78 protein-coding genes, 8 tRNA genes, 2 pseudogenes and 1 riboswitch (1 of these 89 only partly in view) are annotated in these 94,885 nt (G+C 39.8%); of the genes and pseudogenes, 71 read left to right on the forward strand and 17 right to left on the reverse strand.

Annotation, left to right across the window (positions count from 1 at the left end; translation table 11 throughout):
- From CC97_RS17815 to CC97_RS19265, 3 genes are all read right to left on the reverse strand, one after another.
- Positions 1 to 169 carry the beginning of a hypothetical protein gene (locus tag CC97_RS17815; RefSeq protein ID WP_044976720.1) on the reverse strand. 533 nt of this gene lie to the left of the window's left edge, so 169 of the gene's 702 nt are visible here — the first part of the coding sequence; it begins with the start codon at positions 167 to 169; its stop codon lies off the left edge, out of view.
- Positions 159 to 1,568, reverse strand: coding sequence for an AAA family ATPase (locus CC97_RS17820; RefSeq protein WP_044976721.1), 1,410 nt, complete (start codon positions 1,566 to 1,568; stop codon positions 159 to 161). The genes CC97_RS17815 and CC97_RS17820 overlap by 11 nt, the downstream gene beginning before the upstream one ends.
- A 304-nt stretch (positions 1,569 to 1,872) precedes the next feature.
- Complete coding sequence (locus CC97_RS19265) at positions 1,873 to 2,328, reverse strand: transcriptional regulator (RefSeq protein ID WP_049963022.1); 456 nt, start codon at positions 2,326 to 2,328, stop codon at positions 1,873 to 1,875.
- 241 nt (positions 2,329 to 2,569) lie between these two features.
- On the opposite strand from CC97_RS19265, the gene CC97_RS17830 reads away from it, so the two are divergent.
- The 6 genes from CC97_RS17830 (at position 2,570) to CC97_RS20380 (ending at position 13,347) form a co-directional block, all read left to right on the forward strand.
- Entirely contained in the window at positions 2,570 to 2,872 is a 303-nt protein-coding gene (locus CC97_RS17830; protein WP_044976722.1) for a nucleotidyltransferase domain-containing protein, read from the forward strand.
- A gap of 421 nt (positions 2,873 to 3,293) precedes the next feature.
- Entirely contained in the window at positions 3,294 to 4,331 is a 1,038-nt protein-coding gene (locus tag CC97_RS17835; protein WP_156036961.1) for a hypothetical protein, read from the forward strand.
- Position 4,332: 1 nt separating this feature from the next.
- Complete coding sequence (locus tag CC97_RS17840) at positions 4,333 to 10,599, forward strand: Ig-like domain-containing protein (protein ID WP_197021883.1); 6,267 nt, start codon at positions 4,333 to 4,335, stop codon at positions 10,597 to 10,599.
- A gap of 465 nt (positions 10,600 to 11,064) precedes the next feature.
- Positions 11,065 to 11,862 (forward strand): reverse transcriptase domain-containing protein, encoded by a 798-nt coding sequence (locus CC97_RS17845; RefSeq protein WP_044976725.1) that lies wholly within the window; start codon positions 11,065 to 11,067, stop codon positions 11,860 to 11,862.
- A gap of 98 nt (positions 11,863 to 11,960) precedes the next feature.
- Entirely contained in the window at positions 11,961 to 13,196 is a 1,236-nt protein-coding gene (locus tag CC97_RS17850) for a site-specific integrase (RefSeq protein ID WP_044974455.1), read from the forward strand.
- Positions 13,189 to 13,347, forward strand: a complete 159-nt coding sequence (locus CC97_RS20380) for a hypothetical protein (RefSeq protein ID WP_156036816.1) — start codon at positions 13,189 to 13,191, stop codon at positions 13,345 to 13,347. The genes CC97_RS17850 and CC97_RS20380 overlap by 8 nt, the downstream gene beginning before the upstream one ends.
- A gap of 124 nt (positions 13,348 to 13,471) precedes the next feature.
- On the opposite strand, the gene CC97_RS17855 is transcribed toward CC97_RS20380, so the two are convergent.
- On the reverse strand, positions 13,472 to 14,467 hold the full coding sequence (locus tag CC97_RS17855) for an IS5 family transposase (protein ID WP_044973980.1): 996 nt from the start codon (positions 14,465 to 14,467) through the stop codon (positions 13,472 to 13,474).
- Between the two features lie 424 nt (positions 14,468 to 14,891).
- Here CC97_RS17855 and CC97_RS21185 point away from each other — a divergent pair, with 424 nt between their 5' ends.
- The 6 genes and pseudogenes from CC97_RS21185 (at position 14,892) to CC97_RS17880 (ending at position 19,440) form a co-directional block, all read left to right on the forward strand.
- The gene (locus CC97_RS21185) at positions 14,892 to 15,383 is read left to right on the forward strand and encodes a tyrosine-type recombinase/integrase (protein WP_049962757.1); all 492 of its coding nucleotides are present in this window, start codon (positions 14,892 to 14,894) and stop codon (positions 15,381 to 15,383) included.
- Complete coding sequence (locus CC97_RS17865) at positions 15,380 to 16,390, forward strand: site-specific integrase (RefSeq protein WP_044974458.1); 1,011 nt, start codon at positions 15,380 to 15,382, stop codon at positions 16,388 to 16,390. Before CC97_RS21185 ends, CC97_RS17865 begins: the two co-directional genes overlap by 4 nt.
- Before the next feature lie 106 nt (positions 16,391 to 16,496).
- A pseudogene (locus CC97_RS21640) lies at positions 16,497 to 16,718 on the forward strand (reverse transcriptase domain-containing protein); the annotation flags it as partial.
- A gap of 18 nt (positions 16,719 to 16,736) precedes the next feature.
- Positions 16,737 to 17,171, forward strand: a complete 435-nt coding sequence (locus CC97_RS21645) for a group II intron maturase-specific domain-containing protein (protein ID WP_347493882.1) — start codon at positions 16,737 to 16,739, stop codon at positions 17,169 to 17,171.
- Between the two features lie 167 nt (positions 17,172 to 17,338).
- Entirely contained in the window at positions 17,339 to 19,015 is a 1,677-nt protein-coding gene (locus CC97_RS17875; RefSeq protein WP_044976726.1) for an AAA family ATPase, read from the forward strand.
- Positions 19,016 to 19,185: 170 nt separating this feature from the next.
- Positions 19,186 to 19,440 carry a UPF0175 family protein gene (locus CC97_RS17880; protein WP_044976727.1) on the forward strand — a complete coding sequence of 85 codons (255 nt, stop codon included), beginning with the start codon at positions 19,186 to 19,188 and terminating at the stop codon, positions 19,438 to 19,440.
- A gap of 84 nt (positions 19,441 to 19,524) precedes the next feature.
- Here the strand turns inward: CC97_RS17880 and CC97_RS17885 are convergent, their stop codons facing one another.
- A complete protein-coding gene (locus CC97_RS17885; RefSeq protein ID WP_044976728.1) occupies positions 19,525 to 19,860 on the reverse strand; it encodes a type II toxin-antitoxin system RelE/ParE family toxin in 336 nt (111 codons plus the stop codon).
- Positions 19,847 to 20,119: a type II toxin-antitoxin system Phd/YefM family antitoxin gene (locus CC97_RS17890; RefSeq protein ID WP_044976729.1), complete on the reverse strand. Its 273-nt coding sequence runs from the start codon at positions 20,117 to 20,119 to the stop codon at positions 19,847 to 19,849. Before CC97_RS17890 ends, CC97_RS17885 begins: the two co-directional genes overlap by 14 nt.
- Before the next feature lie 466 nt (positions 20,120 to 20,585).
- On the opposite strand from CC97_RS17890, the gene CC97_RS17895 reads away from it, so the two are divergent.
- The 27 genes and pseudogenes from CC97_RS17895 to CC97_RS18025 all read left to right on the forward strand — a co-directional run bounded on the left by CC97_RS17895 (position 20,586) and on the right by CC97_RS18025 (position 54,241).
- Positions 20,586 to 21,860: a DegT/DnrJ/EryC1/StrS family aminotransferase gene (locus CC97_RS17895; protein ID WP_044976730.1), complete on the forward strand. Its 1,275-nt coding sequence runs from the start codon at positions 20,586 to 20,588 to the stop codon at positions 21,858 to 21,860.
- Positions 21,860 to 22,540 carry a sugar transferase gene (locus tag CC97_RS17900; protein ID WP_044976731.1) on the forward strand — a complete coding sequence of 227 codons (681 nt, stop codon included), beginning with the start codon at positions 21,860 to 21,862 and terminating at the stop codon, positions 22,538 to 22,540. The genes CC97_RS17895 and CC97_RS17900 overlap by 1 nt, the downstream gene beginning before the upstream one ends.
- The gene (locus CC97_RS17905) at positions 22,530 to 23,330 is read left to right on the forward strand and encodes a glycosyltransferase family 2 protein (protein ID WP_347493845.1); all 801 of its coding nucleotides are present in this window, start codon (positions 22,530 to 22,532) and stop codon (positions 23,328 to 23,330) included. Before CC97_RS17900 ends, CC97_RS17905 begins: the two co-directional genes overlap by 11 nt.
- Complete coding sequence (locus CC97_RS17910) at positions 23,327 to 24,238, forward strand: glycosyltransferase family A protein (RefSeq protein ID WP_049963024.1); 912 nt, start codon at positions 23,327 to 23,329, stop codon at positions 24,236 to 24,238. The genes CC97_RS17905 and CC97_RS17910 overlap by 4 nt, the downstream gene beginning before the upstream one ends.
- A gap of 67 nt (positions 24,239 to 24,305) precedes the next feature.
- Positions 24,306 to 25,358, forward strand: a complete 1,053-nt coding sequence (locus tag CC97_RS17915; protein ID WP_278245362.1) for an EpsG family protein — start codon at positions 24,306 to 24,308, stop codon at positions 25,356 to 25,358.
- Positions 25,359 to 25,454: 96 nt separating this feature from the next.
- A pseudogene (locus tag CC97_RS19840) lies at positions 25,455 to 25,911 on the forward strand (glycosyltransferase family 2 protein).
- A gap of 512 nt (positions 25,912 to 26,423) precedes the next feature.
- Complete coding sequence (locus tag CC97_RS17925) at positions 26,424 to 27,047, forward strand: DUF1919 domain-containing protein (protein WP_044976733.1); 624 nt, start codon at positions 26,424 to 26,426, stop codon at positions 27,045 to 27,047.
- Positions 27,040 to 27,840 carry a glycosyltransferase gene (locus CC97_RS17930; RefSeq protein ID WP_044976734.1) on the forward strand — a complete coding sequence of 267 codons (801 nt, stop codon included), beginning with the start codon at positions 27,040 to 27,042 and terminating at the stop codon, positions 27,838 to 27,840. Before CC97_RS17925 ends, CC97_RS17930 begins: the two co-directional genes overlap by 8 nt.
- A gap of 3 nt (positions 27,841 to 27,843) precedes the next feature.
- Positions 27,844 to 30,078: a polysaccharide pyruvyl transferase family protein gene (locus tag CC97_RS19285; protein WP_049963027.1), complete on the forward strand. Its 2,235-nt coding sequence runs from the start codon at positions 27,844 to 27,846 to the stop codon at positions 30,076 to 30,078.
- 63 nt (positions 30,079 to 30,141) lie between these two features.
- The gene (locus CC97_RS17940) at positions 30,142 to 31,557 is read left to right on the forward strand and encodes an oligosaccharide flippase family protein (protein ID WP_044976735.1); all 1,416 of its coding nucleotides are present in this window, start codon (positions 30,142 to 30,144) and stop codon (positions 31,555 to 31,557) included.
- A gap of 1 nt (position 31,558) precedes the next feature.
- A complete protein-coding gene (wecB, locus tag CC97_RS17945) occupies positions 31,559 to 32,677 on the forward strand; it encodes a UDP-N-acetylglucosamine 2-epimerase (non-hydrolyzing) (protein WP_044976736.1) in 1,119 nt (372 codons plus the stop codon).
- A 36-nt stretch (positions 32,678 to 32,713) separates the two neighbouring features.
- Complete coding sequence (locus CC97_RS17950; protein ID WP_044976737.1) at positions 32,714 to 33,952, forward strand: nucleotide sugar dehydrogenase; 1,239 nt, start codon at positions 32,714 to 32,716, stop codon at positions 33,950 to 33,952.
- Between the two features lie 212 nt (positions 33,953 to 34,164).
- Positions 34,165 to 35,001 carry a hypothetical protein gene (locus CC97_RS17955; RefSeq protein ID WP_044976738.1) on the forward strand — a complete coding sequence of 279 codons (837 nt, stop codon included), beginning with the start codon at positions 34,165 to 34,167 and terminating at the stop codon, positions 34,999 to 35,001.
- A 208-nt stretch (positions 35,002 to 35,209) separates the two neighbouring features.
- Positions 35,210 to 37,834 carry an alanine--tRNA ligase gene (gene alaS, locus CC97_RS17960; protein ID WP_044976739.1) on the forward strand — a complete coding sequence of 875 codons (2,625 nt, stop codon included), beginning with the start codon at positions 35,210 to 35,212 and terminating at the stop codon, positions 37,832 to 37,834.
- Between the two features lie 246 nt (positions 37,835 to 38,080).
- The gene (locus CC97_RS17965; protein WP_044976740.1) at positions 38,081 to 38,326 is read left to right on the forward strand and encodes a hypothetical protein; all 246 of its coding nucleotides are present in this window, start codon (positions 38,081 to 38,083) and stop codon (positions 38,324 to 38,326) included.
- A gap of 124 nt (positions 38,327 to 38,450) precedes the next feature.
- Positions 38,451 to 38,756 (forward strand): hypothetical protein, encoded by a 306-nt coding sequence (locus CC97_RS17970; RefSeq protein ID WP_044976741.1) that lies wholly within the window; start codon positions 38,451 to 38,453, stop codon positions 38,754 to 38,756.
- Between the two features lie 69 nt (positions 38,757 to 38,825).
- Positions 38,826 to 40,883 carry a hypothetical protein gene (locus CC97_RS17975; RefSeq protein WP_044976742.1) on the forward strand — a complete coding sequence of 686 codons (2,058 nt, stop codon included), beginning with the start codon at positions 38,826 to 38,828 and terminating at the stop codon, positions 40,881 to 40,883.
- A gap of 658 nt (positions 40,884 to 41,541) precedes the next feature.
- A complete protein-coding gene (locus tag CC97_RS17980; protein WP_044976743.1) occupies positions 41,542 to 41,889 on the forward strand; it encodes a transposase in 348 nt (115 codons plus the stop codon).
- A complete protein-coding gene (locus tag CC97_RS17985; RefSeq protein WP_044976744.1) occupies positions 41,876 to 42,181 on the forward strand; it encodes a hypothetical protein in 306 nt (101 codons plus the stop codon). The genes CC97_RS17980 and CC97_RS17985 overlap by 14 nt, the downstream gene beginning before the upstream one ends.
- Before the next feature lie 52 nt (positions 42,182 to 42,233).
- On the forward strand, positions 42,234 to 42,731 hold the full coding sequence (locus CC97_RS17990) for a hypothetical protein (RefSeq protein ID WP_044976745.1): 498 nt from the start codon (positions 42,234 to 42,236) through the stop codon (positions 42,729 to 42,731).
- Positions 42,732 to 42,832: 101 nt separating this feature from the next.
- Entirely contained in the window at positions 42,833 to 43,735 is a 903-nt protein-coding gene (locus CC97_RS17995; protein WP_197021884.1) for a DUF2971 domain-containing protein, read from the forward strand.
- Between the two features lie 199 nt (positions 43,736 to 43,934).
- Entirely contained in the window at positions 43,935 to 48,344 is a 4,410-nt protein-coding gene (locus tag CC97_RS18000) for a metallophosphoesterase (RefSeq protein WP_044976747.1), read from the forward strand.
- A gap of 2 nt (positions 48,345 to 48,346) precedes the next feature.
- Positions 48,347 to 49,051, forward strand: coding sequence for a hypothetical protein (locus tag CC97_RS18005; RefSeq protein ID WP_044976748.1), 705 nt, complete (start codon positions 48,347 to 48,349; stop codon positions 49,049 to 49,051).
- Between the two features lie 15 nt (positions 49,052 to 49,066).
- Positions 49,067 to 50,086 carry a PIN domain-containing protein gene (locus CC97_RS18010; RefSeq protein ID WP_044976749.1) on the forward strand — a complete coding sequence of 340 codons (1,020 nt, stop codon included), beginning with the start codon at positions 49,067 to 49,069 and terminating at the stop codon, positions 50,084 to 50,086.
- A 211-nt stretch (positions 50,087 to 50,297) separates the two neighbouring features.
- Positions 50,298 to 52,136 carry a glutamine--fructose-6-phosphate transaminase (isomerizing) gene (gene glmS / locus CC97_RS18015; protein WP_044976750.1) on the forward strand — a complete coding sequence of 613 codons (1,839 nt, stop codon included), beginning with the start codon at positions 50,298 to 50,300 and terminating at the stop codon, positions 52,134 to 52,136.
- Between the two features lie 118 nt (positions 52,137 to 52,254).
- Positions 52,255 to 52,635, forward strand: coding sequence for a VanZ family protein (locus tag CC97_RS19850; RefSeq protein WP_278245363.1), 381 nt, complete (start codon positions 52,255 to 52,257; stop codon positions 52,633 to 52,635).
- A 97-nt stretch (positions 52,636 to 52,732) separates the two neighbouring features.
- Positions 52,733 to 54,241: a nucleoside-diphosphate sugar epimerase/dehydratase gene (locus CC97_RS18025; RefSeq protein WP_049963029.1), complete on the forward strand. Its 1,509-nt coding sequence runs from the start codon at positions 52,733 to 52,735 to the stop codon at positions 54,239 to 54,241.
- Between the two features lie 252 nt (positions 54,242 to 54,493).
- On the opposite strand, the gene CC97_RS18030 is transcribed toward CC97_RS18025, so the two are convergent.
- Both CC97_RS18030 and CC97_RS18035 read right to left on the reverse strand, forming a co-directional pair.
- Positions 54,494 to 55,363: an Rpn family recombination-promoting nuclease/putative transposase gene (locus CC97_RS18030; RefSeq protein WP_044976751.1), complete on the reverse strand. Its 870-nt coding sequence runs from the start codon at positions 55,361 to 55,363 to the stop codon at positions 54,494 to 54,496.
- Positions 55,364 to 56,033: 670 nt separating this feature from the next.
- Positions 56,034 to 57,092 (reverse strand): dockerin type I domain-containing protein, encoded by a 1,059-nt coding sequence (locus CC97_RS18035; RefSeq protein ID WP_044976752.1) that lies wholly within the window; start codon positions 57,090 to 57,092, stop codon positions 56,034 to 56,036.
- A gap of 175 nt (positions 57,093 to 57,267) precedes the next feature.
- Between CC97_RS18035 and CC97_RS18040 the strand changes: the two genes are divergently transcribed.
- From CC97_RS18040 to CC97_RS18075, 8 genes are all read left to right on the forward strand, one after another.
- Positions 57,268 to 57,340, forward strand: a tRNA-Val gene (locus CC97_RS18040).
- 5 nt (positions 57,341 to 57,345) lie between these two features.
- Positions 57,346 to 57,419 (forward strand) — tRNA-Asp (locus CC97_RS18045).
- A 6-nt stretch (positions 57,420 to 57,425) separates the two neighbouring features.
- Positions 57,426 to 57,498 (forward strand) — tRNA-Gly (locus CC97_RS18050).
- Between the two features lie 6 nt (positions 57,499 to 57,504).
- Positions 57,505 to 57,575 (forward strand) — tRNA-Cys (locus tag CC97_RS18055).
- Positions 57,576 to 57,601: 26 nt separating this feature from the next.
- Positions 57,602 to 57,674 (forward strand) — tRNA-Val (locus CC97_RS18060).
- Between the two features lie 8 nt (positions 57,675 to 57,682).
- Positions 57,683 to 57,759 (forward strand) — tRNA-Asp (locus tag CC97_RS18065).
- A 3-nt stretch (positions 57,760 to 57,762) separates the two neighbouring features.
- Positions 57,763 to 57,835, forward strand: a tRNA-Gly gene (locus CC97_RS18070).
- Between the two features lie 14 nt (positions 57,836 to 57,849).
- Positions 57,850 to 57,920: transfer RNA gene (locus CC97_RS18075), tRNA-Cys, on the forward strand.
- Between the two features lie 160 nt (positions 57,921 to 58,080).
- Here the strand turns inward: CC97_RS18075 and CC97_RS18080 are convergent.
- The 9 genes from CC97_RS18080 to queA all read right to left on the reverse strand — a co-directional run bounded on the left by CC97_RS18080 (position 58,081) and on the right by queA (position 66,179).
- The gene (locus CC97_RS18080; protein ID WP_044976753.1) at positions 58,081 to 58,275 is read right to left on the reverse strand and encodes a hypothetical protein; all 195 of its coding nucleotides are present in this window, start codon (positions 58,273 to 58,275) and stop codon (positions 58,081 to 58,083) included.
- A 99-nt stretch (positions 58,276 to 58,374) separates the two neighbouring features.
- Positions 58,375 to 59,262: an Hsp33 family molecular chaperone HslO gene (gene hslO / locus CC97_RS18085; protein WP_044976754.1), complete on the reverse strand. Its 888-nt coding sequence runs from the start codon at positions 59,260 to 59,262 to the stop codon at positions 58,375 to 58,377.
- Positions 59,263 to 59,350: 88 nt separating this feature from the next.
- Complete coding sequence (locus tag CC97_RS18090; RefSeq protein WP_044976755.1) at positions 59,351 to 60,109, reverse strand: class I SAM-dependent methyltransferase; 759 nt, start codon at positions 60,107 to 60,109, stop codon at positions 59,351 to 59,353.
- Positions 60,102 to 60,413: a YerC/YecD family TrpR-related protein gene (locus tag CC97_RS18095; protein ID WP_044976756.1), complete on the reverse strand. Its 312-nt coding sequence runs from the start codon at positions 60,411 to 60,413 to the stop codon at positions 60,102 to 60,104. Before CC97_RS18095 ends, CC97_RS18090 begins: the two co-directional genes overlap by 8 nt.
- 205 nt (positions 60,414 to 60,618) lie before the next feature.
- Positions 60,619 to 61,659: a GGDEF domain-containing protein gene (locus CC97_RS18100; protein ID WP_049963030.1), complete on the reverse strand. Its 1,041-nt coding sequence runs from the start codon at positions 61,657 to 61,659 to the stop codon at positions 60,619 to 60,621.
- Between the two features lie 90 nt (positions 61,660 to 61,749).
- Entirely contained in the window at positions 61,750 to 62,805 is a 1,056-nt protein-coding gene (locus CC97_RS19290) for a GGDEF domain-containing protein (RefSeq protein ID WP_049963031.1), read from the reverse strand.
- A 269-nt stretch (positions 62,806 to 63,074) separates the two neighbouring features.
- Positions 63,075 to 63,728 carry an HAD family hydrolase gene (locus CC97_RS18110; protein WP_044976757.1) on the reverse strand — a complete coding sequence of 218 codons (654 nt, stop codon included), beginning with the start codon at positions 63,726 to 63,728 and terminating at the stop codon, positions 63,075 to 63,077.
- 176 nt (positions 63,729 to 63,904) lie between these two features.
- Positions 63,905 to 65,038, reverse strand: coding sequence for a tRNA guanosine(34) transglycosylase Tgt (gene tgt, locus CC97_RS18115; RefSeq protein WP_044976758.1), 1,134 nt, complete (start codon positions 65,036 to 65,038; stop codon positions 63,905 to 63,907).
- 112 nt (positions 65,039 to 65,150) lie between these two features.
- Positions 65,151 to 66,179: a tRNA preQ1(34) S-adenosylmethionine ribosyltransferase-isomerase QueA gene (gene queA, locus CC97_RS18120; protein ID WP_081850235.1), complete on the reverse strand. Its 1,029-nt coding sequence runs from the start codon at positions 66,177 to 66,179 to the stop codon at positions 65,151 to 65,153.
- A gap of 339 nt (positions 66,180 to 66,518) precedes the next feature.
- Between queA and CC97_RS19295 the strand changes: the two genes are divergently transcribed.
- The 24 genes from CC97_RS19295 (at position 66,519) to CC97_RS21440 (ending at position 94,424) form a co-directional block, all read left to right on the forward strand.
- On the forward strand, positions 66,519 to 67,799 hold the full coding sequence (locus CC97_RS19295) for a GGDEF domain-containing protein (RefSeq protein ID WP_049963032.1): 1,281 nt from the start codon (positions 66,519 to 66,521) through the stop codon (positions 67,797 to 67,799).
- A 41-nt stretch (positions 67,800 to 67,840) separates the two neighbouring features.
- Positions 67,841 to 68,012, forward strand: a riboswitch (Lysine riboswitch).
- Between the two features lie 138 nt (positions 68,013 to 68,150).
- Positions 68,151 to 69,230 carry an aspartate-semialdehyde dehydrogenase gene (gene asd, locus CC97_RS18130; RefSeq protein WP_044976760.1) on the forward strand — a complete coding sequence of 360 codons (1,080 nt, stop codon included), beginning with the start codon at positions 68,151 to 68,153 and terminating at the stop codon, positions 69,228 to 69,230.
- Between the two features lie 95 nt (positions 69,231 to 69,325).
- Positions 69,326 to 70,216 carry a 4-hydroxy-tetrahydrodipicolinate synthase gene (dapA, locus tag CC97_RS18135; RefSeq protein WP_044976761.1) on the forward strand — a complete coding sequence of 297 codons (891 nt, stop codon included), beginning with the start codon at positions 69,326 to 69,328 and terminating at the stop codon, positions 70,214 to 70,216.
- A 146-nt stretch (positions 70,217 to 70,362) separates the two neighbouring features.
- Positions 70,363 to 71,121 carry a 4-hydroxy-tetrahydrodipicolinate reductase gene (dapB, locus tag CC97_RS18140; RefSeq protein ID WP_044976762.1) on the forward strand — a complete coding sequence of 253 codons (759 nt, stop codon included), beginning with the start codon at positions 70,363 to 70,365 and terminating at the stop codon, positions 71,119 to 71,121.
- Positions 71,122 to 71,285: 164 nt separating this feature from the next.
- Positions 71,286 to 72,968, forward strand: a complete 1,683-nt coding sequence (locus CC97_RS18145) for an AAA family ATPase (protein WP_044976763.1) — start codon at positions 71,286 to 71,288, stop codon at positions 72,966 to 72,968.
- Positions 72,969 to 73,587: 619 nt separating this feature from the next.
- The gene (locus CC97_RS18150; RefSeq protein ID WP_197021885.1) at positions 73,588 to 75,147 is read left to right on the forward strand and encodes an ATP-binding protein; all 1,560 of its coding nucleotides are present in this window, start codon (positions 73,588 to 73,590) and stop codon (positions 75,145 to 75,147) included.
- 238 nt (positions 75,148 to 75,385) lie between these two features.
- Positions 75,386 to 77,113, forward strand: coding sequence for an indolepyruvate ferredoxin oxidoreductase subunit alpha (gene iorA, locus CC97_RS18155; RefSeq protein WP_044976764.1), 1,728 nt, complete (start codon positions 75,386 to 75,388; stop codon positions 77,111 to 77,113).
- A gap of 161 nt (positions 77,114 to 77,274) precedes the next feature.
- A complete protein-coding gene (locus tag CC97_RS18160) occupies positions 77,275 to 77,853 on the forward strand; it encodes an indolepyruvate oxidoreductase subunit beta (protein WP_044976765.1) in 579 nt (192 codons plus the stop codon).
- A gap of 21 nt (positions 77,854 to 77,874) precedes the next feature.
- A complete protein-coding gene (locus CC97_RS18165) occupies positions 77,875 to 79,179 on the forward strand; it encodes a phenylacetate--CoA ligase (RefSeq protein ID WP_044976766.1) in 1,305 nt (434 codons plus the stop codon).
- A 112-nt stretch (positions 79,180 to 79,291) separates the two neighbouring features.
- On the forward strand, positions 79,292 to 79,729 hold the full coding sequence (locus tag CC97_RS18170) for an ACT domain-containing protein (RefSeq protein ID WP_044976767.1): 438 nt from the start codon (positions 79,292 to 79,294) through the stop codon (positions 79,727 to 79,729).
- 406 nt (positions 79,730 to 80,135) lie between these two features.
- Positions 80,136 to 80,672, forward strand: coding sequence for a sigma-70 family RNA polymerase sigma factor (locus tag CC97_RS18175; protein WP_044976768.1), 537 nt, complete (start codon positions 80,136 to 80,138; stop codon positions 80,670 to 80,672).
- A gap of 147 nt (positions 80,673 to 80,819) precedes the next feature.
- Positions 80,820 to 83,105 carry a beta-propeller domain-containing protein gene (locus CC97_RS18180; RefSeq protein ID WP_044976769.1) on the forward strand — a complete coding sequence of 762 codons (2,286 nt, stop codon included), beginning with the start codon at positions 80,820 to 80,822 and terminating at the stop codon, positions 83,103 to 83,105.
- Between the two features lie 17 nt (positions 83,106 to 83,122).
- On the forward strand, positions 83,123 to 84,262 hold the full coding sequence (locus CC97_RS18185; protein ID WP_044976770.1) for a DUF4349 domain-containing protein: 1,140 nt from the start codon (positions 83,123 to 83,125) through the stop codon (positions 84,260 to 84,262).
- A 343-nt stretch (positions 84,263 to 84,605) separates the two neighbouring features.
- Positions 84,606 to 85,313, forward strand: coding sequence for a hypothetical protein (locus CC97_RS18190; protein WP_044976771.1), 708 nt, complete (start codon positions 84,606 to 84,608; stop codon positions 85,311 to 85,313).
- A complete protein-coding gene (locus CC97_RS18195; protein WP_049963033.1) occupies positions 85,252 to 88,479 on the forward strand; it encodes a DEAD/DEAH box helicase in 3,228 nt (1,075 codons plus the stop codon). The genes CC97_RS18190 and CC97_RS18195 overlap by 62 nt, the downstream gene beginning before the upstream one ends.
- A 221-nt stretch (positions 88,480 to 88,700) precedes the next feature.
- Positions 88,701 to 89,435, forward strand: coding sequence for an ATP-binding cassette domain-containing protein (locus CC97_RS18200; RefSeq protein WP_044976772.1), 735 nt, complete (start codon positions 88,701 to 88,703; stop codon positions 89,433 to 89,435).
- Complete coding sequence (locus CC97_RS18205; RefSeq protein ID WP_044976773.1) at positions 89,435 to 90,352, forward strand: SufD family Fe-S cluster assembly protein; 918 nt, start codon at positions 89,435 to 89,437, stop codon at positions 90,350 to 90,352. The genes CC97_RS18200 and CC97_RS18205 overlap by 1 nt, the downstream gene beginning before the upstream one ends.
- Before the next feature lie 254 nt (positions 90,353 to 90,606).
- Positions 90,607 to 90,795: a Gx transporter family protein gene (locus tag CC97_RS21430; protein WP_278245348.1), complete on the forward strand. Its 189-nt coding sequence runs from the start codon at positions 90,607 to 90,609 to the stop codon at positions 90,793 to 90,795.
- Positions 90,796 to 90,857: 62 nt separating this feature from the next.
- Entirely contained in the window at positions 90,858 to 91,070 is a 213-nt protein-coding gene (locus CC97_RS21435) for a Gx transporter family protein (protein ID WP_278245349.1), read from the forward strand.
- A gap of 132 nt (positions 91,071 to 91,202) precedes the next feature.
- Entirely contained in the window at positions 91,203 to 92,150 is a 948-nt protein-coding gene (locus CC97_RS18215; protein ID WP_044976774.1) for an ion transporter, read from the forward strand.
- A 240-nt stretch (positions 92,151 to 92,390) separates the two neighbouring features.
- Positions 92,391 to 93,125, forward strand: a complete 735-nt coding sequence (thyX, locus tag CC97_RS18220) for an FAD-dependent thymidylate synthase (RefSeq protein WP_044976775.1) — start codon at positions 92,391 to 92,393, stop codon at positions 93,123 to 93,125.
- Between the two features lie 170 nt (positions 93,126 to 93,295).
- A complete protein-coding gene (locus tag CC97_RS18225; protein ID WP_044976776.1) occupies positions 93,296 to 93,847 on the forward strand; it encodes a DJ-1 family glyoxalase III in 552 nt (183 codons plus the stop codon).
- Entirely contained in the window at positions 93,847 to 94,128 is a 282-nt protein-coding gene (locus CC97_RS19300; protein WP_156036963.1) for a hypothetical protein, read from the forward strand. Before CC97_RS18225 ends, CC97_RS19300 begins: the two co-directional genes overlap by 1 nt.
- A 164-nt stretch (positions 94,129 to 94,292) precedes the next feature.
- Complete coding sequence (locus CC97_RS21440; protein ID WP_156036964.1) at positions 94,293 to 94,424, forward strand: 5-formyltetrahydrofolate cyclo-ligase; 132 nt, start codon at positions 94,293 to 94,295, stop codon at positions 94,422 to 94,424.
- Positions 94,425 to 94,885 lie beyond the last annotated feature (461 nt).

Here is a 94,885-nt window from a genome sequence, read left to right on the forward strand (position 1 = left end):
TACTGCTTACTATTGTTTTATTTCCAGCCATTGATTGTGTTGTGATGTCACCAAACATGATATGTACATATACTGATGAGGAATCAAACACTTTCGAAAGAACAGCACCAAGAGCCACTTCATCCGATGGACCTTCTACGATTATAAATACTATTTTTTTACGAGCCACGAACTACACCAGCCTCTCTGAATGCCAATGCAATTTCAAAATTGTTCGTAGGGCTGTAGACTTCTTCGTCCTGCTCTCCCAGTTCAATGTCACGATAATAAAAATCTCTAAGATTGTTATTGGTCTTGACATTGCTGAAGCGAATATATCTTCTGTCAGGGTTAGTTGTTGTAAAAGCTATGAACCTCTTGTCAATTGTTTCGAGAGGCCTGAGATTGTGGGAAGTGAAGATCAGCTGTCCTTTTCCCTGCTCAGATATAATATGAAGTAATTCACCAAGCAGATATTCAAAAATTCCGGAATCCAGTTCATCGATGGCAACCGTAATCGACGATTGATTATACACTACGATAAGAAGCTGGAGTACTGACACGATTTTCTTAATTCCTTCAGATTCATATTTTAACGGAATAACTTTGCTGTTCTTGTGGGAAACAAGCTGAACCTTGCATCCGGTTTCACCGTTCCGTAAAAGCTCAGTTCCCAGTTCTTCCATACCAATAGTAAGTCCTGGTACCATTTGTACAAGCACAATATTCATACGATCTACAACCGTCCTGACAATGTCAAGAGCGTCCTGCGGGATCAAAGAAGGCTCATTCAGATTGATCAGTACACTTCCAAGACTGATTTTACCGTTTTCTTCAACTTTAAAATTGAGCGGGATAGTGTTCAGACTGAGCATTCCGGATTTCTGTGTATCTATAATGAAAAGTTCTGTATTACCGTACTTCGTTAGAAGATTAAACAGCTCAACGTGAAAAACATCCTCACAATTCTTACGAACAGTATTCAGTAATCCCGGTGAAAAAAGAAAAGAACGTGATGAAGTATAGGCTATTTTCTTTGCTACAAGAAGATCGGTAAATAGTTTTTTGTCTTTTCCAATCAGTACTTCCATTTTTGTAACAGGTGAAAGTAATCCGTCTGCTCCTGTATTAGCAAGAGTTTGCATTCTGACCTGATTATCAGTATTCTGATATCCATAAGAAAGCACTTCATTAAAGAGCACGGTCTTATATTTTTGGCCCTGTATATCATAGTCAGCATTCTGATCAGATTCATCCAGTTCCTTTTTCAGGCAAAGTTCATACTGTGCATTATATGTTGTCTTAAGTGATTCGCTCCATATTTTGAAACGAAATATCAGTTTGGATGAATCACAGTCGACATTGACAAAATCACCGTAAAAGTCAGGCAGAGCTTTGCCGGTTAGGGCGTATTTCAGTACCGACAGTGCGTCTATTAAAGCGGTCTTTCCGGAACCATTCTGACCATATAAACCGAGTACACTTGATTTGTACGACTTTCTTGTATTATCGAGATTTAGCACTCCATGCTTTACATTCTTAAAATTACAGATCTCTATTTCTGAAATTCTGATAACAGACCCCTGCATAGCTTCGACCTCCCGAAACGTAAAATGGTTTTATTCTCAACTTAATTATATCATACGGCATCGAATACGTCAACTTGTTTCAGAAAATCGGTACAAAATGTTTCGAAAATCGGATTAGTCAGCAAGCTTGGTGTGATCTGGATTTTTGGATTTAAAAAGAACGAAACTATCTTACAGAATAAAAGGTATGCCTTCGGCATGCTATAGAACAACCGGAAGCATCCTTCGGACGCTCCCGGTTAATATTTTATATGGTGATTTTTTTACAGATAGATGATACTTCATCCATTATCCTACACATTACTTAATGCCCCCCATCGGCATTTTTGAATTTATCCATTAATTTATTTCGTACTTCTTCAAGAGAATATCCGGGAGTACCGGCAAGTCGTTCTTTTTCAGCTAGATCAAGACGTGACTTTAAAAGAATCAGTTCGTCTTGCCATTCTAACTTTGAAATTTTGTCATAGTCATCACTGATTATGGTTGCTTTTTCATACACTAATAATTCAGCTTCATATTTTGCTTGGAGATTGAGCCAAAATGATTTTGGGATTTCAAGAGCGTATTCCAATGCTGTTGCAAATTCACTGGAAATATCTGCACGCCCTGCTATAACGCAGTCTATAAAAGCAGGACTGAAACCTGTTCTTACAGCCAGTTCCGATTTAGTCATATTTCTTGCTTCAAGAACGTCAGCTATTGTTTCTCCCGGATGATTTATTAAATCACGGGATATATCAGTTTTCTCTACTGCCATGATAATACTCCTTTTAGTTCTTAAAAAAGCATCATTTCGTTTCAACTCATACTACTGACAACAATTGTTCGAACAGTAGTATTGTCTTTGACCGATATTACATTGTATCATTTGATTAATGGTTTGTCAATGGGAAAAAAATATATTTTAATCTCATTTCTTTGACAGTTTGAGGACCTCATGGTATTATATTATTGTAATATTATCGTGAAAATCCGCTTAATAAAGACAGGGGCATCATATGAATAATCAGATATTAACGATTGAGGAAATAACTCGTATTATAAAACCACTTGCTGAAAAGTATCACATCAGCGAGGTGTATATTTTCGGTTCATATGCAAGAGGCGAAGCAGACGGTGAGAGTGATGTAGATATTCTTGTAAATGGCGGTGCGGATTTCAATAAGAGACATATCTTTTCTTTTGGAAGTGAGCTTAGTGCAGCGTTGTGCAAACCTGTTGATGCATATGAGATGTGTGAGATCAAAACGGAAAGTAGTTTTTATGAATCAATAATGAAAGAACGAGTGAAAGTGGTATGAAATGTTCCGAGAACCTGGATGAAAAGGTATGCCTTCGGCATGCTATAGAACAACCGGAATCATTATTCGGACGCTCCAGGTTAATTTTTTGTACCCTGTGAAATATATTCTGACACCGCCACTTATCAAAAATTGCTGTCGGAACGAGATTGAAATCCGATGATATATCAGGGATAAATGCAAGAATAATCCAAAAATCTGCCGTTTACCCGATATAAGTTACCGTTCACCCAAAAACTATTGATTATTTGACGGAGTTATGGTAAGATGTTTATTTGGCGAAGTTTGTTTTCAGGGCTTCATTTATTGCGATTTGGTAATGAACGGGTTTTGATAAACTGCAGGTAAAGGCCGCTGTATCGTCCGATACGGAGTTTTTACCGGCCGGGGGATGAATGGGAAAAAGAGAAAGGGAAAAAGAATGAATAAATACAGAATAACTGCAGGGGTGGCGGCTTTACTTATGGGTATGGCATCTCCTGCAGCTTTTTTTGATGCAGATACGGTTTCGTGTGAAAAGGTGTACGATGTGCGGCTTTCAGCAGAAACTGTGGAGATCGATATTAATGATATACCGGAGAACCGTGAGGTTTTGGTGGGAATCAATATTGATAACAATCCTGGCTTTATTGGTATGGCTTTCTGGATTGAAAAAGACAGTAGACTGTCTTGTGATGATATACGTCCGTTTGAACTTAATGGGTTATTTGGTTTTAATCATTGCTTCTTTGGCAGCGGAAATGTTCTTGAAACATCAATTATACCTAACTGCTATAGTGATAACGGTGAATTATATTCTGGTAACGGACAGCTTTTTAGATTTATACTTAAATTGCCGTCTGATCTTAATCCAGGTGACTTCTTCGAAATTAAGCCGTTAATTAGGTATGATGGTGATGGCAGAATGAATCAGGCTTACTTTGGACGTGAGAACTCATTTGATTCTGTTTTTAAAGTAGATAATTTCGCTGAACCCGTATCCGGCGGAATACGAATTACCGGTCAGAAAAATGAACCAGAACCGTCAAAAGAGCCGGAACCTGAGCCGTCACCTTCACCGTCACCGGAACAGAAACCTTCAGAGCAGCCTTCAGCAAATAATAATGATCAGCCTTCATCAGGTAATAACTCTGAAAACAAGCAGGAAACTCAGGCTGTGACAGCGGCAACTTCAGAAAGTGTAACTTCCGAATCAGTTTCTGAAAGTACGAGCGTTAGTGAAACATCCGGTGTTACAACTGTTTCAGAAAGTTCTGCTGTTACGACATCAGTTTCAGAGACAGAGGTAACTGACGAAACTGCTGCAGTATCAGAAACAACAGTAACTGAGCCGGTTACGGAAGAAAATAAGGGGAAAGGTTCAAAACTTCCATTCGCAATAGGCGGAATTGCAGTGATTTTAGCTGGTGCTGCAGCATATGCAGCCGGCAGAAAGAATAAGAAAAATAAGGAGAATTAAGGTGGCAGAAAAAAGACATCTTTTAAGAAGAACAGCTGCATTTATTACTGCTCTTGTTTTCATGGGCAGAGTAGCTCCGGCGGGAGTTATTATAGCAGAAGAAATCGCATCTTCTGAAATGCCGGTTACATCTGTTGTCAATACAGAGACAGAGTCTGCAGGCACAGATGCACCTGTGTCAGCTGTACAGACAGATATATTTACTCAGGCAGGGTCGGTAAGTCAGGATACTCAGGCAGATACTGCAGGAAGTCTTCCTGATGAAACAGTATATTCAGTTCAGAAGACGACTGGAAATGCTCCGGTTCCTGAAACGGTCGAAGCAGGAAGCGTGATAATTACCTCAGCATCTCTTTCGGAAACTGAGGCTCAGATCACCGGACCTGCGAACAGGCGAAATATTAAGATACGTATTAAGATAAACGGTTCATCAGCATATCGTCCTTCGCTCATACTGGAAAAATTATTTTACCAGGTAAAGCTTCTGAATTTCACGACAACCATCATGAATGTTCAGGATACTGCTGTCATTGAAGCAGAGGTTCTCGGCGAAGTTGACATGGAAGATCAGCTCTGGGAAAAGGAAAAGTACAAGAGCGGTGATCAGGTGATGTTTGATGCCGGTCTGCTTCATTATGAACTCGAAAAACTCGATAGCCATGGCAATATATGTGATATCGAACTTAAGGAATATTACGATGTAAGCGGTATATCAGGAGAGAATGCGAAGATAACACCGTATAATGATGCTGATAATGGAAAGCAGCTGCTTCCTCACGGTACAAAGATGAAGTTTGAAGCAGTGAATGGCTTTAAGCTTAACGGCAGTGTACCGTTCATACTTGAAGGCAATACAACAAGCGGTGTGTATGCAGTTGGCGGAAGGTATTATCTTATCGTAAAAAGCGGAGAGAATGAAACCAGTGCGGAAGTATCCAAAACAGTTTACCAGATAAGTACACCTGCTGTTGCCGGTCTTAAGGCTGATATAAACGGTACCGGTGCCGGCAGTTTTACAGGACGCTGGAAAGACGGCGGCGAGATCACTATTCATTATCAGGCTGAAGAATTCTATAACAGTAAGATATTTGCAGCGTCAATAGTTGACACTGCGACTGGTAAGAAGTTTCCTATGACTGTTACCGGCGACGGAAAGGATGTTACGGCAAAGCTTAAAGTTTCCGGGCTTGGTAATGAGTATACAGACGGTAAAAAGTTCAGCGTGGAGATAAAGGTTATTCCGGATGCTGTAAAGATAAATGCTCTTGTAAGTGACGGCGGAAGTGAAAAGCCGTACAGGGAGTGTGAATTCGAAACTGCAGTAAGTGATGATCAGAAAACCATGCTTATTGATCCTATTCTTTATGTGAATGGTGTAGCTGCGTATATTATTGATTCGTATGAAGCTAATGGTAAAACCGAAGCCGTTGATGCTAAGGATATCTTTGATAACAACAGATTTTACGAGCCTGTAATGGCGCCATATGATTCGAATGGGTGCGTTCATTATAAGAAAATCGTTATTGACAGCGACAAAAATTATGGGGTTAGCTCTAATTGTATAAAACAAGGAAATAAAAATGTATATTCTATAATGAATGCATTTTATATGGCACTTATGGATATTAAGGCACAAGATGGGATAAACTTTACTGTTCTGTACACTAGAATTCAAAATGATAAAGAACCATATCAGGACACTTTTTCAAATAATAGTAGTTGTAGATTCAATTTATTAAATGATTTTGATCAGGAATTAAATGCAGTTCACATCACCTCCATCCTCTACTACGACAACAATGAATTCCACAACATGCTCACCGACCCTATCTACTACTACGTAGACAAGCATGCACCGGAATTAAGTATGGCGGATGAGATGGGTAAGGAATTTTCCGGGGAGCTCTGGGCTAAGGATGAGTATGAATTTGTGATTCGTACTGATGATGCGGAGTATTTCAAGGAAGATCCTGCTGCGGGTGAAGAAGTAAATGAGGTTTACAGGAATATAAGCGGGTCCTCTTCTCCTGTTACTGAGATCAGGGTCGGCGGTAGCGTTTTAAAGAAGAAGGACGGTAAGTGGACTGAGACAAAGGGTGCTGAGGATCAGCCTTATTCTGTGTCTGTTGTACAGACGGATGAGAACAGATTCAGGGTCAGAGTACGTCTTGATTCTGATGACAGATCTGTCGAAAAGGAGCTTCCTGTGAGCGTGGCGGACAGCTGCGGGAACAGGAGTGCGGAAAAGTCACTTAAGATCAGATATGAAAGAGTTGCGCCTGAGGTAACTTCGCTGAAACTTGAAAATGCGGTTGTGTATGATCATCCTGTTACGGGAAAGACTGCAGGTGTCGGCCTTGCAGCGCGCGGTACGCATCCTGACAAGGCATACCTTGAGGTTGAGGTGAAGGAAGATGGTTCCGGTCCGGAGACGGTCGTTCTTGAAAGTAAGACTGTACTCGGCGGCATTAAGATCTTTTCAGTGAAATCCCTTATGGATGCCCCTGAGAGCAGATTTGAAAAGAAGGACGGTGTGTACAGGTTCCGCATACCTGTGCCTGCTTCTGCAAATGCGTCCACGGATATATCTGTAAGCGTTGAGGACTTTGCGGGCAACAGCGGAACTTATGTGTACAACGGCGGTGATGCTCCTCTTGCAGAAAACGAAAAGGGTGCAGTAGTCGTGTTCGATGCGACTGCTCCGTCTGCGGATCTTTCAGTTTCGGGTACACCGGACTACACAGATCCGAAGCAGAGAAAATGGTATGCTGAAATACCTGAGTTTACGGTAAAGGCCGGAGATGAAAAGGCTGAAGTCGAATCAGGACTCCGTTTTCTTGATCTGGATGTAAACGGAAAAACTTTCAGGACTGAAGATCTTTCCGGCAGAGATATCAGTGAATTCGTTATTGAAGGCGAAATGAACGGGAACGTGACCGACATCTATCTTAAGGCTTTCTCATCCGACAGCAGCGAAAGAGTAAAGATTGCTTCAGCGGACCTTGCAGTAACGGACGGTGAGCTCAGGGTAACTGCGAAGGCAGTTGACGGTGCCGGAAATGAAAGTGAGGCTGTCTCATCAGCAGTTTATATAGATGCTGACACGCCGCAGTCTGACAAGGTATTTTACCTTGAAAGCGAGAATGACAACTACCGTTCGTTCGGTACTTTCCTTAACCACAGTGCATCGGTTACAGTTGACGTAAAGGAGCCGGAAGGACGTCCTTCTTCGGGCCTTAAGAGTGCTGAACTCTTCTTCGGCGGAAAGACGTACAGGTACACATTTGCATCGGAGAAATCTTCAAAGGCGGTGTTCATGATACCGTTTGACAACTCCGTACCGAACGCATTCAGCGGAAGTGCGTCAGTCAGGGTAACAGACAACGCGGGAAATACATTTACGTCTGAAAAACTTCTGTCACCTTCGGGCAGCAGTGATATTGTTTTTGAAAACATTCCTCCGGCAGCAGGAGAGATCACTCCGGCAGTAAAAGCCAAGTATACCGTGTATACCGGCGGTGAAAAGACTGAGTGGTTCGACTCTGACACAGCGTTTACGATGACTGTGGATGACAGTGCAGACGGAAAGAGCTATTCGGGACTTAAAAAGACTGAAATAAGCATCAATGGTAAGTATGTGGTAACTGATGACCTCAGAAACGAAAAGAAAGTCACACCTGAAAAGGAATACCGTTTCAGCACAGCTGATATAAATGACGAAAAAAGCGAGTCATACATTATCGCTGTACACACCGAGGACAATGCAGGAAACAGGGCGGATACCACCAAAACAGTAAGCGTTGACAGAACTGTTCCGGTCATAAAGGACATTGAGATCGACGGTGCAGGATCAGTTCCTTCCGTTCTTTCAAAGGGCGTTCTGGTGGCACCTTTCGGATATTTCTTCCGTGACAGTGTAAAGCTTAACGTTTACGCTGTGGATGAAAACGTAAGCTCCGGACTCGGATCGATCGAACTTGATTTCTACGATCCGTACGGAACAAGACTTGAACGTGTCAGCGTATCGGGACAGAATCTTAAATTGGAAAACGGAGTCTACAGTGCGGAATTCACCGTGCCGGAAGGCTTCAGGGGATATATCACCGCAGGTGCTGAGGACAATGTCGGTCATGAGTCGGAACTGTACAGACCGGAGGGTTTCATAACAGAAAACGAGGAGCGCCACAGTGCCACGTCTTCATTAAGCATCACTCTTCCGGATACTGAGCATCGCGACAGAAACGGCCTTTCGCTGTACAGCAGCGATATAAACGCAGTGATAAATGCGGAGGACAGCTTCTCAGGTATTCGTTCATTTGAATGGCACACCGATGAATACGGTGCTGACAAGTGGAAAAGCATAAACGTTCAGAAAGACGGTGAGATCACCGGAGACGAGCTGAATGATATGAACGTCACAAAGAAGGAGAGCAACCTTGTTCTCGCCTTCGACGGACGCACACAGCTTTCGCAGGATAAAAACTCAGGAAAGTTCCGCGTGAAGATGACCGACAATACCGGCCACGGATCGGAGACTGAAAAGGACTTCAGCATCGACAAGAAGGCTCCTGTGGTTTCCGTAAGCTTTGAAAATACGGAATCAGATGCGGATTCAGGCATCTACAGTGCGTCAAGAACAGCCGTTGTAAGCGTAAACGAGCGAAACTTCGATCCTGAAAGGATAAGCGTTACAGCTGACGGAAACGAAAGCGGAGTAAGCTTCGGAAACTGGTCTCTTGCGTCTGGTGCCGAGGGAACTGACAGTGCGGTTTACCGTATGCCGGTCACTTTCTCAGGTGACGGTTCCTACACGCTTAAGGCGGAAGGCACGGACATGTGCGACAACAAGTCCGAAACCTACACGTCAGAAAACTTCGTTATCGACAGGACAGCTCCGGTAATGGAAGTAAGCTCATCCGGCGCTGAACTCGTAAACGGAAAGTACTACGCCGGCGCAAGGAATCTTACAGTTACAATAACAGAGCATAATTTCGACGTTTCAAGAATAAAGATAAACGGTACGAAAAACGGCAGTGCAGCTGGGTTCCCGGAAGCAAAGTTCAGTACTTCAGGTGATGTTCACACTGCAGTTCTTGAATTTGCAGATGACGGCGACTACACGGTAAGCATTGAAGGTATGGATGCTGCGGGTAACCCCTTCGAGGGATATTCCGACAGCTTTACGGTGGATGCATCTGCTCCTGAGATAAGCTTCGAGGGCGCAGCCGACAAGTCTGCCAACAGGGATGAAGTTACACTGGATGCATTTATACACGATGCAAATATCAGTGAAAAGAATATCACGGTATCTCTCATCGGTTCAAAGCGCGGTGATCTGTCAGCCACAGCAGGAGTGCTCGCTCCGGATGAGGAAGGATATCACTTCACATTTACAGATTTCCCGGAGGAACAGAGCATTGATGATATCTACACAGCATCCGTTACAGCAACCGATGCAGCCGGTAACGTAAGTGAGAAAACAATTACTTTCTCGGTGAACAGATTCGGCTCGAACTACTATTTCGACAAGGCGTCGCTTGCGGCAGCGGGAAAATATATTAAGGAACCTATCGACATCATCCTCCACGAGATCAACGTTGACCCGCTTGACATGGAAAAGACCATGGTAAATGTCATGAGGGACGGAAACGTGAAGACTCTTGAAAAAGACAGGGACTACACGCTTGAAGTCACAGGCGGTGACGGAAGCTGGTGTGAGTACTGCTACGACATCAAGGCGTCAAATTTCCACGACGATGCCGCTTACCATGTAGTAGTTATGACAGAGGATGCAGCCGGAAACCAGAACGCCAACTTTATGGACGGCAAGAAGGCTGAATTCAAATTCGGTGTTGACGGAACGCCTCCTAAATGCATTCCGATAAACATCGAAAACGGATGCGCAATGCGTGCCGACAGGGTGAAGGTAGACCTTGTATGCGAGGACAACATCCTGCTCGATAACCTTGACGTATTCGTAAACGACGTGCATGCTGAGGAAAAATACGAAAGAGGAAGCACGAAGTATTCCTTTACTCTTCTCAGCTCCGACGAGCCGCAGACAGTAAAGATCAATCTTACTGACGTTGCCGGAAACGAGACGAACATGGTCATCGACAACATACTCATTTCAACAAGCTACCTGAAGGTAGCACTGCGTTCACCATGGCTGAAAGCAGCAGCCGGCCTGCTCGCCATCGGCGGCGGTGCCTGCGGTGTGATGAAGTACAGAAAGAAAAAAGAAAGAAAAGCCCGCTACGGCGGCTAAAAGGTATGCCTTCGGCATGCTATAGAAAAACCGGACACCTTTACAGGCGTCCGGTTTGTTCATTGTGCGCTCGGCAGCGCACGTTTCTAAAGGGTGAAAGTCCCTAATCCGCCCGACAGTGGGAAGGATACAGCCAAAGTCAAGGGTGTCCATCGTGAGGTGGAATCTGAAGGAAGACGGCGGCAAAACTCTGGTCTGACGAACAGAAATCACATATAGGCTATGAATGAGGGCAAGACTGCAATGCAAGTCAAAGCCCAATAACTGTACGGAATCAAACATAGTAAATGTGGCAGATATATGGAGCGAAAGAAACGTGTGATACCCGAGGAGGTCTTACCAGTGGGCGGAAACAGAGTAAGAAACCCATAGTAACAACGAATGGTAAGAAGTCAGCAGAGGTCATATGTACTGCGGTAGTTGCAAATACCGTGGGAAGGACTGAACTTTAGGAGGTGTTAGTAAATGAATGTAACTGGAAATGAGGACAATTGCAGAAAACTTCGGAAAGAAGACCATGTACAAAGAGTATCTGCGGAACAGAAAGGGTATGTACAGGAGCATACGAATAGAAGGATTACTGAAAACAACAACACCGATGCAAACATTCAAACGGACAATTTGCTTGAAGAGATATTACATCGCGAGAACATGAACAAAGCGTTTAAACGAGTAAAATCAAACAAAGGAGCAGGCGGAATCGACGGGATGGGAGTGGAGGAACTTCTGCCATATCTCAAAGAGAACGGTGCAGACTTAATCAGGCAAATTAAAGAGGGAAAGTATAAACCCAACCCTGTCCGGAGAGTAGAAATACCAAAAGAAGAAAAGGGTAAGGTCAGAAAGCTTGGAATACCAACGGTAGTAGACCGTGTAGTACAACAAGCGATAACAATGAAGCTGAACCCAATCTTCGAGAAGCAGTTTTCTGACAATAGTTTTGGTTTTAGACCACGAAGAAATCAACATGATGCGCTTAGGAGATGTAAAGAATACGCAGATGATGGATATGTATATGTGATTGATATGGATTTGGAAAAGTTCTTTGACACAGTATGTCAGAGCAAGCTGATAGAAATACTATCCAGAACAATCAAGGACGGAAGAGTAATCTCCCTGATACATAAATATCTGAACTCAGGCGTTCTCGAGAATGGAATAATAGTGGACACACCAAACGGAGTACCGCAAGGTGGATTATGCAAAGCTTCGCATAATCCACCTTATGCAAAGAAAGTTGTTATGCTAAGTAACACATCATAGAGCACGAATTTTCGTAATTTGCTATTGCACAACTTTGCATAATATCCGAGAATATATAATGAGTTCACAACTCAAAAATATATTTTCGGAGGTAAACTATGAATCAAAAGCTATTATCTGACTTGGTTTCAGATTTGGAACAGGAACTTTTACGTCTTGGTTATACGGAAGGCAGCATGTGCTTCTATCGAAGAAGATGGAAGCAGCTGATAAATTATGCTGAAGAGCATAATGAAGAATACTTTACTGAACAACTTGGAATCGCTTTTCTCAAAGATAAATTTGGAATAGCTCAAGATGATTTTGCCAAAGTACTTCCTCAAAAAGAAACTCAGGAAATACGCGTTATTCGTATGATAGGCGATTTTCAAATACATCATGCGGTACTTCGACGTTACATGAAGCATAAAGAAATCCTTACAGACCCGGTATTTGTTGAAGCCAGAGTGAAATTTAAGGATTTCTGTATTGAAAAAGGCTATTCCAAAGTTACAATCGGACATTACGTTAAGCAGTCAGCATACATGATGGATTACCTGTCTGCAAATGAAATAAGTGATTTTAATGACGTAACTATAGATATCATCTTTGCATATATACGTACTCTTGCGGGATTTACTTACAAAACAATTGAACAGAATATGTGTTCACTAAGAGCTTTCTTCAGATTTCTTTATCAAAATGAAATGATAAACCATGATCTGGCAAGTGAAATGCCAATGATCAAGGCGCGTAAGCAGACAAATATTCCTTCAGTATGGACACATGATGAATTGAAAAAACTTATCGGAGCAATTGATCGTGGAAATCCGAAAGGAAAACGAGATTATGCAATTATTCTTATTGCCTGCCGGCTTGGTTTAAGATGCAAGGACATTAAAGAGCTTCGGTTTGAAAACTTTAACTGGTCAGAAAAAAAGCTCTGTTTTACTCAGTCTAAAACCAAACAGCCAATGGAATTGCCTCTTGTTCCGGATGTCGGATGGGCTGTAATTGATTATCTTAAATATGGAAGGCCTAAGGTGGACAGTCCGTATATTTTTGTGCGTCATCTTGCACCGTTTCTGCCTTTTTCAGATGAAGATCATCTTAATCAGTTAATCAAAACCTATATGATTAAGGCTCATATTTCAACAGCAAACAAGCATAGAGGTATGCATAGTTTAAGGCATACTATGGCAAGTGTACTTCTTGAAAAAGAAACACCTCTTCCGGTGATTTCAGATATCATAGGTCACATAGATACAAATTCTACTGCCGTTTATCTTAAAGTTGATATGAAGCAGCTCTCTGAATGTCCATTGGATTTTGAGGAGGCGATTGATCTTGGCTGAAAATGAATTTTCCGGACCATTTGCTAAAGAAATGAGCGATTTCGTTGAATTAAAGATGGCGCTTGGTTACAAATACACTACCGAAAGAGGCATATTAAAACGTTTCGGAAGCTTTCTTTCATCAGAATACGATGATTTAGGGAAACGCTGAATAAGTCGTGATATAATAAAATATCCTTGTAATATTGGAATAATATTGAAATGCGAATCGCTATTCGAGCATTTACCTCATTTTTTTATTATTTTTTGCGGAATTAATCCGCATTAGGGTACACTTACCCCTTGCAAAATTCTGCAGTTCTTCCTGCACGAGAACACATCAGCAAATTTGCTGATGCGAATAGAAAATTGAATCTATTCATGTTCTTTTTTATTCCTTTGTATGCTACTTTTGAGTATCCAAATGTATTCTTTACAATGAGGAAAGCATGTTCCACTTTGCATCTTACTGATGACTTATCATGCTCCATCTTTTTATCCCAGTTAATACCGTTATAGTCATCTGAGGTTTTTAAACTTGACGGTCTTTTATTGATTTCAAACTTCATGTTTTTATGATGCTCATCCTGTTTTATGGCATTCTGTGCCGGAACACCAAGATAACCAGAATCGCCGTACATTATTTCATCATCATTGCGAATAAGCTTAGATGCTTCAGTGGAATCATGCACATTTGCCGCTGTTCCGGTTATTGTATGCACATATCCTGTTCCAGCATCTACTCCAGCATGTACCTTCATTCCATGATACCACTGATTGCCTTTCTTAGTCTGATGCATTTCAGGATCACGTTCTCCCTTGGCATTCTTTGTTGAACTTGGTGCTGCAATTATTGTTGCGTCAACAATTGTACCACCATGCATGATAAGTCCTGCCTTTTCAAGTCGATCATTAACGTCCTTGAAAATAGCGTCGCCGATATTATGTTCTTCAAGAAGATGTCGAAACTTCAGTAATGTTGTTGCATCCGGAACTTGTTCATGCATAAAATTTATTTTCATGAATTTTCTCATTGCATAGCTATCATAAATAGCATCTTCGACACCTTCATCTGATAGATTGAACCAATCCTGAAGAAGATACATTCTAAGCATGGTCTCGATACCTTTTACAGGTCTGCCATGATTACCTGACGGATAGTAAGGAGCGATTATCTGAATCCATGAATCCCATGGAATTATCTCTTCCATTCTATTAAGAAACGCTTCTTTTTTTCCCTGACGCTTTCTAAGGGAATATTCCATATCGCTGAAACTTAACTGTCCGTTCATATCAAAATACCTCGCATAATATATTTTATTAACTACATTATATCATATATACGACAATTTGTCAATACTAACGTCGATTAAATCAGCGTTTCCTTAGATTCATTATCAAAAGAAGCTGTGACGAAGTGGTGCTCAAAAACACTGCATGAAACAGACAACAACCATTGTTCGCGCGCTTCTTTAGTAAGGCAATTTTCAAAGTATTTGAATAGCATTGGTATTAAAGCGTGGGTATTGCCTAATAAATATTATCCTAAAGGCAATAAATACATACCGCATATTTATACTCCTGATGAATTAACACGCTTTTTTTTCAGCAACTGATAAATGCACATACTGCTCTGAAGTTCCATATCGTCATTTAATTATGCCGGTTTTCTTCAGGCTTCTTCTTTCCAGTGGATTACGATGTTCCGAAGCTCGAATGCTAACTGTTGATGATGTGGATTTGGATCTTGGCATACTTAAAATATCTGATTCAAAGAACCACAATGACCGATTAGTACCACTTTCAAAAACAATGCTTATCAGACTTCAAAGGTATTCAGAACAGGTTCATTCTTCAGGTTCACATGAATTCTTTTTTCCAGGATACAAAGAAAAACCTATGACGTTAGGAAATGTGTACAAGAATTTTAGACGTTTTCTATGGAAGGCTGGAATATCACATACTGGAGACGGTCCAAGAGTTCATGATTTCCGTCATACGTATTGTGTTTTTAAATTGCGGGAATGGGCTGAACAGGGAAAAGATCTGATGGTATTAATTCCTCTTATGCGAACATATCTCGGTCATCAGACATTCAATGAAACGGCTTACTATCTCAAATGGACTGCTGATGTATTTCCTGATATCAGACTTAAACTTGAAAGATATTGTGAAGGTATCATACCTGAAATGGAGGAATTTCAATGACTCCAACAGATTTCTCTAAACATCTTACCGATTTCTTCTCGAATTACCTTCCACTGCAGAAAAATGTCAGCAAAAACACGATAAAGGCTTACAGAGACACTTTTAAACTTCTCTTATACTTTTGCGAAAGCGAAGAAAAAATCAAACCTGAAAAACTTTCCATGCATCATTTATCATCGGATCTCATAGAGCGATTTTTGCTATGGTTGGAAACAGAAAGAAATTGTTCTGTTTCTACAAGAAATCTAAGATTAGCTGCTCTTCATGCTTTTTTCAGATATGCTCAGTCTGAGTCACCGGAGTCGTTATTTCATTACCAGAAAGTTATTGCTATTCCTGTGAAGAAAAAGAAACAATCTATTGTTGAACACCTTTCTCCTGAAGCGGTTAGATTACTTTTGGAACAACCGGACAGAACAACTACACAAGGAAGACGAGATCTGGCTTTACTCAGTCTTTTGTATGACAGCGGCGCAAGAGTGCAGGAACTTATTGATCTTTCTGTCTCCGATTTTGTTGCCGGTTCTAATCCCATACTTATACTAACAGGAAAAGGAAACAAAATCCGGCGTGTACCGATAATGAACAATACAGCAGTTCTGGTTCAAAAGTATATATCTGAAAACAAGCTTGATTTACCTCATAAATGCAATTATCCTCTTTTCACAAACAAACAGCATAGTAAACTTACAAAAGAAGGCGTTGCATATATTCTCAATAAATATGCAGTAATGGCTCGAGAAAAGACTGATAAAATACCGGTTAAAGTTAAATGTCATATGCTCCGCCATTCAAAAGCTGTTCACCTTTTACAGGCTGGCGTAAACTTGATTTATATCCGCGATTTTTTAGGCCATAGTGACATTAAAACTACTGAAATTTATGCAAGAGCAGATTCCGAACTCAAAAGAAAAGCTCTGGAAAATGCTTATCCCGATTTGGTAGATACTAATTTACCAGACTGGAATGAAAATACTGATCTTATGAACTGGCTTTCAAAACTGTGATTTAAACAGAAGATTATGCAAAGCAACATTCCCATGAATCACGATTTTATTGGTTTTATGCGAATTACTTTGAATAATATTTTTCTTTGCATAAGGTGGACCGCTCAGCCCGTTACTGAGCAACATAATGCTGAATGAACTCGATAAAGAACTGACGCGAAGAGGACATAAATTCGTAAGATATGCGGACGACTGCATGATATTCTGCAAAAGCGAAAGAAGTGCAGAAAGAACGTTGGAAAATATCATTCCATATATCGAAGAAAAGTTGTTTCTCAAAGTGAACAGACAGAAAACAGTTACAGCGCATATCAGTAAAGTCAAATATCTTGGATATGGTTTCTACATATACAAAGAGGAATGCAGATTCAAGGTACACAAGAAATCAGTAGCCAAGTTCAAGAACAAAATTCGAGAGCTAACCAAACGCAACAACGGGTGGTCAAATCAGTTAAGAATTAAGAAATTTAATGAAGCCATGAGAGGATGGATAAACTACTTCAAAATGGCGGATATGAAGAATCTTATGATAGAAACTGACAAATGGGCAAGAAGAAAGATACGTGCAGTTTACTGGAAACAGTGGAAGAGAATCAAAACAAGATACAAAATGATCTCAAAGTATGGTATTCCAAAATGGGAAGTACATCAAATGGCTTGTTGCCGTAAAGGCATATGGCGTGCATCACTGATGCTCAACTCTGTACTCACAGTAAAAGAAATAGCCAACCTTGGATATATATCCTTAGCCGGCTATTTTATGAATGTTTGTGTAAACTAAAGAACCGCCGTATACGGAACCGTACGTACGGTGGTGTGAGAGGACGGCTAATCAAATAATGGCAGCCTCCTACTCGATTCAGATACGTTTTATGAAGAAATATCGACATATGGCCGTGGATGTGCTATAATAATTGATGAGAAGTAACCTGATAAAGGAGGAAAGACATGGGAACATATTTGAATCCTGGAAAACAAAGTTATGAAATAGCAGTTAACTCAGAAATATTTGTGGATAAAACAGAAATGATACAGTATCTGAATTCTGTAGTAAATACCCAGCAGCGATTTTTAAGTGTATCCCGTCCGCGGAGATTCGGCAAAACGATGGCCGCTGATATGATCAGCGCATATTACTGCCGTGAAGCGGACAGCAGGGAACTGTTTTCAAAAAGAAAGATTGCAGAAACAACGCCGGTAAAAACAGTCAGCGGTGAAATACCATGGGACGGTTACCTCGGAAAGTTCGATGTGATCAGACTGGTAATGACCGACTTCATGGACGATTGTGATTCAGTACAGGATATGCTGAATTATTTGACTGAAGAAGTTGTTGAAGAACTGAGAGATGCTTTCCCTGATGTAAATTTCGAATCCAGGATAACTCTGCGTAATGTTCTGAATAAAATATACGGAAAAACCGGACGTCAGTTTGTAATCGTGATTGATGAATGGGATGCGGTTTTTCGCACCTGGAAGAAAGACACCGAAGGTCAGAAGAAGTATCTTGATTATCTTCGCAATCTGCTCAAGGACAGGCCGTATATCGCACTTGCATATATGACAGGAATACTTCCGATAAAGAAGTATGGAAGACATTCAGCACTTAACATGTTTGATGAGTATTCCATGATGAATCCGATGCAACTGGCACCATATACAGGTTTCATCACTGAAGAGACTCTGGAATTAACAAGACGGTACGGAAGAGATTTTGTAAGCATAAAAGACTGGTATGACGGCTATAATGTCAGCGATATTGTTCCGCCGGATCCGGATCACAGCAGCCAGAAAGAAACAGGAAAAGCACCTGAAGCAAAACGTTATGATCTATACTGCCCGCTTTCAGTCGTAAACGCAGTCAGAACCGGGAAAATTCAAAACTACTGGAACAAAACTGAAACTTATGAAGCTCTTGCGGAGTATATCCGTATGGATTATGACGGATTAAAAGAATCAGTTGCTCTGCTTATGAATGGTGGGAAGCTTCATGTTGATACGTCCGGCTATCAGAATGATATGACCACTTTTACATGCAGAGATGATGTATTATCACTTCTTGTTCATCTTGGATATTTAGGTTACGATGATGAAACGAGTGAAGTGTTTATTCCGAACAAAGAGATACTTGATGAGTTCAGAACATCTACGAGATCCAGCGAATGGATCGATACTTTTGAATCATTCCGTATCTCACAGGAACTGCTGAAAGCCACCTGGAATAAAGATTCGGAAAAAGTGGCTGAACTTATTGAGAAAGCACATAACAAGGCGGATAACAAAACTTATAATGATGAAGCTGCTCTCAGCTATGCGATAAGATTTGCATATTATGCGGCGCAGAAGTACTACACAATTCTGCCGGAAGCTGATACAGGAAAGGGCTATGCAGATCTCATTCTGTTACCTTCATCTGAGTATTCAGATAAACCAGCACTTGTAATAGAGCTAAAATACAATAAGGATGCAGACGGTGCCGTGAAACAGATAAAACGAAAAGATTATCCTGACAGACTGGAGCATTACAAAGGGAATATTCTGCTGGTAGGAATAAATTACGATAAAGAGATTCCGGCGTCAGATCCTAACTACAAACATCACAGCTGCATTATTGCAGACGCATAAGAATAATCGGTATGCCTTCGGCATGCTATAGAAAAACCGGACACCTTAGCAGGCGTCCGGTTTAGTAGTTACAGGCAGAAATACCAGTATATTGATTTTATTATGAATTTGTTGTATAATAAAATTGATAATAACTGAAACTATTCTTTTTGGAAAGGCAGGAGAAAGATATGAGTCAGGTTATGATAAGTGTCCCTAATGAGGTTCTTTTTGATACTCGTATGAATACAGATGAAGCTGCATCGTTTGCAAGAAAAATGGTTGCTCTCGGGTATTACACACAAAACAAGATATCAATTGGCTATTGTGCTGAAATAGCAGGAATGACAGAGGAAGAGTTTATATTGTTTCTCGGTCAGAACAAAGTCGATATTTATACCTTTGACAGCGATGAAGAACTATTAAAGGATGTTCAGAATGCGTAAGATTATTGCTGATCAATTATTCGGTATGCCTTCGGCATGCTATAGAAAAACCGGGAGCATCCTTCGGACGCTTCCGGTTTAATTCTAATTATGATTCATTTCATTTTTTAACAATCGTGTGTAGTTAGTTCTTCCGTCAACAATGTGGTAAATGTAAATCGTATTACCGATAATGCGGTAAATGCAAAGATACATTCCGCTTATAAGACGACGGTAATGATTTGGAATCAGAATGAGTTCATCACATTCCTTCCCCAAGTACGGATGATATGCAAGTTTTTCGATGTCATCAAGTAACTTGTCGGTTATTTTTTTAGCTGAAGCAGGACCGACAAGGTTTAGATGTTTTTCAGATATATTTTCGATTTCAGCCCATACTTCAGGTCGTATGTTGATAGTGTACTTATCAGAGTCCGGCATTCTTGTATTTCTCCATTAATTTATTTCGAATTTCTTCAATAGAGTATCCAGGAGTACCGGCAAGTCGGCCTTCCTCAACTAAATCAAGATGTGCCTTTAAACGAATCATTTCGTCACGGCGCTCAAGTGCCTCAATGCTTAATACAGCAAGATCACCTTCACCATTTCTGGTGATATATATAGGCTCATCGCTGGCATGTGCCATTTCAGAAATTCTGGCATAGTCATTTCTGAGTGTAGTAGATGAAGTGATAGTCATAATGATCCCTCCTAATATAGTATTCTACAGATATTATACAATAATTTCTGCAGAATTTCAAGTCTAACTGAGAATCAAGATGAAAATTCGCCTTAACTGGAAAACTTTGTGAAGTGGTAGCTTAATAATCGGCATGCTATAGAAAAACCGGTTCGTATGAGAAAAATCATACGAACCGGTTTTTTCTGAATTTTTAAAGATACTCACATTCACAAAAAATGTTGTATATTTCTGAATGCAATTAAATAAAAAAGCAGTATTGTTTCTTATAAAACATCTCCTGACAGCAGATTGTTGTGTAATAGTCATAAAATTCACATAAATATATGGTATTATTATCTACCTTCTATTCACTGATTTCCCCTTTTAAAACTTGACATTGTGATATGATTGTGATAAAATGAATTCATGTGTATTGAAGTATTATTTTAATTTTGTATTATTAAATAAAACAGGTGATAAGAAAATGGAAAAGTTCAAACCTTTTGAGAAGAAGATATGGTTGTCTTCTCCGACAATGCATGGTGATGAACAGAAGTGGGTGAACGATGCGTTCGAAAAGAACTGGATCACCACTGCCGGTGAAAACATCAACGAACTTGAAAAACAGGTCGCTGATTATGCCGGTGTAAAATACGCTGTTGCTCTTTCATGCGGAACAGCTGCTTTACATCTTTCTGTCAAGCTTGCAGGCGAAAAGCTGTACGGTCAGGCAAAGCCAAATCAGGGAACATTACAGGGACACAGGGTGTTCTGCTCAGACATGACTTTCGACGCAACTGTTAATCCGGTCGCTTACGAAGACGGTGAAGCAGTTTTCATCGACACTGAGCCTGATACATGGAACATGTGCCCGAAAGCCCTCGAAAAGGCATTTGAGCTTTATCCTGATGTAAAACTTGTTGTAGTTGCACATCTTTACGGTATTCCGGGAAAGATCGACGAGATCCGTGCAGTGTGTGAAAAACACGGTGCTCTGATAGTTGAAGACGCAGCTGAATCTTTCGGCGCTACTTATAAAGGCAAGCAGACCGGCGGTTTCGGCGACTATGCGGCAATAAGCTTTAACGGAAACAAGATCATCACCGGTTCATCAGGCGGTATGTTCCTTACAGATTCAAAGGATGACGCCGACAAGGTGCGCAAGTGGTCCACCCAGAGCCGTGAAGCTGCCCCGTGGTATCAGCACGAGGAGATAGGCTACAACTACCGCATGAGCAACATCATCGCCGGTGTGGTACGCGGCCAGATGCCTTACCTTGATGAACATATAGCTCAGAAAAAGGCTATTTACGAAAGATATAAAGAAGGGTTCAAAGGACTTCCTGTTACAATGAATCCTTTTGATGCGAATACAAGTGTTCCGAACTACTGGCTTTCATGCATGCTCATCGACCGTGATGCAATGTGTGAACAGGTACGCGGAGAGAACAAGCCGCTTTACGTTCGTGAAGCAGGTAAGACATGTCCGACTGAGATACTCGAAACACTTGCAAAGTACAACGCTGAGGGCAGACCGATATGGAAGCCGATGCACATGCAGCCTATTTACAGAATGAATCCGTTCATTACTGCAAACGGTAACGGCAGAGGACAATCCAACGCATACATCGACCGCGGAGCAGTCTGTGATGTCGGTGCAGATTTATTCGAACGCGGTCTTTGTTTACCGAGTGACAATAAGATGACACCGGAAGAACAGGATGTTATCATAGAGATTATTAGGAGTTGCTTTGAATAATGTACGCTAAGTGTTTTAAGCGTTTAATTGATTTTGTACTTTCATTCTGCGCAATGATAGTTCTTTCTCCGATACTTCTGATCCTAACGGTCACAGGTGCGGTTGCTATGGGAGGAAATCCGTTCTTTACACAGCAGAGACCAGGGAAGGACGAGAAGATTTTCAGACTTATCAAGTTCAGGACGATGAACAATAAGAAGGACAAGGACGGGAACCTGCTTCCGGATGAGAAGAGGCTTACAGGTTACGGCAAGTGGTTAAGAAGTACAAGTCTTGATGAGTTGCCGGAGCTTTTTAACATTGTTAAAGGTGATATGGCGATAGTGGGGCCCAGGCCGTTGCTGGTGAGAGATATGGTATTTATGACTCCGGAGCAGAGGAGAAGACATACAGTCAGGCAGGGACTGACGGGACTTGCACAGGCTAACGGAAGAAACGGAATCTCATGGGATAAAAAGCTTGAATACGATCAGCAGTATATTGAAGATATCTCGTTTATTAATGATATAAAGATTATTGTCAGGACGTTTATTAATGTATTAAAAAAAGATGGAATCACCGAAGACGGCATGGCTACAGCAGCTGATTTAGGTGATTATCTTTTATTTTCAGGAGCTGTAACTCAAGAGGAGTATGATAATAAGCATCTTGAAGCTAAGAGAATCTTGAATGGAATTTAACAAGGGAGTTTATTTAATGGATGAATTAGTTTCAATTATTATGCCTTCATATAATACAGCTAAGTTTATTGGAGAGTCTATTCAGTCTGTTTTAGATCAAACATATACTAATTGGGAATTGATTATAGTAGATGATTGTTCAACTGATGAAACTGATGAAATTGTAAAACCTTATTTAGTAGATAAAAGAATAAAATATTATAAAAATAAATGTAATAGTGGTGCTGCAGTAAGTAGGAATTTAGCATTAAAAGAAGCCAAAGGCAGATGGATTGCTTTTTTGGATTCAGATGATTTATGGAAGAATGATAAGCTTCAGAAACAAATCACTTTTATGAATGATAATAATTATTCCTTTTCGTACACCCGTTATTATGAAATTAATGAAAATGGGAAAGCTAACGGAATTCATGTTACTGGTCCTAAACGTATTTCAAAAAATGGATTTTATAATTATTGCTGGGTCGGATGTTTGACAGTAATGTATGATGCATCGAAAATTGGTTTAGTTCAAATTTCAGATATAAAGAAGAATAACGATTATGCGATGTGGTTGAAAGTCTGTAAGAAAGCGAATTGTTACCTGCTTGATGAAGAATTAGCTATGTACCGACGTGGACGAATTGGAAGTATAAGTACGCAAGGTATTATGAAGTTGATTAAGTGGCATTATAAGTTGTTTAAGGAAGCTGAAGGTGAAAATGCAATTTATGCATTTTTTAATACGATACGAAATTTATTGTTTGGTTTGTATAAAAGAAAAAGGTACGTGAGGAAGAAACCTGAATGAATATATTAGTTAGATTGAAAAATGCTTATAAATACGGAGGAATAAAGGAGATCCTTAGAAAAACTACAGCTTTAGGTGTGTATACGATTATGGATAGGATTATTGTTCATGATGTGAAGAAAACGCAAGTAGAGTACGGCCTTAATAGGAAAGAACGTAAAGATCAAATTATTGTTTCACTTACATCTTTTCCTAAAAGGTTTTCTGAATTAGATTTATGTCTTAAAAGTTTAGTTATTCAAAAATTTAAACCAGATAAGATTATAGTTTATCTTGGTAGTGATAGTCGAAAAGAAATGTTATCAGAAAAATTATTGAAATACGAGAATTATGGGGTAGAATTTAGATTCGACGATAAAGAAAATTTAATGCCACATAAGAAGTATTTCTACGCTATGCAGGAATTTCCAGACGCAGTTACTGTAACAGCAGATGATGATGTTATTTATCCGAGAGATTGGTTAGAATCTCTTTATCGTTCTTATTTAAAGTATCCTAATGCAGTTAGTGCAAGAAGAGTACATTTGATGAAAAGAAATAATGAAGAAATTGCTCCATATGACTATTGGGAAGACCAGTGTAGGAGAATAAGAAAACCATCAATGAGTTTGATTGCTACTGGAAATAGTGGTGTCTTATATCCTCCGAGATGTTTTGATTTTACAGCATTTGATATTGAAGCAATAAAAAAAACATGTTTACGAGCAGATGATATATGGTTGAAGTGTGTGGAAGTAAAAAAAAAGCTTCCCGTTGTATGGGTCCCAAATTGGCAAGTTATGTTGCCTGAAATTGGAACACCAAATAACGAGAAATTGTCAGATGAAAATGTATTTACTGGAACCAATGACGAGGTGCTTTATTCTGTAATGATGCATTTAAAGTTGAGTGCTTCAGATTTTTTTTGATAAAGAATAACAAATACCGGAATGGAAAATATCGCAAATGGCTGCTTACATAATTTTAGTTATTATAATGTTGTTAGAAAGATATTTGGATAATAACGTCATTTTTTACAATTCAATAAGCAAAAAACGAATAAATATCACATACCTTATCTTTTTTGGGGCATGTGTCCTGATAATGGGATTGCGCTCAATTACAGTTGGAGTGGATACTGCACATTATAGCGCAATTTTCTATACTATATCAGAAACTCCGTGGAATATTATTTTGACAAATTGGAAAACGGAGGCTTGCGAAATAGGATATTGTATACTTATGAAGGCATCGGCGTCAATATTTTCCAGTTATTATTTTTTTCAATTTTTAATTGCTGCACTATTTAATTACTTAATGCTTATGTTTTTTCGTAATAACACTAAGTGCTATGGACTGACTGCAATTATATATTTGGGACTTGGGACGTATACTATGGCATTTAATATTACACGTCAAATGTTTTCTATTGCTATTTTAACATTAGCATATGATTGCTTTAAGAAAGGTAATAAAAAAAGGTCACTTTTATTATATTTAATAGCAATAACAATTCATACAGTAGCGGTTTCTTTTGTATTAGTATACTTATTTTACTTAATAAAGAACAACCAAAAACTAATATTAATTGTCTTATGTTCTATAGTTCTGTTAACAATTAACTTTCAAATTATACTGCGTGTTGTGATAAAGTATGTTCCAATGTATGCAAAATTTTGTAAAGTCAGCGAACAAGAGAATTCATATGGAATGATTAAATATGTTTGGCTCGTAATTGCTATTATAAGTATTTTAAATATTTATAAATACATAAAACCTTCAAAACACAGGGAAGATGTACCTATAAGCGTTATAAAAGAGTATTTAAATGAAGATGAAGTAAAAACGAGTAGAGTAATTACTTCACTATCATGTTTAGTATATGTGATGTGCTATTGTATTGGCATTAACGTTGAGTTTTTTGAGCGATTAGGTATTATTTTCGTACCGTTTGTAATTATTCTGTTTGGACAATTTCAAGAACAATTTATAAAGAAATTATTATGGAAAAAAACATATTCTGCTATTATTTTTATTGCTTTTTTTTAGTTTGCTATTATTAAGCACTTACCCTAAAAACGGACAATACTATTACAAGTTCTTTTTTATAAATTGAGGACTAAATTACATATTGGAGAGTTATAAATGAAAGTAACAGTCGTAGTACCAGTATATAATGTTGAACTATATTTACAATGTTGTGTAGATAGTTTACTTAAACAATCGTATAAAGAACTAGAAATAATCCTTGTTGATGATGGTTCAACTGACAATTCAGGTCACATTTGTGATAGATACGCTAATTTAGATAATAGAATAAAAGTTATACATAAAAAAAAATGGTGGTTTATCTGATGCTCGAAATGCTGGCATTGATATTGCATTGGGAGACTATATTACATTTATCGATAGTGATGATTTCATCTTGCCGGATATGATTGAAAGACTTTATAAAATTGCGATTGATTATAATGCTGATATCGTCGAATGCAGGCATACTAGAGTCAATGCAAATGAAACGTATGATTCTTTTACCAAACCTGAGAGTGATGAATCCATTCTGACATATGAAAATAATGAGAAAATGAAAGTTTTTTTTTGAACCAAATGGTTCTGATACAACTGCGTGGGGGAAACTTTATAAGACATCATTATTTAATGACATTAGATATCCTGTAGGTAAATTACATGAAGATGTGTATACTACGTATAAATTAATTCATTGTGCACATAAATTAGCTATAACGAATTATAAAGGGTATGCGTATAGAGTCAATAATAACAGTATAACAGGATCATCATTTTCAGAAAAAAGATTAGATTCTGTAGAAGGCAAAGAATTACAGGCGAAATTTGTAGCTAACAATTATCCGGAACTTTCGGGGGTTGCGTATAGTGATATTATTTATTCATGTAATCAGTGCTTGTTGAAAATGGCAAAGAGTAAATATAAAGGGAAACAAGCTGAATTGTATTTACAAAAAAAGTATCGTGAATATGGAAAGTATTATTTAAAAGAAAAATATGCATTTTACAAGAAATTATTCTGTTTATCTGCAATGATAAGTACAGGTTTTACGAAAAAAATTCTAGAAATGGTATAGAGGCATCTTTATGGGCTTTAAAGAAAATTATAAGAATTTTGTACAGGAACGTATTAATAAAAATAATCGTGATAGATTAATAAATCAGAGACCGACATTAGTTTGTAGTAATTGTACAGGCGGATTTTTGTATCACTGGTTAAAGTTAGAGTTTTGTTCTCCGTTTATAAATTTATATTTAACCCCAAATGATTTTATTACTATGCTAGAAGATTTTGATAATTTTTTAGAATATGGAATTAAAGAGGTTAAAAATAGTGAATATGATTATCCACTTGGTATTGGTTTGCATGATGAACTGATACATTTTATGCACTATAATAGCTTTGAAAATGCTATTGATGCATGGAACAGAAGAATGCATCGATTTGATAAGAATAATATGGGGATTATGCTTACCAATTTTGGAGAAGATATTGAATTATTAAAGCGCTTCGAACAATTACCTTATAAAAATAAAGTTTGTTTTACTTCCGAGTTATATCCGGAATATAAATCCGCTTATCATATTAAAGGCTATGATCCAAAAAAAGGTAAAAATCTCTATGCGACACAATCAATAACCGGAAAGCGATATATAGATCAATTTGATTATGTTGAATTCATAAATCATTTGGAGGATAGTAATGGCTAATGAATTAAATAATAAAATTCCTAAGGTAATACACTACATTTGGTTTGGAGGCAATCCATTGCCAGAACTTGCTCAAAAATGTATTGCAAGTTGGAAAAAGTATTGTCCGGATTATGAAATAATTGAATGGAATGAGAGCAATTTTGATGTGAATTGCTGTTCGTATGCCAAAGAAGCATATGAAGCGAAAAAATGGGCATTTGTATCGGATATTGCACGCTTATATGCCCTTGTAAATTATGGTGGTATTTATATGGATACAGATGTTGAAGTATTAAAACCACTTGATGAATTATTACAGTATGAAGCTGTTTCCGGATTTGAAAGTGAAACAGATATACCAACTGGATTGATGGCTTCTGTTAAAGGACAGGGGCTTTTTAAGGAACTGCTAGATGAATATGACTCTATACATTTTAAAAGATCTGACGGTAGTTTAGATGTTACAACAAATGTTACACGTATAACTAATACTTGCTTAAAATATGGGTTTATTCCTAATAATAAAAAACAGACTGTTAATGGTTTTACACTTCTACCTAGAGATTATCTCTGTCCTAAAGATCATGAAACTAAAGAAATACATATTACTGATAATACGCTAACGATTCATCATTTTGATGGTTCATGGAGAACGGAGGATATGATATATCAGGCTGATCTAAAGAAGAAACTAAGTAAAATTATGCCTGAAAAAATAAGTGGTTATATTGCTAAATATGTTTCTGTTATAAAATACAACGGCTTTTCGCAGGCCAATCAGGAGTTGTTTGGGTGGCTAAAAAGGAAGTAACATATGAAAAAAATCGGTATAATGACTTGGTTCCAGTACCATAACTATGGTACTTCTTTGCAGCTCACAGCATTAAGTGAGACAATAAAAGACATAGGATACGAGCCAATTGTTATTAAATATCATGCTAAGAGTAAACCTGTTTCGATTTGTAACGAATCAATTCCGTTGAAGGTCGGAACAAAGGTTGTTTCAGTAATCAAAAATCATTCTTATAAGAACTATTCAAATAGTAATAGAGAAGAACTCTATAATGATTTTTATAGGAAGCATTTAAAATTCACCTCAAAGTGTGATTTGCTTTCAGAGTTACAGCTGCTAAATAACGAACTTGATGCATTTGTTTGTGGAAGTGATCAAATTTGGGCGCCAAGTTGTTTTGATTCGCATTATTTCCTTGATTTTGTTTCAGATGATAACAAGAAAATCGCTTATGCACCTAGCGTTGGTCTTCCATCTATAGAAGATGAATATATTAAAGAGCAAATTAAAGAATTAACAAGTAGAATCGGTTATCTATCTACTAGAGAGAAAAGTGGTTCAAAAATCATATCTGATCTTGTTGGACGAACTGTTACAACTGTACTAGATCCGACGTTGCTGTTAAGTTCTGATGAATGGAATAGCTTTTGTTCAGAAGTAAGCATTAACGAGAAATCTGAGTATATGCTTGTGTACATGCTTGGAAAAAACGAATGGCAGTGGAAAGAGGTATATCGCATTGCCAATGAGTTAAAACTTAATGTACGTGTCATACCTGTATTTCAGAAAGATAAGAATCGCCTTGGCTGTATTAGTGATCCTATTGGTCCAGCAGAGTTTTTATCATATATAAAAAATGCTTCATATGTTTGTACTGATTCTTTTCATGGCCTTGCATTTTCTGTGAATTATCATAAGAATTTTACGGTTTTTGAACGTTTTAAATTAAATGATAAGATCAATCAAAATTCAAGAATATACAATTTGCTAGATTTGTTTCATTTAAGGAACAGATTATACGTAGACAATTCAGCGATTAAAATGATATATGAGAAGATTGACTATGATAAAGTAGATGAATATCGTAATAATCTTAAAGAAGAATCGTTATTATTCTTGAAACAGGCTTTGTCTTCTGCAACTGAAAAAAAAGAAATGAAAGAAAAAATAAATATTCATTGCAATAACAAGTTATGTTGCGGATGCGGTGCTTGTCAGACAGTTTGTCCATTTAAGGCGATAAATATTAAGCTTAATGAGGATGGCTTTTACTCTGCTTTTATAGATGATTCAAAATGTGTTTCGTGTGGGAAATGTACGAAGGTTTGTCCTTATATGATAAAACGAAACGATAAACTAATTGCTGATTCAGAGTTATATTCGTTTAAAAGTAAATCAAATGATGTTCTTATGAAATCATCAAGTGGTGGTGCAGCACACCATATTGCTGAACTGCTTAACGGAAAAGGGTATACTGTTGCTGGATGTACATTCGATGTGAAATTGCAGAAAACCAAACACATACTCGTTGTTCCTGAAAAATCGGCAGAACTTGTATACTTACAAGGTAGTAAATATATGCAAAGTGATTTTTCTGTAATTACAGATCAATTATATCATACTGAAGATCCGACAGTAATCTTTGGTACGCCGTGTCAGATTGCTGGAATGCGCTCATTACTTCGTGACAAAGATAATTTTATGTATGTTGATTTGATATGTCATGGAGTTCCAAGCTATCATTTGTATAAAAAGTATCAGGAGTATTTAAAATCCAAAGGATTTGATGTTACAAATCTGTCAGTTGTTTTTAGAGATAAGGCTTATGGATGGAGTACGAGGTACATCACAATAGACGATACACAGAATAAGGTATCAAATCATCAGGATAAGGATCCGTATTTTTTATCTTTTGAGCACTGTTTCTGTTATGGACATAATTGTTATGAATGTCCTTGGCGAGATAAAAGTGCTGCTGATATTAGACTAGGTGATTATTGGGGAGATCGATTTAAAGATGATCAAACCGGAGTTAGTGAGATGGTTATTTTAACCGATAAAGGCGAAGCTGTATTGAATCGGTTGAAAGAATCCGAGATAGCAATAATAAAAAAACAAGATATTATTGATTATACTTCAGTTCAACAAATGAAAAATGGACGAGAGCCAGTATTTTGGAATGCATATTTAACTGATTTACGCGACACTGATAAAAAAAATGGAGGATATAATGAAATACTATATTCTTCCTTTTGAGAAAAGAAAAAAGCTTAGTTTAGCAGCCAGAAAAATATATCATAAGTTAAGGAAAGTCAAAAAATGAGCAAAGCAAATAAAGCTAAAGATCTTTCGATAAATACACTATTGTTTACTATTAGTAATTTTGGAACGAAGATTATTTCGTTTTTGCTTGTTCCTCTATACACATATGTTTTAAGTACTAAGGATTATGGAAAACTTGATTTGGTTACAACAACAGTTCAATTATTGGTTCCTATTCTTACTCTAAATATTCAAGATGCAGTTTTAAGATATTGTTTAGATAAAGAATACAATCCGTTACAAGTTGTAAAAACGGGATTGCGTGTAGCTGTTGTTTCATCAGTAATACTTGGTTTAGGATTATTACTTGTTTATAGTTTACCAGTTTTTAAACTGAGTATTATGTATAGTGTTTATTTGTATTTCTTGTTTATAGCAAATGTATTCAATAATACCTTATCGATGTACTTAAAAGCTGTTAATAAAGTGAAGTTGCTTGTTGTATGCGGATTACTGAATACATTACTTACCTGTTCCTTAAATATCATACTTTTGCTTGTTATTAAACTAGGGGTATTAGGATATTTGATTGCCAATATAAGCGGAACGATGTTTTCGATTATATTAATGATGCTTGGAAGCGGATTGTTAAAAGAGAAAACGGATCAAATCCCTAAAGGCTTATTCAAATCAATGAGCCTTTATAGCTTACCATTAGTAGCTAATTCGGTTGCCTGGTGGCTTAATAATGCCAGTGATCGTTACATCCTTGCATTTTTTTGTGGAGCAGCTGTTAATGGTATCTATGCAGTTGCATATAAAATTCCTACGATTCTTTCGACTGTACAAAGTGTATTTTATAATGCTTGGTCGATTTCTGCTATTACAGAATTTGATGAAGATGACACAGATGGCTTTATTGGTAATGTATACATGACTTACAGCTGTGTATCTCTTGTTGGTTGTTCTATACTTCTTATTTTTAATATGTTTTTAGCTAGAATACTTTATGCTAAAGAATTTTTTGCCGCTTGGCAATTTGTTCCTCCTCTTTTGGTTGGTACAGTATTCAATGGTATCGCATTATTTGAGGGATGTATTTTTACAGCAGTTAAGAATACAAAATCAGTTTCAATAACAACTATTTTAGGCGCGATTGTTAATACGATTTGTAATTTCGCTTTAATACCTTTTATTGGTGCATTGGGTGCATCTATTGCTACAATGGTTGGTTATATAGCCATATGGATTATTAGAACAGTACAGATGAATAAGATCATTAAGATTAAAGCACAGTGGAATGCTCAGATTATGGGGATGATAATGCTTATTTTTCAGTGCGTCATAGCATTGGTATTTAAACAGTTTTACTGGCAGTTACCGATTGCTATATTAGTTGTAATAAGTCATAAGAGTTACCTTGAAAAAGTGTTTGCTATCGTAAAAAGAAAGATGATAAAGGAGAAGTTATGATATGAAAAAGATAATGTTAGTCTTTGGAACACGTCCAGAAGCAATAAAAATGTGTCCGTTAGTAAATGAGTTAAAAACACGTAAAGGTTTGAAAACGATAGTTTGTGTAACTGCTCAGCATCGTCAGATGCTTGATCAGGTTCTTACGACATTTAATGTTGTTCCTGATTATGATTTAAATGTTATGAAAGACAGACAAACTCTTTTTGATATAACTACTAATATTTTAAATGGAATAAAGGAAGTACTTGAGAAAGAAAAGCCAGATGTTGTTTTAGTTCACGGTGATACTTCTACTACATTTGTTACTTCTCTTGCATGTTTTTATCTTCAGATTCCTGTAGGACATGTAGAAGCAGGACTAAGAACATATAATATATATTCACCATATCCTGAGGAATTCAATCGTCAGGCTGTCGGAATCATAAGTCAGTATAATTTTGCACCAACTAAGCTGGCCTCTGAGCACCTGATTTCAGAAGGTAAGAATCCTGATAGTATTTATATTACAGGTAATACTGTAATTGATGCAATGCAGCATACAGTTAAAGAGAACTATTCGCATCCTGAACTTGATTGGGTTGGAGATAGTAAACTAATTTTTATAACAGCTCATCGTCGTGAAAACCTTGGTGAGCCAATGCATCATATGTTCAGAGCAATAAGAAGAGTATTAGACGAACATCCTGACTGTAAGGCAATATATCCAATACATATGAACCCTGTTGTTAGAGATGCTGCAGAACAGGAACTTGGCGGATGTGACCGAATTCATATCATAGAGCCTATCGAAGTATTTGATTGCCATAATTTTGAAGCAAGAAGCTTCTTATGTTTAACCGATTCAGGCGGAATACAGGAAGAATGCCCTTCATACGGTGTTCCGGTTTTAGTAATGAGAGATACAACGGAAAGGCCAGAAGGTGTTGATGCTGGTACTCTTCGTTTAGTAGGTACAGACGAAGAAGTTATTTACGAAGCATTTAAAGAATTGCTTGAGAATGAAGAAGAATATAAAAAGATGTCGCAGGCTTGTAATCCATACGGTGACGGACGTGCTTGTGAACGTATAGCAGATATTCTAGAAGGTAAAAGCTATAGTCCTTGGGTTGCAAAATAATTATTTTTAAATATCTTGATCGGAGGAAATATTAGAATGAAAATTGCAGTAGCAGGAACAGGTTATGTAGGACTTTCAATAGCGACTTTGTTTGCTCAACACAATACTGTAACGGCTGTCGATATTATTCCTGAGAAAGTTGAGCTTATTAATAAAAAGAAATCGCCTATTCAGGATGATTACATAGAAAAGTATCTAGCTGAAAAAAATCTTGATCTTACAGCAACACTTGATGCGGAGTCAGCATATAAGGATGCCGATTTTGTAGTTATTGCAGCTCCGACTAATTATGACAGTCAGAAAAATTTTTTTGATACAAGTGCAGTTGAAGCTGTAATTAATCTTGTAATGAAGTATAATCCAAATGCAATTATGGTAATTAAGTCAACCGTTCCTGTTGGTTATACTAAGTCTATTCGTGAAAAGACGGGTAGCAAAAATATTATATTTAGTCCGGAATTTCTTCGTGAAAGTAAGGCGCTTTATGATAATCTGTATCCTTCAAGAATTATTGTAGGAACTGATATGGATGACGAGCGTTTAGTAAAAGCTGCTCATACGTTTGCAAAGTTACTTCAGCTCGGTGCAATTAAAGAAGATATTGACACACTCTTTATGGGATTTACTGAAGCAGAAGCAGTAAAGCTTTTTGCCAATACATATCTTGCACTTAGAGTTTCGTACTTCAATGAACTTGATACGTATGCAGAAATGAAAGGTCTTGATACTCAGGCAATTATCAACGGTGTATGTCTTGATCCAAGAATAGGTTCACACTACAACAATCCTTCATTCGGTTATGGTGGATATTGTCTTCCTAAAGATACAAAGCAGCTTCTTGCTAACTATGCTGATGTACCACAGAATATGATGTCTGCTATAGTAGAATCAAATCGTACAAGAAAAGATTTCATCGCTGATAGAGTTTTACAGCTTGCTGGTTACTATGCATATGAAGAAAATATTGATTATGATCAGAGCAAGGAAAAAGAAGTTATCATTGGCGTTTACAGACTGACAATGAAATCAAACAGTGATAATTTCCGTCAGAGTTCTATCCAAGGTGTTATGAAAAGAATAAAAGCTAAAGGTGCTAATGTTATCATTTACGAACCAACGCTTAAAGACGGTGAAACTTTCTTCGGAAGCCTTGTTGTAAATGACCTTGAAAAGTTCAAGGCTATATCTGATGCTATTATTGCTAACAGATATGAGGTTTGTTTAGATGATGTAAAATCGAAGGTTTATACAAGGGATTTATTTAGAAGAGATTGATTAAGTGAAATCTCAACGGTCGTGGTGTTGGCTATGCCAACAGTATGGATGAAATCCAGAGTGTTAATTTGCTTCAACTTATCATTGATTGTATTCCTCGTGTCATGGGTTATGACACTGATAATACGAGAAAAACGATAATTAGAAATTATTATGAATTGAATTAATGATTTTGTAGCAAAAAATTATTATCAATTTGATGAGGTTAAAAGATGAGCATTAATGAGTGGAAATATTATAATCACGCCGCGTTACCAACAACACCACCACATGTGCTGCCAGATTTATCAGCTGTAAAGGATAAAAGCGTATTCAACTATAGATTTTTTAATGGTAAAACTGCTTTTCTAGCTAGATGGACGGAGGATTGGGATTGTGGGAAAGAAACGGAATGGTGGTATATAATAAAAGATTCTCCGTTTGATATTACAAAGCTAAAAGCTAAACGGAGATATGAGATTAATAAAGGTTTACGCAATTTTGATGTAAAAATAATAAATCCATCAGAATATAGGGATGAGATATATCTAGTCACAGAAGAAGCGTATAGTGCATGGCCAGAAAAATATCGGCCTAAAGTATGCAAAGAAAACATTAATAAATCAATTGAGTCGTGGAAAAAATCTATTCTTTTTGGTGGATTTGAAAAAGAAACCGGAGCACTTGCTTCGTATGCAGTGTTAACAGAATACGATTCTTATGTTGAATTCAGTGTTCTTAGAGCTATACCTCGAACGGAAAGAAATGGAATTAATGCTGCAATGGTTGCTGGAATATTAGAATACTTTAATGACAAACTGGAGCAAGGCATATATATAAATGATGGTTCAAGATCGATTTTTCATGAAACGGCTTTTCAGGATTATTTAGAAAAGTATTTTGAATTTAGAAAATCATATTGTAAATTGAAAATAGCTTATAAAGGAAGCATGGGTATTATTATAAAGTTTCTGTATCCATTTCGTGAAAAAATCAAAAAGGAAACAGCAATCGGAAGCAAAATATTCGCTTTGTTAAAGATGGAAGAAATTCGAAGGAAATGTTTGTAGTTTAGAGAATAATTGGATTGTTTTGAGCAGAGTACATTGTTCCTTTGTGATATAGAGGAATCAGTACTATTCTATAATTGTTACAAAAGGCGAATACATAAAGCACATATTGTAATATTGGGGGAACATAGAAATACGATGATTATTGTATTTTTTGATATATAACCTCAAAATATGTTTGTTCATTAGGTAAGGAGATCATTTTAAAATGCAGTGGATGGGATTAAATGATTTACGCGAAAAATACTTAACATTTTTCGAAAGCAAGATGCATACAAGAATGGCAAGTGCGCCGCTGATACCACAGGGTGACAACAGCCTTCTTCTCATAAATTCAGGCATGGCACCTCTCAAGAAGTTCTTCCTCGGACAGGCAGTTCCTCCGAACAAGAGAGTCACAACATGCCAGAAGTGTATCAGAACACCTGATATCGAAAGTGTAGGCAAGACTTCAAGACACGGCACATACTTCGAAATGCTCGGTAACTTCTCATTCGGCGACTACTTCAAGAACGAAGCTATCGAATGGGCATGGGAGTTCCTTACAAAGGTTCTCGAGATTCCTGCTGAAAAGCTCTGGATCACAGTTTTCGAAAGCGATGACGAAGCAGAACTGATCTGGATGAACAAGATCGGCATCCCGAAGGAAAAGATAGTTCGTCTCGGTAAGAAGGATAACTTCTGGGAACACGGCTCAGGGCCTTGCGGTCCGTGCTCCGAGATCCACTTCGACCGCGGTGAGGCTTACGGTCCGTTTGAAAACTTCGAGCAGGCAAGTGACGCTGACAGAATAATCGAGATCTGGAACCTCGTTTTCAGCCAGTTCGATTCAGACGGCAACAGCCACTACGAAGAAATGAAGAACAAGAACATCGACACAGGTATGGGCCTTGAAAGACTTGCATGCGTAATGCAGGGCGTTGACAATATCTTTGAAGTTGATACAGTTCAGAATATCATGAAGCACATCTGCAAAATCGCAGGCGTTGAATACCATACAAACAGCAAGTCTGACGTTTCACTCCGTGTTATTACTGACCACATCAGAAGTACAACATTTATGGTCGGCGACGGCGTAATGCCATCAAACGAAGGACGCGGCTACGTTCTCAGAAGACTTCTCCGCCGTGCTGCGCGTCACGGAAGACTTCTCGGAATCAAGGACACATTCCTTTACAAGGTATGTGAAACAGTAATTCAGGAAAATGAAAAGGCTTATCCGGAACTCCGTGAAAAGGCTGAATACATCAAGAAGATCATTCAGGTTGAGGAAGAAAACTTCGCAAAGACAGTTGACAATGGCCTTGAACTTCTCAACAAATTCATCGAAGAATCAAAGAACGGTATCCTTTCCGGTGAAGATGCATTCAAGCTCAGCGATACTTACGGATTCCCGATCGACCTTACTCTTGAAATAGCAGAGGAAAAGGGCCTTAAGATCGACATGGACAGATATAAGGAACTCGTTCTCGAACAGAGAAACAAGGCAAAGGCTGACCATGCAGCAAAGGCAAGCTCATCATGGGCTGACAACAGCATCAAGATCTCTGTTTCAAAGACAGTATTCACAGGATACACAGAAACAGAAAACGATTCTGAAGTGCTTGCAGTCTTTGACGGCACAGAAGAAAAGGAAAGTGCTTCTGAAGGTGAAAGCGTTGTTATCGTTCTCGACAGAACTCCTTTCTACGCAGAAAGCGGCGGTCAGGTAAGCGATACAGGTATCATCTCAGGCAACGCAGTTATTTCAGTTGATTCAGTAATGAAGACAGAAGACGGTCACTTCCTCCACATCGGTACTGTTGACCGCGGCACTGTAAAGAAGGGCGACAAGGTAAAGGCATCCATCGATGTGACAAGAAGACAGGCTACAATGAAGAACCATACTTCAGCTCACCTTCTCCAGGCTGCTCTCCGTGAAGTTCTCGGTGAACACGTTCACCAGGCTGGTCAGCTCGTAAGTCCTGAAAGATGCCGTTTCGACTTCTCACACTTCAGCGCAATGACACCTGAGGAAATAGCAAAGGTAGAAAACAGAGTAAATGAGATCATCCTCTCATCCATTCCTGTTGAAACAAAGGAACTTCCTATCGAGGAAGCAAGAAAGCTCGGTGCTATGGCTCTCTTCGGTGAAAAGTACGGCGACGTTGTACGTGTAGTAAAGGCCGGCGATTTCTCAGTTGAATTCTGCGGCGGTACTCACGTTGACAATACATCAAAGATCGGTCTTTTCAAGATCATCTCAGAAAACTCAGTAGCATCAGGTGTAAGACGTATCGAAGCTGTAACAGGCTCAGGCGTTCTCGCACTCCTCAACGAAAACATTGCAGTTATCAATGAAGCTGCTGCTATCCTCAAGGCTCCTAATGCTTCTGAACTCACAGCAAAGTGCACTCAGATCATGAACGAGTACAAGGCACTTGAAAAGGAACTTCAGGCTGCCGGAGAAGAAAATGCTATGATGAAGCTCAGTGCTTTTGCAGACAGTGCTTATGACTTTAACGGCGTAAGCGTTATCGCAGCAAGAGTTGACGGCGTTAAGAACGACGTTCTCAGAACAATGGGTGACAAGCTCCGCGACAAGGATGCAAATGTTATCTCCGTTCTCGCATGCGTAAATGACGGCAAGGGCGTATTCTCAGTATCATGCGGCAAGGACGCAGTTGCAAAGGGCGCTCACGCAGGCAAGATCGCAGGTGCGATTGCTGGTCTTACAGGCGGTAAGGGCGGCGGACGTCCTGACAGCGCTATGGCTGGTATCGGCGATATTGCAAAGACTGATGAAGCGATGGCAGAATTGGAGAAAGTAGTTCAGAAATTGCTTTTTCACTAACATGGTTAATTTATCTATAAGTTGCTTTAGAGGGGTATAAAGGAATAATTCAGTAATCTATAACATAAACAGAGTAGATATTATAGCACTATCAACAACTTAAGAATCCAATATAAAGTCATGGAGTAATGCACAAAATCATTTTTTTAAGTTTGTACACAATACTGCTTGGCAAATGTAAAATAATGTAAAAATCGAAATTAGGTATCTATTTTGATACACTCTCTAATTTCGAGGTGCATATTCGTGCTTACACTTTTACTTGCGACTGTTATTACACAAACAATTCTTGAAGATTATGAAACTCTTGACGAAAGCAGATTCAGACCTGAATACTTTACACGCAGCAGAAAAATGCCTTTCTGTAAGTTACTTCGCTTTCTTCTTTCTATGTACAAGACATCAACTCAGGCAGCACTTAATAAATTTCTACGTAAGGATGATATAACCATGAGTCAGCAGGCTTTGAGCAAAGCACGCAATAAATTTTGATCATACTCCATTCTGGAAACTGTTCATTGGAATTCGTGCCTGGTTATCATGGACAGAGGTTACGCAAGTGAAGAACTGATAAAAGTGTTATCCAAGCAATCAACTTCAGGATTTCTGGATCACAATGTATCTTGCTAACATGGTTGCTATTGCAAGAAACGAGGCAAATACAGAAATCAAAGAATCACGTCAGAACAAAGAGAACAAATACGAGTACCAGGCAAATGTAAATACCATCATTGGCTCTTTACGTGAAGAATTTGCAGAAGCTGTCTTCTCTTCTCCGCTCAAAAGAACGTTAAAAATAAATAGGATTATGAACGAAATCAAACGTTCCGTTGTTTCTGTACGTCCTGATGACGGGAAGACGCCAATAAATAATAATTCAAGAAAGGTTAAATATCGTCACAACAAAAGATCCAATCTATAGGGTTCTTAAGTTATTGATAGTGCATTACGTTTCTGAAAATGAAATAATCATAGACGAAAGAAGACTGTTATGGAAGGAAAAATTGATAATAGGATTATACTTAGATTTAATAATGTATCATACACGGTGTCAGATATCGTTAATATTTATGCTGAGTGTGAAGATAGTATAAATGACAGTTTAGGCAATCTGAAAAGTATATATGATTTTTTTAAACTAAAGCCTAAGAATGAATATCATTTATCAATTTATGAAGTGAAAGAAGAGCTTGCTAAAAGTATTGATTATTATTTAAGTGCTATCATGGATAAGGATGCATTTCTAAAAGAAATAAGAAAGGCACTTAGAAAGTTTTTTTATTGGCAACCTATAGATAAATGTATTTATATATTGTTGAATGGATTATGTGCAACTAATAATAATTATGATTCGAAGCCAATTTTTTCTGATGATAAATCCTTGTACGATCAGATTATTCTTCATAAGTTTTATATTTTTTTGATTGATAGTTATGATGTTGATACTATGATTGCTAATGATAGGAAAACAACTCATAAAACTGCTATAGATTATGTTGAAGCTGTTAAACGGATATCAACGTTATATAAAGTAAGTGAAGAATTAGAGTGTGATATTGATAGCATTTTCACTGATATCTATAATAAGATTCAGACTTATAATCCTGAGAATATTTATGTTTGGGTAAATAGAATGTTTTCCTCTTGTTATGGAGAATCGGAAGAAAGAATAGAGCTTTACAGAGAATATAATAATGTGTTTCCAACGTTGTGGCATTTAACATTAAAATTAATTACCTCAAGCGGTAAAAATGAATATATTTTAGATGCTGATACCAAAGACTATTATCAATTAATATTTGACTTGAATCAAGCAATCATTTTATTGGATGCAGATAATGATAACGACATTCGATTATTATTTCCAAATCAAGAAACAGATTATTTGGAAAGACTGATGAGTTATTCCGCTATTTATGATTTACATCAATATGATATTGAAGGTGTTATTTATCTTTTAAAACGTATAATAATGGCGTTTCCTGATGAAATAAAGAAATATTATGGACATTCAGCAGAATGTGTTTATGAGACTATTGTTGAGTTAGTAAAACTTGCTCATCAAAGATTTATTAATAATGGCTTTTGTATTCTTATAAATGATGAAGTCTCAGAAAGACAAAGAATAATAATTGATAAAATGTGCGTAGGTAAGCCACTTAATGTTGAGTATATAACACCAATTCAATGGGATAAAGTGAACGATGATTCAGAATGGATTCTAAAAAAAGAGGATAAATATTATATTTTACCACCGGTATTATCAGCTTTAGGCATATATGATAATATAGGAAAAGCAGTAGGGTGGAAAGATTTTGGACCTCAATTGGAAACAGCTGTAAAAGAACTGTTTTCAGATAAAAAAGGAATTAGTGTATATAGTGGAAAATACGCATTTGAGAATAAGGTTTATGAAGCTGATGTGATAGTAGTTGGTATGGATTTTGCTTTACTAATAGAATGTAAAAGAAAAGGTATTTCACGTAAGGCCAGGGGCGGAGACAGAGAAAAAATAATAAAAGATGTTGCTGAGACATTTTTCTCGAGTCAGAAGCAAGCTTATCACACTTATAGAGCTATTTTGGAAAATAGAAATAAATTAGCACTTTATAAAACTGAATGCAAAGATAGTGCAATTTTAAATAATTCATTAGAAAATGACGATTCAATCAATGTAGTTGATTTTTCGAATATAAAAAATATTATTCGAATTAGTTGTACTGCTTCAAATTTTTGGTGCGCTTCTGAAAATGTTGTTTTAAATAATATTGAAAGATTAATTGATATGAATTCTTTGAATATTGAGGATAATCAGTATATAGAGGAGTATTTAATTGAACGAAATTTAGCACTTGAAAAAGCAAGCGCATTAGGTCAAAATCCTAAAGCAGTCAAAAGAAATAGTTTATTCATTTCTTTTGATAAATTGTATTCAATTGTTAATAAGTGCAATGATATTGATTTATTAAATACTATTTATGAATTAACTTTTATTCAGAGTAAAAAGTTGGATACACCTAATCACTATTCTTTTTTTCAGAAATTTTAAAAGGAAGGTTAAGGCGTTTTAATATCAAAAGCTGAATGTAAGTTGGAAAGGAGATTTAAAATGCTTTTAAAAGAATTGTCGATAAAAGGGTTATAATGTTAAATTTAATAGTGATATTACATTTATTTATGGTATGAATGGGTGTGGTAAAACAACTATTTTAAATATAACAGAGCACTATCAACAACTTAAGAATTCAATATAAAGCCATGGTGTAATGCACAAAATCATTTTTTAAAGTTTGTACACAATACCACTTGGCAAATGTAAAATAATGAAAAAATCGAAATTAGGTATCTATTTTGATACACTCTCTAATTTCGAGGTGCATATTCGTGCTTACACTTTTACTTGCGACTGTTATTACGCAAACAATTCTTGAAGATTATGAAACTCTTGACGAAAGCAGATTCAGACCTGAATACTTTACACGCAGCAGAAAAATGCCTTTCTGTAAGTTACTTCGCTTTCTTCTTTCTATGTACAAGACATCAACTCAGGCAGCACTTAATAAATTTCTACGTAAGGATGATATAACCATGAGCCAGCAGGCTTTGAGCAAAGCACGCAATAAATTTGAACATACTCTATTCTGGAAACTGTTCATTGGAATTCGTGATGCCTTTTATTCAAAGAGTATCTTACTGCTCTTTCAAAAATGTATGACAAATTCATTATTGCCATAGACGTTTCTGATACCGAACTTCCGAACATGCCTTTACTCTGCGAAAAATACGGCGGTACCGGATCAAAATCGTCATCTCCGACTGCTCGTATGAGCATTGCCTACGATGTTATGAACGATTTTATCATGTCCGCTGATTTTACTGAAATGAGTACTGGAGAGCGTGAACTTGCGCTGATTCACATTGATGAAATAAGCAGATATATGGATTTAAAGTCGTGCCTGTTTATCATGGACAGAGGTTACGCAAGTGAAGAACTGATAAAAGTGTTATCCAAGCAATCAACTTCAGGATTTCTGGATCACAATGTATCTTGCTAACATGGTTGCTATTGCAAAAAACGAGGCGAATACAGAAATCAAAGAATCACGTCAGAACAAAGAGAACAAATACGAGTACCAGGCAAATGTAAATACCATCATTGGCTCTTTACGTGAAGAATTTGCAGAAGCTGTCTTCTCTTCTCCGCTAAAAAGAACGTTAAAAATAAATAGGCTTATGAACGAAATCAAACGTTCCGTTGTTCCTGTACGTCCTGATGACGGAAAGACGCCAAGAAATAATAATTCAAGAAAGGTTAAATATCATCACAACCAAAGATCCAATCTATAGGATTCTTAAGTTGTTGATAGTGGATAATTAATAATTAATTATAGGTGAAAAAATGAGCATAAAAGAACACCTGCCTAAAGAATTGCAGAATGATAATATGTTTTTTCAATATCGACCGATTGCAAGAAAAGATAGAACAGAAGATGGTGTTGAATTTTATAAAGATATTAACCGTCTTGTTGAATCAGAATTTTTCTTTGCTCAACCCAATCAGTTGAATGATCCGATGGATGGAAAAATACATTATTATTGGCATGCAGAAAGCTCTATTTGGAAAGGTGTGATTTATCATTATGCATTAACTCTGTATACTCGATTACTTATTTTAAGTTCTGGCGTTACAGATTTAGATTCATTATCGGGTTTTCATGTTGGCGGCTATTGGGATAACAATAGTGAGAAACGGCATGTTAAAATTTTAATAGATGAATTTTTTAATACAGATTATGCTAAGGAAACACTGATTAAAACGGACATCCGGCTTCGCCGGATGTCCGGAAGTGGGATTTGCGGGGCTTCGCCCCAGACCTCCACGCTGATTTATGAATAAATCAGCGTTTCCCTAAGAATATCCTGATAGATTTATCACAACAAAATGAAATTTCAACAGATGTATTGATTAATTTCTTTAATTTATTTATGAATCATAAATTGTTTGGATTGTTATTAGATAATCGTTGTAAAAGAAATTTTAATAAAGAGACTATTGATTTTTTACTTAAACCTGTGCTGAATTACAATTATCAAGGCGGCTTTTTATGCAATTATGAAGCAGAAAAATATGATGATGCTATTTCTTTGATGAATGAAATATATTTATCAAAGAATGATGGAAATGATATACATCCATTGATGTATATCAAAAAATATTTTAGCTATGATTATTTTACAAAATTCCAAAATAGCTCTCTTCATAACTGGGGTGTAGCCAGTTTAACTAAGAATTGTGTTGATGATTTGATGTGGACGCACTATGCTGATTCGCATACTGGTATATGTCTTGCGTTTGAACTGGATTGCAAGGAAGGAAGCATTGTGGATTATAATAATTATTTTGAACCTGAATCGCTTTCATATTTTCATTCAAACGCAACACTGGGGAATTATATCCGATTTGATAAGGTAAAGTATACGGATGAAATTACAAAGAAAAATGTTTTTAGTTTGATGGAATGTTTTACTTATGGTGCTGCAAATGATATTTTTTCTTATTATGGTGGTATAGATAAATATTGTGATAGAGAAAGTAGAATAAAAAATATCAATGAGGTTTTATTTGAAGCAGGTTGTACTAAAAAAAGAAAATGGAATTATGAAGAAGAGTATAGAATGGTGATGTTTGGACTTCATGACCGTTATGGTAAAAAAGCATCTTTAAAATATAGAAAGACTTTATTAAAGGGTATTATATTTGGATGTAAAGTGGATAAATCCATTAAGAAAGAAGTTATTGATAGAATTAACGACTTGTATAAAGATTTGTCGTCTAAACCTATTTTTTATCAAGCAAAATATTTGAATAGTACTGATGAAATGATTATTATTAAAGCGTAATAGGCAGCATAATTCAAGAATCTGAATAATTAGTGGATAAAACCTACGAATCGAATACAGATAATTTCTAGACACTTTTGCTTCCGCCTCTTAAACTGTAGTTTCTTAATATATGTATTTGATTTTAAATTGCAGTGATGAAAGCTTTAAAAATTCTAATAAGCTTGTAGCGATGTGTCGATTACAAAACGAAGGGATTATGGAGAAAGGAATTGATTTACAGATGAAAGTGGTTGTGCTATCAGATTTACATATAGATGAAAACTGTGAGTGGGTAAATATAACTCAAGAAATGTGCAGACGAGTTAAAAATATTATTAAACAAGATGAAGCAATTCGCTTTATTATTTTAGGAGATATAATTAATGGAATTGCGGGTAGAAGTACAGATGCTGTAGAAAAAGTTTATAGAATAGCTGATGAGTTTATAGATTATATTAATGATTTCTTTAGCAATTACAATATTGGATTTTATTTTGTTCCGGGAAATCACGATCTTTACGTTGATAGCTTAGAGCCTTTTAATGACTTTATTGAGCGCCATTCAAAAATCAATTCTAAATCATATAGATACACCTTGAAAGAATCAATATTTTATTTTGAAGAAGAAAATATAAGATTTATTTTAATTGATTCCAATTTTGAGCGAAACTTCGAAAAAAGAGGAAAGATAGATGGTGAATTATTAAAAAAATATGGTGTTACAAATAAAACAACCGTGTTGTTTATGCATCATCCGCCGATGTTAAAACCTACTTATTCTAATGATCCTGATAATGATAAATCATTACTTAATCCGCTGGATATAAAATATCTACATGCGAAGTACGTATTTTATGGTCATATACATGGTGATAATATTTCTGATTTCGATGAAGAAAAAAACACATTATATGTTCCGGTTAGTGGGTTACTTAATAAAGGAAAATTTATAAAAAATGGTTTTACAGTATTGGATATTAAAAATGAATCGATGATGAATTGCTATAATTATGAATATAATGGGAACAGATTTTTTAAGACGATAGTTGGTTCATACAAAGAAGAAATTCAATCATGCAAATTACGTATAGAGATGCATGACTATAGCTTAGAATTAGAGAATACTATAAAAAGATTTTATAATCAGTATAATTGCGAAAGTGAAAATCTAGATATAATAAATATCATAGATGATAATGATTTTATTGTAATTTCTGGAGAAGCCGGCATAGGAAAGACTTTGGAAGCACGAAGAATATATCAGTATTATAAAGAAAATGAAGAATTTTATCCTATAATTATTGATTTAAGGTGTGCAACTGATGATTTAATTAAGGAATATTTAGATTACGCAAGTAATTTTAGAATAGATAATAAAGATGTAATGTTGATTGTAGACGGACTTAGTGAAGTTACATTAGGAATATCTGCTCAATTATTGCCGAAATTAAAAGAATTATCTTTATGTGACTGTCAATCGAAAATTATCGTAACTAAACGTAGTAATTTTGACGCTTATGATTATTTTGAGCATTATAAGGAGTTTCAGATAAAAGAATTTGATAATGGGGATGTAAGTGAATATATAGAAAAAAGAGGCGTCAAAGATAGTATTGCTTTTTATAATGCGTTAAAATCAGATAATTATAATTTTATTATCGGTAATCCTTTTTTATTGAAAGAGATTACAAGCTTGTATTTGGCTTATGGTAAAATGCCGAAATTTCAAGATTTTTTTCACCATGTTATTTCATTACGGTTTATTGAAGCAGATAAAAGAATAGATAATCAGTACAGACTTATGGATAATGAGTATGAATTGCTGACATCTTTAGAAGAGTTTGGGTTTGCTATGATGATTATGAATAAGCATCCGCTTGAAAATATTCATTATTCTAAATTGTTTAAAGAGTCGTTTCGAAAAATGCATAGTTATACAGGATTACTTGATTGCTATTCAAATTACTGCAGAGACTTCATCCATGATATTTATTCTGAGTACTTAGTTGCAGATTATTTATGTAAATTGGATTTGGAACAGTTACTTAAAATAATTACATATAATTATCAAGGAGAAGAAAGAGTAAAAAGAACATGGTATGATGTAGTGCGTAGGTTAATTGATATGCGCCTTGATGATGAGTTGCTTGTTTGGGTGTTGGATAATGATAATGAATTCATTTTTTATAATATACCTGAAAAAACAATTGTTGGTAAGCAAGCAATTTTATTAGTCAAAAAATTGATAAAAAAGTGTTGCGATAAGAATATGCCTGTCCATTTATTAGTTGCAGATGTAAAAAAATTTGTTGATGCATTTTCTTCTAAAGAAATGTGGGAGTATGTGATAGAAGAATTAAAGAGTCAGGATAATGAAAACACCTTGTATTCATTATTACTTTTCCTGCAATATGCAAAAGCGGGATATGATTCCGATATTGTGCAAAGTGTATTAATAAATATAATTAAAGAGAATAAAGTAAAGAGAATAAAATCAGCTGCTTTAAAAGCTTTGTTAAATATAAACGCAAATGCTAATGATTATCTTGAAATAATTATCAATGAATTTCACGACGAAAATGATAAAGTTGTAGTTAAAAATATTTTTGAGATGATTTGTAAGAGTGATAATCCGGATCAATACTATAACTATGCAATTGAAAAATTTGAACATTCAGATAAATCTTACATAGTTATTGGTTATAACGAATGTTTTCTTAAGTTGATTTCATCTTTGAAATATTTAGAAGGTATTTTGGATTGTATAATGGATATGTGTGAAAGCGATACTTTTGCCAACGTTTCTAATACAAATAAAATCTTTTATTTGCTTATCAATAAAATAACTCACTTCTATTTAGATGATACAGCAGATAAAGCTATGATTTTCGACCGAATGATAGAATGCTTTAAAAGTGCGTCATATCAGTTAGATGGTACAAAAACAAAAATAGTAAAAGATTTTTTTGTTAAGGTAAAAAAAGTTAATGATGCACTTCTCCAAATAATAAATGATGATAACAGTATTGTGTTTTATTCGTGTTTTGAAAATTTATTTGATTCGACTATGATAGAGACTGTGATAAATTGTTATAACGATGGTTCGTTATCAGATGATAGACTTATATGGTATGTGAATAGGTATTCTATTGTTGATCAGGATAAGAGTAAACTGATGGAGGCTTATAAAATCAAAAATGGTAGTGAAATTCCATTAATAGATAAACACAATTGGCAGAATAATCGGAAGTTTGGAGAAATAAAGTATTTAGAAAGCTTATTTGATAAGAAAGCATTTGAAAGCAAGCTGCATGAAATAGTTTCGCTTGTCGGTGCAAATTTTAAGATAAGTGATTTCTTTGATAAGTATTTTTCTGTTATATCAGATGAAAGAATTGATTTAAGAATGATAGGCAGTTTGATATATAGAATTGCGTGCAATACTGAATGTTATGTTGATCAGTTCTTTTCATACTATAATTGGGATGACATTCAATTTATTTCTTTAGTTGAGTTTTTAGAAACCAAAGATAAATTTGATTTGGATGATATACAAAGGCGATATTTACAAGAAAAATTTGAAAAAATAATAACTGAAGTCAATTTTGAAACTATTGATTATAAGAAATTTAATGATTATGATTCACGAATTTCATTGAATGTTAGATTTGTCATAACACTAATATCTAAGTATGACTTTCAGTGCGATGAAGAAACAATACTCGAAATGCTAATGATACCATGGTTTATGTTTAATGATTCTAACACAAGTGGTAGTTCAGCTGTACTTTCTTTTGTAGCTAGTATTATTAAGAATAAGAAAAAACTTCATGATAGGATTATTGAAAATTTACAATATAAAAATCTTAATATTTTTGCTCAAGAAACACATTTGATCTATTGCTTAGATAATAATATTTCAATAGCGGTGAAAAATGCAGTCGATTTATTTAAATCAACTGAATCTGAAGCCATACATCGTAAAGATGTAGCTATAAAGTACTTATTGAAATTTAAAGATGAGCAATTTGTCGATGCTTTAATATCTGATCAAACTGAAGATGAGGTTTTAGAGTATTTGGTTCCATATTTAAAAATCAGTAATTCTAAACTTATTAGTGAGTTGCTTTTACGAAACCAAAATTCAAGTGATTATTTTCTTTTTGTTCGTGAGTTGATTGAACTTAATAATGTTTACGGATTAAAAAAATATATTGATTTTGTAAAAGAGAAATTAACAATACCAGAATTGTCTGATGAGTTTTCTGGCTGTGATATTACTTTTCAACTGAGAAAAATTACTGATGAATCTTTGATGGCTGATATATTAAGCATTTTACCATTAGCATATACATCAAATTTTAATGATAAGGATGATGTTTGGGGACTTAAAGCAAGTTTGGATTATGTAATAACCAATATCAGTAGAGATAAACCTGAAGTAATATATGGAATATTGAATGAATATTTGAACGCTGATGAATTATGCGATGAACTTAAGTTTAGGCTTAATTATTATATTCAAATTTGTGAGAACACTTTTTCAACTCTAACGGATGGTTCTTGGAGTTTTGATCAAGCATACGATTATATTTGTGCTAGAAGAAAACAAAGATTGGAGGCATAGTTATGTTCGGAAACTTAGTTTATTTCAATAGAAATAAAATAGAACAATACGCTATGCTAATGCAAGGAAATAATAAAGATATTCTAACTAGTTTAACTTCTGATGACAATGATATAACAGATTCTCTTTTAGCATGTTCTAAATTTGAAGAATTGCTTAAAGGTCGTGATGATTATTATGACTTTGTTGATACTAATCCAGATGTTACTATCAATGATGTTAAAAATTCATCAATCATAAAAGTAAAAGGCGAGATATACATACCAGAAAAGTTTGATATGATACATTTAATTGATGAATACAAAGAATTGCTTTTCGATGCAATTAATCCCCAAAATGATGTGGAAAAAGATTTGCTAAAAATGGTGTTAAATTCATCGAATTCAAAAATGAAAATTCCAATATACTGTGAGTTAAATGGTCAGTGCGATTATTGGATGGGAATTTGTAAAGCATCTCATGGAAACTTGATGATAGAATATAATGATATAGAGGACTATGAGGGAATTGAATTTTCTATACTTGCCAAACTAGAAGCTAAAAAATACTATAAAGATACTCCTCTTATTGTATATGATATTTATAAGGATTTTCTTGGGCTTAACAGAGCAATAAGGAAATCAATATCTTCAGATAAAAAGGAATCATTTGAAAATATAAGTGTTGAAGAGGATTATTTAGCCTTGGAACTACTTGCGATTTATTGAAGAGGACGCTATATAATGAAGAATGCAATAAAAGAGTTTTTAGAACCCACAAATAGCGAAAAGCAAGAACTATGGGAAAAATGTGTCTTTGTTTTTGATACAAATGTTTTGCTTAATTTATATCGTTATTCTGCCAAAACAAGATCCTCTTTACTTGCAGCATTTGAAAGATTTAAGGATAGAATATGGTTACCATATCAAGTAGCTTTTGAATTTATGAGAAAGCGATGTGAGGTTATTTATGAAACTGTTCATAGATATGAGCAGTTCAAAAAGGAAATTGATGCATTCACTACTAAAGTAACAGATACGCTTCGACTTACATCTAAAGATGATGAGATCAACGACTTAAAACGGTATTTGTACAAATGGCTGGATATCAATAAAGAACGTAATTTATTAGTTGAAAATGCTAGTGATGATGAAATACTTGAACAAATATTATCAATCTTTGATGGAAGAATAGGTGATAAAGTAGAAGATGAAGAATTAACTCAAATTAAAAATGAAGGAAAAGAGAGATATGGAAAATCTATTCCGCCAGGGTATAAAGATGATAAGAAGAAAAATAATGAAATAGATGATAATAATGCATATGGAGATTTAATAATTTGGAAACAAATTATTAAATATGCGAAATCTAATGATGTAGGAATTGTTTTTGTTACTCATGATCAAAAAGAAGACTGGTGGAATATTGTGAAAGGAAAAACTATTGGTCCGAGAATAGAGTTAAGAAGGGAGTTCATAGAAGAAACCAAACAGTTTTTTCATATGTATACTATGAATAGTTTTATTTCTGAATATAATCGAATGAATGATATACCAATTGATAAGAGTGCTGTTGAGGAAGTATTTAGTTTAGATGATACTGATAGGCATATTAAAAAAAGAGTTGTATTGTCATCTTCCGAAAAAATCGCTCGAACAATTGATACACTTGATAAGATTAATAAGCGTATTGAACGAAGAAGAAGGATAATTGATGATATTGAAAAAAAAGTATCAGAACCAAGGAAAAGAATTGCCAGCTAATATACAAACACAATACGAAAACACCTTATCCAAAAAGCAAGAGTTAGAAAAAGAGTATGAAAAAAGAATGCAGCAATTAGAGTTGCTGCAAAATAGCGAATCCAATAATAAAAAAATAGAGTAGTTGAAATATACAGTGAATAAATTTCGAATACTAAGAATAGGTTCTTATACATATAAACTGTAAATAATTATTAAGGAGAATATTATAATGTGCGGAATAGTTGGATTTACAGGTAACACACAGGCAGCTCCGATCCTTCTGGACGGACTTTCAAAGCTTGAATATCGTGGTTACGACTCAGCTGGTATAGCTGTTCGTAACGGTGAGAACAAAGTCGAAGTCATCAAGGAAAAAGGCAAGCTCAAAGTCCTTATCGACAAAACCAACAGCGGTAAGGCAGTAAAGGGTACATGCGGTATCGGTCATACTCGATGGGCTACTCACGGTGAACCGTCAGCAATTAACGCTCACCCGCACAGTTCGGAAGACGGGAATGTAGTTGCTGTTCATAACGGTATCATTGAAAACTTCGCGGAACAGCGTGAAAAGCTTATAAAGAAAGGCTATACTTTCGTTTCACAGACAGACACTGAGGTAGCTGTCAAGCTTATTGATTACTACTATAAGAAATACAATCTCGGACCTGTTGACTCTATCGCCAGAGCAATGGTTCGTATTCGTGGTTCTTATGCGCTATGCGTAATGTTCAAGGATTTCCCGGGCGAGATCTACTGTGCACGTAAGGACAGTCCGATGATCATCGGTATAACAAACGGTGAATCCTATGTAGCTTCTGACGTTCCGGCGATTCTTAAGTATACACGTAACGTTTACTACATCGGCAACATGGAGATTGCAAAGCTTGAAAAGGGTAACGTTACTTTCTACAACATCGACAGTGATGTAATTGAAAAGCCGCTTACCGAGATCAAGTGGGATGCGGAATCGGCTGAAAAGGGCGGATTTGAGCACTTCATGCTTAAGGAGATACACGAACAGCCGAAGGTTATCCGTGATACTATCAACTCTGTTGTAAAGGACGGAGTTGTTCATTTCGACTCTGTAAATCTTACAGACAAGGAAATGAAGAAGATCGACCAGATCTACATAGTTGCCTGCGGATCGGCTTATCATGTTGGTGTTGATCTTCAGTATGTAATTGAATCGCTTACTTCACTTCAGGTTCGTGTGGAACTTGCTTCTGAGTTCCGTTACAGAGATATGAGGATCAATAAAAACAGCCTTGTTATTGTTATCTCACAGTCAGGTGAGACAGCAGATACACTGGCTGCTCTCAGAATGGCAAAGGACAGCGGAGTTAAGACTCTTGGTATAGTAAACGTAGTTGGCTCATCTATCGCCAGAGAAGCTGATAACGTATTCTATACACTTGCAGGCCCTGAAATTTCAGTTGCCACAACAAAGGCGTATTCAACTCAGCTCGTTGCCGGCTATCTGCTTGCACTTCAGTTTGCCAAGGCAAGGGGAGAGATAGCTGATGAACGCTATGCTGAACTTATTGCTGAGATCAACTCCATACCTGAAAAGGTGGAAAAGATACTTGAAAATAAGGAACGCCTTCAGTGGTATTCAAACAAGCTCATCAATCTTTCAGACTCCTTCTTCATCGGCCGTGGCATTGACTATGCCATCGGCATGGAAGGAAGTCTGAAGCTTAAGGAAATCAGCTATATTCACTCCGAGGCTTACGCAGCTGGTGAACTGAAGCACGGTCCTATCAGCCTTATTGAAGACGGAACAGTAGTTATAGCTGTTGTCACACAGACAAATCTTGTGGAAAAGACCATAAGCAACATGGTTGAAGTAAAGAGCCGCGGTGCAAAGGTTATGGCAGTTACAACGGCGGGCAACTACTTCCTTGAAGACACAGCTGAATTCGTATGCTACGTTCCACAGATCGAACCGCTGTTTGCCGGAAGCTTATCGGTTATCCCGCTTCAGCTTATCAGTTATTATGTATCTATCGGCAAGGGATTCGACGTTGACAAGCCGAGAAATCTTGCTAAGTCGGTTACAGTTGAATAAGCCGGTAAGCAACAGGAAATGCAGCAGGAGATTGCACATCTTTTCTATATAATGGATTCTAAAAAAAACACGCTTTGACAAACGCAGAATAATAACATTTACCTTATTTGTTATCTACATCTTCTGTGTTTTCTATATAACATTATTAAACCGCGAACCTACATACCGCCGGCGTGTACTTACGCCGCTGTGGGAATATCACAAGCTTCTGCATGAAGACAGTCATTACTGGTTTCAACAGATAACCTGTAATATTGTCATGCTTGTCCCGTTCGGTGTATTTACCGGATACAGATTTAAGAAGATGACGATCATACAGGGCGCAGTCCTGGGCGGGGCGTTTTCTTCGCTTATTGAGATCACGCAGTATTTTACCAGAAGGGGACTGCTTGAATTTGATGATGTGCTTAACAACACGTTCGGTGCAGTTATCGGGTTTGTGTTTACTAAGCTTATCATTGCTTACAGGGAGCATAAACAGGCTTGTAAGTATTATTAGGATGATAAACATAAGTCATCCGGAAGAATATTTGTATTGGAAATTAGTTTTGATTATATTCAGTAATCAGATAATAATATAAAAAGGTGTGAAAAAAATGGGAAAATGTATTGAACATTCAAAGCGAACAATGATCATCGGCGGCGGTGTTGCCGGACAGATGCTGATGACGGAGATCAAGAATGCGCAGCATTCCGATTATGAGGATGACAAGCTGGCGGCGCAGTTTGATCCGGTCTGCATCATTGACAACGATCCTGAAAAGATCGGTACGGAGATAATGGGGGTAAGGATAGTCGGTCCTTCGTCCGACATTCCGCACTTTGCGAAGAAATTCAGGGTGGAACAGATCATTCTTGCTATTCCTTCACTCACTGAGGAACGACGCAAGCTGATCATTGACCTCTGTAACGAGACAAAGCTTCCGCTTAAGATAATACCGTTCATCGGTTCGCTTCTTCTTGATGACAATGCAAGTCTTCTCGGGCAGGTTCGTGACATCAAGGTGGAGGAACTTCTCGGCCGCGATCCTGTTACGTTCAACAACAAGAACATCAAGGCTTTCGTACATGACAAGGTATGTATGGTAACCGGCGGCGGCGGATCCATCGGTTCGGAGCTTGTTCGCCAGATCTCAAAGTACAAGCCTAAGCAGGTTGTAATCGTTGATATCTATGAAAACAATGCCTATGAAATACAGCAGGAACTTCTCATGGAATACGGCGATGACCTTAATCTTGTTACACTTATTGCATCTGTCCGCGACTACTACCGCATGAACCAGATCTTTAAGACATACAAGCCGGATGTTGTGTTCCACGCGGCTGCTCACAAGCATGTACCGCTTATGGAAGACTCACCGATGGAGGCAATAAAGAATAATGTCATCGGTACGTTCAATGTTGCTACACTTGCCCAGTACCATAATGTAAAGAAATTCGTTATGATCTCGACGGACAAGGCAGTAAACCCGACAAATGCGATGGGTGCGTCAAAGCGCTGCTGTGAGATGATAGTTCAGTTCCTCGCTCAGCAGAACGAAGGATGTACGGAATTTGTTGCAACACGTTTCGGTAACGTACTCGGTTCAAACGGATCGGTTATTCCGATATTCAAGAAGCAGATAGAGCAGGGAAAGCCGGTAACAGTAACTCACCCTGACATCATCCGCTACTTCATGACTATTCCGGAGGCGGTAAGCCTGGTAATGGAAGCTGCAGCTATGGCAAAGGGCGGCGAGATATTCGTTCTCGACATGGGCAAGCCGGTAAAGATCGTGACCCTTGCGGAAAACCTTATCCGTATGTACGGCAAGGAACCGTATATCGATATTCCGATAAGATTCACAGGTCTGCGTCCGGGTGAAAAGATCAAGGAAGAGCTCCTCATGATGGAGGAAGGCCTTCAGAAGACGACCAACAAGCTTATCTACATAGGCAAGCAGATAGAAATAGACGAAGACACCTTCGCCTCCGACCTCCGGGAGCTCCGCGACGCAGCAAAGAAAAACAACGAAAAGATCGCCCTCGAAGCTCTCCACAAAATGGTCCCGACCTTCACAACCCCTGAAGCGTTCAACAGCAAAATACTGCAGCACGACATTTAAGGGTGATTAACTGAATATAGAAAAAGAACCCTCTGTATTAAATGAACAGAGGGTTCAGTAATTAGGTTCAAGCCTACTGAACAGATGTGTTCAGTATATTCGGAGCGTTTCTCGGTTTTGTTTTCATAAAGCTGATTATCGTTTGCAGGGAATGCAGAAGGGCATTCCAATACTGTTAGCTGTAAAAAACGACCGTAAGGAGTTCTATTTCCTTACAGTCGCCCATTTGCATATTCAGTTCAATTATCCGAATCAGTGAGAAGTCAGCGCCTCACTTGCTTTTTTAAACTCATCAACAGTCATGTTGGCTATAGATGCAGCATCGCTAAGTTTAAGTTTGCCACTGTTTACATGTTTTATAAGCGATAAAAGATACTTATTTTCGGTTTCTTTTATTGCTTCTGCTTTAGAAGCAACATCATATTCTTCACGCTGCAGTTCTACGTCAAAAACTTCTGCCATCATAGTAATAACCTCCTCACTGTGTTCCATGAGATAGTCTTTAAGAATCCCATGATCAATACAGTACTTAATAGTTGCTTTAGCTGCCTCAATTGAATTACCATAAATCTTAAACTGGTCATTATAAACTTTACAGAAGCTGATATACTGACCTATTATTGAATCGGTACCTGACTTTTTAATTATTTTCACCTGAAGATCAACTGGACAGTTACCATTAAAGAAATCATCTTTAAAAGAAAGACTGTCAGGAACATCTTCATTGCCTGCGTAGATAACATAGAGTTCAATTTCAGGCAAAGATACTCTTTTGGTACTGTGTACGCTTTGCTTAGTATCGTGTAAATAATTATTAAGCGTATCAACCAGATAACCAAACATTCTGTACGTAATGTTTGGATTCCAGTAAGACTGTTCTTCAGCCAGAATAACGAATTTTGCTTTACCGTTTTTCTTAACATAGAAGCCAAGATCGTTAATTAAGCGATTAATAATTATCGAACTCAGAGTACTTATCTGAATGTCTTCGACTGTTACAGAAGAATCTTCAGGATGGAACGTTCTGTATAGTTCAAGGACATTTTCAGGTATAGAGAAAACATCTGTGAAAACACTGTCTTTGACAGTGTGTTTTACCGTAGTATTATCGTTAGGAATCATAAATTCCTTCCTTTCTAAGTATAGCACATCCGGAATAGCTATACAAGACTTAAATTTACCATGGCATGTATATATAATAACATATAAAAATTACCATGTCTATAGTTTCGCCCTAAGAGGTAGCTGAAATGCCCTAAGAGGTAATTTTTCTCCTAAAGTTTGGAAAACACTGGTTGAATATTGTAGATATATAAAAGTATATTTAACAAAAACACGTGGAAAATAAAGGATGGATTATTGGCTCAGGTTTGCTCTTTTTAAATTCAGCAACAGTGTTCAAAACGCAGCCGTTGAACTTTAATCCAATAACATGAAAAAAGTACAGCCAGGCCGGTGGCCTGGTTGTATTAAAATAGTACGCCGAAGGCGTTCCATTTAAAAGGTGGAGCCTTCTGCGCAATAGAAAACCCTGCTCGGTGAGCAGGGTTGTGGAGAAAGGTAAATTCGCCGGAGCGAATTTACTATAGAATACTGGCTGCACTTCAGCCGGCACCATTTACGATCAAGTAAGACAGTGCTTACTTTTTAAGCATACTCTGTATATCTTCGTCAGTAAAGCCACGTTCCCTGAGCGATTCGATAAGAGTGTTGATCTCCTGCTTAACAGATTTGTTCTCGAGCTTAACAGATTCATTCTCGAGCTTAACAAGTAATGTTTCAGGTTGTTCAGTTATTGCTTCATGAATCTGATGAGAGTGAGCAGATCGGAAACGCCTACTGAGCCGTTGCTGTTCAGATCGGCTTTGTCTTTCAGATCGGGGAATTTTTCAGGTGCTATCAGTATATGACTGAGTTTGACGATATCGGAAGTGTTGATAACACTGTTGCCGTCGATGTCGTACTGTGAGTTTTCAAATTCCGGTTCTGGTGCAGTCGTAGTAACGGTTGTTGTAACAGCTGTGGTGACGGCTTCGGTCACTGCCTCAGTGGTTGTAACGGTGGTGGTTTCAGCCGTGGAAGTGGTCGTCACTTCAGGTGTGGTGATGGCTTCTGTGGTGGTGACTGCCGGAACATTTCTCGGTGTGGTATCGATGTTGTTTATATTATCCTGCGTAAGCGGGAGGTAGGACAGAGTCATCTGACCTAAAGCCGGAAGCTGTTTTGATCTCCATGCTTCATATTCGGATTTGTCAACAGGGGTATCTGAGCCGTCAAGATAATATACTATTCCTTTGCCGGATTTGTCGATGTCATCCGGGAACGGGTTTCCGGATGCATCTTTTGGTTTAGCTGATTTTTCCCATGCATCGACAGTGCCGACTGATTCGTATTTATTGGTATCTTTGTTGTATTTGTAAACCTCATAAGGTACAAAAGACGAAGTGAGTTTGCGTGTTGATGTCAGTATGCGTGCAGCAGTTCCGTCCGGATAGAAGGCCACTGTGCCTGCAAATTCGCCTACTTCGTTTTTATCTGTGTCAGCGACATGAACAATTTTGTGAAGCTTGTCGTGGATGAGGAGGTCTTCTGTTCCGTCACCGTTTATATCGTCAATGGCGAACTGGACAAATTCAGGAAACAGATCGAATCTTGAATCCATTGCCAGTATCTCTTCGCGGCCGCGTGTAAGAAGATACTGATATCTTACGCGGACAGGATCTTTTTCTGTCTGTTCAGTCTGTTCTGCGGCAGGGGCAGTGTCCTCGGCGGATACCTGATTCCTGCTGTAGAGCAGAGCCGCGCTTCCCATGATCGTGAACGAAAGAATAATTGCTAAAGACTTTTTCATAATAATCTCCACCTCATAACCAGAAATATATATAATACCATTATAATGTATATGAGAAACTTTTGCAATGATTTTAAGACCTAAAAAATTAAAAAAACTTCAAAAAAAGTATTGACATTCTTCTCGAAATATAGTATAATAAATATCGTCGTCGGAGCAATAACGACAGCAAAACGGGAGCATAGCTCAGCTGGGAGAGCATCTGCCTTACAAGCAGAGGGTCATAGGTTCGAGCCCTATTGTTCCCATAGATGGCCCGGTAGTTCAGCTGGTTAGAACGCCGCCCTGTCACGGCGGAGGTCGTGAGTTCGAACCTCATCCGGGTCGTCATCTGCGGATTTAGCTCATCTGGTAGAGCGCCACCTTGCCAAGGTGGAGGTAGCGAGTTCGAGCCTCGTAATCCGCTCTTTACGGCGCTATAGCCAAGTGGTAAGGCAATGGTCTGCAACACCTTGATCCCCGGTTCAAATCCGGGTGGCGCCTTTTAAACTGAATAGTTTAATAAAAATGGGAGCATAGCTCAGCTGGGAGAGCATCTGCCTTACAAGCAGAGGGTCATAGGTTCGAGCCCTATTGTTCCCATTACTTATGGCCCGGTAGTTCAGCTGGTTAGAACGCCGCCCTGTCACGGCGGAGGTCGTGAGTTCGAACCTCATCCGGGTCGCCATCTGCGGATTTAGCTCATCTGGTAGAGCGCCACCTTGCCAAGGTGGAGGTAGCGAGTTCGAGCCTCGTAATCCGCTCTCTTTTTTTATACGGCGCTATAGCCAAGTGGTAAGGCAATGGTCTGCAACACCTTGATCCCCGGTTCGAATCCGGGTGGCGCCTTGAAATTAAAAACCTTCAGATTTCACCGTGAATTCTGAAGGTTTTATTTTTTTATAAGTCTTCGCCGGTAATCGTAAAAAATATGCCGGATACAAAAAAAACTGCAGAACCGGTCCGGCCGGATCTGCAGTGATCTGATTATCAGTTTCTGTAATGAAGATCAGTTTTTTGTAAATATCGTGTAGACCAAGAGTAAAGCACCTATTACTACGAGAGCCTTGAGTACCCATCTGAGTGCCACGATAAGTGTTACTGAAACTGCTGCAAGGATTATTCCTATGTACTTGAAAAGGAATACTGCGAGTGCGATAACTACGATCGCGAGTAAAATTTTCTTAAGTGTGATGTTCTGCATTTTTCATTTCTCCTTTGTTTTTGTTGATTACTGGTTTCTGTTTGTTCTATTCTTAATGCAGTTTCCTGCAGATTAAGCATTGTTATGTACGCGCTGATTTTACATCTGCTTCATAAGCTTCTTAAGATCGGCGTTTGAAAAACTGTATATCTTGTTGCAGAAGTGGCACTGTACTTCAGTGTCTTTTCCTTTGCTTTCATTTTCTGCGATCATTGAATCAAGCTCTTCCTTGCCGAGACTTATAAGTGCACGTGAAACTCTGTCCGTGCTGCAGTCGCAGCGGTATTCAACATTCGCTTCGTCGAGAAGGTTCGGTTCAAGACCGTCAAGAAGTTTTAAGACGAGTTCGTCCATTGTTATTCCGTCGGACATCATCTGGGTTACTGACTTTAAGCTGTTTACATTCTTTTCAATCTGGTCAATAACAGCATCGCTTGCGAAAGGAAGGAGCTGAATGAGATATCCTCCTGCGCAGTTTACTGAAAGATCGGGATTGACAAGTACGCCGAGGCCGCATACAGTAGGTACCTGTTCGCTTGATGCGAAGTAGGCTGCTACGTCTTCTGCTATTTCACCGGATACAAGAGGTATCATACCTGAGTACGGCTCCTTGAGACCGATGTCCTTTATTACTGAAAGAGTACCGTCACGTCCGACAGCACCTGCAACGTCAAGCTTTCCGTGTTTGTTGAGCGGTATTTCAACAACAGGATTCTGGATGTAGCTCTTTACATTTCCCATGTAGTCAGAAACGGCTATAAGTGCACCTGAAGGGCCTTTGCCGTCGAGACGGAGAGTGACTGAGTCATCCTTGTTCTTGAGTGAATAACCGATCATGGAAGCTGCTGTAGTGAGTCTTCCGAGGGCGGCAGTAGTTACTGCTGATGTTTTATGAATTTTTTCTATTTCTGATACTATATCTGTTGTGTCCACAGCCATTGCAACTGCTGATGCATCGGCTGAGATAGCACGTTTTAATATTCCCATTTATATTAACTTCCTTATAATTGTTTTATGCATTGCGGAGGAGGGAAGTGACGGGACTTCGCCCCGTACCCCTGATCTGTTTTACAGATCAGCTCTTAGCCGGTTTCTTTGCAACGTATATGATACGCTGAGAATCTTCCTTTACAGGATCAGTCGAGTCTTCGTCGAAGTGTGCTTCAATAATAAATCCTGCATCGGTAAGATATTTGTCCATGACGGCCGTTTCAAGAGCTATCTCGGAAAAGTCCTCGCTGTACCGGTCGTATTTTCCGTTATCATTTTTTTCGAAGAAATCGAGTGAGATATCCACGCGGTTGTTTTCTTCGGAATATGAATTCTGCCATGTACAGAAAACCCTGTCGTTTTCAAAAACGAATGCATTGTCCGCAAGTATGTTCTTATGCTTGTAGACGGTGTTTGCATCGAAGATGAACACGCCGCCCGGTTCAGTGAACAGAAATGCGCGTTCAATGGTTTTTCTGATATCTTCCGGACTGTTCAGATGATTGATGCTGTCAAGAGCGCATATGATAATGTCTGCGTTGCCGTAGAGCTCGAAAGAAGTCATGTCCTGGCAGATGTACTGGATGTCAAATCCGCCGTCGTATTTCTTTTCAAGTGCCTCGTTAAGCATTTCCTCCGAATAGTCTATGCCGAGAACGTCATAGCCGAGTTTAAAAAACTCTTCGGAAAGACTGCCGGTGCCGCAGGCGAGATCGGCCAGATATTTTCCGCCCGTGGTGCAGTATTTCTTTATGAGCATGTCAAAATAGGCAGCTCTTTTTTTATAGTCTACATTTCTGGTCAGACTGTCGTAGTAAAAAGCAAAGTCAGAATAATTACTCATTTGCTTCCTTTTCTTTCTTTTCCTTAAGTCTGCTGAAAACTATGTCGTATCCGTCGCAGCCGTAGTGAAGTGATCTGTTTACACGGCTTATTGTGGCTGTGCTTGCTCCGGTCTCGTTTACAATGTCATTGTAAACATGATGTTCGCTCAGCATTTTAGCGACCTGAAGACGCTGTGCCAGAGATTTTATTTCAAGTACAGTACACAGATCCTCGAAGAACTTGTAGCATTCGTCAAGCGTTTCAAGCGAAAGGATCGCTTCAAACAGTCCGTCTGTGTTTTTGTCTTTGATCTTGCTGTTCATGTTATCACCCTGTTCGTTTAAGTGTTGAAAACTGACCAAGCCGTCCATCCGGCAAAGCCGGATGGACGGTGGGGGGGAGATTTCGGGGCTCCACCCCGATCCCCGCGCATATCTGTAAACAGATATGCGTTTTCCTAAAACCTTATCTATAATTTTAGCACATTAGCGTATAAAAGTAAAGGTGATTTACTGACTTTTTTAAAAATCAGTAAACCACCTGGTTTTTACCGTTGTGTTTTCCGGCGTAAAGCTTCTGGTCGGCGTATGAGATCCACTCGTCAGTGTCGTAGTTTTCAGCATGTTTTTCAGTACCTATGGTTACGGTGACGCTGATCGTCTGCTCTTCGAATTCAAGCTGAAGACCGGCAATGTTTTTACGGAGCTTTTCAAGAATGTCACTGCCGCATTTTTCTTCAGATGCGAGAATGATGAACTCCTCACCGCCCCAGCGGCATACAGTACAGTCGCTGCAGGTCTCCCCAGCGGTTTTGGCTATCTTTTTGAGTACGTAGTCACCGCAGTTGTGACCGTAAACGTCATTTACCTTCTTGAAATTGTCGATGTCGAGAATTGCTATCCAGTAATTATCAAGCTTTTCTTTTTCGATGGAATTGATGTATGTGAGAAGATAGTGGCGGTTGTAAAGGCCTGTAAGCTTGTCCACAAGCGCCATTTTTTCGAGCTTTGCTTCGGTGTCATTTATCATCTTAAGGAATATGGACATGTAGAAGGTAAGTATTCCTATAACTATCAGAGAATTGACTACAAAGAACGAAGTTTCGATCGTGGTGTTCAGCGCGTATATCGGACCATGTACCTTGATGAAGATGTACCCGGTAAAATATGAGATCAGTGCGAGAAATGATACTACAAGAGGTTTCATCGGCGTGCCTGACATTTTCTGACCCAGATATCTGATGTAGTAGGCAGAAGATATCATCGATATGGTAAACAGATGAAAACCGTAGCCGAGGCCGACTGCCATCGTTCCGGCAGTCATGATATCAAGTATTATAAAATAGACCGAAAGGATCCATTCTCTGAGCTTGTTTTTTCTGATCATTACATATCCTGCACACGTAAGCAGAAAATTGAACAGTACGACCCACTCTATTGCATACATTTTTCCGATGAGGAAAAAGAGAAAAAACAGTATTTCAGCCATGACCATGAAATGATTGAAGTAGCGGCTGGCTAGCTTCGGATCCCGCATGAACTCATTTCTGATGTCTTTAAAACTTTTCATTAAAAATCCCCTTGAAATAATTCAAATATGCATATACGTTGTAAATGTGATTCCGGAGTAAAACTGCGTACAGTTTTCCTGAACAGACCGTTATTCCTGAACATTTGTTACGTAAACAACCTGGTTTTTGCCGTTGTTCTTGCCGAAGTAAAGTTTGCGGTCTGCTTCTGATATCCACGCGTCCACGTTTCTGTCCGGAGAATATTTTTCAGTTCCTATTGTAACTGTTACATGTATATCCTGTTCCTCGAAATTCATGTGAAGCCCGCTTATCTTTTCTCTGAGAGATTCGAGGATGCTGTCAGGACACCGGCCTGAAGAAGCGAGAATGATGAATTCCTCACCGCCCCATCTGCAGACTGTACACTCTGAGCATTCATCACGTGCGGTCTCTGCGATGTTTTTAAGCACGTAGTCACCGCAGTTATGTCCGTAAACGTCATTGACTTTCTTGAAATTGTCAATGTCGAGTATTGCTATCCAGTAGTCTGAGAGTTCTTCCTTGTTCAGGTCGTCAAGCCTTGAAAGAAGGTAGTGACGGTTATAAAGGCCGGTAAGCTTGTCCACCAGTGCCATTTTTGCAAGCTTGTTTTCAGTTTCGTCAATGGTTTTTGAGAAAGTTGACATGTAGAAGACAAGAACGGCAATAACAAGCAGTGAATTGAAAACGAAGAAAAATGTTTCGACCCGGTGATCAGTTTTATACACCGGACCGTATATTCTGTTGAATGTATATCCGATAAAATAAGAAATGGTCGCGCACACTGCAACCAGTGTCGGCTTTATAATATTGCTGTCGCCGAAGAATCTGGAGCCGACATATTTAATGTAGTAGGCGCCGGTGATCATCGATATCGTGTAAAGCTGAAAGCCAAAACCGAAACCGACGGCGATCGAACTTAATGTCATGAATTCAACTATGTTGAAGTACATAGTGAATACCCACAGACGAAGCATTTTTTTCCTGATGACAACGTATCCGACGATGGTAAGAACAAAGTTGAATACTTCAACACGTTCCATCCAGACCATGTGCCCTGCAAAAAACAGTGTAAGAAACAGGATCTTGCAGCCGACAAGTACGGTGTTGAACATATATGACAGCTTCTGCGGATCTGACATGAATTTTTTATATGGTATTTTCATATATAACCCCTGTATCCGATCATATGCGTTTTCTGTGATACGAATGAAAAAATCCTTATATATATTATATCATAAAAAAGTCGTTTTGAAAAATATTTTTATTGATTTTTCTGAAATTTCTAAGGAAACGCTGATTTATTCATAAATCAGCGCGGGGGTCGGGGCGAAGCCCCGCAAATCCCACCTCCGGAAATCCGGCTTCGCCGGATTTCCGGTTTAATCAGTGTTTTCTTAAAAGAAAAGCTTATCAGACCGAAAAAACAGCGTAATTATCCTGCGATTATTTTCTGCAGCTTTTCAGCGCTGTCTGCAAGATACACTGCACCTGCTGAGGCAAGCTCCTCTTTCGGACGGAAGCCCCAGGTACATCCGATGGAGTCGATGCCGGCATTTTCGGCGGTCATGATGTCAACGTCAGAGTCGCCTGCAAGTACGACGTCATCCTTTTCAATATCAAGTTCCTTAAGAATGTCATTGACAATGTCCGGCGAAGGCTTTGTGCTTCTGCCTTCACGCTTGCCGTGTACAGATGAGAAAAGACCGTCTCCGAAATATGAAGTGATGAGTGATTTTGTAAACTCATCCGGTTTGTTCGATGCAACTGCCAGCTTTATGCCTTTTTCGTTAAGAGAAACAAGCATTTCCTTTATGCCCTCGTAAGGAATTGTCTTGTCCGTGCAGTGCTTTCTGTAGTTTTCACTGAATAATTCGTGAAGCTTTGAAATGTCGTCCGCGTTTGAACTGCAGTCTGCGAGTGCTCTGGTGCAGAGCTTTACAGCGCCGTTGCCGACAAATCTGTAGAATTTTTCGAGAGGCTGCGGTTTGTATCCCAGTGTTTCAAGCCCTGAGTTTACAGCGTCTGCAAGGTCTTCAATTGTGTTTAAAAGTGTACCGTCGAGGTCAAAAATAACAGCTTTGTACATACCAAGATCCCCTTTTTATATGGTGTGTTAAGGAAACACTGATTATATCGGAAATCCGGCTTCGCCGGATTTCCGGAGGTGGGATTTGCGGGGCTTCGCCCCGGAGCCCCACGCTGGTTTATGAATAAATCAGCGTTTCCTTAAGATTTTGAAAAGTCATTCTTTTTTAAATGTCATTACAAACGTTTTGCCAGCAGTTCAGAATATTTTGCTCTGAACTCATCGAAAGTGTCATTTTCGATAGCTTCGCGTATTTTTTCAGTGAGCGTGTTGTAGAAGTAAAGGTTATGCATTACTGCAAGTCTGCCGCCTAACTGTTCGCCTGATTTGAAAAGGTGACGAACATAGGCCCTTGAGAAGTTCCTGCAGCACGGACAGTCACACTGTTCATCGATCGGGCGCGGATCAGTCTCATACGCCTTGTTCGTGACATGCATTATTCCGCTCCAGGTGAATACCGTTGCATGGCGTGCGTTTCTGCTCGGCATTACGCAGTCGAACATATCGACTCCGCGGGCAACAGCCTCGATTATATTTGACGGAGTACCCACTCCCATGAGGTAGCGCGGTTTGTTCACCGGCATGTGCGGCTCGACAGCATCGATTATACGGTACATGTCTTCCGTGCTTTCGCCTACGGCAAGTCCGCCGATCGCATATCCGTCAAGATTGAGTTCCGCGATCTCCTTCATGTGTTCCACGCGGAGATCAGCGTAGGTGCATCCCTGGTTGATGCCGAAAAGCATCTGATGCTTGTTTATGGTGTCCGGAAGGCTGTTTAAGCGGTCCATTTCCGCCTTGCATCTTTTGAGCCATCTTGTGGTTCTTGCACATGACTGCTTTGAATACTCGTACTTTGCCGGATTTTCAACGCATTCGTCAAATGCCATTGCAATTGTGGAACCCAGGTTTGACTGGATCCTCATGCTTTCCTCAGGTCCCATGAAGATCTTCCGGCCGTCAACGTGTGAGTTGAAGTAAACGCCTTCTTCCTTGATCTTTCTGAGCTTTGCAAGTGAAAATACCTGAAATCCGCCGCTGTCGGTAAGTATCGGTCTGTCCCAGTTCATGAATTTGTGAAGACCGCCCATCTGTTTGATTATTTCATCGCCCGGACGAACGTGCAGGTGATATGTGTTGCAGAGCTCGACCTGGCACTTCAGATCATTTTTTAAGTCAACCGACGAGATTCCGCCCTTTATGGCAGCCGATGTGCCTACATTCATGAAGCAAGGTGTCTGGAAAGTGCCGTGAACAGTCTCAAACTGTCCGCGCCGCGCCTTTCCGTTTTTCTTTATTAGTGTATACATTAATGATTGTCCTTTTTAACTAAAATATCAGATTCCCCTGAAAGTTGCTCTTTTCTTGCGGTTCCGTTAATGTCTCCCCCTCCCTGGGGAGGGGGCAGGGGGTGGGGATTTGCTATACAATAAGCATAGCATCACCAAAACTGAAGAAGCGATATTTTTCCTCAACAGCTTTTTTGTATGCCGCCATAGTCTTGTCATATCCGTAAAATGCTGACACCAGCATGATGAGAGTGCTTTCCGGAAGGTGGAAGTTCGTGATGAGCCCGTCGAGCACCTTGAATTCATATCCCGGATAGATGAAAATATCTGTGTAGCCGTCGGCTTCCTTTATTTCGCCGTTATTGAAAGTCGCAACGCTTTCGACCGTACGGCATGAAGTCGTGCCGACTGATATGACTCTTCCGCCCTCGGCCTTTGTTTTATTAATAAGATCGGCGGTTTCTTTAGGAAGATGATAGTGCTCCGAGTGCATCTTATGCTCGAGCACGTTGTCGACCTTTACCGGACGGAATGTGCCGAGTCCTACGTGAAGAGTTACATATCCTATATTTACGCCCTTTGCCTTTATCTCTTCAAGCATTTCCTTCGTAAAATGAAGTCCTGCTGTCGGAGCGGCTGCAGAGCCGAGCTCTCTTGAATAAACTGTCTGGTAGCGCTCCTTGTTTTCAAGCTTTGCCTTGATGTAAGGCGGCAGCGGCATCTGACCGACGTCTTCAAGTGCCGTGAAAAGATTTCCCTCGCACTCGAACTGAACCACACGGTTTCCGTCTTCCTTTACTTCGATGACCTTAGCCTTAAGTCTTCCGCCGCCGAAAATGAATTCAGCGCCTTCTCTTGCTTTTTTGCCCGGACGGCAGATGATCTCCCAGAGCTTGTCACCCTTCTGTTCAAGGAGAAGAAATTCTATTGCTGATCCTGTTCCGACCTTTTCGCCGTAAAGTCTTGCCGGAAGTACCCTTGAATCGTTGAGTATGAGGAGATCGCCTTTTTTCAGGTAATCGCACAGGTCATAAAAGTGTTTGTGTTCTATGGAATCATCTTTCTTCGAGAGGACCATGAGGCGCGAATGATTACGCGGCTCCACCGGTGTCTGGGCGATAAGGTCCTCAGGAAGATCGTAGTAAAAGTCAGATGTGCTCATCTTATGCATTATTGCATTATTCCTTTCGAATTACATTTATAGTTATACACAGACTATTATAGCACGATTGAAGAACATAATCAACAGTTCCGGACGGAATATCGGAATATGGTAAAGGAAACCAGACATATATTTTGTCATGCAGAGAAAGATGTTCGGCTGCATTTTGGCTGTTACCGCATAAATTTTCATTTCACTGGCACAAAAAAATTGTTGAAATTTCTAAAACCGAGTGGTATAATATTTATCATTAGATATACAGATAACCTGCATGTGCTGATTTGATGCATGTTATGCATGTCAGGCAAAAAAATTTGATGATAAAACGGGAGGGGCACTATGTTATTAGAAAAAGAAAAAGTCTTCCAGACAATATATGATTCAATGGATGCTATTTTTGTAGCGGATACCGCTTCAGACAGATATGAGATCATCAGAGATAACGGAAAATTCACAGAGATATTCGGCAAAGAAGGTTCCTACAAGGATATGATGATCAAATTCATGGAAGGCACTATAGACAAGAGAGTATCGGAAGGCGGAGTGTATTCAGTTTTCTTTGACAAAGCCAGCGGATTTGTCGGCAGGATCTCCAAGAAAGCGAAGATGCATTATAAAGGTGAAGATTTCTATTTCCAGTTCAATAATCTTCCGGTAGATGAGACGCGTAACATAATTCTTATCACATACATCGATGAAGACGCGTATTTCACAGAATCACGCGGTGATGTAAAGACACAGGCGATGAAGAGTGCATATCTTTTCTCAATGTTTGTTGATCTTGTTGAAGACAAATGTTCGAATATGGATATGTCCGAAATCGAATCCGATCCTGTAAACAGCCTCAGAATAACATATTCAGAATGGCGTGAACAGATCGTAAATATGATTGATGAAAAGCAGCGTAAAGAATTTTTAAGATTTACTGATCCTGAGTATCTCAAAGAGAATGTTCTTCCGCATCAGACTAAATCAAGAGAATTCTTTATGATGAATCTTGAAGGACAGTTCAAATGGGTGAACCTTATTTTCAGCCGTATTGATACCGGTTATGAAAACGACCAGAAGATGGTGTTTGTTGTGGAAGATAATTCCGAAGCACATGACCGTACCACCAAAGGTCTTGAAAATGAACTTGAAAAATACCAGAAACTTTCGAAACACGATTCACTTACCGGACTTCTCAATCACGGAAATATTGAGAAGGTTCTTGCTGACTGCCTCAGCGCAAAACCTTTGTCGCTGATCATGCTTGATATTGATCATTTTAAGAAAGTCAATGATACTTTCGGGCATGCAGCTGGGGATGCAGTGCTTAAAAAATTTGCTTCGATTGCCAAGGAAAACCTGAAAGCCTGTAACTGTGATCTTGGCAGATGGGGCGGCGAGGAATTTCTGGGAATATGCAAAGAGACTTCTGGCGATAAAATGGCAGAGATTGCTGAGAAACTCAGAAAGATCATTGAAGATACGGAATTTGAAACAGTCGGCCATATCACCAGCAGTTTCGGCGTTATCGAAGTACGTGATGGTGAGAATGCAAAGGAAGCATTTGAACGTCTCGATGCAGCTCTTTACAAAGCCAAGGAAACAGGCAGAAACAGAGTTGTAAGAGGATAAAAAAAACTATTGACAACATGAATGTAAAGTGTTATTATTAGTAAATAGATAGAGGTGCAGCCGAGAAAAGTAACTGCTCTGAGGATACCAGTCCGGTGACGAGCGGCAAAAGGCGACGCTGCCGAAGGAAAAGCACGGTAAAGTTTTTCCTGGGCATATGCTTAAGAAGTATATGACTGTCATCATTCAGTGTGATGGAGAGCTATCGGTACGTCTGATTTACACTCGTATCAGATTTCTTATTATATTGATTGATGAACCGGTTCAAAATATTATTTTGTATCGGTTTTTTTGTTACCCGGCTCCGCGGGTGATTTGTATACGGAGAAATCTAATTTGGAGGTCATTTAAATGAAACATTACAACGTAGGTATTATCGGTGCAACAGGTATGGTAGGTCAGAGATTTGCTACACTTCTCGAAAACCACCCTTGGTTCACTGTAACAGTTCTTGCTGCTTCACCTCGTTCAAAGGGCAAGACATATGAAGAAGCTGCAGGCAGCAGATGGGCTATGACAACACCAATGCCTGAATCAATGAAGAAGATGGTCCTCATGGACGCTACAGCAGACATCAAGGAGATCGCTTCAAAGGTGGATTTCGTTTTCTGCGCAGTTGACATGAAGAAGGATGAGATCAAGGCTCTTGAAGAAGCTTATGCAAAGGCTGAATGCCCGGTAGTTTCAAACAACTCAGCTCACAGATTCACAGATGACGTTCCTATGGTAGTTCCTGAAATCAACCCTGAACACATCGAGATCATCAAGGCTCAGAGAGAAAGACTCGGCACAAAGAAGGGCTTTATCGCAGTTAAGTCAAACTGCTCAATCCAGAGCTACGTTCCTGCGCTTGAACCATTAAGAAAGTTCGGTATCACAAAGGTTCTCGCTTGTACATACCAGGCAATTTCAGGTGCCGGCAAGACTTTCGAGACATGGCCTGAAATGGTTGATAACCTTATCCCTTACATCGGCGGCGAAGAAGAAAAGTCAGAACAGGAACCACTCAAGGTATGGGGCAGGATCGAAGGCAACAAGATCGTTAAGGCTTCATCACCTGCAATTACAACACAGTGTCTCCGTGTTCCAGTTTCAAACGGCCACACAGCTGCTGTTTTCGTATCATTCGACAAGAAGCCTTCAAAGGAAGAGATCTTAAAGTGCTGGAAGGAATTCTCAGGTGTTCCGCAGGAACTCGAACTTCCTCACGCACCAAAGCAGTTCCTCAACTACTTTGAAGAAAACGACCGTCCGCAGGCTAAGCTCGACAGAGATCTTGAAGGCGGTATGGCAGTTTCTATCGGCCGTCTCAGAGAAGACACACAGTACGACTACAAGTTCGTATGCCTTTCACACAATACATTAAGAGGCGCAGCAGGCGGTGCTGTTCTTCTTGCTGAATTACTCGCTGCAAAGGGATACTTTGACTGATAAGCATATTCTGAAGAATAATTTCTGATCTCACTTTACAAAAAAAGAATGGTCAGGAGTACACAGGTTTAAAGTTTCAGAAAGGATAATTTGATATGAAGAATACAATATTTACCGGTGCCGGTGTTGCTATCGTAACACCAATGAACGAAGACGGTTCCATTAATTATGAAGAATTCGGAAGAATCATAGATTTTCAGATCGAAAACGGCACAGACGCTATCATCGTATGCGGTACAACAGGTGAGTCATCAACAATGACTGATGAGGAACACAAGGAATGCATCAGATACTGTGTTGAAAAGACTGCAAAGAGAGTACCTGTTATCGCCGGTACAGGAAGCAACGACACAGCTTATGCTATCGAGCTTTCCAAGGAAGCTGAATCACTCGGCGCAGACGGCCTTCTCGTTGTTACTCCTTACTACAACAAGTCCACACAGCGCGGTCTCGTTGCTCACTTCACAGCAATTGCTGATGCAGTGAATATTCCGATCATCCTCTACAACATTCCTGGCAGAACAGGCGTAAACATCGCTATCGATACATACAAGCAGCTCGGAAAGCACAAGAACATCGTTGCAGTAAAGGAAGCAAGCGGCAACTTAAGCTATATTGCAAAGCTCATCGCTGAATGCGGAGATCTTCTTGACGTATACAGCGGCAACGACGATCAGATCGTTCCGATCATGTCACTCGGCGGAAAGGGCGTTATTTCAGTTCTTTCAAACGTTATGCCGAAGGAAGCTCACCAGATCGCTCAGTACTGCCTCGACAACAACTGTGCAGAGGCTGCAAAGCTCCAGATAAAGCTTCTTAAGTTCATCAACAACCTTTTCATCGAGGTAAATCCTATCCCTGTTAAGGAAGCTATGAACATGGCAGGCTGGAAGTGCGGTATCGGCCGTATGCCTCTCTATCCTATGTCTGACGAAAACAGACAGATCCTTAAGGATTCAATGGCTGAACTCGGTCTCTTAAAGTAATTTAAAACGGAGAGCCGCAGACAGACTTTTCACATCGCAGTGCAGGTGAATTCTGTGCTGAGGCAATAAAATAAAACTGACAGCAGATCTGCATTTTACGGATCTGCTGTACTGATAATAACAGAGATATGAAAGGAATGAAAACAATGACTGATATAATCATCAGCGGTGCAAACGGACACATGGGTCATATGATCTATGAATGCATCAAGGAAAGAAGTGACTGCAGAGTAGTTGCAGGTATCGACATCAATACTGAAAAGTACGCTGATTTTCCGATATTCGCCACACCGTCAGAGCTTAATATAAAGGGCGACGTAATAATCGATTTTTCACACCCTGCACTTCTCGATGCACTTCTTGAGTACAGTTCAAAGACAGGTACTCCGGTAGTTTATGCAACAACAGGATACACTGACGAGCAGATCGACAAGATCAAGGAAGCAGCCGAGACATCTCCAGTATTCTTCTCATGGAACATGTCAATGGGTATCAACCTTCTCGTTGAGCTTTCAAAGAAGGCTGCCGCTTTCCTCGGCGATCAGTTCGACATCGAGATCCTCGAAAAGCACCACAACCGCAAACTCGACGCTCCGAGCGGAACAGCTCTCATGCTCGCAAACGGTATCAACGAAGTATTTGACGGCGAAAAGGAATACGTATACGACCGTCACTCAGTACGTAAAAAGCGTGAAAAGAAGGAGATCGGCATAAGCTCGATCCGCGGCGGCACCATCGTCGGCGAACACGACATCATCTTTGCCGGAAACGACGAAGTCATCACTCTTTCACACAGCGCAGCATCAAGACGCGTATTCGCAGTAGGTTCGATCAATGCCGCACTGTTCTTAAAAGGCAAGCCGGCAGGCATGTATGACATGTCAGATGTTTTCAAGGAACTCTGATAAACTGCAGATAAAGTAATTATAAAAATAAAGCTCTGTGATACAAGGTACAGTTACCATGTGTTACAGAGCTTTAATACGTTAAGACTACCTTTGTTTTAGCCTTGTACTGATAATCGGATTATGGTATAATTATAGTAAATTCTATAGAAAGGGCCGTAATCATGGGAACATATCTTAACCCCGGTAAAAAAGCTTTTGAGAAAGCGGTTAATTCAGATATTTATATTGATAAAACTGAGATGATCAGATATCTGAATTCAGTAATAAATACAAAACAACAATACGTAAGTGTTTCCCGTCCTCGTCGTTTTGGAAAGACTATGGCCGCTGATATGATCTGTGCGTATTATGACAGAGATGCAGACAGCAGAGATTTGTTTTCTGATAGACTACTCGCTAAATCAAATCCGTTTAAGACAGAAACAAAAGAGATTTTATGGGATAAATATCTTGGCGGTTTTGATGTTATTCGTCTTACCATGACAAAGTTTTTCAAAAGAAAAAAATCAGTTTCTGAGGCTTTGGGCGATATGCAGAGACTTGTTATCAGAGATTTGAAGAAAGCATATCCTGATGTTGATTATTTCGATGATGAAGACCTTATCCAGACAATAGATGATGTTTATACAGATAGTGACAGGCAGATCGTTATAGTTATCGATGAATGGGATGCAGTTTTCAGAGAAAGCAAGGATGACAAAGACGGACAGACAGAATACCTTGATTTTCTTCGTGATCTGCTTAAGGATAATGAACATATAGCGCTTGCGTATATGACTGGTATCCTTCCGATAAAAAAATACGGAAAACATTCTGCTCTTAATATGTTTGATGAATATTCCATGATGAACCCGATGCAGATGGCTCCGTATACTGGATTTCTTACATCTGAGGTTGAAGAGCTGACTGTTAAATACGGAAGAGATCTTGAAAGCATAAAGGACTGGTATGACGGATATAAGGTAAGTGACATCATCCCGCCTGATCCGGATCATGAGATTTTACGTGAAACAGGAAAGTCACCTGAAGGAAAGAAATATGATCTGTATAGTCCGCTTTCAGTTGTAAAGTCAGTTATGACGGGCAGGATCAGTAACTACTGGAATAAAACTGAAACCTACGAAGCACTTGCTGAATACATCCGAAAAGACTATGACGGACTAAAGGATGCTGTAGCTCTTCTTATGGACGGTGGAAAACTGAAAATCGACACGTCATCATACCAGAACGACATGACATCCTTTACATGCAGAGACGACGTGCTTTCACTTCTTATTCATCTCGGCTATCTTGGATTTGATGATGAGACCAGCGAAGTGTTTATTCCTAATAAGGAAATATTGGATGAGTTCCGTACCTCAACAAAGTCAGATGAATGGATACCTACGTTTAAATCCTTTGAATTGTCCGTGGAACTCTTGAAAGCGACATGGAACGAAGATGCGGAAAAAGTCGCAGAGATCATAGAAAAAATGCATGATAAAGCGGATAACCGGACATACAATGATGAAGCCGCATTAAGTTATGCGATTAGAATGGCATATTATTCAGCACAGAAGTATTACACGATTATCCCGGAAACAGACAGTGGAAAAGGATATGCAGATCTTATCTGTATCCCGTCACCAAAGTTTGCAGACAAACCGGCACTGGTTGTAGAACTCAAATACAATAAAGATGCAAACGGAGCGGTAGCACAGATCAGAAATCGCGATTATCCGGAAAGACTTGAACATTATAAGGGTAATATCCTTTTGATCGGTATCAATTACGAAAAAGATCTTCCGAATACTGATCCGAAATTCAAGCATCACAGCTGTGTTATAGAAAAAGCCTGCAATTAAAGCTTATTCTGATGTGCTCAGCATAATTGAAACAGCAAAGATGAACGATCTTGACGTGTTCGGATATCTTAACACTTTCTTCTTACCGAGCTTCCGAAGTTAGGCGAAGCTCCTACTGATGAGCAGCTCGCCTGCGTTCTGCCCTGGGGCGAAGCGCTTCCTGACTATTGCAGAAATCAGTCGAAAAAAATAAAATACAGATAAACATGCCCCACGTATTGAATTTTACGTGGGGCTCTAATCATTAACGTAGGATTATGTATCGCTTACGTTAAAGATGGGAGTATACTAAATTACAGGAGAGTTTTCAAGTATGTGATTATATAAAAGGTACAGCCGCAAGCGGCTGTGCTATAGAAATACCGGCTGCAGAGCAGCCGGTATCATTCGATATTCTTTTACCTCAGAATTCAATTCCAAGTCTATGCTTAGCTTCAAGGTTCCATTCCGGAACATATTGGAACTGCAAAATGATACAACCTCCCCGCCGGGACGGAAAATATGTCTGTTCCCGGCGGGGATTATTTTTATCAGCCACCTATCAGCTATTGTATGAAATCCTGAAAAATGCTATAATTATTAATGCAGGTATAACTTCAAAGCAAAGGAGCCGGTAAAGATGATGAGATATCCGATAAGTGTACAGACATTTGAACTGATAATAAACGGTGGATATGTATATGCAGATAAGACAGATCTGGTTTATGATCTGGCGCAGGAGCATGTATGTTTTCTGTCACGTCCGCGTAGATTTGGGAAATCGCTGCTTGTCAGTACACTGGAAGCGTATTTTACCGGAAGAAAAGAACTGTTCAAAGGACTGAAAATAGATTCACTTGAAGAGAAGTGGGAACAGTATCCGATATTCAGGATAGATTTTGCGGATGGAAATTATAACGAACCGGAAACACTCTTAAATAAACTTGAAGGATATGTTGCAAGCTGGGAATCGTTGTATGGAAAGACGGAGTTTTTTAATTCGCTTTCGGACAGATTCAAATATGTGCTTGAAGCAGCTGAAAAAAAGACCGGACATAAGGCAGTGGTACTCATCGACGAATACGACAAGCCGATGCTTGATGTGCTCGGGACAGAAATTGAAGAAAAGAACCGAAATATACTTAAAGGCTTTTACGGAACATTCAAGGCTGCCGATGCAAATCTGCGTTTTGTATTTCTGACAGGTGTAACAAAGTTCAGCCAGATATCAGTATTTTCAGGATTTAATCAGCCTAATGACATAAGCATGGACAGTAAATTCGATGCTGTATGCGGAATAACCGAAGAAGAACTTTACAGTTATTTTGCAGAGCCGATAAAGAAAATGGCAGAAGAACTTGATTATACAGAAGATGAAATGAAAGCAGTGCTGAAAAAGAAGTATGACGGTTATCATTTCAGCCGAAAAATGCTGGATATATATAATCCGTTCAGCTTATTAAATGCGTTCAATAAAACAGAGATAGATGATTACTGGTATAAATCCGGAACGCCGGCATATCTTGCAAAACTTCTTGAAGGTCATAAAGTGAATATGCAGAAACTGACAGAAAATCTGTATAAAACACAGTATTTTGTTGATTATCGTGCAGATAAAGAAAATCCGCTGGCGATGCTGTATCAGAGCGGATATCTGACAATAAAGGAATGTGATAAACGAAACGGACTTTACAGACTGGATTATCCTAATGATGAAGTGAAAAGCGGGTTTGTTACACTTATATCAAACAGTTTTTTCAGAAAAGAAGAAGAGAAAACAGATAACTGGATATACAGTTTAAGTGAGATGCTTCGCACGGGTGATCTTGAAGGAGTACGTGATGCGTACACATCTTTCCTTGCATCAATACCATATGAAGCAAACAAGGATGAACGCGCAAAGGATTTTGAAACACATTTTTCATATACATTCTATCTGATAAACCGTATGCTTTCGTGCTATACAACACTGATCGAAAAACAGAACAGCAAAGGCAGAGCAGATGTTATTATTGAAACGGATGATGATATATTCATCTTTGAGTTTAAGCTTGACGGAAGCGCAGAAGAGGCACTTAAACAGATAGATGAAAAGCAGTATGCGCTTCCGTACCTTAATGATTCGAGGAAACTGCATAAAATAGGCGTGAATATTTCAAGTGAAAGCAGGACTGTGGAAAAATGGCTTGTTTCTGAGTAAAAATACAGCATGCTTATCGGCTCCATGCCGGAACATCTTGGCATGGCCAGATGATACAGCATCCCCGCGGGAACGGAAAATTTGTCCGTTTCCGACGGGGATTATTTTATAAACCACTTGAATGATGTTACAGAAAATGTTATAATTAAGTTATATGTTTTTATTTATAGTTCACTATTGAATATCGGCCATAATTTTATTAAAAACATGATCATTTCAATCGAAAGGAATATTGTTTATGAAGAAACTGTTACTTGGAAATGCGGCATTTGCCCGCGGACTCTATGAAGGTGGATGTAAATTCATTTCAAGCTATCCGGGAACTCCTTCAACTGAAATAACTGAAGAAGCTGCAAAGTACGATGAAATATATGCGGAGTGGGCTCCGAATGAAAAGGTTGCAATGGAGGCTGCCATCGGTGCTTCTATTGCCGGTGCAAGATCTTTCTGCGGAATGAAGCACGTTGGTCTCAACGTTGCTGCTGACCCGCTTTACACAGCTTCATACTCAGGTGTAAATGCCGGTATGGTAATTGCAGTTGCTGACGACCAGGGAATGCACTCATCACAGAATGAGCAGGATTCACGTCATCACGCTATCGCTTCAAAGGTTCCTATGCTCGAACCTTCCGATTCACAGGAATGCCGTGATTTCGTTATGGAAGCCTTTGAACTTTCAGAAAAGTTCGATGCTCCGGTTATCGTAAGAACTTCAACAAGGATCGCTCATTCACAGAGCATCGTTGACTGTGAGGACAGAAAGGAACTTCCTCTTAAGGAATATACAAAGAATCCTCAGAAGTACGTTATGATGCCTGCCTACGCAAAGCCAAGACACGTATTTGTTGAAGAAAGAACTCAGAAACTCATTGAGTTTGCTGAAACATCTTCACTCAACAGAACCGAGATAAACGCAGGTACAAAGACCGGTATCATCACAAGCGGTGCTGCTTACCAGTACGCAAAGGAAGCGCTCGGCGATACAGTTTCATACCTCAAGCTTGGTATGGTAAATCCGCTTCCTGTAAAGCTCATCAAAGACTTTGCTGCAAAGTTTGACGAGATCATCGTTATCGAGGAACTCGACGATGTAATTGAAACACACTGCAGAAAGATCGGCGTAAACACAAGGGGCAAGGATATATTCGGATACATCGGCGAGATCTCACAGACCATCATCGCTGAAAAGCTCCTTGGCAAGAAGAACGAATCAGTTTCACTCGATGAAAACATTCCTGTAAGACCTCCTGTAATGTGTGCCGGATGTCCTCACAGAGGTGTGTTCTACGCTCTTTCCAAGAATAAGATCACAGTTTCAGGCGATATCGGATGCTACACACTCGGCGCAGTTGCTCCGCTCAATTCAATGGATACAACTATCTGTATGGGTGCTTCCATTTCAGCACTTCACGGATTCAACAAGGTCCGCGGTGCTGAGGCTGAAAAGCGTTCAGTAGCGGTTATCGGTGACTCAACATTCATGCACTCAGGCATGACCGGCCTTGTAAACATCGCATACAACGCTACAAATTCAACTGTTATCATCCTTGACAACTCTATCACAGGTATGACAGGACACCAGCAGAACCCTACAACAGGAAAGAACTTAAAGGGCGATCCTGCTGCTGCAGTCAATCTTGAAGAACTCTGCAAGGCTATCGGTATAAAAAGAGTTCGCGTTGTTGATCCTTACAAGCTTGAGGAAACTGAAAAGGCTATTCTCGAAGAACTCGAAGCTCCGGAAGCATCAGTTATCATTTCAAGAAGACCATGCGCTCTTCTCAAGTACGTTAAACACAATCCTCCGCTTAAAGTGGAAAATGACAAGTGCAAGAGCTGCAAGATGTGCCTTAAACTCGGATGTCCTGCAATTTCCATAAAGAACGGCAAGGCATGCATCGACCACACACAGTGCGTAGGATGCGGTATATGTGCAGAACTCTGTAAGTTTGATGCAATCGTCTGATTGCAGTTTCGGCTTCGCCGAAACTGCGGAGAAGGGATTACGGGGCTTCGCCCCGTTTTGCCGGTGATTTATAAATAAATCACCGGTCCTCTGACAATCAGTTAAAATGAAAATAGACGAATAAATATATTATTTCCCTATAACAGAAAGGAAAAGAATCAATGGCTACAAAATCTGTAATGATAGTCGGAGTCGGCGGACAGGGTTCACTTCTTGCATCAAGACTCCTCGGAAATGTTATACTTGCAAAAGGCTACGATGTTAAGGTATCGGAAGTTCACGGTATGTCCCAGCGCGGCGGTTCCGTTGTAACTTATGTTAAGTACGGTGAAAAGGTATTTTCACCTGTTATAGAAAAAGGCGAGGCAGATGTTATCATCTCATTCGAGCAGCTTGAAGCAGCAAGATGGATCCCTTATCTCAAAAAGGGCGGCAAGGTGATCACTTCAGTTCAGAAGCTCGATCCTATGCCTGTTATCACAGGTGCGGCTTCATACCCGGAAGATCTCATCGAAAAGATGCGCGCTAAGGGTATCGACGTTACAGCTGTTGACGCTCTCTCACTTGCTGAGGAAGCAGGCAATTCAAAGGCTTCAAATGTCGTTCTCATGGGCGTTGTTTCAACAAAGACTGACTTTGAGGATGAGATCTGGCAGCAGGCACTTGAACAGTGCGTACCGCCTAAGTTCCTTGAACTCAACAAAAAGGCATTTGAACTCGGAAAGAACGCAGCTAAGTAATTTACAGGAGGCTGAAATCCAATGGAAAGATACTGGAATAAAGAAATCGAATGTATGTCCCGTGAAGATATGAAAAAGCTTCAGGATGAAAGACTTGTAAAGCAGGTAAAGCATGTCTGGGATAACGTACCTTACTACCGCAAAAAGATGGAGGAAAAGGGTGTAACACCTGATGACATCAAATCAACCGATGATCTTCACAAGCTTCCTTTCCTCTCAAAGGCTGACCTCCGTGACAGCTATCCTGACGGCCTTCTCGGTGTACCGCTTTCAGAATGTGTACGTATCCATTCAACAAGCGGCACTACAGGAAGAAGAGTAGTTGCCTACTACACACAGAAAGATATCGACATGTGGGAGGACTGCTGCGCAAGAGCTATCACTGCTGCCGGCGGTACAAAGGAAGACGTTATGCACGTAAGCTACGGCTACGGACTCTTCACAGGCGGTTTCGGTGTTCACGGCGGAGCGGCAAAGGTAGGATGTCTTACACTTCCTATGTCATCAGGAAATACGGACAGACAGATCCAGTTCATGATGGATCTTAAGTCAACTATCCTCTGCTGCACACCTTCATACGCTGCGTATCTCGGCGAAGCAATGAAGGAAAAGGGAATAAAGCCGGAAGATAACTATCTTAAGGCTGGTATTTTCGGTGCTGAACCATGGACAGAGGAAATGAGACAGGAGATCGAAAAGTCTCTCGGCATCAAGGCTTACGATATTTACGGACTTACAGAATCAAGCGGTCCTGGCGTTGCTTTCGAATGCAGCGAACAGACAGGCATGCACATTAACGAAGACAACTTCATTGCTGAGATCATTGATCCTGACACGGGTGAAGTTCTTCCGGAAGGCACAAAGGGTGAACTCGTATTTACAAGCATAAACAAGGAAGGCTTCCCGCTTCTCAGATACAGAACAAGAGACATATGTGTTCTTTCAAGAAAGAAATGCTCATGCGGCAGAACTCTTATCAAGATGGCAAAGCCGATGGGAAGAAGCGATGACATGCTCATCATCAGAGGCGTAAATGTATTCCCGTCACAGATCGAGACAGTTCTTATCGCACAGGGTTACTCACCGAACTACCGTATCGAACTTGACCGTGTAAACAACACTGACACATTTGACGTATACGTTGAAATGCCGGCTGACCAGTTTACAGACGTTGTCAAGGAGATACAGAAGAAGGAAAGCGAACTTACAAACGCACTCAAGCTCATTCTCGGCATCAGCCCGAAGGTACACCTTGTTTCACCTAAGACTATCGAAAGAAGCGAAGGCAAGGCTGTAAGAGTAGTTGACAAGAGAAAGCTTCACTGAAATAAAACGCTGACCGGTATGTAAATCCGGGGGAGCAGGGCAGAGTCCTGCATACCTCGTTCCGTCAGTGTTCTCTTGAAGATATTTTTTCATTTAAAGGAGGATTATTGTTATGGCATCAAAAGTAAGACAGTTATCAGTATTTGTAGAAAACAAACCAGGCAGATTATCTGCTGTATTAAAGATCTTAGGAGATAACAAGATCGACATTCGTGCAATGAACATTGCAGATACCAATGACTTCGGCATACTCAGACTCATCTTAAGTGATACGGATAAGAGTGCCGCTGTCCTTAAGGAGAAGGACTATGCCGTAGCAGTTAATCATGTTATCGCTCTTGACGTTGATGATATACCGGGCGGACTTGCAGGCGCACTCAGCGTGCTTGACAAGAACGGCGTAAGTGTTGAGTACATGTATGCATCACTTTCCAAGAAGGATGCTTCGGCGCATATTCTTATCAGAGTTGATGATTATGCGAAGGCTGAGGAGGCTCTTTCATCAAACGGCTACAGAATGCTCAGTGATGAAGAGGTAAAGAATCTCTGATTGCTGACTTTTACTGATTAAATTTTTTTCGATTCCCTGAGTTTGAATAAATCAATTTCATCCTCAGGGAATTTTGTTTTTATCCCCACCCCCTGCCCCCTCCCCAGGGAGGGGGAGAGAAATGAGGGGGCTTCGCCCCCTCGCCCCTGCAGATCAGGTGGATTGTTGTTTAATATATACAATATCCTGTAGTCTGATTTGTGGATTGTTCTAAAGTTGATTTTGCTTTGCAACAAAATCAGTTTTTTCAGACACTTAATATATGAACTGAAAAACAATGCATTGCAGTTTATGATAACTGTTTGTTTTTCCCCACCCCAACCCCTCCCGGAGGGAGGGGCTGAAGGTCAGGGGGCTTCGCCCCCTGACCCCGAAACATGAACAGTTGATAAAGGAGTTTTGAGATATGGACCGTGAAGAATTCAGAAAGGATGTGAAACTTGCTGTAAGCGGTGATAAGCAGGCGTTTTCGCGGCTGTATGCGCTGGTTTATGAGGAACTTTACAGAACAGCGTTCTACAGTCTGCGCAATGAACATGATGCGGCCGATGCAGTGAGTGACACCGTCCTTGATGCGTACAATTCCATAGGAAAACTCCGGAGCGAGGAAGCTTTCAGGAGCTGGATATTTAAAATACTTTCGGCTAAGATAAAAAGAAAACAGGCCGAGTATGCAAGTCCTGCATCTGATATAGACGCACCGGAGTACGAGAATGTTTTAAGCGATAATTTCAGTTTCGAATCGCTGGAACTTGCTGAGGCCATGTACAGGATAGATGATGATGAAAGACTCATCCTGTCGCTGTCAGTCTTAAGCGGATATACCGGTGATGAGATAGCGAAAATAATCGGAATGAAGGCTTCATCAGTCCGTTCAAAGCTCATGAGAACAAAAGAGAAACTGAAAAAAACTGATAGGCGGCTGATACTTAAACCTGATTAAAAGGGTTGAAAACCCTTTTAATAGCACCGAAGGTGCGTAGGTTTTGCATGAGACGGAAATACGCACTTTGTGCGTATTTAAATTGCGAAGCAATTTGTCTCTGATCAATCGGATTGATCAGAGACATGTGTTAAGGTGGATGATAATATGAGTGACAAAATAAAAGAAATACTCGAAACACCGATAGTACCGGATGAACTTAAGCCGGAAAATATTCCGGAACTCCTTGAAAAACGAGGCGGAAAAGGTATATCTGACGGAACGGAAACCGGCGGTGTTCTGAGAGAAGAAAGCATAAAAACACTTGACGGAAGCGGAAAATCAGGAAAGAAAAAGATAATAAGAACGATCTGTTCATATTCTGCTGTCGCTGCGGCGTGCCTGCTGATCGTTGGCGGTATCATGAAGTTTGTTCCGCACGCGGGCAAAGATATGATGACTGCAGATATGATCACAAACAATACTGAAGGTATAAAATCAGACGGTAAGAGAAAGACTTCGTCGACAAAAAGTGAGGAGGCTGCATCGGATAACGCTGAATCATTTGAAGAAGGATGCACGGAAACATCAGTAAACGGCAGTTTCGCGTATGTGAATGCCGAAAGCTACGAGCAGCTTTTTGACAGGGCGAAAAATGCGAAACTTACAAGGTACGGGATGCTTGCAGGGATCGACGAAGACGTAATATCTGAAGAAGCTGAAGATTCATCACTGGATGAAGAGTGGAACAACGGAGCGGAAACGGATGTCTACGATACTTTAAGACAGGTCGAAGGCGTTGCCGAATCAGACATAATCAAGGCTAATGACCGCGGTGTTTTCTATGTGACGGATAATACTCCGATATATGTATCTGCCTGGTACGGAGAGAGCGTTACATACATTCCGGTGGATAAGAACACCGGAAAGTTCGGTGAGAAAAAAATTCTTGATGTTAATGCTGACGCCGGAATTCCTGAAAATGTATGGTCAGATGTATCTGCAATGTATCTGACAGATGAGAAACTTACGGTTATCGTTTCTTCAGGGGGCATCAGTGAGGGAGAAAATGCAAAGCCTGCCACAACGACAGTGCTGACATATGATATTACAGGTGAAGCACCTGCTTTTTCAGGCAGGGGAGTTCAGAGCGGTAATTACTCTTCATCGAGAATGAAGGATAATATTCTTTATCTGGTTACAGAAGAAACATCGTGGAATTTTTTCAGATACGGTCTGGTATATGACGAAGAGGAAGGACCACGTGAAAAGCAGGAAAAGACTTACGCTGATACGGATAAGCGCATGTATGTTCCGTTTTACGGCGAAAGCTATGAAAATGCCGGATGTCTGGATCTTGGCTGTATCTTCATTCCGGAAGATGACACCGAAGACGGCAGCACTGTAATGATATCAGGCATAGACATAAACTCTCCGGAGAGTGCGGTATCTTCTGCAGCAGTTTCAGGATATTCGGGTGACATCTACTGCACGGCAGATGCGCTCTACATACAGCAGGTAAGTTATAACGGCGAAACTGACTGGAACGGTTCAAAGACCACATTTTCAAAGTTTGCCCTTGCGAACGGAGTTATATCGCCTGTGGCATCGGGAACAGTAAAGGGAACGGTTCTTAACCAGTTCTCGATGGATGAATATAACGGATATTTCAGAACGGCCACTACATCTTATGAAAAACTCATTGACGGGGAATGGAACTATCAGCCTTCAAACAATGTTTTCGTCCTTGATGCCGGCATGAATGTGGTTGGGTCCATAACAGACATCGCACCGGATGAAACGATAAAGTCAGTGAATTTCCAGGGAAACACGGCTTATGTGGTAACATATGAACGGACAGATCCGCTGTTTGCCATAGACCTTTCAGATCCGGAGGATCCGGTCATAACCGATGAATTCAAGATAAACGGATACAGCTCTTTCCTCTGGAAATGGGATGAAGATCATCTTTTAGGATTCGGAGTGGATGCTACAAGCGAGGGTATCGAGACAGGCGTAAAGCTTGTGATGTTCGATGTTTCCGACAACGGTGAGCTGAAGGAAGACGGATATTATGCAATAAGTGCCGGAGATACATATCACAGCTCATACTCGACGGCTGTTTATGACAGAAAAGCGCTGCTGATCGATCCTGAAAAGAATCTCATAGGATTCCCGCTTGAGGAATACGACAAAGACTACACTAACTCGGCACGTTCATATCTGGTATTCAGCTATGAAAACGGACAGTTTACCGAAAAGGGAAGAATAGATTCGCACAGCACATACGCTGGTTTTGACAGAGGACTTTACATTGGTGATCATCTGTATGTATTCTCGCACGATGAGGCAGTAAGTACAGATCTTGAAACTATGACAGAAACAGACAGAACGGAATTTGATACACCAGACAACAGAAAGAAAAACGAAGAAACGGCACTTGCCGGTGAATAATTGGGGAGGAAATGAATATGAAAAAGAATAACAGAAACTACACAAAGGCTGCAGCGGTTTTCCTGGTATGCATGGCACTTCTTACATCGTGCGGAGCACCGAAATTTGAAATGGCTTCGGATATGGCATATACCAACAGTTCGGCTTCGCGCGGTGTCCAGGCAGATTACAAGTCAAAGACAGAGGGTGCTGCTTATGAAAACTATGATGACGGAGCTGCCCTCGGCGACTATGCATCAGAGGCAGCAGGTGAAAAAGGCGGTACTGTTTACGGAGAAGAAACAGCGGATCCGCAGACTGAAAAGGTACAGAACACTGACATCAGTACGGAATCGATAAACAGTGAAATGCTTATCTACTCATGCACCATGGGAATCGACGTTCTTGATTTTGACCCGTCAGTGGAAAACTTCAGGGCAATGCTCAAACAGTATCAGGGTTTTGTTGAGTCGGAAGATTTCAACGACGGCGGAAACATGAGCAGATGGTATGACGAAAAGGCGGAAAAGTGGAGCACATACCGTGCAACTGTAAGAGTACCGAGCAGGGTGTATGACGATTTCTGCAATGAAGTCGCAGGACTCGGTGACTTAAGAAGCAAGAATGCATCTGTCGAAAATGTAAGTCAGGAATACTCTGATCTTTCGACCACACTTAAGATCTATGAGCAGAAGGAAAACAGATATCTTGAACTTCTTGCAAAGGCACAGGACGAGGCAAACGCCGTTGCTATCGAAGAAAAGCTTACCGGTGTCCAGGTGGAGATAGCAAAGCTCAAGACACGAATGAACCAGATAAAGACCGACGTAGCTTATTCCTATGTTTACGTAACTATCAACGAAGTAAAGGAATATCATGCAGAACCGGTACACACTGATACATTCGGAGAAAGACTTTCAAATACACTTAAGGATGCAGGAAAAGGATTCCTTAATTTCCTTGAAAATCTCCTGTTCTTCCTCATCTACGCGCTCCCTTATCTTATCCTTTTCGGAATCGGAATATTCCTGTTCGTGAAGATAGTAAAGGCTCTTGCGAATGCCGGCAGAAAGAGAAAGGAAAAGAAAGCTGCGAAGATGGCTGAAAGAATGAAGGAAGCAGAGAAGATAAAGGCTGAAAACACTGAAACAGTAATGAAGGATACAGAAGACAAATAAGGAAACGCTGATTAATTCATAAATCAGCGTGGGGGTTCGGGGCGAAGCCCCGCAAATCCCACCTCCGGAAATCCGGCGAAGCCGGGTTTCCGGTTTAATCAGTGTTTTCCTGAATAAGCACCTCAATGAATGCCGTACCGGTCCGCCCGGTGCGGCATTTTCAGGATAGTGTTGACCGGTTCATGGTAAGGAGAGAAGGAACGGTTTGATAAATGTACTTGAATAACGCCGGCATATAAGGTATAATTATAGTTGTATATTATTTGATGAGAGCGGGAGAGGCGGGGCGAAGTCCCCGTATACTCTCTGCTGCATGTTTTTCGTTTTCGGAGGAGATGAAACGATGGGAAGATCAGAAAGATATTCAGGGACGGGTGACGATTTTCTGACAGCCGAGCTTAACAGAAATTTTCTTTCAATGAAGAAAATCAGGCATACCAGGTCGGCATTTTTTATTATAAGCTGTGTTCTTCTGGCTGCACAGCTGACGTTTACTGTAATAGGCGGCATCAATGTGTTTATGCTGAGCGGACTCATTCTTAATGCAGTGACCTGCGGCTTCTGTATGAACCGTTCTCATAAAACCTTTGCGCTTCTTGTGCTTGCGGTGATAAATGTTCTGCTGTTCGCCCTTTATCTTATTTACGTATGCACTCATAAACTGTACATAGATTATTTTATCGCAATAGCAGGTCATCTGTTTCTTGCCGTCGAAGCCTTTGTTACGTCAAAACACAGGGAGCTGGAATTTGAACTTTCATCTCAGCCGGGATATCCGTATTTTACAGAGCTTGCAAAGATCGGGCAGGAAAGAAAGGAATACACTCCTGACAATGATATGACAGTATACAGGAACAAAGCTTCCGGAGTCATGGATGAAGTGGATATGAATGCCGTTTACGATGATCAGCACACGAGAGTGAAGCCACCAAAAAAGGAAATATACGAAATGCCGGGTGTAAGCATGCAGGATGTTCCGGAAAGATTCTATGCAGATCCGTATGACCATGAAGAAAAACTTCATGCTGAAAGAAAGAGTGATCGTTATTAATATTTATGATTTTGATACTCCAAGATGTAAAGAAGTGGACAAAAAAGAGCTTGAAGCAGGCCGGCGGCTGTTTAAGCATAATGAAATAACTAACGGTGAACTGAGCATTGACGGTATGTATTCCTTCTGGCTCAGGCCGGAAAAAGACTGTTACTATGGTACACGAACGGCTGTTGAACTGAATGATGACGGCAAAATAACGAACTCTTTCTGTTCCTGTCAGCGTCTTGGTGACGACAGTATCTGCAGGCATCAGGCTGCCTGTATGTTCTATATCAAGGAGAACTTCAGATCTGATCTTGAAAAGAGACGCAAGATAGTTTTTCAGCAGCTGATGAATGATCTCGAACCGGAAGATGAAGACGATCAGACGACAGTAGTTCCTGTTACCAGACTGCTTCCTGTAATTACGATGAAGGACAATGAAATACAGTGTTCGCTTAAAGCCGGAAATGAAAAATTCTATGCTGTACCGAGTATACCTGACCTTAAGGCTGCGTTTGAATCTGAAACAACAATGCAGTACGGTAAAAAATGCGTGATGATGCACCGGTACAGTGATCTTGACGAAGACAGCAAAAGACTGCTTGATGTGTGCTATTACATATATACCGGTACAGTATTTGATCTTGCAAAAACCAGAAACAAGGCGCCGCGAAAGTATATCACTGTACGAGGAAAACACCTGGATAATTTCTTCAGACTTTTTAACGGACGTGATGTGGAGATAAACGGAGAGCCGTATTCGGTACGGTTTAAAAATCCTCACATTTACGGAGAGATCGTCCGTTCAGATGAAAACGGATATTCAGTACGCATAACTTCATGTCCGGACTGCTTCGGTGTCGGCAGGCGCTGCGGATATATAGATCATGAAAAGCGCAGAGTGTACATTACAGATGCGGGATTTTCCGGAACGGCGCTTAAGCTTATCAGTGTCTGTCTGCAGATGAAGTCTCTTTATATCAGCAATGACAATATGCAGGCTTTCTACAGCGGTGTGCTTAAGCCGGTTCTCAAGTATATTGAAATAAAAGGCGCCAACAAGCTTGATGATTATGTTCCGCCGGAGCTGGAAGCAAATCTGTACATCGACTGCATCGAGGACGGCGTCTCCGCAAGACCGGAGTTTGTTTACGGGGACAAAAAGTTTTCCGGATTCTATGACCAGAAGAAAAATCCGTTCTGCGACTACAAGGCTGAGCGTCTGATAAAGAATACGTTCCTTAAGTTTTTCACCGAACAGAGCACAAAGGATCCTGATACCTGGTTCCTGCACGGCGACAGTGCTCTTTTTGAGCTTCTCACCTCAGGACTTACCGAGCTTGAAAGCTGTATGGAAGTCTTTGTGAGCGATGCTTTCAAAAAGATAGGCGTAAGAGCTCCCGTCAGACCTGCAATCGGCATTCGTCCGTCCGGTTCGCTTCTTGCACTTGACATAACTGCGGAAGGATACACCACGGGTGAACTTGTAGATATGCTCAAGAGCTACCGCCGCGGCGCGAAATATCACCGTCTGAAGGACGGAAGCTTTGCACTGCTTACTGATGCGATGACTGAACTTTCGGACGTTACGGAAAACCTTAACATAAGCGAAAAGCAGCTTTTAAAGGAAAACCTGAAGGTGCCGAAGTACCGCATGCTTTATCTCGACAGCCTCAAGAAAAACTGCGAGAATCTGCGTATAAACAGAAGTGCGGAATTTAAAAAGATCGTAAGCAGTTACGGAATGATGATGGAGGATTCTGAACAGCTTGCTGTACCGGACTCACTTGACACTGTAATGCGTGAGTATCAGAAGTACGGCTTCCGCTGGATGAAGACAATTTCTGCATACCATTTCGGAGGTATACTTGCAGACGACATGGGCCTCGGTAAAACGCTTCAGGCTATTTCGCTGGTCCTTGACAACAAGCAGGATCCGGACGGGATGAGAAAACCGTCACTGGTAGTGTGCCCGGCATCGCTGACACTCAACTGGAAAAATGAGGCCGAACGTTTTGCTCCGGAACTTTCCGTGCTTACCGTTATCGGCACAGTGCAGGCCCGTGAGGAGCTTTTCGCCGATATAGATAAATACGATCTGATCGTAACGCCGTATTCACTGCTCACAAGGGATATTGACAAATACGAGAACATGGAATTTGCATTCCAGTTCATCGATGAAGCACAGTACATCAAAAATCAGAACACACAGGCGGCCAAGGCTGTAAAGTCAATAAATGCGGAAGTAAAATTCGCTCTTACGGGTACACCGGTCGAAAACAGCCTTGCGGAACTATGGAGTATTTTCGACTACATTATGCCGGATTACCTGTATGCCTACACCTACTTCAGAAAGAATTTTGAAGCTCCGATAACCGCGAAGAAAGAGACGAGAGTCATAAGCGAGCTTCAGAAGGTCGTTTCTCCGTTTATCCTCAGAAGAATGAAGAAGGAAGTTTTAAAGGAACTGCCGGACAAGACGGAAACCATAATGTACGCGAACATGGGCGAGGAGCAGAGCAAGGTCTACTCGGCCAATGTGGCTGACGTAAAGAAGACACTTGCCAAGGACTTAAAGGACGGCGCCGACCGCATCAAGATCCTTGCAATGCTCACAAGACTCAGACAGATATGCTGCGATCCGTCGCTTGTCTACGACAATTACGAGGGCGGCAGCGCAAAGCTTGAACAGTGCATCGATCTTGTAAGCAGCTGCGTGGGATCCGGACACAAGATACTCCTGTTCTCGCAGTTCACATCGATGCTTGACATCATCTCAAAGCGTCTTGATGAAGAAGGCATAAGCTACTACACGATAACCGGACAGACAAAGCCGGCGGACAGAATACAGCTTGTAAATGACTTCAATGCTGACGATACGAATGTTTTCCTTATCTCGCTGAAGGCAGGCGGCACGGGACTTAACCTTACCGGCGCGGATATTGTCATCCACTACGATCCGTGGTGGAATCTTTCAGCTGAAAACCAGGCGTCTGACCGTGCGTACCGTATAGGACAGAAAAGGAATGTCCAGATCTACAAGCTCATAACTGACAGGACGATCGAGGAAAAGATCATTGATCTTCAGACGAAAAAAGCCGAGCTCTACGACATTGCAGTAAACGGCGAAGGTGACATCATGCATATGTCTGCGGACGATATCATGAGTATTCTTGAATAGTATTGATTTTGACAATCCTTGGCCAGTATGGTATACTTAAAGATAGCTGACTGGCTGTTGCGGAGTCAGTTCATATGGGGATTCGATATACTTAAAGATTACCAGCCCCATGTGGTTTAATTGGTTATTTTATTTTGCGCAGCTCAGCCCCCTCCCTGGGGAGGGGGTTGGGGGTGGGGACTATATATTACAATATAAAAGAAAGGGTGGTATTATTTTAAATGCTGCAGCTTAAAGATATAAGATGGTCCACTGAGAACGGTGAAAGCATTCTGAACGGTGTTGACCTTACAGTACCGGACGGAAAACTTACAGTAATTACAGGACCGAACGGAGGCGGAAAGACCTCACTTGCCAAGGTGATAGCAGGTCTTTACAAGCCGGAAGGCGGTCAGATCATAGCAGACGGAAAAGACATCACAGACTGGAGCATAACGGAGCGTTCAAGACACGGCCTTGCCTATGCTTTCCAGCAGCCTGTACGTTTCAAGGGTCTTACAGTTCGTGATCTTCTTTCCATTTCAGCGGGAAAAGAACTTACAAGTGCGGAAGTGTGCCATCTTCTTGCAACTGTCGGACTCTGCGGCCGTGACTATATCGACAGGGAAGCGGACGCAAGCCTTTCAGGCGGCGAAAGCAAGAGAATCGAAATAGCAACAGTTCTTGCGAGAAAAGACGCAAAGATACTCGTTTTCGATGAACCGGAAGCAGGTATCGACCTCTGGAGCTTTACAAGTCTTATCGAGGCTTTTGAAAATATCAAGAAGGACAGTGACCGTTCGCTCCTTATCATCTCACATCAGGAGAGAATAATGAACATTGCTGACTACATTGCGGTAGTAGCGGACGGAAAGGTCTCAAAGATGGGTACAAGGGAAGAAATATTCCCTTCACTTATGGACAAGACGGCAGCAACACGCTGCTCGCTCAGGACAAATGAAGGAGGAGCTTTATAATGAACAGTATTACAGAACAGCTTCTCAGCGTGGTTTCAGACTGGGACGGCAGCTACAAGGGTGCATACAATATCCGTGAAGACGGAGGGTGCGCAGGAAGGCAGTCATCAGAGAACATCAAAATAGAGCCTAAGAGCGACAACCCGGGTATCGTTATAAAGATCAGTTCAAAGGCTCAGAATGAGACGGTTTATATCCCTGCATGCGTTACAAAAGCCGGCGTAAACGATCTTGTTTACAATGACTTCATCGTTGAGGACGGTGCTGACGTTATCATCGTAGCAGGATGCGGCGTTCACAGCGAAGGCGAGGAGGAAGCAAGACACAACGGTATCCACCGCTTCTTCATCGGCAAAAACGCAAAGGTCATCTACAAGGAAAAGCACATCGGTACCGGTAACGGCAAGGGTGCAAAGAGAATAGATCCTGTAACTGACGTTGAAATGGATGAAAACTCATACATGGAAATGGATACAGTCCAGATAGGCGGCGTTACATCCACAAGCCGTCTCACAACAGCCAGGCTCGGAAAGGACGCAAAGCTCGTTATCAGGGAGCGCCTCATGACCGAAGGCGATGAAAAGGCAAAGTCGGACTTCAAGGTGGATATGAACGGCGACGGCTCAAGTGTTGACCTCGTTTCAAGATCTGTTGCACGCGGCAGTTCATATCAGGAATTTGTTTCGACGATCAACGGTAACTGTAAGTGTACAGGCCATTCCGAATGTGATGCCATCCTTTCTGAAAACGGCCGTGTAAATGCTGTTCCGGGCCTTTTTGCCGGCAACATCGACGCGTCACTCATCCACGAGGCTGCCATCGGCAAGATCGCAGGCGAGCAGATCACAAAGCTCTGCACACTCGGACTTACTGAGGAGGAAGCTGAAAGAAAGATCATTGACGGATTTCTTAAGTGATTTTTCATTTATCAAAGGAAACACTGATTAAACCGGAAATACGGCGAAGCCGTATTTCCGGTTGTGAAGATTGCGGGATTTCGCCCCGTGCCCCACGCTGATTTATGAATAAATCAGTGTTTCTACAATAAAAACGTCTGCGTATGCAGACGTTTTTTAAGGCATCCGGGTAAGCTTTTGCTAACCGTCATTTCCCTGAAGTCACCAAAAAGGAGCAGATATATTGAAAACCAGAAAAACTTGCGGAGATGTCCATGCTTGCGGCTCTTGCACTTATTATTTTTATAGTCGAATCACGAATACCGACGCTGGCTCCCATACCGGGAATGAAGCTTGGTCTTGCCAATATAATCACCGTATATGCGGTGTACCGCTTTAAACCATCCGAGGCAGCCATGATACTTGCAGTCAGACTTGTCTTGGGATCAGTGTTTTGCCGGTAATCTTTCCGCACTTATGTACAGTGCGGCCGGAGCGGTCTGCTGCCTTGCCGGAATGATTTTTTATGCGAAAGATAATTCCCGAAAAGAATATGTATCTTGCCAGTGCAGCCGGAGCGGTATTTCACAACACCGGTCAGATACTTGCTGCCTGCCTGATAATGCGTTCTTCCGCGGTGTTTTTCTACTACCCTTTTCTCATAGTTTCAGGTATCATCGCAGGCCTGTTTACCGGCTTCTGCGCCATGTTCGTGATAAAGCGTCTGAAACGCTGTTGAAATGATATCTTTATAGTGCTATAATGAAATATAGCGAAGGCTGTTTAATCAGCGTTTCCTTAAAATACTCTTACTGCAGTGAACGTAAAAATCTGTTTTGCGTTCACTGCTGATTTCGTTACAGGAGGAAAGATGAAAAAACACATTTTCCGGATAATTCAGATAGGCAGCAAGGAGGATCTGCCAAGCAGGCTGTTTGACTATTTCATAGTTACGTGCATAATCCTTAACATAACTGTTGCGTTCCTTTATACATTCAGTGAGCTGAGCGCTTTTTACGGTCTGTTCAGGATAATTGAAACACTTACAGTTGGTGTATTCATACTGGAGTACGGCCTTCGTCTGTGGACGGCTGACCAGCTGTATCCTGAAAAGAACAAAGGAAAATCAGTTCTGAGGTTCCTTTTATCATTCGACGGCATCATCGATTTTCTGACGATCCTTCCGTTTTTCTTCCTTTCGGGATTCATCGTGTTCCGAATGCTCAGAGTCGTAAGAATATTCAGACTGTTCAGGGTAAATTCGCAGTATGACTCATTCAATATAATAACTACCGTTTTATTTGAAAAGAAGAATCAGATCCTTTCTTCACTTTTTATAATTTTCATTCTCATGCTTGCTTCATCACTCGGCATATACAATGCTGAGCACGAAGCTCAGCCGGATGTCTACAGAAACGCATTTTCCGGTATATGGTGGAGCGTTTCCACACTTCTTACCGTAGGCTACGGTGACATTTATCCTGTGACGACAGCGGGAAGGATAATCGCAATTTTCAGTGCATTTCTCGGAGTCGGGGCAGTAGCTATCCCTACCGGTATCATCAGTGCCGGATTTGTTGAACAGTATACGAAAAAGCAGTATTCGGACATTAAATTCAAAGATATCAAAGAGATCGGCGAAATTATAGCTGACAGAACGAACGGACTTGAAGGCATTACTGTCGGACAGGCAAAAGAAGATTTTGATCTTCATATCTACGTTGTTATCCGTGATGATCTGACGCTTATGGCGTCCGACGGTCTGCTGATAAAGGCCGGAGACGTGGTGGTTGCCGGTTCAAAGAAAATAGTAAAATAAGTTGTTGTTTAAGGACACACTGATTAAAACGGAAATCCGGCTTCGCCGGATTTCCGGAGGTGAGATTTGCGGGACTTCGCCCCGGACCCTCACGCTGATTTATTCATAAATCAGCGTTTCCTCAGGAAAGCGGCTGCGTTTTTTTTGATGCAGCCGCTTTTTCTCCGCGTATGCTCTATTGACTTTTATAGTATAAAATGATAAAATTATAAGGAATATTGTTTTGGGAGATGTATAGGTTTGAAAGTAACTCTTATAGCCCATACTCCTGATCCGGAAAGAATTATTGCTACTGCTGCAAAGCTTTGCTATTCCCCGAGCGATATCATGTCGCTGAAGGAAGGACTTACCGATGAAAAGGTGGAAAGCTTTGTATCAATGCTCATAAGCATCGGACACGAGAGCGTTCTAGAGCATGTCAGCTTTACTTTCGGCATTGAGGGTATATCAAGGGCGTGTTCGCATCAGCTTGTAAGACACAGAATAGCGTCATATTCACAGAAAAGCCAGCGCTATGTAAATGAAGACGGATTTGACTTCATAACACCGCCGGAAATTGCGGCTGTTCCTGAAGCAAAAGCTGAGTTTGACAGGCAGATGGAAGCACTTACTGAGAGTTATAACAGGATCGCTGATATTCTCACTGAAAATCATAAAAAGACTTTTATGGAACAGGGCTTTGACGAAAAGGAAGCCGCATCCAGAGCAAGAAAAAAAGCTAATGAAGATGCGCGTTTTGTACTTCCGAATGCGTGCGAGACCAAGATAGTGGTTACGATGAACGTCAGAAGTCTTTTGAATTTCTTCAGGCACCGCTGCTGCTGCAGAGCACAGTGGGAAATAAAGGATGTTGCAGATGAAATGCTGAAACTCTGCTGCGAAGCCGCGCCGAATGTGTTTAGGAAAGCCGGTCCTTCATGCTATTCCGAGGGCAAATGTCCTGAAGGGAAGATGACCTGCGGAAAAATACGCTGAAGTAAAAGATTTTTACAGCAGACTGCACTCAGATAACAAAGCTTAGGGAAACGCTGATTTCTCATAAATCAGCGTGAGGGTTCGGGGCGAAGCCCCGCAAATCCCACCTCCGTAAATCCGGCGAAGCCGGATTTACGGTTTGATCAGCGTTTCCCTGGAAAGAAGGTTTAATATGGTTTACGTTTTTTCTCGCTGACGGCTTTGAAGAGATCGAAGCCCTTACAGTAGTTGATCTTTGCAGAAGAAGCGGAATTGATGTTAAAACAGTCGGTATCGGAAGGGAAGCTATCCGCGGTTCACACGGTATACTTGTTCAGGCCGACGTTAAGGACACAGACTTCGCTCCGGACGCTGAAACAGAAATGATCGTGCTTCCGGGCGGAATGCCGGGAACAAAGAATCTTGAGGCTTCTGACACAGTTCAGAAGGCGATTGACTTCTGCGTTACCAACAATAAATATGTGGCTGCTATATGTGCAGCTCCGTCCATTCTCGGACACAGAGGACTTCTCAGGGGACACAAGGCACTCTGCTATGCCGGTTTTGAAAGCCAGCTAGAAGGTGCTGAAATCGCCTACGGAACAGTATGTCTTTCAGGCAGCTTCCTCACATCAAGAGGTCCGGGAACAGCTGTCGACTTTTCACTCAAGATCGTTGAGATCTTAAAGTCAAGGGAGATAAGTGAAGCACTGGCTTCATCACTTCTTTACACAAGCCGATGATGACAGATAAACTGCTTTTCAGAAAACAGGCGCTTAAAATGCGTTCCGAACTTTTTCCTTCTGCAGAAAAAAAGAAAGAGGCAGATCTTAAGATCCTTGAAAACCTCGTAAACGCAGATCTTATCAGGAAAGCAGAAATCGTCCTTACCTATGTTTCATACAGAGATGAAGCAGATACTTTAAAACTTTATAGAATATCTTTTGTCAGAAGGCATCAGTACTGCCGTTCCCCGCTGCAGAAAGCAGGGAGAGATGGACTTTTTCATGATAAAAAGTTTTGAGGATTTAAAACCTTCTTTCATGGGAATACCGGAGCCGGAATATGACGAGACCCGACTGGTTCGTAATTTTACCGGTGCTCTCTGTATCGTTCCGGGAACAGCCTTTGATCTTAAGGGAAACCGTACAGGTTTACGGCGGAGGATATTACGACAGGTTTTAAGCCGTGAAAAAGGACGTAACACCGGCAGGAATCTGCTACAGCCCGCTTGTCTTTGATGAGGTACCTTCAGAACCTCACGATGTAAGCGTTGACTATATAATAACAGAGAAAGGAATAATAGATATCAATGGATAATCAGAAAGATGAAAACGGTCAGGAAAGAAATAAAAAGACCTGCTTCGTCCGGAAACAAGCCAAAAGGCCACGTTTTTCAGGATTTTATGAAGGCAATTTCTTGCACCTGCACCGCCTCCGAAGAAGAAAAGACCTTCAAAGGTGATTCCGATATATCAGACCTAAGAAAGGAAACCGTATAGGCAATAAGCCTTGTGGTTTATTTTCCGCTATACTCAGTGTATCAGTACTCTCATCTATAGGAATAATATTCTTAGCCAGAGAATTTCTCGGTATAGACAAGAGTGCGGCTACCTACATTGTAAATATTCCGGAAAACGCAACGACTGATGACGTTATCAGAATAATGACTGTTGATCAGGAGAAGAACAGGAAGGAACCTATTATCAAGGTCGATAAAATGTTCAGGATCCTCGCTGACCTTCAGGAGAGACGAAACGAAGAACCTATAGAGTATGTTT

It is taken from the genome of Ruminococcus sp. HUN007 (assembly GCF_000712055.1).
Lineage (GTDB): Bacteria > Bacillota > Clostridia > Oscillospirales > Ruminococcaceae > HUN007.

Bases quoted from the DNA above. Each gene is read 5' to 3' on its own strand.
- CC97_RS17820 (WP_044976721.1), bottom strand. From the start codon at position 1,568: ATGCAGGGGTCTGTTATCAGAATTTCAGAAATAGAGATCTGTAATTTT.
- CC97_RS19265 (WP_049963022.1), bottom strand. From the start codon at position 2,328: ATGGCAGTAGAGAAAACTGATATATCCCGTGATTTAATAAATCATCCG.
- CC97_RS17830 (WP_044976722.1), top strand. From the start codon at position 2,570: ATGAATAATCAGATATTAACGATTGAGGAAATAACTCGTATTATAAAA.
- CC97_RS17835 (WP_156036961.1), top strand. From the start codon at position 3,294: ATGAATAAATACAGAATAACTGCAGGGGTGGCGGCTTTACTTATGGGT.
- CC97_RS17845 (WP_044976725.1), top strand. From the start codon at position 11,065: ATGAATGTAACTGGAAATGAGGACAATTGCAGAAAACTTCGGAAAGAA.
- CC97_RS17850 (WP_044974455.1), top strand. From the start codon at position 11,961: ATGAATCAAAAGCTATTATCTGACTTGGTTTCAGATTTGGAACAGGAA.
- CC97_RS17855 (WP_044973980.1), bottom strand. From the start codon at position 14,467: ATGAACGGACAGTTAAGTTTCAGCGATATGGAATATTCCCTTAGAAAG.
- CC97_RS21185 (WP_049962757.1), top strand. From the start codon at position 14,892: ATGCTAACTGTTGATGATGTGGATTTGGATCTTGGCATACTTAAAATA.
- CC97_RS17865 (WP_044974458.1), top strand. From the start codon at position 15,380: ATGACTCCAACAGATTTCTCTAAACATCTTACCGATTTCTTCTCGAAT.
- CC97_RS17875 (WP_044976726.1), top strand. From the start codon at position 17,339: ATGGGAACATATTTGAATCCTGGAAAACAAAGTTATGAAATAGCAGTT.
- CC97_RS17880 (WP_044976727.1), top strand. From the start codon at position 19,186: ATGAGTCAGGTTATGATAAGTGTCCCTAATGAGGTTCTTTTTGATACT.
- CC97_RS17885 (WP_044976728.1), bottom strand. From the start codon at position 19,860: ATGCCGGACTCTGATAAGTACACTATCAACATACGACCTGAAGTATGG.
- CC97_RS17890 (WP_044976729.1), bottom strand. From the start codon at position 20,119: ATGACTATCACTTCATCTACTACACTCAGAAATGACTATGCCAGAATT.
- CC97_RS17895 (WP_044976730.1), top strand. From the start codon at position 20,586: ATGGAAAAGTTCAAACCTTTTGAGAAGAAGATATGGTTGTCTTCTCCG.
- CC97_RS17900 (WP_044976731.1), top strand. From the start codon at position 21,860: ATGTACGCTAAGTGTTTTAAGCGTTTAATTGATTTTGTACTTTCATTC.
- CC97_RS17905 (WP_347493845.1), top strand. From the start codon at position 22,530: ATGGAATTTAACAAGGGAGTTTATTTAATGGATGAATTAGTTTCAATT.
- CC97_RS17910 (WP_049963024.1), top strand. From the start codon at position 23,327: ATGAATATATTAGTTAGATTGAAAAATGCTTATAAATACGGAGGAATA.
- CC97_RS17915 (WP_278245362.1), top strand. From the start codon at position 24,306: ATGTTGTTAGAAAGATATTTGGATAATAACGTCATTTTTTACAATTCA.
- CC97_RS17925 (WP_044976733.1), top strand. From the start codon at position 26,424: ATGGGCTTTAAAGAAAATTATAAGAATTTTGTACAGGAACGTATTAAT.
- CC97_RS17930 (WP_044976734.1), top strand. From the start codon at position 27,040: ATGGCTAATGAATTAAATAATAAAATTCCTAAGGTAATACACTACATT.
- CC97_RS19285 (WP_049963027.1), top strand. From the start codon at position 27,844: ATGAAAAAAATCGGTATAATGACTTGGTTCCAGTACCATAACTATGGT.
- CC97_RS17940 (WP_044976735.1), top strand. From the start codon at position 30,142: ATGAGCAAAGCAAATAAAGCTAAAGATCTTTCGATAAATACACTATTG.
- wecB (WP_044976736.1), top strand. From the start codon at position 31,559: ATGAAAAAGATAATGTTAGTCTTTGGAACACGTCCAGAAGCAATAAAA.
- CC97_RS17950 (WP_044976737.1), top strand. From the start codon at position 32,714: ATGAAAATTGCAGTAGCAGGAACAGGTTATGTAGGACTTTCAATAGCG.
- CC97_RS17955 (WP_044976738.1), top strand. From the start codon at position 34,165: ATGAGCATTAATGAGTGGAAATATTATAATCACGCCGCGTTACCAACA.
- alaS (WP_044976739.1), top strand. From the start codon at position 35,210: ATGCAGTGGATGGGATTAAATGATTTACGCGAAAAATACTTAACATTT.
- CC97_RS17970 (WP_044976741.1), top strand. From the start codon at position 38,451: ATGTATCTTGCTAACATGGTTGCTATTGCAAGAAACGAGGCAAATACA.
- CC97_RS17975 (WP_044976742.1), top strand. From the start codon at position 38,826: ATGGAAGGAAAAATTGATAATAGGATTATACTTAGATTTAATAATGTA.
- CC97_RS17980 (WP_044976743.1), top strand. From the start codon at position 41,542: ATGTATGACAAATTCATTATTGCCATAGACGTTTCTGATACCGAACTT.
- CC97_RS17985 (WP_044976744.1), top strand. From the start codon at position 41,876: ATGTATCTTGCTAACATGGTTGCTATTGCAAAAAACGAGGCGAATACA.
- CC97_RS17990 (WP_044976745.1), top strand. From the start codon at position 42,234: ATGAGCATAAAAGAACACCTGCCTAAAGAATTGCAGAATGATAATATG.
- CC97_RS18000 (WP_044976747.1), top strand. From the start codon at position 43,935: ATGGAGAAAGGAATTGATTTACAGATGAAAGTGGTTGTGCTATCAGAT.
- CC97_RS18005 (WP_044976748.1), top strand. From the start codon at position 48,347: ATGTTCGGAAACTTAGTTTATTTCAATAGAAATAAAATAGAACAATAC.
- CC97_RS18010 (WP_044976749.1), top strand. From the start codon at position 49,067: ATGAAGAATGCAATAAAAGAGTTTTTAGAACCCACAAATAGCGAAAAG.
- glmS (WP_044976750.1), top strand. From the start codon at position 50,298: ATGTGCGGAATAGTTGGATTTACAGGTAACACACAGGCAGCTCCGATC.
- CC97_RS18025 (WP_049963029.1), top strand. From the start codon at position 52,733: ATGGGAAAATGTATTGAACATTCAAAGCGAACAATGATCATCGGCGGC.
- CC97_RS18030 (WP_044976751.1), bottom strand. From the start codon at position 55,363: ATGATTCCTAACGATAATACTACGGTAAAACACACTGTCAAAGACAGT.
- CC97_RS18035 (WP_044976752.1), bottom strand. From the start codon at position 57,092: ATGAAAAAGTCTTTAGCAATTATTCTTTCGTTCACGATCATGGGAAGC.
- CC97_RS18080 (WP_044976753.1), bottom strand. From the start codon at position 58,275: ATGCAGAACATCACACTTAAGAAAATTTTACTCGCGATCGTAGTTATC.
- hslO (WP_044976754.1), bottom strand. From the start codon at position 59,262: ATGGGAATATTAAAACGTGCTATCTCAGCCGATGCATCAGCAGTTGCA.
- CC97_RS18090 (WP_044976755.1), bottom strand. From the start codon at position 60,109: ATGAGTAATTATTCTGACTTTGCTTTTTACTACGACAGTCTGACCAGA.
- CC97_RS18095 (WP_044976756.1), bottom strand. From the start codon at position 60,413: ATGAACAGCAAGATCAAAGACAAAAACACAGACGGACTGTTTGAAGCG.
- CC97_RS18100 (WP_049963030.1), bottom strand. From the start codon at position 61,659: ATGAAAAGTTTTAAAGACATCAGAAATGAGTTCATGCGGGATCCGAAG.
- CC97_RS19290 (WP_049963031.1), bottom strand. From the start codon at position 62,805: ATGAAAATACCATATAAAAAATTCATGTCAGATCCGCAGAAGCTGTCA.
- CC97_RS18110 (WP_044976757.1), bottom strand. From the start codon at position 63,728: ATGTACAAAGCTGTTATTTTTGACCTCGACGGTACACTTTTAAACACA.
- tgt (WP_044976758.1), bottom strand. From the start codon at position 65,038: ATGTATACACTAATAAAGAAAAACGGAAAGGCGCGGCGCGGACAGTTT.
- queA (WP_081850235.1), bottom strand. From the start codon at position 66,179: ATGAGCACATCTGACTTTTACTACGATCTTCCTGAGGACCTTATCGCC.
- CC97_RS19295 (WP_049963032.1), top strand. From the start codon at position 66,519: ATGTTATTAGAAAAAGAAAAAGTCTTCCAGACAATATATGATTCAATG.
- asd (WP_044976760.1), top strand. From the start codon at position 68,151: ATGAAACATTACAACGTAGGTATTATCGGTGCAACAGGTATGGTAGGT.
- dapA (WP_044976761.1), top strand. From the start codon at position 69,326: ATGAAGAATACAATATTTACCGGTGCCGGTGTTGCTATCGTAACACCA.
- dapB (WP_044976762.1), top strand. From the start codon at position 70,363: ATGACTGATATAATCATCAGCGGTGCAAACGGACACATGGGTCATATG.
- CC97_RS18145 (WP_044976763.1), top strand. From the start codon at position 71,286: ATGGGAACATATCTTAACCCCGGTAAAAAAGCTTTTGAGAAAGCGGTT.
- CC97_RS18150 (WP_197021885.1), top strand. From the start codon at position 73,588: ATGATGAGATATCCGATAAGTGTACAGACATTTGAACTGATAATAAAC.
- iorA (WP_044976764.1), top strand. From the start codon at position 75,386: ATGAAGAAACTGTTACTTGGAAATGCGGCATTTGCCCGCGGACTCTAT.
- CC97_RS18160 (WP_044976765.1), top strand. From the start codon at position 77,275: ATGGCTACAAAATCTGTAATGATAGTCGGAGTCGGCGGACAGGGTTCA.
- CC97_RS18165 (WP_044976766.1), top strand. From the start codon at position 77,875: ATGGAAAGATACTGGAATAAAGAAATCGAATGTATGTCCCGTGAAGAT.
- CC97_RS18170 (WP_044976767.1), top strand. From the start codon at position 79,292: ATGGCATCAAAAGTAAGACAGTTATCAGTATTTGTAGAAAACAAACCA.
- CC97_RS18175 (WP_044976768.1), top strand. From the start codon at position 80,136: ATGGACCGTGAAGAATTCAGAAAGGATGTGAAACTTGCTGTAAGCGGT.
- CC97_RS18180 (WP_044976769.1), top strand. From the start codon at position 80,820: ATGAGTGACAAAATAAAAGAAATACTCGAAACACCGATAGTACCGGAT.
- CC97_RS18185 (WP_044976770.1), top strand. From the start codon at position 83,123: ATGAAAAAGAATAACAGAAACTACACAAAGGCTGCAGCGGTTTTCCTG.
- CC97_RS18190 (WP_044976771.1), top strand. From the start codon at position 84,606: ATGGGAAGATCAGAAAGATATTCAGGGACGGGTGACGATTTTCTGACA.
- CC97_RS18195 (WP_049963033.1), top strand. From the start codon at position 85,252: ATGCAGATCCGTATGACCATGAAGAAAAACTTCATGCTGAAAGAAAGA.
- CC97_RS18200 (WP_044976772.1), top strand. From the start codon at position 88,701: ATGCTGCAGCTTAAAGATATAAGATGGTCCACTGAGAACGGTGAAAGC.
- CC97_RS18205 (WP_044976773.1), top strand. From the start codon at position 89,435: ATGAACAGTATTACAGAACAGCTTCTCAGCGTGGTTTCAGACTGGGAC.
- CC97_RS21430 (WP_278245348.1), top strand. From the start codon at position 90,607: ATGCTTGCGGCTCTTGCACTTATTATTTTTATAGTCGAATCACGAATA.
- CC97_RS21435 (WP_278245349.1), top strand. From the start codon at position 90,858: ATGCGAAAGATAATTCCCGAAAAGAATATGTATCTTGCCAGTGCAGCC.
- CC97_RS18215 (WP_044976774.1), top strand. From the start codon at position 91,203: ATGAAAAAACACATTTTCCGGATAATTCAGATAGGCAGCAAGGAGGAT.
- CC97_RS19300 (WP_156036963.1), top strand. From the start codon at position 93,847: ATGACAGATAAACTGCTTTTCAGAAAACAGGCGCTTAAAATGCGTTCC.